101 protein-coding genes, 2 tRNA genes, 1 pseudogene and 1 riboswitch (1 of these 105 only partly in view) are annotated in these 113967 nt (G+C 71.4%); of the genes and pseudogenes, 53 read left to right on the top strand and 51 right to left on the bottom strand.

Going from position 1 to position 113967, the window contains the following annotated elements; all coding sequences use genetic code 11:
* Window positions 1-1580: the 3' portion of a trypsin-like serine peptidase gene (locus ACIHAA_RS13980; RefSeq protein ID WP_399816584.1), read on the top strand. It extends 73 nt beyond the left edge of the window; 1580 of the gene's 1653 nt are visible here — the last part of the coding sequence; its start codon lies off the left edge, out of view; the stop codon is at window positions 1578-1580.
* Between the two features lie 126 nt (window positions 1581-1706).
* Complete coding sequence (locus ACIHAA_RS13975) at window positions 1707-2306, top strand: hypothetical protein (RefSeq protein ID WP_399816582.1); 600 nt, start codon at window positions 1707-1709, stop codon at window positions 2304-2306.
* A gap of 89 nt (window positions 2307-2395) precedes the next feature.
* Here the strand turns inward: ACIHAA_RS13975 and ACIHAA_RS13970 are convergent, their stop codons facing one another.
* Window positions 2396-2602, bottom strand: coding sequence for a hypothetical protein (locus tag ACIHAA_RS13970; protein ID WP_399816580.1), 207 nt, complete (start codon window positions 2600-2602; stop codon window positions 2396-2398).
* 61 nt (window positions 2603-2663) lie between these two features.
* On the opposite strand from ACIHAA_RS13970, the gene ACIHAA_RS13965 reads away from it, so the two are divergent.
* Window positions 2664-3914 carry a beta-ketoacyl-[acyl-carrier-protein] synthase family protein gene (locus ACIHAA_RS13965; protein WP_399816578.1) on the top strand — a complete coding sequence of 417 codons (1251 nt, stop codon included), beginning with the start codon at window positions 2664-2666 and terminating at the stop codon, window positions 3912-3914.
* 31 nt (window positions 3915-3945) lie between these two features.
* On the opposite strand, the gene ACIHAA_RS13960 is transcribed toward ACIHAA_RS13965, so the two are convergent.
* Window positions 3946-5061, bottom strand: a complete 1116-nt coding sequence (locus ACIHAA_RS13960; protein ID WP_399816577.1) for a Ku protein — start codon at window positions 5059-5061, stop codon at window positions 3946-3948.
* A 139-nt stretch (window positions 5062-5200) separates the two neighbouring features.
* On the opposite strand from ACIHAA_RS13960, the gene ligD reads away from it, so the two are divergent.
* Window positions 5201-6094, top strand: coding sequence for a non-homologous end-joining DNA ligase (gene ligD / locus ACIHAA_RS13955; protein WP_399816575.1), 894 nt, complete (start codon window positions 5201-5203; stop codon window positions 6092-6094).
* 154 nt (window positions 6095-6248) lie between these two features.
* Here ligD and ACIHAA_RS13950 read toward each other — a convergent pair whose 3' ends face one another.
* Window positions 6249-7052 carry a nuclease-related domain-containing protein gene (locus ACIHAA_RS13950; protein ID WP_399816573.1) on the bottom strand — a complete coding sequence of 268 codons (804 nt, stop codon included), beginning with the start codon at window positions 7050-7052 and terminating at the stop codon, window positions 6249-6251.
* A 134-nt stretch (window positions 7053-7186) separates the two neighbouring features.
* On the opposite strand from ACIHAA_RS13950, the gene ACIHAA_RS13945 reads away from it, so the two are divergent.
* The 7 genes from ACIHAA_RS13945 (at window position 7187) to ACIHAA_RS13915 (ending at window position 14231) form a co-directional block, all read left to right on the top strand.
* A complete protein-coding gene (locus ACIHAA_RS13945; protein ID WP_399816571.1) occupies window positions 7187-7687 on the top strand; it encodes a protein phosphatase in 501 nt (166 codons plus the stop codon).
* 150 nt (window positions 7688-7837) lie between these two features.
* Window positions 7838-9250, top strand: a complete 1413-nt coding sequence (locus ACIHAA_RS13940; protein WP_399816569.1) for an FtsW/RodA/SpoVE family cell cycle protein — start codon at window positions 7838-7840, stop codon at window positions 9248-9250.
* Window positions 9247-10848, top strand: a complete 1602-nt coding sequence (locus tag ACIHAA_RS13935) for a penicillin-binding transpeptidase domain-containing protein (RefSeq protein WP_399816568.1) — start codon at window positions 9247-9249, stop codon at window positions 10846-10848. The genes ACIHAA_RS13940 and ACIHAA_RS13935 overlap by 4 nt, the downstream gene beginning before the upstream one ends.
* Before the next feature lie 181 nt (window positions 10849-11029).
* Entirely contained in the window at window positions 11030-11959 is a 930-nt protein-coding gene (locus tag ACIHAA_RS13930) for a diiron oxygenase (protein ID WP_399816566.1), read from the top strand.
* Window positions 11960-12043: 84 nt separating this feature from the next.
* Window positions 12044-12769: a TetR/AcrR family transcriptional regulator gene (locus ACIHAA_RS13925; RefSeq protein ID WP_399816564.1), complete on the top strand. Its 726-nt coding sequence runs from the start codon at window positions 12044-12046 to the stop codon at window positions 12767-12769.
* A 49-nt stretch (window positions 12770-12818) separates the two neighbouring features.
* Window positions 12819-13136: a hypothetical protein gene (locus tag ACIHAA_RS13920; protein WP_399816562.1), complete on the top strand. Its 318-nt coding sequence runs from the start codon at window positions 12819-12821 to the stop codon at window positions 13134-13136.
* Window positions 13137-13238: 102 nt separating this feature from the next.
* Window positions 13239-14231, top strand: coding sequence for a coiled-coil domain-containing protein (locus tag ACIHAA_RS13915; RefSeq protein WP_399816560.1), 993 nt, complete (start codon window positions 13239-13241; stop codon window positions 14229-14231).
* Between the two features lie 13 nt (window positions 14232-14244).
* Here the strand turns inward: ACIHAA_RS13915 and ACIHAA_RS13910 are convergent, their stop codons facing one another.
* Genes ACIHAA_RS13910 through ACIHAA_RS13890 form a run of 5 tightly spaced genes read right to left on the bottom strand, consistent with a single transcriptional unit; the run spans window position 14245 to window position 20380 of the window.
* On the bottom strand, window positions 14245-15489 hold the full coding sequence (locus ACIHAA_RS13910; protein ID WP_399816558.1) for a styrene monooxygenase/indole monooxygenase family protein: 1245 nt from the start codon (window positions 15487-15489) through the stop codon (window positions 14245-14247).
* A gap of 23 nt (window positions 15490-15512) precedes the next feature.
* Complete coding sequence (locus tag ACIHAA_RS13905) at window positions 15513-16160, bottom strand: GTP-binding protein (protein ID WP_399816557.1); 648 nt, start codon at window positions 16158-16160, stop codon at window positions 15513-15515.
* Entirely contained in the window at window positions 16141-16545 is a 405-nt protein-coding gene (locus tag ACIHAA_RS13900) for a DUF742 domain-containing protein (protein WP_399816555.1), read from the bottom strand. The genes ACIHAA_RS13905 and ACIHAA_RS13900 overlap by 20 nt, the downstream gene beginning before the upstream one ends.
* On the bottom strand, window positions 16542-17045 hold the full coding sequence (locus tag ACIHAA_RS13895; RefSeq protein WP_399816553.1) for a roadblock/LC7 domain-containing protein: 504 nt from the start codon (window positions 17043-17045) through the stop codon (window positions 16542-16544). The genes ACIHAA_RS13900 and ACIHAA_RS13895 overlap by 4 nt, the downstream gene beginning before the upstream one ends.
* Window positions 17042-20380, bottom strand: coding sequence for a nitrate- and nitrite sensing domain-containing protein (locus ACIHAA_RS13890; RefSeq protein ID WP_399816551.1), 3339 nt, complete (start codon window positions 20378-20380; stop codon window positions 17042-17044). The genes ACIHAA_RS13895 and ACIHAA_RS13890 overlap by 4 nt, the downstream gene beginning before the upstream one ends.
* A 369-nt stretch (window positions 20381-20749) precedes the next feature.
* Between ACIHAA_RS13890 and ACIHAA_RS13885 the strand changes: the two genes are divergently transcribed.
* On the top strand, window positions 20750-21538 hold the full coding sequence (locus ACIHAA_RS13885) for a protein phosphatase 2C domain-containing protein (protein WP_399816550.1): 789 nt from the start codon (window positions 20750-20752) through the stop codon (window positions 21536-21538).
* Window positions 21539-21662: 124 nt separating this feature from the next.
* Here ACIHAA_RS13885 and ACIHAA_RS13880 read toward each other — a convergent pair whose 3' ends face one another.
* On the bottom strand, window positions 21663-22235 hold the full coding sequence (locus ACIHAA_RS13880) for a MarR family winged helix-turn-helix transcriptional regulator (protein WP_399816548.1): 573 nt from the start codon (window positions 22233-22235) through the stop codon (window positions 21663-21665).
* Window positions 22236-22517: 282 nt separating this feature from the next.
* Between ACIHAA_RS13880 and ACIHAA_RS13875 the strand changes: the two genes are divergently transcribed.
* Window positions 22518-23339 carry a lysozyme gene (locus ACIHAA_RS13875; protein WP_399816547.1) on the top strand — a complete coding sequence of 274 codons (822 nt, stop codon included), beginning with the start codon at window positions 22518-22520 and terminating at the stop codon, window positions 23337-23339.
* A 115-nt stretch (window positions 23340-23454) separates the two neighbouring features.
* Here ACIHAA_RS13875 and lon read toward each other — a convergent pair whose 3' ends face one another.
* Together lon and ACIHAA_RS13865 are read right to left on the bottom strand one after the other, a co-directional pair.
* Entirely contained in the window at window positions 23455-25875 is a 2421-nt protein-coding gene (gene lon / locus ACIHAA_RS13870) for an endopeptidase La (RefSeq protein ID WP_399816545.1), read from the bottom strand.
* A gap of 333 nt (window positions 25876-26208) precedes the next feature.
* Window positions 26209-26997: a rhomboid-like protein gene (locus ACIHAA_RS13865; protein WP_399816542.1), complete on the bottom strand. Its 789-nt coding sequence runs from the start codon at window positions 26995-26997 to the stop codon at window positions 26209-26211.
* 206 nt (window positions 26998-27203) lie between these two features.
* Between ACIHAA_RS13865 and ACIHAA_RS13860 the strand changes: the two genes are divergently transcribed.
* The 7 genes from ACIHAA_RS13860 to ACIHAA_RS13830 all read left to right on the top strand — a co-directional run bounded on the left by ACIHAA_RS13860 (window position 27204) and on the right by ACIHAA_RS13830 (window position 36329).
* Window positions 27204-27890 carry a spermidine synthase gene (locus ACIHAA_RS13860; protein WP_399816541.1) on the top strand — a complete coding sequence of 229 codons (687 nt, stop codon included), beginning with the start codon at window positions 27204-27206 and terminating at the stop codon, window positions 27888-27890.
* Between the two features lie 111 nt (window positions 27891-28001).
* Window positions 28002-28739, top strand: a complete 738-nt coding sequence (locus tag ACIHAA_RS13855; protein WP_399816539.1) for a response regulator transcription factor — start codon at window positions 28002-28004, stop codon at window positions 28737-28739.
* On the top strand, window positions 28736-29842 hold the full coding sequence (locus ACIHAA_RS13850; protein WP_399816537.1) for an ATP-binding protein: 1107 nt from the start codon (window positions 28736-28738) through the stop codon (window positions 29840-29842). The genes ACIHAA_RS13855 and ACIHAA_RS13850 overlap by 4 nt, the downstream gene beginning before the upstream one ends.
* A gap of 281 nt (window positions 29843-30123) precedes the next feature.
* The gene (locus ACIHAA_RS13845) at window positions 30124-33933 is read left to right on the top strand and encodes a multifunctional oxoglutarate decarboxylase/oxoglutarate dehydrogenase thiamine pyrophosphate-binding subunit/dihydrolipoyllysine-residue succinyltransferase subunit (protein WP_399816535.1); all 3810 of its coding nucleotides are present in this window, start codon (window positions 30124-30126) and stop codon (window positions 33931-33933) included.
* Window positions 33934-34075: 142 nt separating this feature from the next.
* Window positions 34076-34255 (top strand): DUF6104 family protein, encoded by a 180-nt coding sequence (locus ACIHAA_RS13840; protein ID WP_311692815.1) that lies wholly within the window; start codon window positions 34076-34078, stop codon window positions 34253-34255.
* 138 nt (window positions 34256-34393) lie between these two features.
* Complete coding sequence (locus ACIHAA_RS13835; protein WP_399816533.1) at window positions 34394-35293, top strand: DUF4097 family beta strand repeat-containing protein; 900 nt, start codon at window positions 34394-34396, stop codon at window positions 35291-35293.
* Between the two features lies 1 nt (window position 35294).
* Window positions 35295-36329, top strand: coding sequence for a helix-turn-helix transcriptional regulator (locus tag ACIHAA_RS13830; protein WP_399816531.1), 1035 nt, complete (start codon window positions 35295-35297; stop codon window positions 36327-36329).
* Window positions 36330-36484: 155 nt separating this feature from the next.
* Here ACIHAA_RS13830 and ACIHAA_RS13825 read toward each other — a convergent pair.
* From ACIHAA_RS13825 to ACIHAA_RS13815, 3 genes and pseudogenes are all read right to left on the bottom strand, one after another.
* Window positions 36485-36706: pseudogene (locus ACIHAA_RS13825) on the bottom strand (Clp protease N-terminal domain-containing protein); the annotation flags it as partial.
* Window positions 36707-36720: 14 nt separating this feature from the next.
* Complete coding sequence (locus tag ACIHAA_RS13820; protein WP_399816529.1) at window positions 36721-37686, bottom strand: zinc-binding dehydrogenase; 966 nt, start codon at window positions 37684-37686, stop codon at window positions 36721-36723.
* 389 nt (window positions 37687-38075) lie between these two features.
* Window positions 38076-39299 (bottom strand): NADP-dependent malic enzyme, encoded by a 1224-nt coding sequence (locus ACIHAA_RS13815; protein ID WP_399816528.1) that lies wholly within the window; start codon window positions 39297-39299, stop codon window positions 38076-38078.
* 537 nt (window positions 39300-39836) lie between these two features.
* Here ACIHAA_RS13815 and ACIHAA_RS13810 point away from each other — a divergent pair.
* Genes ACIHAA_RS13810 through ACIHAA_RS13800 form a run of 3 tightly spaced genes read left to right on the top strand, consistent with a single transcriptional unit; the run spans window position 39837 to window position 42565 of the window.
* Window positions 39837-40793, top strand: coding sequence for an ABC transporter substrate-binding protein (locus tag ACIHAA_RS13810; protein WP_399816526.1), 957 nt, complete (start codon window positions 39837-39839; stop codon window positions 40791-40793).
* Window positions 40794-40823: 30 nt separating this feature from the next.
* Window positions 40824-41762 carry an amino acid ABC transporter permease gene (locus ACIHAA_RS13805; RefSeq protein ID WP_399816524.1) on the top strand — a complete coding sequence of 313 codons (939 nt, stop codon included), beginning with the start codon at window positions 40824-40826 and terminating at the stop codon, window positions 41760-41762.
* 50 nt (window positions 41763-41812) lie between these two features.
* The gene (locus ACIHAA_RS13800) at window positions 41813-42565 is read left to right on the top strand and encodes an amino acid ABC transporter ATP-binding protein (protein ID WP_399816777.1); all 753 of its coding nucleotides are present in this window, start codon (window positions 41813-41815) and stop codon (window positions 42563-42565) included.
* A 55-nt stretch (window positions 42566-42620) separates the two neighbouring features.
* Here the strand turns inward: ACIHAA_RS13800 and ACIHAA_RS13795 are convergent, their stop codons facing one another.
* Window positions 42621-43388, bottom strand: a complete 768-nt coding sequence (locus tag ACIHAA_RS13795; RefSeq protein ID WP_399816522.1) for a class I SAM-dependent methyltransferase — start codon at window positions 43386-43388, stop codon at window positions 42621-42623.
* Window positions 43389-43489: 101 nt separating this feature from the next.
* On the opposite strand from ACIHAA_RS13795, the gene ACIHAA_RS13790 reads away from it, so the two are divergent.
* The gene (locus tag ACIHAA_RS13790) at window positions 43490-44119 is read left to right on the top strand and encodes a CGNR zinc finger domain-containing protein (protein WP_399816521.1); all 630 of its coding nucleotides are present in this window, start codon (window positions 43490-43492) and stop codon (window positions 44117-44119) included.
* Here the strand turns inward: ACIHAA_RS13790 and sodX are convergent.
* Window positions 44023-44457, bottom strand: coding sequence for a nickel-type superoxide dismutase maturation protease (gene sodX, locus ACIHAA_RS13785; RefSeq protein ID WP_399816519.1), 435 nt, complete (start codon window positions 44455-44457; stop codon window positions 44023-44025). The genes ACIHAA_RS13790 and sodX overlap by 97 nt on opposite strands.
* Window positions 44458-44607: 150 nt before the next feature.
* Here sodX and sodN point away from each other — a divergent pair, with 150 nt between their 5' ends.
* On the top strand, window positions 44608-45003 hold the full coding sequence (gene sodN, locus ACIHAA_RS13780) for a superoxide dismutase, Ni (RefSeq protein ID WP_399816517.1): 396 nt from the start codon (window positions 44608-44610) through the stop codon (window positions 45001-45003).
* Window positions 45004-45434: 431 nt separating this feature from the next.
* Here the strand turns inward: sodN and ACIHAA_RS13775 are convergent, their stop codons facing one another.
* The 4 genes from ACIHAA_RS13775 to ACIHAA_RS13760 form a co-directional block, all read right to left on the bottom strand.
* Window positions 45435-45980: an HAD domain-containing protein gene (locus tag ACIHAA_RS13775; protein ID WP_399816516.1), complete on the bottom strand. Its 546-nt coding sequence runs from the start codon at window positions 45978-45980 to the stop codon at window positions 45435-45437.
* 33 nt (window positions 45981-46013) lie between these two features.
* A complete protein-coding gene (locus tag ACIHAA_RS13770) occupies window positions 46014-46706 on the bottom strand; it encodes a class I SAM-dependent methyltransferase (protein ID WP_399816514.1) in 693 nt (230 codons plus the stop codon).
* Between the two features lies 1 nt (window position 46707).
* Window positions 46708-47619 (bottom strand): aminoglycoside phosphotransferase family protein, encoded by a 912-nt coding sequence (locus ACIHAA_RS13765; RefSeq protein WP_399816513.1) that lies wholly within the window; start codon window positions 47617-47619, stop codon window positions 46708-46710.
* 77 nt (window positions 47620-47696) lie between these two features.
* Window positions 47697-48446: a hypothetical protein gene (locus ACIHAA_RS13760; RefSeq protein WP_399816511.1), complete on the bottom strand. Its 750-nt coding sequence runs from the start codon at window positions 48444-48446 to the stop codon at window positions 47697-47699.
* A 224-nt stretch (window positions 48447-48670) separates the two neighbouring features.
* Here ACIHAA_RS13760 and ACIHAA_RS13755 point away from each other — a divergent pair, with 224 nt between their 5' ends.
* The 4 genes from ACIHAA_RS13755 (at window position 48671) to fxsT (ending at window position 54736) form a co-directional block, all read left to right on the top strand.
* Window positions 48671-49927, top strand: coding sequence for a tetratricopeptide repeat protein (locus tag ACIHAA_RS13755; protein ID WP_399816509.1), 1257 nt, complete (start codon window positions 48671-48673; stop codon window positions 49925-49927).
* Window position 49928: 1 nt separating this feature from the next.
* Window positions 49929-50459, top strand: coding sequence for an NUDIX domain-containing protein (locus ACIHAA_RS13750; protein ID WP_399816507.1), 531 nt, complete (start codon window positions 49929-49931; stop codon window positions 50457-50459).
* A gap of 123 nt (window positions 50460-50582) precedes the next feature.
* On the top strand, window positions 50583-50957 hold the full coding sequence (locus ACIHAA_RS13745) for a hypothetical protein (protein WP_399816506.1): 375 nt from the start codon (window positions 50583-50585) through the stop codon (window positions 50955-50957).
* Window positions 50954-54736 carry an FxSxx-COOH system tetratricopeptide repeat protein gene (fxsT, locus tag ACIHAA_RS13740; protein ID WP_399816504.1) on the top strand — a complete coding sequence of 1261 codons (3783 nt, stop codon included), beginning with the start codon at window positions 50954-50956 and terminating at the stop codon, window positions 54734-54736. Before ACIHAA_RS13745 ends, fxsT begins: the two co-directional genes overlap by 4 nt.
* Window positions 54737-55132: 396 nt before the next feature.
* Here the strand turns inward: fxsT and ACIHAA_RS13735 are convergent, their stop codons facing one another.
* Window positions 55133-55945, bottom strand: a complete 813-nt coding sequence (locus tag ACIHAA_RS13735; protein WP_399816775.1) for a class I SAM-dependent methyltransferase — start codon at window positions 55943-55945, stop codon at window positions 55133-55135.
* Between the two features lie 109 nt (window positions 55946-56054).
* On the opposite strand from ACIHAA_RS13735, the gene ACIHAA_RS13730 reads away from it, so the two are divergent.
* Together ACIHAA_RS13730 and ACIHAA_RS13725 are read left to right on the top strand one after the other, a co-directional pair.
* Window positions 56055-56486 (top strand): helix-turn-helix transcriptional regulator, encoded by a 432-nt coding sequence (locus tag ACIHAA_RS13730; protein WP_399816502.1) that lies wholly within the window; start codon window positions 56055-56057, stop codon window positions 56484-56486.
* 17 nt (window positions 56487-56503) lie between these two features.
* Window positions 56504-56920 (top strand): VOC family protein, encoded by a 417-nt coding sequence (locus ACIHAA_RS13725; RefSeq protein ID WP_399816500.1) that lies wholly within the window; start codon window positions 56504-56506, stop codon window positions 56918-56920.
* Between the two features lie 56 nt (window positions 56921-56976).
* On the opposite strand, the gene ACIHAA_RS13720 is transcribed toward ACIHAA_RS13725, so the two are convergent.
* The 3 genes from ACIHAA_RS13720 to ACIHAA_RS13710 all read right to left on the bottom strand — a co-directional run bounded on the left by ACIHAA_RS13720 (window position 56977) and on the right by ACIHAA_RS13710 (window position 60460).
* Window positions 56977-57336: a DUF952 domain-containing protein gene (locus ACIHAA_RS13720; protein ID WP_399816498.1), complete on the bottom strand. Its 360-nt coding sequence runs from the start codon at window positions 57334-57336 to the stop codon at window positions 56977-56979.
* A gap of 435 nt (window positions 57337-57771) precedes the next feature.
* Entirely contained in the window at window positions 57772-58896 is a 1125-nt protein-coding gene (locus ACIHAA_RS13715; protein ID WP_399816497.1) for a family 2 encapsulin nanocompartment cargo protein polyprenyl transferase, read from the bottom strand.
* A gap of 157 nt (window positions 58897-59053) precedes the next feature.
* A complete protein-coding gene (locus ACIHAA_RS13710) occupies window positions 59054-60460 on the bottom strand; it encodes a family 2B encapsulin nanocompartment shell protein (RefSeq protein ID WP_399816495.1) in 1407 nt (468 codons plus the stop codon).
* 280 nt (window positions 60461-60740) lie between these two features.
* On the opposite strand from ACIHAA_RS13710, the gene ACIHAA_RS13705 reads away from it, so the two are divergent.
* Window positions 60741-61739, top strand: coding sequence for a 1-aminocyclopropane-1-carboxylate deaminase/D-cysteine desulfhydrase (locus ACIHAA_RS13705; RefSeq protein WP_399816493.1), 999 nt, complete (start codon window positions 60741-60743; stop codon window positions 61737-61739).
* On the opposite strand, the gene ACIHAA_RS13700 is transcribed toward ACIHAA_RS13705, so the two are convergent.
* Window positions 61721-63316, bottom strand: a complete 1596-nt coding sequence (locus ACIHAA_RS13700) for a Na+/H+ antiporter (RefSeq protein WP_399816491.1) — start codon at window positions 63314-63316, stop codon at window positions 61721-61723. The genes ACIHAA_RS13705 and ACIHAA_RS13700 overlap by 19 nt on opposite strands.
* Before the next feature lie 62 nt (window positions 63317-63378).
* On the opposite strand from ACIHAA_RS13700, the gene ACIHAA_RS13695 reads away from it, so the two are divergent.
* The 3 genes from ACIHAA_RS13695 (at window position 63379) to ACIHAA_RS13685 (ending at window position 65509) form a co-directional block, all read left to right on the top strand.
* Window positions 63379-63639, top strand: coding sequence for a UBP-type zinc finger domain-containing protein (locus ACIHAA_RS13695; protein WP_399816489.1), 261 nt, complete (start codon window positions 63379-63381; stop codon window positions 63637-63639).
* 251 nt (window positions 63640-63890) lie between these two features.
* Window positions 63891-64304 (top strand): anti-sigma regulatory factor, encoded by a 414-nt coding sequence (locus ACIHAA_RS13690; protein ID WP_055492491.1) that lies wholly within the window; start codon window positions 63891-63893, stop codon window positions 64302-64304.
* A gap of 17 nt (window positions 64305-64321) precedes the next feature.
* A complete protein-coding gene (locus tag ACIHAA_RS13685) occupies window positions 64322-65509 on the top strand; it encodes a SigB/SigF/SigG family RNA polymerase sigma factor (RefSeq protein ID WP_399816488.1) in 1188 nt (395 codons plus the stop codon).
* 67 nt (window positions 65510-65576) lie between these two features.
* Here the strand turns inward: ACIHAA_RS13685 and ACIHAA_RS13680 are convergent, their stop codons facing one another.
* Window positions 65577-66026, bottom strand: a complete 450-nt coding sequence (locus ACIHAA_RS13680) for a hypothetical protein (protein ID WP_399816486.1) — start codon at window positions 66024-66026, stop codon at window positions 65577-65579.
* Between the two features lie 126 nt (window positions 66027-66152).
* Between ACIHAA_RS13680 and ACIHAA_RS13675 the strand changes: the two genes are divergently transcribed.
* Together ACIHAA_RS13675 and ACIHAA_RS13670 are read left to right on the top strand one after the other, a co-directional pair.
* The gene (locus ACIHAA_RS13675; RefSeq protein WP_399816484.1) at window positions 66153-67121 is read left to right on the top strand and encodes a diacylglycerol/lipid kinase family protein; all 969 of its coding nucleotides are present in this window, start codon (window positions 66153-66155) and stop codon (window positions 67119-67121) included.
* A 319-nt stretch (window positions 67122-67440) separates the two neighbouring features.
* Window positions 67441-67698, top strand: a complete 258-nt coding sequence (locus ACIHAA_RS13670) for a WhiB family transcriptional regulator (protein ID WP_003992873.1) — start codon at window positions 67441-67443, stop codon at window positions 67696-67698.
* A gap of 215 nt (window positions 67699-67913) precedes the next feature.
* Here the strand turns inward: ACIHAA_RS13670 and ACIHAA_RS13665 are convergent, their stop codons facing one another.
* The gene (locus ACIHAA_RS13665; protein ID WP_399816483.1) at window positions 67914-69389 is read right to left on the bottom strand and encodes a sensor histidine kinase; all 1476 of its coding nucleotides are present in this window, start codon (window positions 69387-69389) and stop codon (window positions 67914-67916) included.
* 672 nt (window positions 69390-70061) lie between these two features.
* Between ACIHAA_RS13665 and nagB the strand changes: the two genes are divergently transcribed.
* Window positions 70062-70847, top strand: a complete 786-nt coding sequence (gene nagB / locus ACIHAA_RS13660; protein WP_399816481.1) for a glucosamine-6-phosphate deaminase — start codon at window positions 70062-70064, stop codon at window positions 70845-70847.
* Between the two features lie 102 nt (window positions 70848-70949).
* Here the strand turns inward: nagB and ACIHAA_RS13655 are convergent, their stop codons facing one another.
* The 4 genes from ACIHAA_RS13655 to ACIHAA_RS13640 all read right to left on the bottom strand — a co-directional run bounded on the left by ACIHAA_RS13655 (window position 70950) and on the right by ACIHAA_RS13640 (window position 75656).
* Window positions 70950-72458, bottom strand: a complete 1509-nt coding sequence (locus tag ACIHAA_RS13655; protein WP_399816479.1) for a glycoside hydrolase family 3 protein — start codon at window positions 72456-72458, stop codon at window positions 70950-70952.
* A 9-nt stretch (window positions 72459-72467) separates the two neighbouring features.
* Window positions 72468-73310, bottom strand: coding sequence for a carbohydrate ABC transporter permease (locus ACIHAA_RS13650; RefSeq protein WP_399816477.1), 843 nt, complete (start codon window positions 73308-73310; stop codon window positions 72468-72470).
* Window positions 73307-74293 carry a carbohydrate ABC transporter permease gene (locus ACIHAA_RS13645; RefSeq protein WP_399816475.1) on the bottom strand — a complete coding sequence of 329 codons (987 nt, stop codon included), beginning with the start codon at window positions 74291-74293 and terminating at the stop codon, window positions 73307-73309. Before ACIHAA_RS13645 ends, ACIHAA_RS13650 begins: the two co-directional genes overlap by 4 nt.
* Window positions 74294-74381: 88 nt before the next feature.
* On the bottom strand, window positions 74382-75656 hold the full coding sequence (locus ACIHAA_RS13640) for an extracellular solute-binding protein (protein WP_399816473.1): 1275 nt from the start codon (window positions 75654-75656) through the stop codon (window positions 74382-74384).
* A 424-nt stretch (window positions 75657-76080) separates the two neighbouring features.
* On the opposite strand from ACIHAA_RS13640, the gene ACIHAA_RS13635 reads away from it, so the two are divergent.
* The 5 genes from ACIHAA_RS13635 to ACIHAA_RS13615 all read left to right on the top strand — a co-directional run bounded on the left by ACIHAA_RS13635 (window position 76081) and on the right by ACIHAA_RS13615 (window position 82939).
* Window positions 76081-76845, top strand: coding sequence for a GntR family transcriptional regulator (locus ACIHAA_RS13635; RefSeq protein ID WP_399816471.1), 765 nt, complete (start codon window positions 76081-76083; stop codon window positions 76843-76845).
* A 150-nt stretch (window positions 76846-76995) separates the two neighbouring features.
* Entirely contained in the window at window positions 76996-77262 is a 267-nt protein-coding gene (locus tag ACIHAA_RS13630) for a DUF3311 domain-containing protein (RefSeq protein WP_399816469.1), read from the top strand.
* Window positions 77259-78869: a monocarboxylate uptake permease MctP gene (gene mctP, locus ACIHAA_RS13625; protein WP_399816468.1), complete on the top strand. Its 1611-nt coding sequence runs from the start codon at window positions 77259-77261 to the stop codon at window positions 78867-78869. The genes ACIHAA_RS13630 and mctP overlap by 4 nt, the downstream gene beginning before the upstream one ends.
* 430 nt (window positions 78870-79299) lie before the next feature.
* A riboswitch (cobalamin riboswitch) is annotated at window positions 79300-79392 on the top strand.
* A gap of 146 nt (window positions 79393-79538) precedes the next feature.
* Window positions 79539-81926: a ribonucleoside-diphosphate reductase subunit alpha gene (locus tag ACIHAA_RS13620; RefSeq protein WP_399816466.1), complete on the top strand. Its 2388-nt coding sequence runs from the start codon at window positions 79539-79541 to the stop codon at window positions 81924-81926.
* Window positions 81926-82939 (top strand): ribonucleotide-diphosphate reductase subunit beta, encoded by a 1014-nt coding sequence (locus tag ACIHAA_RS13615; protein ID WP_399816463.1) that lies wholly within the window; start codon window positions 81926-81928, stop codon window positions 82937-82939. The genes ACIHAA_RS13620 and ACIHAA_RS13615 overlap by 1 nt, the downstream gene beginning before the upstream one ends.
* Before the next feature lie 130 nt (window positions 82940-83069).
* On the opposite strand, the gene ACIHAA_RS13610 is transcribed toward ACIHAA_RS13615, so the two are convergent.
* The 10 genes from ACIHAA_RS13610 to ACIHAA_RS13565 all read right to left on the bottom strand — a co-directional run bounded on the left by ACIHAA_RS13610 (window position 83070) and on the right by ACIHAA_RS13565 (window position 93584).
* The gene (locus ACIHAA_RS13610; RefSeq protein WP_399816461.1) at window positions 83070-84443 is read right to left on the bottom strand and encodes a cytochrome P450; all 1374 of its coding nucleotides are present in this window, start codon (window positions 84441-84443) and stop codon (window positions 83070-83072) included.
* A complete protein-coding gene (gene cyc1, locus ACIHAA_RS13605; RefSeq protein ID WP_399816460.1) occupies window positions 84440-85525 on the bottom strand; it encodes an epi-isozizaene synthase in 1086 nt (361 codons plus the stop codon). The genes ACIHAA_RS13610 and cyc1 overlap by 4 nt, the downstream gene beginning before the upstream one ends.
* A gap of 271 nt (window positions 85526-85796) precedes the next feature.
* Window positions 85797-86447 (bottom strand): peptide deformylase, encoded by a 651-nt coding sequence (gene def, locus ACIHAA_RS13600; RefSeq protein WP_399816773.1) that lies wholly within the window; start codon window positions 86445-86447, stop codon window positions 85797-85799.
* A 99-nt stretch (window positions 86448-86546) separates the two neighbouring features.
* A complete protein-coding gene (locus ACIHAA_RS13595; RefSeq protein ID WP_399816458.1) occupies window positions 86547-87527 on the bottom strand; it encodes a tetratricopeptide repeat protein in 981 nt (326 codons plus the stop codon).
* A gap of 137 nt (window positions 87528-87664) precedes the next feature.
* Window positions 87665-88945, bottom strand: coding sequence for an HD-GYP domain-containing protein (locus tag ACIHAA_RS13590; RefSeq protein ID WP_399816456.1), 1281 nt, complete (start codon window positions 88943-88945; stop codon window positions 87665-87667).
* A gap of 191 nt (window positions 88946-89136) precedes the next feature.
* Window positions 89137-90546 (bottom strand): HD-GYP domain-containing protein, encoded by a 1410-nt coding sequence (locus ACIHAA_RS13585; protein ID WP_399816454.1) that lies wholly within the window; start codon window positions 90544-90546, stop codon window positions 89137-89139.
* Between the two features lie 195 nt (window positions 90547-90741).
* Window positions 90742-91044, bottom strand: a complete 303-nt coding sequence (gene rsrA, locus ACIHAA_RS13580) for a mycothiol system anti-sigma-R factor (protein ID WP_399816452.1) — start codon at window positions 91042-91044, stop codon at window positions 90742-90744.
* Entirely contained in the window at window positions 91041-91724 is a 684-nt protein-coding gene (gene sigR, locus ACIHAA_RS13575; RefSeq protein ID WP_399816771.1) for an RNA polymerase sigma factor SigR, read from the bottom strand. Before sigR ends, rsrA begins: the two co-directional genes overlap by 4 nt.
* Window positions 91725-91979: 255 nt before the next feature.
* A complete protein-coding gene (locus ACIHAA_RS13570; protein WP_399816450.1) occupies window positions 91980-92624 on the bottom strand; it encodes an alpha/beta family hydrolase in 645 nt (214 codons plus the stop codon).
* Between the two features lie 105 nt (window positions 92625-92729).
* Complete coding sequence (locus ACIHAA_RS13565) at window positions 92730-93584, bottom strand: SOS response-associated peptidase (RefSeq protein ID WP_399816447.1); 855 nt, start codon at window positions 93582-93584, stop codon at window positions 92730-92732.
* A gap of 48 nt (window positions 93585-93632) precedes the next feature.
* Between ACIHAA_RS13565 and ACIHAA_RS13560 the strand changes: the two genes are divergently transcribed.
* The 4 genes from ACIHAA_RS13560 (at window position 93633) to ACIHAA_RS13545 (ending at window position 97365) form a co-directional block, all read left to right on the top strand.
* Entirely contained in the window at window positions 93633-94364 is a 732-nt protein-coding gene (locus ACIHAA_RS13560) for a M50 family metallopeptidase (RefSeq protein ID WP_399816445.1), read from the top strand.
* Between the two features lie 177 nt (window positions 94365-94541).
* The gene (gene aroA, locus ACIHAA_RS13555) at window positions 94542-95858 is read left to right on the top strand and encodes a 3-phosphoshikimate 1-carboxyvinyltransferase (protein ID WP_399816443.1); all 1317 of its coding nucleotides are present in this window, start codon (window positions 94542-94544) and stop codon (window positions 95856-95858) included.
* Between the two features lie 16 nt (window positions 95859-95874).
* Window positions 95875-96888, top strand: a complete 1014-nt coding sequence (rsgA, locus tag ACIHAA_RS13550) for a ribosome small subunit-dependent GTPase A (protein ID WP_399816441.1) — start codon at window positions 95875-95877, stop codon at window positions 96886-96888.
* Window positions 96889-97041: 153 nt separating this feature from the next.
* Window positions 97042-97365 (top strand): DMT family transporter, encoded by a 324-nt coding sequence (locus ACIHAA_RS13545; protein WP_399816439.1) that lies wholly within the window; start codon window positions 97042-97044, stop codon window positions 97363-97365.
* An 87-nt stretch (window positions 97366-97452) separates the two neighbouring features.
* Here the strand turns inward: ACIHAA_RS13545 and ACIHAA_RS13540 are convergent, their stop codons facing one another.
* The gene (locus ACIHAA_RS13540; protein ID WP_399816437.1) at window positions 97453-98061 is read right to left on the bottom strand and encodes a TetR/AcrR family transcriptional regulator; all 609 of its coding nucleotides are present in this window, start codon (window positions 98059-98061) and stop codon (window positions 97453-97455) included.
* A 221-nt stretch (window positions 98062-98282) separates the two neighbouring features.
* On the opposite strand from ACIHAA_RS13540, the gene hisN reads away from it, so the two are divergent.
* Window positions 98283-99083 (top strand): histidinol-phosphatase, encoded by an 801-nt coding sequence (hisN, locus tag ACIHAA_RS13535; RefSeq protein WP_399816435.1) that lies wholly within the window; start codon window positions 98283-98285, stop codon window positions 99081-99083.
* Between the two features lie 208 nt (window positions 99084-99291).
* Window positions 99292-99693 carry a cyclic nucleotide-binding/CBS domain-containing protein gene (locus ACIHAA_RS13530; protein WP_399816433.1) on the top strand — a complete coding sequence of 134 codons (402 nt, stop codon included), beginning with the start codon at window positions 99292-99294 and terminating at the stop codon, window positions 99691-99693.
* 102 nt (window positions 99694-99795) lie between these two features.
* Here the strand turns inward: ACIHAA_RS13530 and ACIHAA_RS13525 are convergent, their stop codons facing one another.
* The gene (locus tag ACIHAA_RS13525) at window positions 99796-101250 is read right to left on the bottom strand and encodes a catalase (protein WP_399816431.1); all 1455 of its coding nucleotides are present in this window, start codon (window positions 101248-101250) and stop codon (window positions 99796-99798) included.
* A gap of 144 nt (window positions 101251-101394) precedes the next feature.
* Between ACIHAA_RS13525 and ACIHAA_RS13520 the strand changes: the two genes are divergently transcribed.
* Complete coding sequence (locus tag ACIHAA_RS13520; RefSeq protein WP_399816429.1) at window positions 101395-101811, top strand: Fur family transcriptional regulator; 417 nt, start codon at window positions 101395-101397, stop codon at window positions 101809-101811.
* Between the two features lie 197 nt (window positions 101812-102008).
* On the opposite strand, the gene ACIHAA_RS13515 is transcribed toward ACIHAA_RS13520, so the two are convergent.
* From ACIHAA_RS13515 to ACIHAA_RS13500, 4 genes are all read right to left on the bottom strand, one after another.
* A tRNA-Met gene (locus ACIHAA_RS13515) sits at window positions 102009-102082 on the bottom strand.
* Between the two features lie 147 nt (window positions 102083-102229).
* Window positions 102230-104062: a tetratricopeptide repeat protein gene (locus ACIHAA_RS13510; RefSeq protein ID WP_399816427.1), complete on the bottom strand. Its 1833-nt coding sequence runs from the start codon at window positions 104060-104062 to the stop codon at window positions 102230-102232.
* A 319-nt stretch (window positions 104063-104381) separates the two neighbouring features.
* Window positions 104382-104455: transfer RNA gene (locus ACIHAA_RS13505), tRNA-Met, on the bottom strand.
* A gap of 41 nt (window positions 104456-104496) precedes the next feature.
* A complete protein-coding gene (locus tag ACIHAA_RS13500) occupies window positions 104497-107466 on the bottom strand; it encodes a UPF0182 family protein (protein WP_399816769.1) in 2970 nt (989 codons plus the stop codon).
* Between the two features lie 173 nt (window positions 107467-107639).
* On the opposite strand from ACIHAA_RS13500, the gene ACIHAA_RS13495 reads away from it, so the two are divergent.
* Window positions 107640-108182 carry a PPA1309 family protein gene (locus tag ACIHAA_RS13495; RefSeq protein ID WP_399816425.1) on the top strand — a complete coding sequence of 181 codons (543 nt, stop codon included), beginning with the start codon at window positions 107640-107642 and terminating at the stop codon, window positions 108180-108182.
* 115 nt (window positions 108183-108297) lie between these two features.
* On the opposite strand, the gene ACIHAA_RS13490 is transcribed toward ACIHAA_RS13495, so the two are convergent.
* From ACIHAA_RS13490 to ACIHAA_RS13475, 4 genes are all read right to left on the bottom strand, one after another.
* Window positions 108298-109395, bottom strand: coding sequence for a PDZ domain-containing protein (locus ACIHAA_RS13490; protein WP_399816423.1), 1098 nt, complete (start codon window positions 109393-109395; stop codon window positions 108298-108300).
* 80 nt (window positions 109396-109475) lie between these two features.
* Entirely contained in the window at window positions 109476-109640 is a 165-nt protein-coding gene (locus ACIHAA_RS13485) for a hypothetical protein (RefSeq protein WP_399816421.1), read from the bottom strand.
* Window positions 109641-109880: 240 nt separating this feature from the next.
* Window positions 109881-110342 carry a molybdenum cofactor biosynthesis protein MoaE gene (locus ACIHAA_RS13480; protein WP_399816419.1) on the bottom strand — a complete coding sequence of 154 codons (462 nt, stop codon included), beginning with the start codon at window positions 110340-110342 and terminating at the stop codon, window positions 109881-109883.
* Between the two features lie 153 nt (window positions 110343-110495).
* On the bottom strand, window positions 110496-111659 hold the full coding sequence (locus ACIHAA_RS13475) for an SDR family oxidoreductase (protein ID WP_399816417.1): 1164 nt from the start codon (window positions 111657-111659) through the stop codon (window positions 110496-110498).
* 190 nt (window positions 111660-111849) lie between these two features.
* Here ACIHAA_RS13475 and ACIHAA_RS13470 point away from each other — a divergent pair, with 190 nt between their 5' ends.
* Together ACIHAA_RS13470 and ACIHAA_RS13465 are read left to right on the top strand one after the other, a co-directional pair.
* Window positions 111850-113316: a zinc-dependent metalloprotease gene (locus tag ACIHAA_RS13470; RefSeq protein ID WP_399816415.1), complete on the top strand. Its 1467-nt coding sequence runs from the start codon at window positions 111850-111852 to the stop codon at window positions 113314-113316.
* Window positions 113313-113828, top strand: a complete 516-nt coding sequence (locus ACIHAA_RS13465) for an NUDIX hydrolase (RefSeq protein ID WP_399816413.1) — start codon at window positions 113313-113315, stop codon at window positions 113826-113828. Before ACIHAA_RS13470 ends, ACIHAA_RS13465 begins: the two co-directional genes overlap by 4 nt.
* Window positions 113829-113967: the final 139 nt, after the last annotated feature.

The raw sequence follows: 113967 nt of genomic DNA, 5'->3' as shown, positions 1-113967 counted from the left end.
CGGCTTCAGCCGGTCCGTCAGTGGCAGCGGACATGCCGACGGCGGAGCACATCCTCGGTCTGAAGTCCGTCGGGACGATCTTCACCTACAGCGCGGACCCGACCACCGAACAGATGCACGCGCACAAGTGCTCCGCCAGCGTGGTGGCGAGCCCCGGACACAATCTGATCCTGACCGCAGGTCACTGCTCCGGAGGCAAGGCCGTCTTCGTTCCCCTGTACGCCGCCGAGAACACGCTGGACAAGCAGACGCTCGGCTTCTACCGGATCTCCGACTGGTTCGTCGACGACCGGTATGTGCACAACACCAAGAAGCCCATCTCCGACCTGGACTTCGCCTTCGGCCGGCTTGAGCCCGCCAAAAGCGGCAAGCAGGCGCAGGACGTGGTGGGCGCGAACACGTTGGTGCGCACGCCGGGTTATCTGAACAAGGTCACAATGCTGGGCTACCCCTCCAGCCACGACCCCGAGGACCATCCCGTCCGGTGTCCTACGCAGACGGAGGCTCTGCCCGGCTTCTACCAGATCCAGGCCAAGTGCCGTGGCATGTGGGGCGGTGTCTCCGGCGGTCCCTGGTTCTCCCAGGTGGACTGGGCGAAGGGCACCGGTGAAATCATCGGCAACGTCGGCGGGTACAACGGCGGCGGCAACGACGCAGACGTGGACTGGCTCACGTACAGCCCCATGCACGGTGACTGGTTCTTCCGCCTGTACGACGAGGCGAAGAGGAACCAGCACGTCTCGCACGGCAGCTCCTACGACCAGCCGCCGCTGCCGTACTCCATGGGCGGCGGGGAGACCTGGTCGCATGCCAAGTTGCTGGCCTCGGGTGAGTACACCGGTGACGGCAAGGGCGATCTGATCGTGGTATGGACCGACGGCGAGGTCACCCTGTACACCGGCGACGGCAACGGCGGCTTCACCGGCGAGCGCCAGCTGGCCGCACCCCACGGCATCTGGAAGGACGCCAAGTCCCTCACCGACGGGGACTTCTCCGGCGGCAACGGCTCGGACCTGCTGGTTGTGTTCGACTCCGGCGAGGTCAGACTCCTCCCGGACGTCGGCACCCGGGGCGTGGACGGCGGGATCAAGCTGGCCGGCGCCGGATCCATCTGGAGCCACGCCGACCAGATCACCGGGGGCAGTTTCGGAACCGCGAAGTATGTGAGCGACCTGCTGGTGCGCTGGAGTGACGGTGAAGTCACCGACTACACCGCCGTCGGCGACAAGGGCTTCGGCACCGAACACCAGCTGATGAAGCCGAAGAGCGCCTGGCAGGACGCCACCCTGGTGACCGCGGGCGATTTCACCGGCGGCGACAACTGGGACACCTTGGTGCGCTGGTCCGATGGAAGGGTCTCCCAGTTCCAGGAGACCGGCCCCGGCGGTATCGGCAAGGAGGTTCAGATGGCTTCGTCCGGCAGCATCTGGTCCCACGATTCCGTGATGACGGCGGGCAGCTACGACTCCAATGGCTGGCCGGACGACCTGGTAGTCCGCTGGTCCGACGGTGAGACCACCATGTACACCCATACCGGCACCACCTTCGGCACCGAACACATGCTCGTTGCCCCGAGGTAGCTCCCCCGCGCCTGCCCCCGTCACTGTAGCGGCGCAGGGGCGGCGGTCGGCTCACGGGTTGGGAAATCCACCTTATCTGACTGTCTGTCATTTATAGTGACGCCGTCACACAGAGTGAGGGGCTATGTGATCAGCGTGAACGAAACCTATCGAAGGCCGCGCCGTCATCTCGTGCTCGGCGGAGCACTCATCGCCGCGCTCGTCGTGCAGTCGGTCGCGCTCATCTCCGAGCAGATGCAGATCGACGATCTGCAGGCTCATGAGATCGACGTCGGCCCCTCCGGGCCGCCCGGGCCCGCCGGTCCTGCTGGCTTGCAGGGCAGGGACGGGAGAGACGGCAAGGACGGGAAGGACGGCAAGGACGGGAGCCAGGGCCAGGACGGGCAGGACGGTCAGGACGGGACGGACGGCAGGGAAGGCAGGGACGGGACGGACGGGACGGACGGGAAGGAGGGGAAGGACGGGGAGAACGGGCAGAACGCCACCTCCAGTCCCACCAAGAAGGCGTCGCACGACCACCATGGGATGCGCCCCATGGACCGGGCCCTCCCGGGCGGCTCTCCGTCTCCAGAGGTGCCACCCCTTCTCCGCTCGGTGGTTCCTACGTCCACGCCTGCGCCCGCGCCTGTGCCGGTTCCTGTCCCGGGTGACGGAGCCGGTCTTCAGGGGCCCGCCTCCCCCTCGCCCGCCTCCCCGTCGCCCGCGTTGACACCCTCGGGTGAGTGAGCGGTCTGCCGTGTGGCCTGCTGTCCGGTTTTCGGGGTCGGCCGGGTCGCTGAGAGGTTAACCGGGGCCGGAAAGCGGACAGATGGTTCTTACCGGGCTGCTGCGGTTGCGGGCGGTGCCGTGGAGACGTGGGTGCGTTGATACGCGGTGCCGTGGTGCGCGTAGTGAGCGTAGTGATGTGTGTGGCGGGTGGTCCGGTCCGTTTTAGAGAGCAGGCGGTTCGGCATGGGCTCCTCCTTCGGTTCCTCCTTGTCTTTGGCTACTTCGTCTTCTTCGTCTTCTCCGGCTTCGGTCATATCGGCTTCTTCGGCTTCGCTGGATCGCAGGGCGGTCGGTGCCGGGGAGGTGCCTCGGCGGGTGGTGGTCACCGGGCTGGGGGCAGTGACCCCGTTGGGCGTCGGGGTGGCGGAGTTGTGGCAGGGACTGCTGGACGGGCGGTGCGGGATACGGGAGTTGACGGGAGAGGAGTTCGCGGGGCTGCCGGTCCGGGTGGCCGGAGTGGTGCCGGTGGATGTCGCCGGGCTGCTGCCCCGGCCGCAGGCGCGGCGGATGAACCGGGCCGCTCGGTTCGGTGTGCTCGCGGCGCGGGAGGCGTGGCAAGACGCGGGGTTCGATGCCGCCGGGGCCGAGGGGGCCGGACTTGATCCGGCGCGTGTGGGTGTGTCGGTCGGTTCGATCCTGGGCGACGCGTCGGTGCTGGTCAGCGCCGATCGCGCGTTGCGGGAACGGGGACCGCGGGCCGTCCCTCCGCTCACCACGCCCATGACGGTCCCGTCCCAGGCCGCCTCGCAGATCTCGCTCGACCTGGGGATCACCGGGGAGGCCCGTACGGTGACGAGCGCGTGTGCGTCGGGGACGGAGGCGATCGGGCAGGCCGTCGACCGGATCCGGTACGGGTATGTGGACGTGGTGGTGGCGGGCGGCGCAGAGGCCGTGGTCACCCCGGCGATCATGGCGGCGTTCGCCGCGATGCGTGCGCTGTCCTCCCGCGGGGTGGGCGAGGTCTCCCCATCCCGCCCCTTCGCCAAGGACCGCGACGGCTTTGTGAACGGTGAGGGCGCGGGATTTCTGCTGCTGGAGGCGGAGGAGCACGCCCGGGCGCGGGGTGCTCGGATCTACTGCGAGGCCGCGGGCTGGGGGCTGTCCGCCGACGCCCACCATATGGCGGCCCCGGACCCTTCGGGCAAGGGGATCGCCCTCGCGCTGCGGCGGGCGCTGCGGGACGCGGGGGCGCAGGCCTCGGATGTCGTCCATGTCAACGCGCATGCCACGGCCACCGTCGAGGGCGACCTGGCGGAGGCGCTCGCCGTACGGGCGGTGCTGGGCGGCGGGGTCCCGGTCACGGCGCTCAAGGGCCATCTGGGGCATCTTCAGGGGGCGGCGGGGGGTGTGGAGGCGGTGGCCACGGCGCTGACTCTGTGCCATGGGGTTGTTCCGCCGACCATCGGCGGTACGGAACGGGACCAGGACCCGGACATCCGTCTGGATGTGGTCCGGGGGTCACCTCGCCCGTTGCCCGACACGGGGGATCTGGCGCTCAGCAACTCCTTCGGCTTCGGCGGGCACAATGCCGTCCTCGCCCTGCGAAGGGTGCGGGAGAGGGCGTAGAGGAGAGGGGGCGGGGCGCGAGCGGGGGGGCTCAGCTTGTCTGCTTTCGGGCGGCTGTCGGCTTCCGGGCGGCTGTTTTCTTCGCTCCTGCTGTCTTCTTCGCCGCTGTCTGCTTCGTGGACGTTTTCTTCCCAGTCGTTTTCTTCGCGGTCTCCTTCTTCGCGGTCGCCTTCTTCGTGGTTCGGCTGTCGGCGGTCGGTACGTCGGCGGTTGCTTTGCTGGTGCTTGCTTTTCCGGCCGTTGCCCTCTTTGTCGGCGCCGTGGTCTTCCTCGTCGATGTGGACTTCTTGCCGCCGACCTCCTTCGGTGTCGTACGGGCCGGCTTCCTGGCCGGGAGCTGTCTCACCTCTGCCTCCCGGTCCGGTTCGCCGCCCCGGGACTGCCGGGCGGCACGCACGCTCTTCTCCAGGGCCGCCATCAGGTCCAGGACCTTGCCGCCCTCGTCGGGCTCGGGGAGCGGCGGGGGCTCCTTGCCCTCGGCCTTCGCGGCGATCAGCTCCTCCACCGCCGCGCGGTACTCGTCGTGCAGTTCGTCCAGGTCGACTTCCCCCAGCGTGTCCATCAAGGTGTCCGCCAGGTCCAGTTCCTTGTCGCGGATGGAGACGTCGGTGCCCGGCGCCATGTCCTCCGGCTCCCTGATCTCGTCCGGCCACAGCAGCGCGTGCAGGGCGAGCACGTCGTCGACGGTGCGCAGCATGGCCAGCCGCTCCCGGCCCCGTAGCGCGAACTTCGCGACGGCCACCTTGCCACTGCGCCGGAGGGCCTCCCGCAGCAGGGCGTAGGGCTTGGCGGCCGGGGTGCCGTTCGCCGACAGGTAGTAGGCCGAGTCCATCTGGAGCGGGTCGATCCGGTCGTCCGGTACGAAGGCCACGATCTCGATGGTCCTCGCGGTGGGGAGGGGCAGCTGCGCGAGGTCCTCGTCCGTGATCGGTACGACGGAGCCGTCCGCGTCCTCGTAGCCCTTGCCGATCTCCGAGGACGCCACCTCGTGGTCGTCCAGCTCGCAGAACTTCCGGTAGCGGATGCGGCCCCCGTCCTCCAGATGGATCTGGCGGAAGGAGATCGAGTGGTTCTCCGTGGCGTTCATCAGCTTGACGGGGATGGTGACCAGGCCGAACGAGATGGCCCCGTTCCAGATGGATCGCACGCGCCGCACCTCTTCGCTCGACAACGGGTTCGCTCGACAACGGGTTCACTTGATGACCGGTTCACTTGATGACCGGTTCACTTGATGACGGTTTCACCAGATAACGGGACAACAGGTGATTCCATGGGATTCTCATCGTATGACGCCGATCACCGAGGTGGAGGGGCGGCGGCTCGCGCTCAGCAATCTGGACAAGGTGCTCCATCCCGCGACCGGCTTCACCAAGGGCGAGCTGCTGCACTACTACGCGGTCACCGCGGAGGTGCTGCTGCCCCATCTGCACGACCGCCCGCTGTCCTTCCTGCGCTATCCGGACGGACCCGAAGGGCAGACCTTCTTCGTCAAGAACGTGCCGCCGGGTACGCCCGACTGGGTCACCACGGCCGAGGTGCCGCGCGCGGAGGGTCCCGCGCGCATGGTGCTGGTCCAGGACCTGCCGAGCCTGATGTGGGCGGCCAACCTGGTCACCGAGTTCCACACCCCGCAGTGGCAGGCGGACAGCCCCGATGTGGCGGACCGGCTGGTGTTCGATCTGGACCCCGGTCCGCCCGCCACCGTCGTGGAGTGCTGCCGGGTGGCCCTGTGGCTGCGGGAGCGGCTCGCGGCGGACGGGATCCAGGCGTACGCGAAGACGTCCGGTTCCAAGGGGCTTCATCTGCTGGCGCCGGTGGAGCCCACCCCCTCGCAGCGGACGACCGACTACGCCAAGCAGCTCGCCATGGAGGCGGAGCGGGGCATGCCGCGTCTGGTGCTGCACCGGATGACGCGGAGCCTGCGTCCGGGGAAGGTCTTCGTGGACTGGAGCCAGAACGCGGCCCGCAAGACCACGGCCGCGCCCTACACCCTGCGGGCCCGGGCCGAGCCGACCGTGTCCGCGCCGGTGACCTGGGAGGAGGTGGCGGACTGCGAGGCCCCGGACGCCCTGGTCCTCCGGGCTCCGGACATGGCGCCCCGTATCCAGGCGTACGGGGATCTGATGGCACCGCTGTTCGATCCCGCCGTGGCCCGGCCGCTGCCCCCGGCGCCCGCCTGACCCCGCCCGGCCACTACCCCCCGCCGCCTACATGACCCCGCCCGACCGCTACCCCCGGCACCTACCTGACCCCGCCAGTCCCGGCGGCCTCACCCGACGTTTCCGGCCCCGGCCCTACCCCCAGCCCCAGCCCCAGCCCCAGCCCCAGCCCCAGTCAGACCCTCCCCCAGGTGTGCCGGTCGCGGGCCGTCGCGTACAGGGCCTCCACCTCGGCCGGTTTGAGAATGCCGCCCAGGCGGGCCAGGCCGGGCAGGTCGGCGTCCGTCAGGACCCGGACCCCGCGGGGCCGAGGCCCGACCTCCAGGCGGGCTGGTTCCGTCACCACCAGGAGGGGGCGCACCTCGGCGGTGAGGGCGTACGACGCCCGGTCCGCGTCGGCGCGCATCCGGCGCAGCAGCGGGCGGGGGCCGCCCCGGCCGACCGTGACCTCCGGGTCGGCCACCCGGACCCGCTGCCTGCGGGCGGGCAGCGCGTGCACGGCGAAGAGGCCGCCCGGGCCGATCACCAGGTGGTGGACGCGGTCCCCACCGGGCAGCGACAGCGAGTGCAGGGTGCGCCAGCCCGCGTCCTCCAGGCGGTCCAGCGCCTCCCCCACTGTCTGCTCCGCGGCCAGCGCCCGCCGGCGCGGGTCGGGGCGCAGCCGGTGCGCGGGCGCGGGGTCGCGGTCCAGGGCGATCAGCAGGGCCTCGCCGGGGCGGTTCGGCGCCAGGTCGTCGTCCGGGTGGAGGGAGAGCCGTGCCAGCTCGGCGGGGGTGGGGACGGGCGGCGGTCCGACGGTGACCGGGCCGGTCAGGAACGGGGCGAGCGCCTGGAGGACGTCCTGCCTGCGGTCCTCGCCGAGCAGGGCGACGCGGCCGGTCCCGCGGTCGTACCAGGCCACGTTCCTGCCGTCGGCGCCGCAGACGTAGAGGCGTTCCCGGCCGTGCCGCCGGGTCGGTACGACGCGCAGTCCGTCCATGCACCCTCACCCCATGCCCCCGTGCGCCTTCACCCCATGACCATGGGAACAGGCGGGGTGCTCCGGGGGCAAGAACCCGGCTACCTTGGTGAGCAGTTGGGACTCGGTGGGAGGCGCCGGTGCGGACCCGCGGTATGCAGCCCGAGGTTCCCGCCCCGGATGTTCCGTGGAGCGAGATCGTGCCCGGCCTGTGGATGGGCGGCCACGAGTTCGCGGGGCGTTCCGGGCGGCGGGAGTTCGCGGTCGTCAGGGACGAGTTCGAGGTGGTGCTGAGCCTGCTGCGGCTGCCTGGACACGGGCCGGACGCGGGGGTCGAGCACCATGTGTGGGCGATTCCGGACGGGCCGCTGGACGGGACGCAGATCGCGGGGGTGATACGGCTCGCGCAGACGGCGGACGACGCCCTGGAGGACGGCCGCCGGGTCCTCGTCCGCTGCTACCACGGCTACAACCGCTCGGGCCTGGTGGTCGCCCAGGCGCTGGTCCGGGCCGGGCACGGCGTCGACGAGGCGATCCGGATGATCCGGGCCCGCCGCGGCCCCTGGGCGCTGCACAACCGGCTGTTCGTGGAGTATCTGCGGACCGGCCTGGACACCGCCCGGCTCCTGGAGGACCTCGACGACCTCGCGGACTGACCCGGCCCGGCCCCCACGCACACACGTCCCCACGCCCCGCAAGCCCCGCACGCTCCCCACGCCCCACCACACCCCCCCCCACGCCCCGCCAGAGCCCGATTGACCCCCTAAAACGGGACATGCCGCCCGCCCCCTTGCTACGTTCCGCTCATGATCGAGCCCGGAACGCGAGGACCGCAGGGCCCGCGGGGACCCCGGGAACCGGGGGCGGCGCGCACGGTCGCGGCGGCGCCGGACACGCTCGTCTCCGCCCCTCCCCTGCCCCGGCGCCGCGGCATCGAGTGCGCGCTGATCGTCCTCGCCGTCCTGCTCTCCGTCTACGGCTACTGCGCGGTCGGTCTCGCCGACCGCGGCACGGTCCCGCCGGGCACCCTCGGCTACGGCGCCGGGCTCGGGCTCCTCGCGCTGCTGGCGCACGGCGCGGTGCGGCTGCGGGCCCCGTACGCCGATCCGCTGCTGCTGCCGATCGCCGTGCTGCTCAACGGGGTGGGTCTGGTGCTGATCTACCGCCTGGACCTGGCGACCCCCGGCGACCCGGCCGCCCCCGCCCAGCTGTACTGGTCGACGGTGGGCGTGGCCCTGTTCATCGCGGTGATCCTGCTGCTCCCCCACCACCGGGTGCTCCAGCGCTACACCTATGTCTGCGTGGTCGCCGCGCTGGTGCTGCTCATCCTGCCGATCCTCTTCCCGGCGGTGAACGGCGCCCGGATCTGGCTGCGGATCGCCGGGTTCTCCATCCAGCCCGGGGAGTTCGCCAAGGTGCTGCTGGCGGTGTTCTTCGCCGGATATCTGGCCGCCAACCGCCATGCGCTGGCGTTGACCGGGCGGCGCGCGGGCCCGCTGCGGCTGCCCGCCGGGCGGGTTCTCGGGCCGGTGGTGGCGGTGTGGCTGCTGAGTGTCGGGGTGCTGGTGCTGGAGCGGGACCTCGGCACCTCGCTGCTGTTCTTCGGGCTGTTCGTGGTGCTGCTGTACGTCGCCACGGACCGTACCGGCTGGATCGCCGTGGGGCTGGTGCTCGCGGTGCTCGGCGCGCTCGCCGTGGGCCGCCTCGAACCGCATGTGCACGGCCGGGTCACGGACTGGCTGCACCCCTTCGCCTCGATCGAGGCGGGGCAGGGCGCGGGCCAGCTCGCCCAGTCGCTGTTCGCGTTCGCCGCCGGGGGCGCGCTGGGCACCGGGCTCGGGCTCGGCCACTCGGTCCTCATCGGCTTCGCCGTGAAGTCGGACTTCATCCTGGCCACGGCGGGCGAGGAACTGGGGCTCGCGGGCCTGTCCGCGCTCTTCCTGGTCTACGCGCTGCTGGTGGAGCGCGGCTACCGGGCGGGGCTCGCGCTGCGGGACACGTTCGGGCGGCTGCTCGCCGTGGGGCTCGCGTCGATCGTCGCCCTCCAGGTGTTCGTGATCGCGGGCGGGGTGACCGGGCTGATCCCGCTCACCGGTATGGCGATGCCCTTTCTGGCGCAGGGCGGCTCCTCGGTGGTGACCAACTGGATCATCGTGGCGCTGCTGATCCGGATCAGCGACTCGGCGCGCGGCCCCCTCGGCGGGGCGGCGATGCCATGAGCCTGCCCCGGGACCTGGACTCCGCGGGGGGCACCCGCTCCATCCGCAGGGCGGCGGCGCTGTGCGCGGTGCTGCTGGTCGCCCTGCTGGCGAACGCGACCCGGGTGCAGATCTTCGAGTCCGGGCGCTACGGCGACAACCCCGCCAACCACCGGAAGGGGATCGAGCGCTACGGCCGGCCGCGCGGCGACATCCTGGTCGGCGGCCGTCCGGTGACCGGCTCCCGGGACACGGGCGGCACCTTCCGCTACGAACGCACCTACACGGACGGCCCGCTGTACGCGCCGGTCACCGGCTTCGCCTCACAGCGGTACGGGACGACCCTGCTGGAGCACGCGCAGGACCCGGTGCTGGCGGGCACCGATCCGACGCTCTCCCTCTTCCCGCTCTGGAACGACCTGGTGCACCGGCGCTCGCCGGGCGGCCGCGTCGTCACCACCCTGGACGAGGCGGCGCAGCGGGCCGCGTTCGAGCACCTGGCCGGGAGGAGGGGTGCGGTGGCCGCGGTCGAGCCGTCCACCGGCCGGATCCTGGCGTTGGTCTCGACGCCGTCGTACGACCCCGGGGAGCTGTCGGGGACCTCGGCGACCGCCTCCCGGGCCTGGGCGAAGCTGACCGGGGACGCGGCGCAGCCCATGCTCAACCGGGCGATCCGGCAGACCTATCCGCCCGGCTCCACCTTCAAGGTGGTGACGGCCGCGGCGGCACTGGACTCGGGGCTGGTGTGGGACCCGGACGACTCGACCCCCTCCCCGGACCCCTACCTGCTGCCGGGTACGAGGACCCGGCTGACCAATGAGTCGGACGGCTGCGCCGACGCCTCCCTGCGGTACGCCTTCGAGTGGTCGTGCAACACGGTGTTCGCGAAGCTGGGGGTGGCGCTGGGGCAGCGGACGATGACGGCCGCCGCGGAGAGCTTCGGCTTCAACGATCCCACGCTGCGGATCCCCTTCGCGGTGGCGCCGAGCACCTTCGAACGGAAGCTGGACCAGGCGCAGTTGGCGATGTCGTCGATCGGGCAGTTCGACACGAGGGCGACACCGCTACAGATGGCGATGATCGCGGCGGCGGTCGCGGACGGGGGCACGGTGAAGGCGCCGTACCTCGTGGAGAAGACGACGACCAGCGCCGGGTGGACGGTCGGCACGGCGTCCCCGCACACCCGGTACCGGGCGATGAGCCCGGCGACGGCGGCGCTGCTGCGGGAGATGATGACGGGCGTGGTCGAGGAGGGGACGGGCCGGACCGCGGCGATCCCGGGTGCCATGGTGGGCGGCAAGACGGGCACCGCGCAGCACGGCGTGGACAACTCGGGCAATCCCTACGCGTGGTTCATCTCCTGGGCCCAGGCGGAGGGCGCGGCGGAGCCCGCGGTGGCGGTCGCGGTGGTGGTGGAGGACGCGGCGGGCGAGCGCGGGGAGATCAGCGGCGCCGGGTACGCGGCACCGATCGCGAAGGCGGTGATGGAGGCCGTGCTCGACTCCCGGCCGGGGCCCGGGCAGGACTCCGGACCGGCAGCCGGACGCGGCGCAGGACCGGGTTCCCGTACGTCGGGTACGTCCTCGGGATCCAACGGGCTCTCCCCCGCCGCGCGCTGACCACTGACCGCACGACGACACCCAGTACGGCCCGGCGCCGTACAACTCACCCGCCCATCCCCGTGGTAGACGAGATGTCAACAAGTCCCGCCCAAGGGATTGACGTCCTTGCTGACACGCAGTCTCATAAGACCTGATCGCCGGTAACGGCGGCCCGTACGACGACGTGGTGGGGACTGCGATGACGACCGTGACCGAGGCGGAAGTGCTGCGCGATGCGCTCGGCCTGCTCAAGGACCGGGAACAGGTGGCCGAGCGGCTGCTCGCCTCCGCCGCGAAGCACTCCTTCGACCCGGACAGCGAACTGGACTGGGACACCCCCTTCGAGGACGGCAAGTGGTTCTGGCCGCCGGAGCTGGTGTCCCTCTACGACACGCCGCTGTGGCGGCAGATGGGCGAGGAGCAGCGGATCCTGCTCTCCCGGCACGAGGCCGCCTCCCTCGCCTCGCTCGGCATCTGGTTCGAGATCATCCTGATGCAGCTGCTGGTGCGGCACATCTACGACAAGGCGGCCACCAGCGCGCATGTGCGCTACGCGCTGACCGAGATCGAGGACGAGTGCCGCCACTCGAAGATGTTCGCCCGGCTGATCACCCACGGCGACACCCCCTGGTACCCGGTCAGCAGGCTCCACCAGGGACTCGGACGCCTGTTCAAGACCGTCTCGACCACCCCCGGCTCCTTCACCGCCACCCTGCTCGGCGAGGAGATCCTGGACTGGATGCAGCGGCTGACCTTCCCCGACGAGCGGGTGCAGCCGCTGATCCGCGGGGTCACCCGCATCCATGTCGTGGAGGAGGCCCGGCATGTGCGCTACGCCCGCGAGGAGCTGCGCCGCCAGATGCTGACCGCCCCGCGGTGGTCCAGGGAGTTCACCCGGGTCACCTCCGGCGAGTTCGCCCGCGTGTTTTCGGTCGCCTTCGTGAACCCCGATGTGTTCACCAACGTGGGTCTGGACCGGCGGGAGGCCCTGGCGCAGGTGCGGGCCAGTGGCCACCGCCGGGAGGTCATGCAGACCGGTGCCGGGCGGCTGACCGGCTTCCTCGACGACATCGGGGTGCTGCGGGGAGTCGGCAGGCGGCTGTGGAAGTCCTCGGGGCTGCTGGCGTGAAAGCGACGCGGGGCGGGCGACAACCGGACGGCCGCCCCGGAGCCCGGCCCCCGTTCCCCGGGTGACGCGATTACGCTGCGGGACATGACCTCCGAGGCCACGACCCGCGCGTACCGCAGGCTCAGTGTCGAAGAGCGCCGGACCCAGCTCCTCGGCGCCGCGCTGGCCCTGTTCGCGCATCGCGCGCCCGAGGAGGTCTCGCTGGACGACGTGGCGGAGGCGGCCGGGGTCTCCCGCCCGCTGGTGTACCGCTACTTCCCGGGCGGCAAGCAGCAGCTCTACGAGGCTGCCCTGCGCTCCGCGGCCGAGGAGCTCCAGCTGTGCTTCGCCGAGCCCCAGGAGGGCCCGCTCACCCGCCGTCTGAGCCGCGCCCTGGACCGCTATCTGGCCTTCGTCGGCCGTCACGACGCCGGTTTCAGCGCCCTGCTCCAGGGCGGCAGTGTCGTGGAGACCTCCCGCACCACCGCCATCGTGGACGGGGTGCGGCGGGCCGCCGCCGAGCACATTCTCAGCCATATGGGCGCCGAGGACCCGGGACCGCGGCTGCGGATGACGGTACGGATGTGGATCACGGCCGTCGAGGCCGCCTCCCTGATCTGGCTGGACGAGGACAAGGAGCCGCCTGCCGAGGAGCTGCGGGACTGGCTCGTGGAGCAGTTCGTGGCGTGCCTGGTGGCCACCGCGGGACGCGACCCCCAGACCGCCGCCGTCATGCGGGCCGCACTGGCCCTGGAGAGCCCCGAGGGTCCCGCCGGGACGCTGGCCCGCGCCGTCCTGCCGGTGCTCGGCGGCGCGGGGCATCTGCTCTGAGCCGGGGCCGCGTGCCCCGGTCCGCGGCGGCACGGAGGACACTGGTGCCGTGAAGAGCAAAGACACCCCGTTCACGGGCGGCCCCCTGGACGGGCGCGTCCTTCCGGTCCTGCTCGGCCCGACCGGCCATCCGCCGAAGACGTACCGCGTCCCGGTCCCGGACGCGGCCGGGGGCCCGCCGACCGTCCTCGTCTACCGCCGCGTCCCGGCGGGGCCGCCCGGACGGCTCGGCCTCCACCCCGGCTGGAAGTACGCCTACGACCCCGAGGGGGGCGACCGCGGCGGACGCCTGCGGTGGCCGTGGTCCAAGCCGCGCAGCGGGGACGCCGACACGCCGGACAAGGGCCCCGGCACCACCACCGGGTGACCTCCCTGCGCCGGTCCGACCACCGGGCGCGCGCCCGGTCGGTGCGCGGCCCATGCTGCCGGTACGAGGTGGAAGGGCCACCCCCGCACCGGAGGTGATCTCATGTCGGAGCGGCTGCTCCGCCGGGCGCTCACGGCGGCGGTGACCGCCTCGGCCCTGCTCGCCCCCGTGCCGCCCGCGGCCGGCGCCCCCGAGCCGTCGCCCCGCTCCCCCTCACGCACCCCCGAGCAGCCGCCCCGCGCCCCGTCACCGGGGCCCGCTCTCCAGGACTCGCCCTCGCCCGGCCCGTCGTCCCCCGCCCTCCCGGCGGCGCCGTCCGGACCCCCGCTCTCCGACCTGCTGACGGAGCTGCGGGAGCGGTACCGGCAGGCCGAGGAGGCGTCCGCGACGTATGACACCGTGGCCGCGCAGCTGAAGAAACGGCAGGCCGAAGTGGCGCGCCTGGACGGGCAGCTCGCCCGGACCCGGCAGGCACTGGACAGGAGCCGGCGCGCGGTCGGCCTGCTGGCCCGGCAGCAGTACCGCAGCAGCATGGAGATCGGCTCCTATGTACGCCTGCTCATGGCACAGGATCCGCAGCACGCCCTCGACCTGGGCCATGTGCTGGCCCGCCTGGGCCGCGAGCGGGCCGGGACGGCACGGCGGCTGGCGGCCGCGGAACGGCACGCCGACGCACTGGCCCGCGCGGCGCGCACGGCCCTGGACGGACAGCTCGCCCTGACCGAGCGGCAGCGCAAGCAGCGTGACGACGTCCGGCAGCGGCTGAAGGACATCGACAGCATGCTCGCCGCCCTGAGCCCGGATCAGCTGGCCGCGCTCTCCGAGTACGAGCGCGGCTGGACCGAGTCCGCGCAGCAGAAGCTTCTGTCGTCGGGCGCGTACGGCCCGTCCCCCGCGCCGGTTCCGGAGACCGGCCGACCGCCCGGCACCCGGGCCCCGGGCACGGACCGGCCGTCCCCGGACCGGTCGTCCGCCCTGTCACCGGACCCGTCCCCGGACCGGTCGTCCGCCCTGTCACCGGACCCGTCGTCGGCCCCGGAAGCGGGCGGGGAACCGGGCGGGACACACCCCCACCGGAGCTTCCCGCTCCGGTGAGGGCCGGGGCGGGCTAGGCGGCCGTACCGCCCGCCACCGAGTCGAGGTACGCCTCCGTCTTCTCCGGCTCGTAGAAGAAGTTCTCGAAGTCGGACGGGTCGTTGAAGCCGTTGGCGAAGCGGTCGGCGACCGGGGGGAGGGAGCCCGCCGCGCCGATCAGGTTCAGGACGTGCTCCGGGGGCACGCCGAGCATGGCGTTCGTCCACTTGGTGACATGCTGGGCGACGTTCCAGTAGCGGTCGAACGTCGCCTGCATCCAGGCCGCGTCGAACTCCTTGTCGCCGTGCTCCAGGATCGAGTCGAGGTAGCTCGCGGCGCACTTGGCGGCCGAGTTGGAGCCCTGGCCGGTGATCGGGTCGTTCGCCACGACCACGTCGGCCACGCCGAGGACCAGTCCGCCGCCGGGGAGGCGGCCGATCGGGTTGCGGACGGTGGGGGCGTAGCGGCCCGCGAGGGTGCCGCCCGCGTCGGTCAGTTCGACCTTGGTGGCCCGCGCGTACTCCCAGGGAGTGAACCGCTCCATGAGTTCCAGGGTCAGGGAGAGGTGCTCCGAGGGGTCCTTGACGCCCTTGAAGACATCGAGCGGGCCGCCGGGTATGCCCTCCCAGAACAGGATGTCCGCGCGGCCGGAGTTGGTCAGGGTCGGCATGACGAAGAGCTCGCCGACGCCCGGCACCAGGTTGCAGCGGACCGCGTCGTAGTCCGGGTGCTCCGGGCGGGGGCCCAGGCCGTGGACATAGGCGACCGCGAGGGCGCGCTGCGGCTCGCTGTAGGGGGAGCGCGCGGCGTCCCGGCCGAACATGGACACCAGTTCGCCCTTGCCCGCCGACACCAGCACCAGGTCGTAGGTGCGGGAGAAGTAGTCGAGGTCGGAGACCGCCGCGCCGTGGATGACCAGCTGCCCGCCGCGCTGTGCGAAGGTCTCCATCCAGCCGGCCATCTTCACGCGCTGGTCCACCGACTGCGCGTAGCCGTCCAGCCTGCCCACCCAGTCGATGACCCGCTGCGACTCGGGCCCCGCCACGGAGACACCGAGCCCCTGGATCTTCGGGGCCTGGGACTCCCAGAAGTTCAGCTGGAGATCGCGCTCGTGCTGGAGTGCGGTGTGGAACATGCACTGCGTCGACATGACCCGGCCGGTGCGGATCTCGTCCGCGGTCCGGTTGGACATCAGGGTGACCTCGTACCCGTGCGACTGGAGGCCGAGGGCGAGCTGGAGGCCGGACTGACCGGCTCCGACGACGAGTATCTTCCGCATGCGGGTGGTGCTCCTGTTCGGGGCTACTCGGGGGTGACGTCGAGCGCGTGGCCCACCAGGGCCAGGAGGGTCTCGATCACCGAGATCCGGCGCCGCGCGTCCATGATCATGACAGGTATATGTCTGGGGACGGTGAGGGCCTCACGCACGTCCTCGGGCTCGAACCGCTCGGTGTCGTCGAAGTGGTTGACGGCGACCATGTACGGCAGCCCGCTGCTCTCGAAGTAGTCCAGCGCGGGGAAGCAGTCCTCCAGACGGCGGGTGTCGGCCAGCACCACCGCGCCGATCGCACCGCGCACCAGGTCGTCCCACATGAACCAGAACCGCTGCTGGCCCGGCGTTCCGAAGAGGTAGAGCACCAGGTCGTCGTCGAGCGTGATGCGGCCGAAGTCCATGGCCACCGTGGTGGTGAGCTTCTCCGGGGTGGCGGTGAGGTCGTCGGTCTCCTCGCTGGCCTCGGTCATCAGCGCCTCCGTCTGGAGGGGCTGGATCTCCGAGACGGTGGCCACCAGGGTGGTCTTGCCGACGCCGAAGCCGCCCGCCACCACGATCTTCGTGGCGATCGGGGCGCGCGTGCGGTCCGTCTGCCAGGCTTTGAGGTCCTCCTGCTCGACGAGGTCGGCGGGGAGCGGGGAGACGCCCGGGGCGGCGTCAGAGACGGCGGAGTCCACTCAGCACCCTTTCCAGCAGAGCGCGGTCCGGCTGTCCGGGGCCGTGACCGGTTCCGTATACACGGATCTTTCCCTGGTCCGCGAGGTCACTGAGGAGTACGCGGACCACTCCGAGCGGCATCTTCAGCAGTGCCGCGATCTCGGCCACCGTGCGCATACGGCGGCAGAGTTCGACGATGGCCCGCATCTCGGGCATCACTCGGGTGGCCAGTGAACCATTCGTCAGTTCACGCCGTTCCTCGGGGGCCTCAAGTGCCGCCACAAAGGTCTCCACGAGCAGCACGTGCCCGAAGCGGGTACGGCCGCCGGTGAGCGAATAGGGCCGTACCCGGGCGGGTTTGCGGTCACCGCCGCGCACGGGGAGCTTCTTGGGTCCACTGCTCATCGGGTGCTCTCCGCCGACTCGGCCTCCAGGGACTTGCGCAGTTCGCTGCGGAGTTCGGGCGTCAGGACGTGTCCGGCGCGGCCGACGAAGAGCGCCATGTGGTATGCCACCACACTCATGTCGCAGTCCGCGGAGCCGTGCACACCGAGCAGCGAGCCGTCACTGATGGACATGACAAACAAACTGCCTTCGTCCATCGCGACCATGGTGTGCCGGACTCCGCCGAAGGCCATCAGCTTGGCGGCCCCGATGGTGAGGCTGCCGATGCCGGAGACCACGGTGGCGAGGTCGGCGGACGACCCCTTCGGGCCGCCGGGCCGGGCCGTGCGGCCCTCGCGGGCCTGTGCGTTGCGGCCGGGGTCGGACGAGAGCAGCAGCAGGCCGTCGGAGGAGACCACCGCGACCGACAGCAGTCCCGGCACCTCCTCGACCAGGTTCGTCAGCAGCCAGTGCAGGTTGCGGGCCTCACTGCTCAGTCCGAAGGTACTGGGCGCGGTCAACTGCTTGCCTCCTCGACTGTGCCCCCCGTCGGGTCGACGCCCGGTGCGGCACCGGGCGCTGCGTTCTGAGGTGGTGCTGTGGGGCGGTGCGCGGGCGCCCTGTTCTCGGCGGTCCGCTCGGCGGTCTCCGCCTCGGCGTGGCGGTAGCCCTCCGAGGCACCGCGGTGGAACCCGCCGAGCCTGCGGCGCAGCGCCTCGGCGTCCACCCCTCCGGCGCGCTGGCGGGGGGCCGGGGCGGGCGCGGAGATCTTCGGGGTGCGCTTGGGCAGGCCCTTGGCGGTGAGCCTGGGGGCCTCGGATGCCGGAGCAGTGGGGGCCCCGGGTGCCGGGGCGGTGGGGGGTTCGGCCTCGTCCACGGTGCGTTCATGGGCGTCGGGGCCGATGGTGTACGGGGCTGCCGCCGGACTGCCGGGGTCACCGGCACCGGGCGCGGGCTGCTCGGTCCGGGACAACGGAAGCAGCAGCTCCATCGTGGTCTCGGGGCCGGGCAGGTCGGCGGGGGGCTCGGGGGTACGGCCCGGGAAGCCGGTGGCTCCGGCGACCGGTTCCCGCACGGGCAGGCCTCCGGCGTGCGGGGCGGCTTGCTGCCGTACGGCGTTGGCGTCGCCCACGCCACCCCTGCCACGGGCGGGGCCCGCGTCGGGGGCGGCGCCGGAGTCCCACGCGGAGCCTTCGTCCCGGGCAACGCCCATGTCCCGCAGGGGGCTTCCGTCCCGTACGGCGGCTTCGCTCCGTACGGGGCCGTCGTTCCGGGCGGTGCCGTCGTTCCGGGCGGCGTCCCCGTCCCATGCGGCGGTCACCGCGTCGCGTACGGCGGCGGCTTCGTCCTGGGCGGCGGCCTCGTTCCGTGCGAGGTCTCCGCCCCACGCGGCGGTCACGGCGTCCCGCGCGGCGGCCGCGTCGCGGGCGGGGTCCCCGTCCTGTACGGCGTTCACCCCCCGGACGTCGGCGGGGTCCGGCACCGCGCCCGCTCCGGGGGCGCCGGGAAGCATCTCCTCGCGGGGGCCCGGAAGCGTGCCCGGGGTCCGGGTCGCGGGGGCCGGGGCTCCGGTGCCGTCGGTGTCCTGGTCGTGCACGGCCTGTTCCGCCGCCGCGATCAGGGGGTCCCGTCCGTCGGCGGGAGCCGGGGCAGTGATCCGGGGGCGGCTGCTGAGGACGTTGGAGTTGGCCTCCGCGTCGGCGCCGGGCAGCATGACCGGCGCCGTACCGCCCGCCACCGGGCCCATGCCCGACAGCGGCACGGCGGCCGCCGGGGCCGCGGCCAGCAGGGTCTTGGGCAGGACGACGACCGCCGCGACACCGCCCTGCTTCTGCTCGCGCAGCTGGACCCGGACCCCGTGCCGGTGGGCGAGGCGGGCCACCACGTAGAGCCCGAGCCCCAGTCCCTCACCGCTCTCCTGGTCGTACGGCTCGGCCGGGTCGAAGTCGGCGAGCCGGGCGTTGAGGCGGCCCATGCGGTCGGCGGTCATTCCGATGCCCTCGTCCTGGACGGAGAGCATCACCTCGCCGTTCTCCAGGAGCCAGCCGGAGATCTCGACGGTGACGTCCGGCGGGGAGAACGAGGCGGCGTTCTCCAGCAGTTCGGCCAGCAGGTGCGAGAGGTCGTCGGCGACGAAGCCCGCGATGTGCGCGTGCGGCGGCAGCGCGGCGATCCGGACGCGCTCGTACCGCTCGATCTCGCTGACCGCGGCGCGCACCACGTCCACCAGCGGCACCGGCCCCGCATGCTGCTGCACATGCTCGGCACCGGCGAGGACCAGCAGGTTCTCACTGTGCCGGCGCATCACCGTGGCGAAGTGGTCGAGGCGGAAGAGCGTGGCGAGCCGCTCGGGGTCCTGCTCGCGCTCCTCCAGGCCCTCGATGACGGTCAGCTGGCGCTCGACCAGGCCGAGCGTGCGCAGCGCGAGATTGACGAAGGTGGAGTGGATGCTGTGCCGGGCCCGCTCCAGATGGGCGGCGGACTCGGCGAGTTCGGCGCGCAGCGCGGCACGCTCGTCGGCCATCGTCTGCCGCTGGCCGACCAGGTGCTTGCGGTCGGCCTCCAGGGTGCCGAGTCGGTCGTGCAGCGCGACGGCATGGGCGTGCAGGGCGTTGACGGAGCGGACGACCTGGGCGAACTCGTCGTTGCGTCCGGTGAACTTCACCGGCTCCTGACCGGCCGGATCCGCGGCCACTCGCGCCGAGCCTCGGCGCAGCACGGACAGCGGGCGGGTGAGGCTGCGGGCCATGCCCATGGCGGTGCCCACGGCCACCAGCACCAGCACGCCGAGGAGGGCGATCCTGATCTCCAGGCCGGTGACATCGTCGTCGCGCAGCTGCGCCAGGTCCTTGCTGCGGCTCTCGTAGAGCGAGGACTCGACACCGCGCATCAGCTCGACCCGCGCGGACAGGGCCGCGTCGACCTTCTTGCTGCTCAGCTGGAGGTCGTCGTCGGAGAGGGTGGGCCCGTCGGTGAGGTCGGCCAGGTACTTCTCGGCGGAGTTGACCTCGGTGCCGTTGACCGTGGAGTCGTAGGAGGTCTTGGCCGTCGGCGTCGCGGTGTCGTGGAAGTCGGCGAGGGCCGCGTCGGAGCGCACGGCGGCCTGCTGGGCAGCGGTGGTGAGCGCGTCGCGCTGCTTGTCGTCGGCCGTCGGGGAACCGGCGGCGGTGGAGGGCAGCCCGGTGACCGGGTTGATGTCGGCCCCGCCGGACTGCGGGACGGCGAGGGCCGCGAGGAACAGGCCCCGGGCGGCGGCGGCCTGCTGCACGGCGCTGTCCAGCTCGGCGAGCGCATAGGCGCCGGAGCCCGCGCGGGGCGGGATCTTCTGGGCCAGCTCGTCGGCGAGTCCGTGCAGCTCGGTGATGACGGCGGAGTACGCCTGGTGGGCCTGGAGGGCGCCGCTCTTCCCGACGAGCGCGGCCCGGCGCACCGAGCCCACGTCGTCGAGCGCCTTGCGCAGCGCGGCGGGCAGGTCCGTCTGGGCGCGCAGGTCCTGGATCTCGCGGTCGACGCGGGCGCTCTGCTGTTCGGCGGGAGCCTTCGACTCGGTCCGCCCCGCGGCCACATAGGCGGTGACGGCGTCGCGCTCGTCCGCCAGCGAGTGGGCGAGGGTCAGGGCGTCCTGGGTCTGCCCGGCGAGCGTCACCAGGTTCTGGGAGTCGTTCAGCTGCCCGGAGGCGGCGACGACGCTCGGTGCCCCGGCGCCCGCGATCGCGGCGGCGACCACGGCCACCGCGACGACCAGCCGATTGCGCACACGGGCGGTGCGGCCACTGCCGCTGCCCAGGGGCTCGGACGAGACATCCCGTTCGGTGGCCGTCTGCTTGCCTGTGCGCCGAGGCCGCGTCTTCTGCACCGGTGCTCGCATTCCTGACTCGTGTACCCATGGCCGGGTGACGGCCCGTCAACTGGGGCGTCGACCCGGTACAACGGCTCCCGACCCTCCCAGTGCCGGTGGGCAGAGGTCCCGCTTCACCTGACCCCCCACCCAAAGGAGTGAACATCGGTGAGGAGTTGGCGGGCAAGTTCCTGTGGCCCGTGCGGACACCTTGTACGGCAGGCCGGTTGGACGTCGGCGGCACGATTTGGCAGTATGCGCCGCCGCGCGCCACCGGAGCCGATCATTCCACCCCAAAACAGGCGTCTGACCTGGTCGGTCACGCTGTTTCCGCAACCAATGCCAGCCTTTCGCGGGCCGTGTGAAGGGGTCGTGCAGACTGGCCGGATGCGTATGGAACTGATTTCCGAGCCGGGCGACGCGGCCCGCCCCAACGAGGACTTCGCCGCGCTCGCCCTTCCGGCGTCAGGACAGGGCGGAGCGCTGGTCGTACTGGACGGGGTGACCCCGCCGGAGGGCGACGACGGCTGTCTTCATTCCGTCCCCTGGTTCTGCGCACGGCTCGGCGGAGCCCTGACCGAACTGTCCGTTTCCCGCCGGGATCTGACGCTGTCGGAGATCCTCACAAAGGCACTGCGGCGTACCGCTGACGCCCACGCATTCACCTGTGACCTTTCTCACCCGCGCACCCCGCAGGCAACCGTGGTCCTCGGGCGCTGGTCCGGGGCGACGGTGGAGTACCTGGTCCTCGCGGACTCGGTGCTGCTGGCCGAGGCGCCCGACGGCACGGTCTCCGCCCTGGTGGACGACCGGCTGGACCGCCTTCCGCGCGCCTCGCTGGCCTCGGACGCGATCGCGGACGCCACGGTCCGCAACAAGGAGGGCGGCTTCTTCACGGCGGCCGCCGACCCCGCCGTCGCGGACCGTGCGGTGACCGGCGAGCTGCCGCGCTCGGCGGTGCGCACCCTGGTGGCGCTGACGGACGGCGCGACCCGCTGGGCGGAGAAGTTCCGCCAGGGCGACTGGACGGATCTGTTCGGGCTGGTGCGTACGGAGGGGGCGGCGGCCCTCGTGACGCGGGTCCGGGCCCTGGAGGACGCCGACCGGGCGCAGCGGGCGTATCTGGGCCGCGGCAAGACGCACGACGACGCGACGGTGGTCGTCGTACAGCCGTGAGGCCCGGACGGCGTGCCACGCGGAAACGGCGTGCCACCGGGAAACGCGGACCTGGCGACGCGGCCCGGGCGGCACCATGCGAGGCAGCCCGGGCGGCACCGTGGGCCGCCGCCCGGGCGGCGGGCTACTTCTCCATGCCCTGGTTCAACTGGTGCAGCAGCCGGGCCAGTTCGGCGACCTCGCGCTGGTCCCAGTGGGCGAGCTGGCGCACATAGCGGGCGCGGCGGGCCTCACGGACCAGGCCGACCCGGCGGTGGCCCTCCTCGGTGAGGTGGACCAGCCAGGCGCGGCCGTCGGCGGGGTCGGGCTCCCGGGCGACCAGGCCCAGGTCCTCCAGGGCACGCAGCTGGCGGGACATGGTGGCCTTGCCGACACCGATGTAGGCGGCGAGCGCGGTGGCACGCTGGCGGCCGCACTCGTCGAGCCGTACGAGAAGACCGTAGGCGGCGGTCTCCAGGTCCGGGTGGACCTCCCGGGCCATCTCGCCCTGGCTGGCGCGGGCGCGCCGCAGGAACACGGTCAACTCGCGCTCCAGCGAGAGAAACTCCTGGTGCGCCTCGCCACCGCCGAGTGCCGCGGCCGCCGCATCGGCCACATCCGCCGCAGCACCGGCGGCCGGTGCGCCGGAGCGCTCCGCACCGCCGCCCGGCACACCGGACACGACCGGACGCCCCTCTCCGTTTGAGTCCTCGTGCACGTCAGCACCCCTGCCCCGGTTAACCCGATCCTGAAAGTTTCTGCCAAACCTCACCATTGCCGCAGCTACGCCAGTATTTCGCAGGCGTAGACCAACGGCAGCCTCCGGCCCCCCTTCCCAGCCCTCGGTCTACGTGCGTAGCTTCCAAGGACAGGCAAGGACCGGCACGCCCGCGCCGTCGTGCGACGGGGTGATCATGCCCCGCTCTCCCCCGGGTCCCGGCACGGGCCTGCCCGAGCGATCCCCCCCACCCCGCTCCACCGAACCCTTCGGAGGCACGTCATGCCCGTGCTCAGATCCGGACCGGTCCGCTCCGTGCGCCGTCTGCTCACGGCCGGAATCCTGCTCGCCGTGCTCTGCCTGCCGGGGCTCCTCCCGGCACGCGCCGCCGCCGCGCCCGCCCGCGGCTCCGCGTACATGGGGATGGGCGTCCTCGCACACGACGGCCGGGGCGGCGCCCCACGGGCCACCGCCGCCGCCCAGACGGAGGGCGTCGACGTCTCCGGATACCAGGGCAGTGTCGCCTGGGCGACACTCTGGAGCAGCGGGGTCCGCTGGGCCTACACCAAGGCGTCCGAGGGGACGTACTACACCAACCCCTCCTTCACCCAGCAGTACAACGGCTCGTACGGCGTGGGCATGATCCGCGGCGCCTACCACTTCGCGACCCCGGACACCGCGGGCGGCGCCGCCCAGGCCGACTACTTCGTCGACCACGGCGGCGGCTGGTCCAGGGACGGCAGGACCCTGCCGGGCGCGCTGGACATCGAGTGGAACCCCTACGGCGACGCCTGCTACGGCAAGTCGGCGAGCGCGATGACCGGCTGGATCGCCGACTTCCTGGGCCGCTACAAGGCGCGCACCGGCCGGGACGCCGTGATCTACACGGCCACCAGCTGGTGGAGCCAGTGCACCGGGAACTACTCCGGCTTCGCCTCGGCCAACCCGCTGTGGATCGCCCGCTATGCCGCCGACCCGGGCACCCTGCCGGGCGGCTGGGGCTACTGCACCATGTGGCAGTACACCTCGTCGGGCCCGACCGTCGGCGACCACGACCGGTACAACGGGGCGCTGGACCGGGTGCAGGCGCTGGCCAACGGCTGAGGGTGACGACGACCGGCCGCGCCGACGGCCGACAGCTGCGACGGCCGCGACGGCTGCCGGGCGGGCGTACCCGCCGCCGCGCAGCCGCCGTACCGCCGCCGTCGCCCCGCGCCCGTCACGCCGCCGTCGGGACCTCCCGGGTCGCTCCGCCGGTCGCCGCCGGGGTGAGCGCCAGCTCCAGGGCCTGGCGGACGTCGGTGACGGTGTGGACCTCCAGCTTGTCCAGCACCTCGGCCGGGACGTCGTCCAGGTCGGGTTCGTTGCGCTTGGGGATGACGACGGTCGTCACGCCCGCCCGGTGCGCGGCGAGCAGCTTCTGCTTCACCCCGCCGATGGGCAGCACCCGGCCGGTCAGCGAGACCTCGCCCGTCATCGCCACATCCGTGCGCACCGGACGGCCCGACAGCAGCGAGGCCAGCGCGGTCGTCATGGTGATGCCCGCGCTCGGGCCGTCCTTGGGGACCGCGCCCGCCGGGAAGTGGATGTGCACGCCCCGGTCCTTGAGGTCCCCGACGGGCAGCTCCAGCTCGGCGCCGTGCGAGCGGAGGAAGCTCAGCGCGATCTGCGCGGACTCCTTCATCACATCGCCGAGCTGGCCGGTGAGGGCCAGACCCGCCGCGCCCGTCTCCGGATCGGCGAGCGAGGCCTCCACATAGAGGACGTCGCCGCCCGCGCCGGTGACCGCGAGACCGGTCGCCACGCCCGGGACCGCGGTGCGCCGCTCGGCCGGGTCCTGGGCGGCCTCGGGCACATGGTGGGGGCGCCCGATCAGCCCGCGCAGATCCTCGGCGCGTACGGTGCGGGGCAGTCCGTTCTCCTCCAGTTCGTGCTGTGCGGCGACCTTGCGGAGCAGCCGGGCGATCGACCGCTCCAGGTTCCGCACGCCCGCCTCCCGGGTGTACTCCCCGGCCAGGCTGCGCAGCGCGCCCTCGTCGAGGGCGACCTCGTCCTGGTCCAGTCCGGCCCGCTCCAGCTGACGCGGGAGCAGATGGTCGCGCGCGATGACGACCTTCTCGTCCTCGGTGTAGCCGTCCAGGCGGACGATGTCCATCCGGTCGGCCAGCGCCTCGGGGATCGCCTCCAGGACGTTCGCCGTGGCGAGGAACACCACGTCCGACAGGTCGAGTTCGACCTCCAGGTAGTGGTCGCGGAAGGTGTGGTTCTGCGCCGGGTCCAGGACCTCCAGCAGGGCGGCGGCCGGGTCGCCCCGGAAGTCCGAGCCCACCTTGTCGATCTCATCCAGCAGGACGACCGGGTTCATCGAACCGGCCTCCTTGACAGCACGGACGATCCGGCCGGGCAGGGCGCCGACATAGGTGCGCCGGTGGCCGCGGATCTCGGCCTCGTCGCGTACGCCGCCGAGCGCGACCCGGACGAACTTCCGCCCCATGGCGTGCGCGACCGATTCGCCGAGGCTGGTCTTGCCCACACCGGGCGGCCCGACCAGCGCCAGTACGGCACCGCCGCGCCGCCCGCCGACGACACCGAGGCCCCGGTCGGCGCGGCGCTTGCGGACCGCCAGATACTCGGTGATCCGCTCCTTCACGTCGGAGAGGCCCGCGTGCTCGGCGTCCAGGACGGCCCGGGCGCCCCGGATGTCGTAGGCGTCCTCGGTGCGCTCGTTCCACGGCAGTTCGAGCACGGTGTCGAGCCAGGTGCGGATCCAGGAGCCCTCGGGCGACTGGTCGCTCGCCCGCTCCAGCTTGTCGACCTCCTTGAGGGCGGCCTCGCGGACCTTCTCGGGAAGGTCGGCGGCCTCCACCCGGGCCCGGTAGTCGTCGGTCTCCTCGCCCTGTGCGCTGTCGCCGTTCAGCTCGCGCAGTTCCTTGCGGACGGCTTCCAGCTGGCGGCGGAGCAGGAACTCGCGCTGCTGCTTGTCCACGCCCTCCTGGACGTCCTTGGCGATGGACTCGGCGACGTCCTGCTCGGCGAGGTGGTCGCGCAGGTGCTGGGTGGCCAGCTTCAGCCGGGCCACCGGGTCGGCCGTCTCCAGCAGTTCCACCTTCTGCTCGGTGGTCAGGAACGGCGAGTACCCGGAGTTGTCGGCGAGCGCGGAGATGTCGTCGATGGCCTGGACCCGGTCCACGACCTGCCAGGCGCCGCGCTTCTTCAGCCAGTTGGTGGCGAGCGCCTTGTACTCCTTGGCGAGCTCGGCGGCGTGCCCGGGCAGCGGGTCCGGCACGCTCTCGTCGATCCGGGTGCCCTCCACCCACAGCGCAGCGCCCGGACCGGTGGTCCCGGCGCCGATCCGCACCCGGCTGCGGCCGCGGATCAGGGCGCCCGGGTCACCGTCGGCCAGTCGGCCCACCTGCTCGACGGTGCCGAGCACACCGGTGGTCGCGTAGGTGCCGTCGATCCGGGGGACGAGCAGGACCCGCGGCTTTCCCGGTTCGGCCCGGGCGGCTGCCTGCGCGGCCTCCACCGCCGCACGGACATCGGAGTCACTCAGGTCCAGCGGAACCACCATGCCCGGCAGCACGACCTCGCCATCGAGGGGCAGTACGGGCAGGGTGAGCGATGCGGGCATCGAAGCCATGATCTCCCCTTCGGCAGTCAACTTGAGCTATGCCGACTCAATGCGGGGCGCGATCCGAATGTTCCCCCGAACCCGTTCGCTCTGAGCGATCACGCGGCGACCTGCGACTTCGGTACACGGGACCGCCCGTCCGGGGGCATGGCGCGCGGCGGTCCGGTGACCCGGGGGGCTCAACTCCGGGCAACCCGGAGGACTGCCCAGGCACATGGCGACCCGACGGCCTCAACTCCGGACGGCCCGGCGGACTGCCCGGCAAACCGCCCCACGGCTTGGCGCGCGACAGCCCGGAGACCCTGGGACCCGGGGACCTCAACTCCGGACGCCCCCGACGCCTCACCCCCCGGCAACCCCAAGCCCCACCCGCCGCCACCGCCGCACCAGCGGCCAGGTGCCGACGCCGATCGCCAGGGACAGCAAATGGCCCCAGTCGCTCAGGGGGTCGGTGAACTGGAGCAGATCGGCGAGCAGTATCCCGCCGAACACGGCGAGGATCGTCCCGCGCAGCCAGGGCCGCACCAGACCCGCGAGGGCGCCGACACTCGCCGCTACCCCGAAGCTGATGCCGTAGTCGAGGCGGTGCAGCGAACTGCCGGGCAGCTGTCCGGCCTGCACCGCAAGGCCGACGGGCACCTCGGTGGCCAGGGTCGCGAGGACGTGTCCGAGCAGGAAGACGACGGCGGTGCGGGGGCCTCCGATCCGCCGCTCCAGCGCCGTCAGCGCGAGCAGGAAGAGCAGCGCGTACGTGGAGCCCGGGCCGCCCGCGATCCACAGCGCGCTGGCGATCAGCACCAGCAGGGGGTCGTGCGCCAGATGGGCGACGTCGGTGCTGGACCCCTGATAGAGGGAGTGCATCAGCGCGGGGTCGGCGTACTCGGCGAACAGGGAGGTCACCGCGAGCACGGCCGCGTAGCCGAAGGTGAAGGGCGTCTGCGCGGGGAGCGGCAGCAGGGCGCGGATCCGCACGGCCGGGCGGGGCGTTCGGGCGGGGGCCGGGAACCAGGGGTCGGCGGCCGGGTGGGCCGGGAGCGGGGCGGTGCGCTGGCGCGGCATGCCGTCGAGCAGGTGCACACCTGTCCCGGGGGCCGTGACCACGGCATCAGCCGCCGAGACCGTGCGTTCCAAAGCGGGTGGCTCCCTTCCGTTCATGAACCACCCTTGGTGCCGCCCCGGGCCGCTGTCTATGACCGACGCCACCGGGAGACCCGATTCAAAGCAACTTCTCAGCTCTGTTCTGCGTCCCCCTCCCATACCCGAACATAGATACCCATCCGTGGAGACACCGGAAAATCCCTCGCCCCCGACCCGCCCGGGTCACCACAATGTGACCCATGCCTCATCCCTACGACACCCGCGCGACCCCGGAGGTCCTGGACCGCCGCGAGGGGCCGCACGGCGAGGTCGTCCTGCGCCGCCACGGCGAACTGCTCCAGATCATCGCCAACGGCTGCTTCCTGATGGACACCTCCGACGGGCGCTCGGAGCGGCTGCTCGTCGACGCCGCGTACGCGGCCCTGGACGAACGCCCGGAGCCGAGCGTGCTGATCGGCGGTCTGGGCGTCGGCTTCTCCCTCGCGCACGCGGCCGCGGACGGACGCTGGGGAGCCGTCACCGTCGTCGAGCGCGAGCGCGCCGTCATCGACTGGCACCTCCACGGGCCGCTCGGCGCACTCTCCGCAGCCGCGCTCGCCGACCCCCGCACCCGCGTGGTCGAAGCCGACCTCACGACTCACCTGCGTGAGACATCCGCCACGTACGACGCACTGTGCCTGGACATCGACAACGGGCCCGGCTGGACCGTCACGGAGGACAACGAGAGCCTCTACTCGGCGGCCGGACTGGCAAGCTGCGCACGGGTGTTGAGACCCGGCGGGGTACTGGCGGTGTGGTCCGCCCGGCCCTCTCCGGATTTTGAAGGAACCCTCTGGAATGCCGGGTTCCAGCGGGTCCATACCGAAGAGGTCCCCGTTGCCCGGGGCGTTCCGGACGTCGTGCACCTGGCGCTCCGACCTGGATAGCCGACCGGCGGTAACTCCCCGTACCCTGCTTCCCTGGCGCGGATCATTCAAGCGTCAATAGCAGTCATGGGATCACCCCACGGATTCCGGAAAGCAACTCAGGGGCGGGCGATGGAGCAAACACACACCGCGCACAACGGCACGACGGCGACCCCGGGCGCACAGCGCCGGGTTCTGGTGGTCGAGGACGACCCAACGATCGTCGACGCCATCGCCGCCCGGCTGCGCGCGGAAGGATTCCTCGTGCAAACGGCCGGCGACGGTCCGGCAGCGGTCGACACGGCTGAGGCGTGGCAGCCGGACCTGCTGATTCTCGACATCATGCTGCCGGGCTTCGACGGCCTTGAGGTCTGCCGCCGGGTGCAGGCGCAGCGTCCGGTGCCGGTGCTGATGCTCACCGCGCGCGACGACGAGACGGACATGCTGGTCGGGCTCGGCGTCGGCGCCGACGACTACATGACCAAGCCGTTCTCGATGCGTGAGCTGGCGGCGCGGGTGCATGTGCTGCTGCGGCGGATGGAGCGGGCCGCGCTGGCCGCCTCGACACCGCGCAGCGGCATCCTCCGCCTGGGCGAACTGGAGATCGACCACGCCCAGCGGCGGGTCCGGGTGCGCAGCGAGGACGTCCACCTCACGCCCACCGAGTTCGACCTGCTGGTCTGCCTGGCCAACACCCCGCGCGCGGTCCTCTCCCGGGAGCAGCTGCTCGCGGAGGTGTGGGACTGGGCGGACGCCTCCGGCACCCGCACCGTGGACAGCCACATCAAGGCCCTGCGGCGGAAGATCGGCGCCGAGCGCATCCGCACCGTGCACGGTGTGGGCTACGCCCTGGAGACCCCGACGCCATGAGCGACGGGCCGGCCGCACGGAGGAGCCCCGGGGATCCCTGGGGCGGCGTACGCCCGTTCTCGATCAAGACCAAGCTCGGTGCACTGGTCGTCATCGCGGTGCTGATCACCACAGGTCTGCTGCTGATCGCGGTGCGCACCGAGACCGAGCTGCGCTTCATCACCGTCTTCTCGATGATCGCCACGCTGCTGATCACGCAGTTCGTGGCGCACTCGCTCACGGCCCCGCTGGACGAGATGAACGCGGTGGCCCGCTCGATATCGCACGGCGACTACACCCGCCGGGTCCGGGACCACCGCCGGGACGAGATGGGTGACCTGGCCCACACCATCAATCTGATGGCGGACGAGCTGGAGGCCCAGGACAGCCAGCGCAAGGAACTCGTGGCAAATGTCTCCCACGAGCTGCGCACCCCCATCGCCGGACTGCGCGCGGTGCTGGAGAACATCGTGGACGGCGTCACCGAGGCCGACCCCGAGACCATGCGCACCGCCCTGAAGCAGACCGAGCGGCTCGGGCGCCTGGTGGAGACCCTGCTGGACCTCTCCCGGCTGGACAACGGCGTCGTACCGCTGAAGAAGCGCCGCTTCGAGGTGTGGCCGTATCTCTCGGGCGTCCTCAAGGAGGCCCAGATGGTGGCCTCGGTCCGGGCCGGCATCGCCTCGGGCTCCGGCACCCACACCCGCACGGACGTCCATCTCCACCTCGATGTCTCCCCGCCGGAGCTGACCGCGCACGCGGACCCGGAGCGCCTCCACCAGGTGGTGGCCAATCTGATCGACAACGCGGTCAAGCACAGCCCCCCGCACGGCCGGGTGACGGTGACCGCCCGGCGCGGCCCCACCCCGGACTCGCTGGAGCTGGAGGTGCTGGACGAGGGCCCCGGCATCCCCCGGTCGGAGTGGCACCGGGTGTTCGAGCGCTTCAACCGCGGCGCCGTGCGCCGGCCGCACGGGCCGGGCAGCGACGGCGGCACGGGGCTGGGCCTGGCGATCGCGCGCTGGGCGGTGGATCTGCACGGCGGCCGGATCGGGGTGGCCGAATCCACCCGGGGTTGCCGGATCCAGGTCACCCTTCCGGGAGAGCCCCCTCTTCCAAGTTGACGTAAAGTTCGAAGCGGAAGACCAAGATCCACGGATGGACGCGCCGACGGACACGTGTGATCAGGCACAGGCCCACGGGCATGGGGTGCCGGGTCCCGGCCGACGCACCCCTCGCGCAACGGAACCACGCTTGTTTCCCGCCATTTCGCGCCCCGAAACACGCTCTCCGGTGTGACTTACACGACGATGGACAGGCCCGACCTGACCTTCACCCCCGGGGAGGCGTAGCCTTTATTTCCGCTGTCCATAACCTTGTGAAGCGGAAGAGGGCGGTTGCCGCCGTGTCGCCACAGTCCCCCAGTAACTCGAGTGTCTCGACCGACGACCAAGCCGGGAAGAACCCCGCGGCCGCGTTCGGTCCGAACGAGTGGCTCGTCGACGAGATCTATCAGCAGTACCTCCAGGACCCGAATTCGGTAGACCGTGCCTGGTGGGACTTCTTTGCCGACTACAAGCCGGGAGCTGCTGCCTCCTCGGCTGCGGCGGGTACTGCGGCCGCGGGGGCCGCAGAGACCACCACCCCGGCCCAGGCCGCTCCCGCCGCCCCGGCACCGGCCGCCCCGGCCGCGGCTCCGCAGGCACCGGCCGCACCGGCCGTCCCGGCCCCCGCCGCGAAGCCCGCCGCCGCCCCGGCGAAGCCCGCCGCGGCCGCCCCCGCCGCAGCGAAGCCCGCTGCGGCCCCTGCACAGCCCAAGAAGGAAGAACCCGTGGCCCAGGCGCCCGTGGGTCCCGAGCTGGTGACCCTGCGCGGCCCCTCCGCCGCCGTTGCGAAGAACATGAACGCCTCCCTGGAGCTGCCCACGGCCACGTCCGTGCGCGCGGTGCCGGTGAAGCTGCTCTTCGACAACCGCATCGTCATCAACAACCACCTCAAGCGCGCCCGGGGCGGGAAGATCTCCTTCACGCACCTGATCGGCTACGCGATGGTGCAGGCCATCAAGGCCATGCCGGCGATGAACTGGTCCTTCGCGGAGAAGGACGGCAAGCCGACCCTGGTCAAGCCGGAGCACGTCAACCTCGGCCTCGCCATCGACCTGGTGAAGCCGAACGGTGACCGCCAGCTCGTGGTCGCGGCGATCAAGAAGGCCGAGACGCTCAACTTCTTCGAGTTCTGGCAGGCCTACGAGGACATCGTCCGCCGCGCCCGCGACGGCAAGCTGACGATGGACGACTTCACCGGTGTGACGGTCTCCCTGACCAACCCCGGCGGTCTCGGCACCGTCCACTCGGTGCCGCGCCTGATGCCCGGCCAGTCGGTCATCATGGGCGTCGGCTCCATGGACTACCCGGCGGAGTTCCAGGGCACCTCCCAGGACACCCTGAACAAGCTCGGCATCTCCAAGGTCATGACGCTCACGTCGACCTACGACCACCGGGTGATCCAGGGCGCCGCCTCCGGCGAGTTCCTGCGCGTCGTCGCCAACCTCCTCCTCGGCGAGAACGGCTTCTACGACGAGATCTTCGAGGCGCTGCGCATCCCCTACGAGCCGGTCCGCTGGCTCAAGGACATCGACGCCTCGCACGACGACGACGTCACCAAGGCCGCCCGCGTCTTCGAGCTGATCCACTCCTACCGGGTCCGCGGCCATGTCATGGCCGACACCGACCCGCTGGAGTACCAGCAGCGCAAGCACCCCGACCTGGACATCACCGAGCACGGCCTCACCCTGTGGGACCTGGAGCGCGAGTTCGCCGTCGGCGGCTTCGCCGGCAAGTCGATGATGAAGCTGCGCGACATCCTCGGCGTGCTGCGCGACTCGTACTGCCGCACCACCGGCATCGAGTACATGCACATCCAGGACCCCAAGCAGCGCAAGTGGATCCAGGACCGCGTGGAGCGCCCGCACTCCAAGCCGGAGCGCGAGGAGCAGCTGCGCATCCTGCGCAGGCTGAACGCGGCGGAGGCCTTCGAGACCTTCCTCCAGACCAAGTACGTCGGTCAGAAGCGCTTCTCCCTGGAGGGCGGCGAGTCCGTCATCCCGCTGCTCGACGCGGTGATCGACTCCGCGGCCGAGTCGCGCCTGGACGAGGTCGTCATCGGCATGGCCCACCGCGGCCGCCTCAACGTGCTGGCCAACATCGTCGGCAAGTCGTACGCCCAGATCTTCCGCGAGTTCGAGGGCAACCTCGACCCGAAGTCGATGCACGGCTCCGGCGACGTCAAGTACCACCTGGGCGCCAACGGCACCTTCACCGGCCTGGACGGCGAGCAGATCAAGGTCTCGCTGGTGGCCAACCCCTCCCACCTGGAGGCGGTGGACCCGGTCCTGGAGGGCGTCTCCCGCGCCAAGCAGGACATCATCAACAAGGGCGGCACCGACTTCACGGTCCTGCCGGTGGCGATCCACGGCGACGCGGCCTTCGCGGGCCAGGGCGTGGTGGCCGAGACCCTCAACATGTCGCAGCTGCGCGGCTACCGCACGGGCGGCACGGTCCACGTCGTCATCAACAACCAGGTCGGCTTCACCGCGGCCCCCGAGTCCTCGCGTTCCTCCATGTACGCGACGGACGTGGCCCGCATGATCGAGGCCCCGATCTTCCATGTGAACGGCGACGACCCCGAGGCCGTCGTGCGCGTGGCGCGGCTCGCCTTCGAGTTCCGCCAGGCGTTCAACAAGGACGTGGTGATCGACCTCATCTGCTACCGCCGCCGCGGTCACAACGAGTCGGACAACCCGGCCTTCACCCAGCCGCTGATGTACGACCTGATCGACAAGAAGCGCTCGGTGCGCAAGCTGTACACCGAGTCCCTGATCGGCCGGGGCGACATCACCCTGGAGGAGGCCGAGCAGGCCCTCCAGGACTACCAGGGCCAGCTGGAGAAGGTCTTCACCGAGGTCCGCGAGGCCACCTCGCAGCCCGGTTCGGCCGCCCCGCAGGAGCCGCAGGACGGCTTCCCGGTCGTGGTCGACACGGCCGTGTCCGCCGAGGTCGTCAAGCGGATCGCCGAGTCCCAGGTCAACATCCCCGACAACATCACCGTCCACCCGCGGCTGCTGCCGCAGCTCCAGCGCCGGGCGGCGATGGTCGAGGACGGCACGATCGACTGGGGCATGGGCGAGACCCTCGCGATCGGCTCGCTGCTGCTGGAGGGCGTCCCGGTCCGGCTCTCGGGCCAGGACTCGCGCCGCGGCACCTTCGGCCAGCGCCACGCGGTGATCATCGACCGCCAGACGGGCGAGGACTTCACGCCGCTCCAGTACCTCTCCGAGGACCAGGCGCGCTACAACGTCTACGACTCGCTGCTGTCCGAGTACGCGGCGATGGGCTTCGAGTACGGCTACTCGCTGGCCCGCCCGAACGCGCTGGTGATGTGGGAGGCCCAGTTCGGCGACTTCGTCAACGGCGCCCAGACCGTCGTGGACGAGTTCATCTCCTCGGCCGAGCAGAAGTGGGGCCAGACGTCCGGCGTCACCCTGCTGCTCCCGCACGGCTACGAGGGCCAGGGCCCGGACCACTCCTCGGCCCGCCCGGAGCGCTTCCTCCAGATCTGCGCCCAGAACAACATGACGGTCGCGATGCCGACCCTGCCGTCGAACTACTTCCACCTCCTGCGGTGGCAGGTGCACAACCCGCACCACAAGCCGCTGGTGGTCTTCACGCCGAAGTCGATGCTGCGCCTCAAGGCCGCCGCGTCCAAGGCGGAGGAGTTCACCACGGGCAAGTTCCGCCCGGTCATCGGCGACGCGTCGGTGGACCCGGCCGCGGTCCGCAAGGTCGTCTTCTGCGCCGGCAAGGTCTACTACGACCTGGAGGCCGAGCGGCAGAAGCGCGGCGTGACGGACACCGCGATCATCCGTCTGGAGCGCCTGTACCCGCTGCCGGGTGCCGAGCTCCAGGAGGAGATCAAGAAGTACCCGAACGCCGAGAAGTACCTGTGGGCCCAGGAGGAGCCGGCGAACCAGGGCGCCTGGCCGTTCATCGCCCTGAACCTCATCGACCACCTGGACCTGGCGGTCGGCGCGGACGTCCCGCCGGCCGAGCGGCTGCGCCGGATCTCCCGTCCGCACGGCTCGTCCCCGGCCGTCGGTTCCGCCAAGCGGCACCAGGCGGAGCAGGAGCAGCTCGTGCGCGAGGTGTTCGAGGCGTAAGCCTCCGGGTCGCGCAGGGGCCCGCCACCGAGCTTCGGCTCGGGGGCGGGCCCCTGCCGTATGCGGGCGGTTCCGCGTTGTGCGCGGACGGCGGCTCCGGCGGGCGGGCCACCGGCCCCCGGGCTCCACATATTCTGAGGACATGTACTTCACCGACCGTGGCATCGAAGAGCTGGAGAAGCGGCGCGGCGAGGAGGAGATCACCTTCGAGTGGCTCGCCGAGCAGCTGCGCGCGTTCGTGGATCTCAACCCCGACTTCGAGGTGCCGGTGGAGCGGCTGGCGACCTGGCTGGCCCGGCTGGACGACGAGGACGACGAGTAGGGGCCGCGTCAACCCTCCTCCTCAAGGTTCCCCACGAGGGCGCCTTGACTTTGCGTGCCCGCGATATATCGTGAAGAACGAACACGCGATATGGCGCGTTGGGGCAGGGTGCCCCCGCACCGACCGAGGAGGTCACCCATGTCCGAGTGGTCCGTCGCCGAGCCGCGGAAGCTCACCTTCGACACCCCCGTGACGGCCCTGCACGTACGCACCGTCAACGGAACGGTCAACGTGGTGGGCACGGACGAGAGTTCCGCCCGTCTGGAGGTCTCGGAGATCGAGGGCCCCCCGCTGACGGTGACCCACCGGGACGGCGTTCTGACGGTGGCCTACGACGACCTGCCCTGGAGGGGCTTCCTCAAGTGGCTCGACCGCAAGAGCTGGCACCGCAGCGCGGTCGTCTCCCTGGCCGTCCCCGCCGCCACCCGGGTGGAGGTCGGCGTGGTCGCGGCCGGTGCGATGGTCTCGGGCATCGAGGGCCCCGTCGACGCGAAGGGCGTCACGGGTGAGACCACCCTGGTGGGCGTCTCCGGCCCGGCCCATGTCGCCACGGTCTCGGGGAGCGTGGAGGCCCAGGGCGTCACCGGTGAGCTGCGGCTCAACTCGGTGTCCGGAGACCTCACCGTCATCGAGGGCGCCTGCCCGCTGGTGAAGGCGGACTCCGTGAGCGGCTCGATCATCCTGGACCTCGATTCCACCAGCGGGCCCACCGAGGCCCGGCTGACCAATGTCTCGGGGGAGATAGCGATCCGGCTGCCCCACCCGGCGGACGCGGAGATCGACGCGAACACCGCGAGCGGCACGGTGTCCAACGCCTTCGACGATCTGCGGGTGACCGGGCAGTGGGGCGCCAAGAGGATCACGGGCCGCCTCGGCGGGGGCCGCGGCCGGGTGAAGGCGACCACGGTGTCCGGCTCCATCGCCGTGCTGCGCCGCCCACCCGCGGAGGAGGAGCCCTGGGCCGGTGCCGGACCAGGGACCGCCGACGCAGCCTCCGACCGCTCCCCCGGCGGCCCGACCGAGCAGAAGGGGCTCTGACATGCCTCCCGTCTTCGCCCATGGACGCCTGCGGCTCTATCTGCTGAAGCTGCTCGACGAGGCGCCCCGCCATGGATACGAGGTGATACGCCTGCTGGAGGAGCGCTTCCAGGGGCTGTACGCGCCGTCCGCGGGCACCGTCTACCCCCGGCTGGCCAAGCTGGAGGCCGAAGGGCTGGTCACCCACACCACCGAGGGCGGCCGCAAGGTGTATGCGATCACCGACGCGGGCCGTGCCGAACTGGCCGAGCGCAGTGCCGAGCTGGCGGATCTGGAGCTGGAGATCCGCGAGTCGGTCGCCGAGCTCGCCGCCGAGATCCGCGCCGATGTGCGGGGCGCGGCGGGCGATCTGCGCCGGGAGATGCGGGCCGCGGTCTCCGAGGCCCGCCGGGGCGCCAAGGAGGGCGCGGAGTCCCACGGGGCGTGGGGCGAGCCGTCCGAGAAGGAGTCCTGGCGCGCCGCCAAGGAGGAGATGCGCCGCGCCCGGCAGGAGTGGAAGGAGCAGGCCCGGCGCGCCAAGGACGAGAGCAGGCGGGCCCGCGAGGAAGCCCAGCAGGCACGCCGTCAGGCCAAGGACGCCCAGGAGCGGGCGCGCGCCCAGGCCCAGGAGGAGTTGCAGCGCATGGCGCGGCGGGTCCAGGAGCAGGTGCAGAGCCACTTCGCCCGGGGCGACTGGCCGAACGGCGTACGGGAGGGCCTGACCGAACTGGCCAAGGAGTTCGGCGAGTTCGGCAAGGACTTCGGCAAGGGACTCGGGAAGGACTTCGGCTTCGGGCGCCCGGGAGCACCGGAGGAGCCGGAGTACTCGACGACCCCCGAGGACTTCCCCGGAGCCTATGAGCCGTCCTGGGCTCACGAGGACTTCGGGGGCGACCCGGCCAGGGCCCTGGACCGGCTCCTGGACCGCTTCCGCGACGACATCCGCGACGCGGCCCGCGACCAGGGGGTGACCGAGGAGCAGGTCCGGGAGGCCCGCGGCCATCTGTCGACGGCGGCGGCCCGCATCAGCGCCGCCCTGCGGTCCCACACCGGCTGACACCACGCCGACCGACGCTGCGCCGACCGACACCGGGGCAGGCGCGGGGGCCCGGCATCACGGCCGGGCCCGGGCGGACTTTGGGTCTTTCGTTTGGATCGGGCCGGGTCAGGGAGCGGGGTCTGGTGCCGTGCATCGCAAGGCGGAGGAGGGCGTCATGGCGGAGCCATGGCAACTGATCCAAACGAGAGGCCCTGGCTCGCCTTCGCCGCTCCCCCGCCCCACAGCAGCCGCTCCACCGCCGCGAAGGTCACTCCGCGATCGGCGAGGACCTCCGCCGGAACACCGGGGCGGGCGGTGAGGGCGAGCAGCAGATGCTCGTCGCCGATGTGCCGGTCGCCGTGGGCCAGGGCGGTGCGCAGGGACCGGGTGACCACGACGGGAGGGGACATCAGCCCGCGGTCAGCACGGTCTTGCCGTACCGGCCGCCGGTCGCCAGCCGTTCGAAGCCCTCGCGGGCACGGTCGAGCGGCAGCACCTCGTCGATGACGGGCCGCACACCGGTGGCGGCACAGAAGGAGAGCAGCTCCTCCAGCTCGTCCCTTGAGCCCATGCCCGAGCCCACCACCTTCAGCTCCAGGAAGAAGATGCGGGTGAGTTCCGCGGGCGAGGGCCGCTCCCCCGCGGCGGCACCCGAGAGGACGATCGTGCCGCCGGGCCGCAGCGACCGCACCGAGTGGGCCCAGGTGGCGGCACCGGCGGTCTCGATGACCGCGTCCACCCGCTGCGGCAGCCGCACCCCGGGCTCCAGGGCCTCCACCGCCCCCAGCTCCAGCGCCCGGCTGCGCCCGGCCTCGTCGCGGCCGGTGGCGAAGACCCGCAGCCCGGCGGCGCTGCCGAGGGCGATCGCGGCGGTCGCGGCAGCGCCGTCGGCGCCCTGGACCAGGACGGAGTCACCGGGGCGGGTCCCGGCGTCGGTGAAGAGCATCCGGTAGGCCGTCAGCCAGGCGGTGGGGAGGCAGGCGGCCTGCTCGAAGGTGAGCTGCCGCGGCTTGGGCAGGAGGTTCCAGGCGGGGACGGACACCTGCTCGGCGAAGGTGCCCTGGTAGCGCTCGGTGAGGACCGAACGCGGTTCGCCGGGACCCACACCGTGCCCCCACTGGCCGATGACGGAGTGCAGGACGACCTCGTTGCCGTCCTCGTCCACCCCGGCCGCGTCGCAGCCGAGGATCATCGGCAGCCTGTCCGCGGAGAGGCCGACGCCGCTGAGGGACCGGAGGTCGTGGTGGTTCAGGGAGGTTGCCCGGACGTTCACCGTCGTCCAGCCGGGCCTGCGCCCGGGAGCCGGGCGTTCCCCCAGCTCAAGGCCGGAGAGCGGATGATCGCGGTCGATACGGGCGGCATAGGCGGCGAACATGGCCCCGACCCTAGGCCCGGCGGGGGCCGCACGGAACCGGAGCGGCAGGGAAAGCGCCGCCGGGGGCACCGGCTCCGCACCCAACCGGACACCACCGAACCGGCGCGCACCTGACGACTACCAGCCCGCGGACACGCAACGGCTCCCCCCGAACCCCCGGACACCCGGCCACCCGGCCACCCGGCCACAGCCCATCGCCCCCACGGACACCTGACGGCAGACCACCGCACCCACGCACGCTCGGCCGCAGACCACCGCGCCCGGGCACCCGGCCCCGTACCACCGACCCGTCAGCCCCCGGCCGACGCCGACCCCAAGTCACCGCGCCCCCGCCACAAGCAGACGGGTGGGGCACTCGGCCCCGCCCGTCCCGTCCGCTCTGCGCCGCGTCAGCGCCGTGCCACGCCCTCGGCGCGGGCCGCGGCGGCCACCGCCGCCGTCACCGCGGGGGCCACCCGCTCGTCGAAGGGCGAGGGGATCACATAGTCGGCCGCCAGATCGTCGCCGACGACCGACGCCAGCGCCTCGGCCGCCGCGATCTTCATGCCCTCGGTGATCCGGGACGCCCGCACCTGGAGCGCCCCCGCGAAGATGCCGGGGAACGCCAGCACATTGTTGATCTGGTTCGGGAAGTCGGACCGGCCGGTCGCCACCACGGACGCGTACTTGTGCGCGACCTCCGGGTGGACCTCCGGGTTCGGGTTGGCCATGGCGAAGACGAAGGCGCCCTCCGCCATCGAGGCCACGGCCTTCTCCGGCACCGTACCGCCGGAGACGCCGATGAAGACGTCGGCGCCCTCCAGGGCCTGCTCCAGCGACCCCGTGAGGCCCGCCTTGTTGGTGAACCCGGCGAGTTCCCGCTTGACCGGCGTCAGGTCCTCGCGGTCCGGCGAGACCACGCCCTTACGGTCCGCGACCGCCACATCGCCGATGCCCGCCTCGACGAGCATCTTCGCGATGGCGACACCCGCCGCCCCAGCGCCCGAGATGACGGCCCGCAGATCCCCGAGCCCCTTCCCGTTCAGCCGCGAGGCGTTCCGCAGGGCCGCCAGCGTCACCACGGCCGTACCGTGCTGGTCGTCGTGGAAGACCGGGATGTCCAGCCGCTCCTGGAGCCGGCGCTCGATCTCGAAGCACCGGGGGGCCGAGATGTCCTCCAGGTTCACGCCGCCGAAGGAGGGCGCGAGCCGGACCACGGTCTCGACGATCTCGTCCACGTCCGTGCAGGCGAGCGCGATCGGGACCGCGTCCACCCCGCCGAACTGCTTGAACAGGATCGCCTTGCCCTCCATCACGGGGAGGGACGCCTCGGGACCGATGTCGCCGAGGCCGAGCACGGCCGTGCCGTCCGTCACCACGGCGACGACCGAGGACTTCCATGTGTAGTCGTGGACCAGCTCCGGCCGCTCCGCGATGGCGGTGCACACCCGGGCGACCCCGGGCGTGTACGCAAGGGACAGGTCGTCCTTGTCGCGGATCGGCACGGTGGCCTGCACGGCCATCTTGCCTCCGCGGTGCAGCGCGAACGCCGGATCGAAGGAATCGTCGGGCTCCGCCCCGCCGTCCTGATCCGCATTGTTGTCGCTGCGAGGATTGACGATCTCCGCTGCCACTGTGTCGTACCCCTTAGGTATGCATTGTTTGAGGGTGACCACTCCTGGTGAGGGGTGGGCGGGCACCGCGTATGACCCAGGTGACTGATGCGTACGGGTGCACACGCGACGGGCGCGCCGCACACGCGCCCTGAGCCCCTGATGAGGGGTGTAATGCACCTTCTTACCGGACGGATGGTGTCCCGGACGAGTCCATAAAGCTAAGGTCACACGCCGGTGAGATGACTCATGCCCGGAAATATGGACAAGTCTCCGGCATCTCCCCTCGGCAGCACATGGACGCGGGGCGTGGTCGTCCCCATGGCCCTGTGCGCCGGAGATCTTCCGGCCGAAGGCACCGAATCCCGTAAATGGCCTTCCGTGATCCCCGGCAGAGGCTCGGTTCGGGGGTCGCCCGTTATCCGATTTTGACATGGCGGCGCCCCTGAATACGGGTAAACGAATGGCAAGATGCCTCAACCACACGAGGTCGCGACACCCGAAGGTGAGTGTTCTCGTCGACTCTCGGCATCACTCGTCCCGCCGGAGGAACCCGCCATGTCCGCACGCTCCACCCGCCGTTCGACCGCCGCGCGTTCCCCGATAGCCGCGGTCGGTGCCCTCGCGGTCGCGGGCGCCCTGCTGCTCAGCGGCTGCGGCGACCAGACGAAGAAGACGAGCGGCGACTCCGCCAGTGCCTCGGCGTCCGCCCCGCTGGCGGACAAGCTCCCCGCGTCGATCCGCCAGGCGGGCGTCGTCAAGGTCGGCTCGGACATCGCGTACGCGCCGGTGGAGTTCAAGGACGGCTCCGGGAAGACGGTCGGTCTCGACCCCGACCTCGCGGACGCCATGGGCAGACAGCTCGGGGTGAAGTTCCAGTTCGAGAACGGCACCTTCGACGCCCTGCTGACGGGCATCCGCTCCAAGCGCTACGACATCGCGATGTCCGCCATGACCGACAACAAGAGCCGCCAGGAGGGCGTCGACCCCGACACCGGGAAGAAGGTCGGCGAGGGGGTCGACTTCGTCGACTATCTGACCGCGGGCGTGTCGATCTACGCGCGCAAGGGCGACACCGGCGGTCTCACCACCTGGTCGGACCTGTGCGGCAAGAAGCTCGCCGTGGAGCGGGGCACCGTCTCGGAGGACCTCGCCAAGAGCGAGACCAAGAAGTGTACGGGCGGCAAGAAGATCACCATCGAGGCCTTCGACGACGACCAGCAGGCACAGACCCGGCTGCGTTCCGGCGGCGCCGACGCCGCGTCCTCCGACTTCCCGGTGGCCGCGTATGCGGTGAAGACCTCGGGCGGCGGCAAGGACTTCCAGCTCGTCGGCGACCAGGTGGAGGCCGCCCCCTACGGCATCGCGGTCGCCAAGGAGAACACCCAGCTGCGGGACGCCCTCCAGGCCGCGATGAACGCGCTGATCAAGAGCGGCGAGTACCAGAAGATCCTCACCAAGTGGGGTGCCGAGGACGGCGCCGCCAAGGAGTCCGTCGTCAACGGCGGCAAGTGACCGCCGCGCGGCCACTGAAAGGCACACTCCGTGACTGCTGACATCGACACCACGGCGGGCCCCCGGGACACTCCCCCGGCCGGCGCCGAGGCCATCAAGGCCGTTCCGGTCCGGCACTACGGACGGTATGTCACCGCCGTCCTCGCGATCGCGCTGCTCGTCGCGATCATCTACGCGTTCGGCCAGGGCCGGATCAACTGGCACGCCGTACCGGACTACTTCTTCGACCACCGCATCCTGACGGGTGTGGGCAAGACCCTCATGCTGACGGTCCTGTCCATGCTGATCGGTATCGTAGGCGGCATCGTGCTCGCCGTGATGCGGCTGTCGAAGAACCCGGTGACCTCGTCCATCGCCTGGTTCTACATCTGGTTCTTCCGCGGCACCCCGGTCCTGGTGCAGCTCTTCCTCTGGTTCAACCTGGGCCTGGTCTTCGAGTACATCAACCTGATGCCGTTCTACAAGGACTACTGGTCGAACTTCATGACGCCGCTGCTGACGGCGCTGCTCGGCCTGGGTCTGAACGAGGCCGCGTACATGGCGGAGATCTGCCGTGCCGGTCTGCTCGCCGTGGACGAGGGGCAGACGGAGGCGGCGCACGCGCTCGGCATGAGCCACGGCAGGACACTGCGCCGGATCGTCATTCCGCAGGCGATGCGGGTGATCGTGCCGCCGACGGGCAACGAAGTGATCAACATGCTGAAGACGACCTCGCTCGTGGCGGCCGTCCAGTTCCCCGAGCTGTTCCGCTACGCCCAGGACATCGGCCAGAACTCCGGCGCCCCGGTGGAGATGTACTTCCTGGCCGCCGCCTGGTACCTGATCATGACCTCGGTGCTCAGCGTCGGGCAGTACTACATCGAGCGGCACTACGCGCGCGGCTCCAGCCGCCAGCTGCCGCCGACCCCCTGGCAGAAGGTCAGGTCCGGGATGTTCTCCATCGGCCGTCCGAAGGGAGCCGCGGCATGACCGGGAAGCTCACGCGGGACGACACCTCCGCGAAGGACACCACCGTCCCGATGGTGAAGGCCGAGGGCGTCCACAAGTCCTTCGGCGCGGTGGAGGTCCTCAAGGGCATCGACCTGGAGGTGCGGGCCGGGGAGGTGTTCTGCCTCATCGGACCCTCCGGTTCGGGCAAGTCGACGTTCCTGCGCTGCATCAACCACCTGGAGAAGATCAACTCGGGCCGCCTCTGGGTGGACGGCGAGCTGGTCGGCTACCGGCAGCAGGGCGACAGGCTCCACGAGCTGCGCGACCGCGAGGTGGCGATGAAGCGCCGGGACATCGGCATGGTCTTCCAGCGCTTCAACCTCTTCCCGCACATGACCGCGCTGGAGAACGTCATCGAGGCGCCGGTCCAGGTCAAGGGCGCGAGCAAGGTCCAGGCCCGGGAGCGCGCGATGCAGCTGCTGGAGCGGGTGGGCCTCGCGGACCGGGCGGGGCACTACCCCTCGCAGCTCTCCGGCGGCCAGCAGCAGCGCGTGGCCATCGCCCGCGCCCTCGCGATGGATCCGAAGCTGATGCTGTTCGACGAGCCGACCTCGGCCCTGGACCCGGAGCTGGTGGGCGATGTCCTCGATGTGATGCGCGACCTGGCCGAGTCCGGCATGACGATGGTCGTCGTCACCCATGAGATGGGCTTCGCCCGCGAGGTGGGCGACTCGCTCGTCTTCATGGACGACGGCGTGGTGGTCGAGTCGGGCAGCCCCCGGGAGGTCCTGACCAACCCGCGGCACGAGCGGACGCAGTCGTTCCTGTCCAAGGTGCTGTAGGAGCACAGGCCCGAGGGGCGGTACGGGGATTCCGTACCGCCCCTCGGGCTGCGCGCTACTTCAGCGCGAGCAGCAGGGTGTCCGAGGGCGAGCACCACACCGGGCGGGCCTCGGCGAAGCCCTTCGCGCGCAGGGCCTGGGCGTGCCAGGCGGCGGAGGGCGTTTCGCCGTCGGCGTGCTCGCCGTAGATCTCGAAGCGGCGGGCGGTCGGCGCGGCGAGGACGGGATCAGCGGCCGCCAGCTGCCACCAGTCGGCCCAGTCGAGGGCGCCGTCCCGGCGGGCCCGCTCCCGGTGCTCGCGCCGCAGGGCGCTCTCGGCCTCGTTGATCCGGGGTGTGGTGTCGTCGGTCATGTGGTCGGCGTTCAGGAAGACACCGCCGGGCCGGACGAGCCGGGCGAGGCGGCCATAGAGGTCCTCCAGCGGACCGGTGCGCAGCCAGTGGAGAGCTGTAGCCGTAAGAATCACGTCGTAGGAGTCGTACGGCAGGAGCGCGGTCCAGTCGGGGTCCTTGAGGTCGGCCTCCACGAAGGTGACGCGGTCGTCGCCCTGGAAGGTGCCGCGGGCGATGGCCAGCAGCGCGGGGTCGAGGTCGACTCCGGTGCTGGTGGCCCCGGGGAAGCGGGCGAGCAGCCGGGCGGTGATGGTTCCGGTGCCGCAGGCGAGGTCCAGGACACGGGGGGTGTCGCCGGTGAACGCCTGCACCATGTCGAGCATGATCCGGAAGCGGTCCTCGCGGTCGGGCATGTACCACTCCTGCTGGCGGTCCCAGCTCTCCTGCCAGGCACCCCAGTCCGTCCCCGCCGTGGTGTCCGTATCCGCCATCGCGAGCCTCCGTCCCCTGTCGTCTCGTAATACCCTTGATGCGCGATCGGCTGTTACCCGACCTCGCCGACGACCATAGAGCGCCATGGTAAGGACTACAAGTGGAACTGGCCCGTTACTCGGATTTCGCCGTACGCCTCGTCAACAGCGAGGAACCGGTACGGGGCAAGGACACGCTCACCTCGGTGGAGGCCGTGCGCGACCTCTTCGGCTCCAACAAGTCGGCGGCCCGCCGCGCCACCGACGCCGACATCACCCGCTTCCGCTCGATCCGGGCCCGGCTGCGCGCGGTGTTCGAGGCGGCGGACCAGGGCGACGAGACACTCGCGGTGGACCTGCTGAACTCCCTGCTCATGGAGTTCCCGGTGAGCCCGCAGATCTCCGGACACGACTACCGCAGCGAGGACGGGCGCCCGCTGTGGCACATGCACCTCGCCGACCACCCGTCGAACGCCACCGCGGGCTTCGCGGCGATCGCCGCGATGGGCCTCGCCGTCCACCTCACCGAGTACGGCGTGGACCGGCTGGGCCTGTGCGAGGCGTCCCCGTGCCGCAACGCCTACCTGGACACCTCGACCAACCGCTCCCGGCGGTACTGCTCGGACCGCTGCGCCACCCGCGCCAACGTGGCCGCCTACCGCGCCCGCAAACGCCTGGAGACCGACCGGTCGCCCAGCACCGGCCGGGCCGCCGTGAGCGCCCAGCGCACCACCGCGAACAGCGAGCGCTGACCCGCCCCGGGCCGCCGGTAGCGCAGCCGCACCCGCCCGAGGACCAGGTCCTCGGGCACGGCGCCGAAGTCGGTGCTGTCCCCGCCCGCGTACGGATTGTCGCCGAGCACCCACCAGCCGCCCTCACGCCGCTCCACGGCCCGCTTGACGACCAGCAGGTCCTGCTGGAAGGGATGCCGCAGGACGATCACATCACCCGGCCTGATCCGGGCGCCGTAGTGGACCAGCAGCTGGTCCCCGTGGTGCAGCGTCGGCACCATGGACGGCCCCCGCACCTCCGCCACCACGAAGGGCAGCAGTGCCCTCGTGCGCTCGATCTCCTGCGACAGCTCCGGCATCACCGGCACCTCCCCGTCCGATCCTCCACCAGTCCCGGTCCCAGTCTGACCCCGGACCGTTGCCGCAAGGCCATGAGGGCGCTCGCGAAATCCCCTCGCCTCCGGAGTAATCTCGCACCCGAGAAGACGATCACGAGGAAGGACAGCTTTATGCTCGCCCGCCTGTTTGCCCCCAAGATCCAGGTCAGCGCCCACTGCGACCTGCCCTGCGGCGTCTACGACCCGGCCCAGGCCCGGATCGAGGCGGAGTCGGTGAAGGCCGTGCAGGAAAAGATGGCCGCCAACGACGACCCGCACTTCCAGGCTCGCGCCGTTGTCATCAAGGAACAGCGCGCCGAACTGGCCAAGCACCACGTCTCGGTCCTGTGGAGCGACTACTTCAAGGCCCCGCACTTCGAGAAGTACCCGGAGCTGCACCAGCTGGTCAACGACACCCTGAAGGCCCTCTCGGCCGCCAAGGCCTCCACGGACCCGGCAACGGGCCAGAAGGCCCTGGACCTCATCGCCCGGATCGACGAGATCTTCTGGGAGACCAAGAAGGCCTGATCTCTAGCCAGGCCGTCTGACCTGCACTTCCGCAGGTCGCACCGCCACCCTGCCCGCACCCGGCCCACAGCCCGCCAAACCCGGCACGGCTGACGGACCGGGTGCGGTCCTTTTTCGCCCGGCCATGGGTGGGCGTAGATCCGCCATACCGCCAGAGGCGAACTCCGATCCTCACCCGGGCGGCTCGATGGCGTCGGGCCATGATGGAGGGTCCCGTGGTCGCGCCGGTTGAAGCCGAGTACCGGTGCGTCTGGGACCGCTTCTACGACGAGTTCATGTTCCGGCCGAGTACGTGACTTGCGTATGGACAGTTTTGGGCGCCCTTGGGAAGAGTCCCTCTGCCTGTACGGCGAGGAAATCCTTGCATAGGCAGCCAGGCCCACAGTGCACCATGCTGCCCTCGCTGCCCGCGGCAGCGAGGGCATCAGCCGTCAGGCGGCGCGGGCTGTGGGTAACTGCGCGACCCACCTCGTGGCCTCGGTCAGATGCTCGAGCTGTAGACCGAGGTGCGGGTCGGGCTGAATGAGGAGGGTCGCCGTTCCTTTCGCAGCGCGCTCCACTGCCCATTCATGGTCGAGGCCAGTGAAGTCGTCGTCGATCCAGACAGCGGGGGCGTCGCCCAGCCAGGCGTCGACGTGATCACGCTTCCACAGGTAGCCGCTGGGGTGGCTGGTGGTGATCTGCGGTCGCGGGAGATCGACGTACGACAGGTTCGGAAGGCCGAGGAGCGGGCCGATGAGGGTGGTGGCGTCCTGGCGCCAGCTGGTGCACCAGACGGGGGTGATCAGGCCGGTACGGATCACGTCCATGAGCAGACGGCCGTGGTCGGGGTTGAGCCAGACGGTGACCGGGTTGTCGGCGCTGCGGCCGGTGGGGACGACGTCGTGGCGGGCGTGAGTGGCTGGGGTCGAGCCGTGCTCGTCGGGGAAGGGTATGAGGACGCCGTCGATGTCCAGGAGCAGGTAAGGCGGGCGCATCGGTCCTCCAGAGGCCGGGGCGAGGGGCGGCGGTCAGAGCTTGCGGGCGCGGATCAGCAGGGTGGTCGGCCAGTGGCCCATGCGGGGGTCGTTGAAATCCTGGGCCGACGTGAGCCAGAAGCCCGCCCGGCTGAGGTGCCTCTCCCACCGGTCGGTATCGAACTCCCATCGGGCGATGGGGAGCCGGGTGCGGTCGGGCAGGGTGACGAAGTCGCGGCGAGGCCGGTCGTCGCCGGAAGGACTTCGGCCGCCGCGTTGCGGGTGCGGGACGGAGAAGACGAGCACCCGGCCGGGCGGGAGGCGCTGTGCGATGGCTGGCAGCAGGAGCTCAGGAGCGACGAGACCGATGGCCCCGAAGACGGAGTAGATCGCGTCGAACTGCTCGTCGGAGGCGTGCAGGTAGTGCAGCGCGTGACCGGCGACGAAGGTGAGGTTGTTCAGCCGTCCGTAGTGGGAGCCGGCGCGGCGGACCTGGAGGCCGACCAGGTCGACGCCGGTGACATGGGCACCGTGGCGGGTCGCGAGGTGGGCGGCGTTGTGGCCGAGGCCGCAGCCGAGTTCCAGGAGACGCTTGCCGCGCAGATCGGGGCCGAGGATCTCGGCGCCGGGCCCTTGGGCGGGCCTCGTGGTCCACTCCATCCGGGCAGGTACGGCCAGAGGTTCGGCAAGCCCGGCAGCGGTGCGCTGGAGGGCATGGGCGTGCCATGGGGATGCTTGGGCGAGCACGTCAGATCTCCAGGAGGTGGAGGACGTCGGTGAGGTGGCGGCGGACGGCCTTGATGTAGGCGGGGTCGGTGGCCGGGTCGTTGATCCAGCGGAGGGACTGCTCCGTGAACCACTCGACGGCCCACATGCGGTGCCAGCCCAGGGCCCAGTTCTCGGCGGTGAGTCCGCCGCGCGGGGCGAGGGCATCGGGGGTGCCGCCTGCGGTGACGTACTGCTCCAGGAAGACGCGCAGGCGCACGGGGCGCGGAGGCTCGATGGTGCCGTGCCAGGTGGCGAGGTCGAGCAGGCCGGGACCCGTGAAGGCGCGGGCGAAGTCGAGCAGCCGCCAACCGCGCTCCCCGATGTGGAGGCTGGTGGGGTGAAACTCGGAGTGCACCCAGCCGAAGGGGGCGATCGTCGCTCCGGCCGAGCGGGCTTCGGCGGCCTGGGCAATACGATCGAGCGCGTCTTCGACGTCGTTGGCGTCCTGCCAACGGTCGGACTTGCGCAGTCGCCCGAGGTGTTCCAGCGCCCGGCTGGGCAGCGTGCGCAGTTGGTTCTGGTCGAGGACGGGCAAGGGCGGAGCCGTACGGGTGCCGTGCAGGACCACAGCCGCGGCGACGCCGTCGAGGTCGTCGGCCTCGCGGACGGACGGTCCGAGGTCTTCCATGAGCATGCCGAGCCAGCCGTCCAGGACGGCGGAGGCGTGGACTTGGGGGACGGGGACGCCGAGGGTGTGGGCCAGGTGGAGGGCCTGGTCCTCGCTGTCGAAGGGCTTCTTGGCGTACTTGAAGATGGCCGTGGAGCCGTCGGGGAAGGCCACGCGCTCGACGCCGGACATGGACCACACGCGCACCTCCTCCCGTACGGCGGTGGTCTGGCCGGTCGCGGTGAGCAGGCTGTCGAGGAGTTCGGCGCTGGGGTTCATGGTCACAGGAGTGCTCCGGGGATCTGGTGGGCTCCGGGGCGGGCGGGAGATGCCGACCCGCCCCGGAGCCTGATCGGGTGGAGTTACGCGGCGGGGTTCACGCGGTGGGCGTAGACCTGCTCGATCCAGCCCGCCTTGAACGCGGCGAGGTCGTCGCGGAAGTTCGCCATCGAGGCACCGTAGGGTGCGACCACGCCGCCGGACTGGTCCGGCACGGACTGGCAGCCGTGCACGAGCCGGCCGCCGAGCGCGGCGTGGGCCTTGATGGACTCGATCCGGCGGTGCTCGTTGAACCAGCCGCCGTGGTAGACCTCGTCGAGCAGACCGCCCACCTCGTCGTCCAGGTTGAAGACGACGGAGGTGGCGGCGGGGAAGAACCAGCACGGGCCGACGTTGGAGATATGACCGTCCAGCTCGACCTTGTTCAGCGCCATCAGCGTGGCCGCCTCGCGCAGCATCCGCAGGTGCTCGGCGGTGATCTGCGGAAGTCCGAGGCCGTTCAGGTGCTCGTCGCGGAAGAGGTACGCGTACACCTCGTACGCAGTGGCCAGGACGCGGGCCGCGTCGGAGGTGGACTCGCTGTGCTGCTTGATGAAGTCGAGCGCGAGCTGCTCGACCGTGCTCTCGGCAGTCTCGTCCACTTCCAGGAGCTGGGACTTGACCAGCTCCCAGTCGGCGACGAGCCAGGTGTTCGACTCGAAGCGGAAGAAGTACTCGGCCGGGTCGATCGTGATGTGCCGGCCGTCGACCAGGATGCCGGGCAGGCGGCTCCAGCGCGGGTCGAACGCCTCGGGTAGCTCGACCGTGATGGCCGTGGCGTCGATGGTGGTCACCGTGTCTCCGTCTCTGATAGGCCGGGTTCGGGCACAGGGATGCCCGAGCCTGGTGTGGGCGTACGGAACTTCGGGGTGCCGCCCGGACCCAAGGGGGAGCCTGGATCACGGTCGCGCCGTTCCGGGCGGCTGCTGATAAGTGAACCGGTGGTCACGCTCAGTGGGTACGGTAGAAGGCAGTTGAAGCGGTATACGCGGTTTACAGCTCCAGGGCGGAGGCGATCGTGGCGGCGCAGAGAGAACCCAACTCCCGTCTGCGCGATGCCATCGCGGTGGTCGGCTGCACCTTCGAGGCCCTCGCCAGAGACGTGTGGCGCATCGCCGCCGAGAACGGCGAGATCCTCCAGACGAACAAGTCGGCCATCTCGCACTGGGTGAACGGCACCCGCGCCCCGTCGGGCCGGGTAGGCCAGTACCTGGCCGAAGCACTGTCCCGTCGAGCGGGGCGCACGATCACCCAGACCGAGATCGGCCTCCAGGCCGGTGATGACGAAGAGCCGGCGGAATCCGACCCCGTCCTCGCCGTCACCGACCTGGGCCGCGCCGACGTCGAACGCCGCCGCTTCCTCGCCATCGCGGCCTTCACCACCGCTGGCGTCGCGATGCCGCTCGGATACGACCACGAAGCCACCGCCCGCATGCTCCGCGCCCGCACCGGCACGTCCGTGGTCGGCGCGGAGGACGTAGACGTCGTACGCCAGATCACCACGGCCTTCAGCGCCGCCGACGAGCGCCTCGGTGGCGGGCACGGTCTAACCACCGTCACCGCGTACCTCGCCGACACCGCTGCCCCGATGCTCCGCGGACGCTTCCCCTCGGAGCCGTTACGCCGCGCCGCCTTCGGCGCCGTCGCCGAACTCGCCTACCTCGCCGGGTGGAAGCACCACGACCTGGGCCACGAGGGCGCGGCCCAGCGCTACTACCAAGTCGGCTACCAGCTCGCCTGCGAGGCCGACCTGTGCGGTCACGCCGCCTGGATGATGCGCGCCCTCGCCCATCAGTCCCTCAGCCTCAAACAGCCCCACCACTGCGTCGACCTGGTCGAAGGGGCCCTCACCCGCGGCCTGGGCCACGTCGACGGCCAGACCGAAGCGCTGCTGCACATCACCCACGCCCGCGCCTACGCCGCGGTCGGCGCGAAGCCCGCAGCGGCTCGTGCCCTGCTCGCCGCCGAAGACGCCCTCCTGCGCGACGACGGCCCCCAGCCCAGCTACTCCCGCGTCAGCGGCCCGGCAGCTGGCACCGTCGCCAGCCACACCGCCCGCACCCTGACCGACCTCGGCGACAGCCTCGCTGCCCAGGCACGCGCCGACGAGGCCGTCGCCGCCTGGACGCAGGCCCTGGTCCTCATGGAGGGAATGACCTCCGACCGCACCCGCAAGGCGATCACCTCGATCCGCTCCACCCTGGCGGTCTACCAGAGGCGCAAGGTTCCCGGCGCCGCCAATCTCGCTCGCCGTGCCCGCGAGGCCCTCGCCTAACATGCCCAACAACCCGCCTGATGAAGGGAACACCGTGACTCAGCAGACCGACGACCAGCCCAAGGCCCTCAAGCCGGCGCTCGAATCCATGACCCTGCTGGTCGCCGCCGTCATCGTCCACGACAAGGCAACCAACCGCGTCGTCCTGCTCCAACGCAGCGAGAACGCGAAGTTCGCCCAGGGCATGTGGGACCTCCCCGTCGGCAAGAGCGAGCCGGGCGAACCCATCACGGAGACCGCCGTCCGCGAGCTCTACGAGGAGACGGGCCTCACCGTGAAGCCCGAGTCCCTCAAGGTCGCCCACATCATCCACGGCGCCTGGGGCGTGGAGGCCCCCAACGGCTTCCTCACGGTCGTCTTCGCCGCCCACGAATGGACCGGCGAACCCGAGAACCGCGAACCGCGCAAGCACGCCCAGGTCCGGTGGGTCGACGCCGACACCATCCCCGCGAACTTCGTGGAAACCGCTTCAAGCGCACTCCACCGATATCTTGCGGGAGGCCCGGAAGTTTCCCTCGACGGCTGGCGATAGAGACGCCAGTGCCCCGGATGCCCAGGGTCCGCCGTGGCCGCAACCACGAGACGCCGTCCAGGCAGCCCCCACGCCAGTAGAGTGGTGTCCGGCCGATAACGTATGTAATTCCCTGGAGTGCAGATGGACTTAGCATTCACCGAGCTGGCACTTGCGGCATTGGGCGGCGCCAGCGGAAGCCTAAGCGAAGCTGTCGTGACGGATCTCTGGCAGCGCCTCCGGAGCCGCTTTTCCAGCGACGACCAAGCCATTGCCGTCTTGGACACGCGAAATAGCAACGATCAGGCTGCCGTCACCCTCCTTGGTGAGGCGCTGCGCCGCGAGGCTAGAGCCGACCCGGAGTTCCGACGTGAGATGGAGGATTGGGTTTCACTCCTCGCTCAGCCTAAGGGCGCCGCCATCAACACCGTGCGGAATTCTCACGGTCTGAATGCGCCCGGGGCAACGTTCAACGGCGAGGTGCGCATGTCCTTCGGGCAGTCCGAGCAGGCGCGATGACGACGAACCCGTCCGAGTCCGCTCGCGACGCGACAGCGAACAGCGTCATGGGCTCCACGGGTCTCAACGCTCCGGGGGCAGTTTTCCACGATGCGGTCAACATCAACGTAGTGACGGGTCTTGCCGCCCCCACCCCATCCCTCCAGGAGCTGCTCGCACTCGGCTCCGTGGAGGCCCCTTATGGCAGGCTCCCGGAGGCCGTGCTGGGCCGTGACGGAATCCTCACGGTCCTCAAACAGACCATGGACGATCCACGTGTCCAAGTCCTATCCGGGATGGGAGGTGTGGGGAAGACCACGGTCGCCCTGAGCGCAGCTGAGCTGGCCAAGAGGGCAGGGGTCGAGGTCTTCTGGATCCAGGCCGGATCCGCGGCAGCCGTGGCCGACGGGATGCGGCACGCGGCCCTCATCGCAGGGGCCCCGGCCGAGCACGTGGCTCACGCCTGGGAAAAAGGCGGACGGCCGGCGGCCGATCTGGTCTGGCACTATCTGGCGAACATGGACCGCCCGTGGCTGCTCGTCTTCGACGATGCCGACGATCTCGACGTACTGTCCTGCCCAGGCGCCGCGCTGTCCGATGCCACGGCCTGGGTCAGGGCCCCGATCGGCAAGTCACATGGTGTCCTCGTCACCACGCGCGACGGCAACAAGCGATCTTGGGGCGACCGGATCGCACACTTCCACCAACTTGAGGTCTTGGAGCTCGAATTCGCAGGCCAGGTCCTCCAAGAACGGGCTCTCACGGCGGGAGATGCGGACTCCGCCAGGGCCCTGGCCGACCGGCTCGGCTCCCTGCCGCTCGCACTGCACCTAGCGGGTACATACCTGGCCATGGCACACGGCGATCCACTGGCCGAAGCACAAACCTTTGCCGAATACGCCGACGTACTCGACGACTCTCCGCTGTTCCTCGATGACGCGGCCGAGGGCGTGCACGGGGATCTACGCAACGAGGAAGCCCGGGCGCGCCGAACCATTGCCGGTACGTGGGAACTATCCCTATCTCTCCTCGAACGGCAGGGCACAAAGCATGCCCGTGGCTTGCTCCAGTTGCTGTCCTGCTTCGCCCCGACGGCCTCGCTACCGAACGCTCTGCTCGCCTCTTCCGTCATTGCCACTCTGCCGATGTGGCCCGCGAAACTTCCACCCCGAGTAATCAGATCTGCCATGAGCGGTCTTCGCAGGTTCGGCCTCATCGGGGTCAACACAGGTTCGGCGGAAGCCGTCTATCAGATCCATCGGCTCGTGGCTGAGGTATCGGTCGGCCCGCTCCTCACGGAGCCCGGGGAGTACCGAGGGGTATGGCACTCGGCCGCCGATCTGCTGGTGGCAGCCACCCCGTACATGGAGGATCCGCGGGATCCGAGCTCCTGGCCGGCCTGGCAGGGACTCATCCCGCACTGGCAGGTGATGCTCCAACGGCTGCCGCAATGGGGTACCGCAGCCGATGACCGTCTCAACGGCGTGTTGATCGGTGCCGGAGTCGCCGTTTCTTACCTCCATTTCCGGGGCGAATACACGGCGGCCTGCGAACTGGCGGACGAAGCATTGGAGCAGGCGGATTCCGCAGAAGCCGCCCCCTGGGTCAGGGTGAACATCCGCAGGCACCGGGCCATCGCAGTCGAGGAGATGGGGGATCTGACGGCGGCGGAGTCCGAACTCGACCTCATTGCGGAGGAGTGCGTTAGACAGTTCGGGGAGGACGACCCCACCACCCTGACCGTGCGCTACCAGCGGGCGAGGGTGGCATGTCAGCGAGGGAAGCTCAAGGAGGCGGAGCGCGAGTACGACGAGGTGATCCGCCATGAAACCCGGCTGTTCGGCGCAAAAGCGGCCACTACGTTGCGTTCGCGGCACGGCCGCGCGATCTGTATCAGGGGCATGGGTCGCCTAAGTGAAGCGGCGGACGAGGGAAGGCTGGTGCTGGAAGGACTGCGAGCCGAGCTGGGAGAGAAGCACCCTGACGTCCTCGAAGCCCAGCACGAATTCGCGATTTCGCTGCGGGATCAAGGTGAGAATGACCGTGCCGCGGAGGTCTTCCGCCAAGTCCTCGACCTCGAAGAAGAGGTTCTCGGAGTCGAGCACCCGTCCGCGCTGATCACTCGCGCGAACCTGGGCACCACCCTCGTCCTACAAGAGGAGTTCACCGCAGCAGAAGCCGAGATTCGGGCCGTGCTGGACGCTCGGACACGCATCCTGGGGCCCGATCATCCCGAGACACTCGACGCGCGTCACAGTATGGCCATGCTGCTTACACAGCAAGGGGAGCTCGACGCAAAGAGCGCTGCGGCGGTCTTCGCCGAACTAACCGACGCGCAGACAAGGCAGCTCGTCGACGACCACCCCAACGTATTGGCAGGTCGTAACAGTCGTGCCGCGGCACTCCGCTCCTTGGGTGAACTGGCCGAGGCGGAATCGGAGTATAAGTCGATCTTGGATTCGACGACTGCGCGCCATGGGGAGCATCACCCAGTCACGCTCAATGCCCACTACGAGTGGGCCATGGCCGTGGGGCGCGTCGGGCGAACGGACGAGGCCGTATCCGAGGTGCGTAACGTCCTGGCCCTCCAGGAAACCGTGCTCGGCAGCTCCCACAGCAACGTCGCCAGTGTCCGGGCGTCGCTGGGCACGCTTCTACTGCAACAGGGAAGCCTTGCCGAAGCCGAGGAGCAGTTGCGGCAAGCGCTGAATAGTCTGCCGGAGGGTGACGGGGGGCGTCTGGATGTCCGGCACGATCTAGTGACGGTGTTGCACGCGCGTGGAAGGCTGCGAGAGGCCATCCGCCAACTGCGGGGGATCGCCGACGAGCAACGGCAGAAGTTGGGACCCGCACATCCCGACACGATTACCACTCGCAACAGTCTCGGGGTCGCACTGAAAGACTTCGGGAGGCTCGATGAGGCAGCTTCCGTCTACCGCGAGGCACTCAGAGACGCGGCCCACAAGCACTCCGACGAGCAGCCTCTGGTGCTGACGCTACGACACAATCTCGCCGTCATTATGCGCATCCAAGGAGATCTCGACGAAGCAGAGAAGGAACACTCACGAATCCTGAATATCCAGGAACGTAGGTACGGGCTTGAGCATCCCGAGACGCTCACCACTCGGCTTTCCCTCGCCCGCATTCTGGATGACAGGGGATCCGCCGCGGAAGCCGAAGCCTCGTTCAGGGAAGTTCTGTCAGTATGCACCCGCGTCATGGGGCCTGATCATCCAAGGACCCTATCCGTCCAGGGGAACTTGGCATATCTACTGGCCGAGCAGGAGCGTTTCTCTGAAGCGGAGGAGGAGTACCGCGATGCACTGTCTGCGTGCCTGAAGACCCTCGGAGACAATCATCCCGAGACACTGACAAATAATCACAACCTGGCCATGACTCTGGGAAACCAAGGGAAACTCGCAGAGGCCATCCCCCGTTTTCGTGACGTTGTGGAGCGTCGGGACCGCACGCTGGGGCCTCATCACCCGGAGACGCTGATAGCACGCAAGAACCTCGGTGAGGGTCTGAGCAGGGCAGGGCAGCTGGCAGAGAGCGCTGCGGAGTTCAAGAGAGTGGCGGACGGTTGGGCACGTACGCGCGGTGCAGACCACGACTCGGTCTGGGACGCACGCTACCGTCGAGCTCAGCTGCTGTGGGAAGCCGGACAGCCACGTGCCGCGCAGGAGGAGCTCGAAGCTCTGCTGGACCACGCCCTGGAAGTCCGACCGGATGGGGATCCACGTATCACTACGCTGCAACGGGTGCTAATGGCCGTCCGTGCCGACGATGGCGATTCCTAGCGTCAGCAGCTACACGATCCTCACGCCAGGGGCAGAGGTGTCCGCAAACAGTCCGCAGGACACCCAATCGAGACCGTCGCACCCCATAGCCAGCCATCAGTAAAAGGCCAGGTCAGCGACCTACGACCATCATCACCGCAGGTCACCGACTCACCCCATTACTAGGAGACGAAGAAGGCCTGATCTATAGCTAGGCCATCTGCCTACCTGCCCGCACCCGGCCCACAGCCCGCCGAACCCGGCACGGCTGACGGACCGGGTGCGGTCCTTTTTCGCCCGGCCATGGGTGGGCATCTTCGTACAGGAGAGCGGGCTCTCGTCCGCTTCGTACGGTCGTGTGACTCCCGGTTGCGCCAACAGCCCTTGCTCGTGCAGACGAGGGAAACCGGACGCGCTCTACCGGCGGATCGCCGAGATCAGGCCGCCGGGCTGCTCCTTGCGCTGCGGCGGGGTGGGGATCGGGCGACCGTAGGCGGCAGCGCGCTCGCGCAGGGTGTGGGTGGTGGCCTCCCAGCCGTGGTCGGCCAGCCAGCCCAGCGGGTCGTCGGGCATCTCCGAGACCCACAGGGACGCCGCCGATCCCGGCACGGCGTCCGCACCGAAGCGCTCGATCACGCCGCGCGAGCCCAGCGTCAGCCCCATCCGGCTGCCTGCCGCCGACTGCGCGCCGATCCGGGCCAGCAGCAGGTCCACCGCGTCCTCGGGCAGATAGATCAGCAGTCCTTCGGCGATCCACACGGTCGGCGCGGCCGGGTCGTGCCCCGCGGCGGCCAGCGCGCCGGGCCAGTCCTCTCGCAGGTCCACCGCGACGGTGATCCGCTCGCAGCGTGCGACGGCCCGCTCCCGGCGCAGCACCGACGCCTTGAAGTCCAGTGGCGCGGCGGTGTCGACCTCGAACAGCCGGGTGCCTTCGGGCCAGTCCATCCGGAAGGCCCGGCTGTCCATTCCGGCGCCGAGCAGCACGACCTGCCGGACCCCGGACGCGGAGGCCTGCTGCAACAGGTCGTCAAGGAACTTCGTCCTGATGACGATGGAGAACGCCACGGCCAGCCGACGGCGTCGCGCGGCCTCGTCGTCGGGCGGCGGCGAGGAGGGCCACAGGCCCCCGGCGGTGGCGAAGGCCCGTGCCAGGGGGTCGTGGAACAGCGCGTTCTCCCGCTCGGTCTCCAGCGCCCGCACCCTGGCCACCCCTACCGCCGTGGCCCACACTCCCGACGGCTGCACCCGCTCCCGCTCATCAGCCACCACGCCAGCCTAGGCGATCGGTTCCAGAGGGCCGCGAGACCTCGACGACCGTGGGGCGTGGGATGCTTTTCGGGTGGATGTGGAGGATCTCAAGCGGCTGCGGCGGGCGCGGGACCGGATGGACCGGGAGTATGCGGAGCCGTTGGATGTGGCGGGGCTGGCGCGGACCGCGCTGATGTCGCCGGGGCACTTCCAGCGGAGTTTCCGCGCGGCCTACGGGGAGACTCCGTACGGCTATCTGATGACCCGGCGTATCGAGCGGGCCAAGGCGCTGCTGCGGCGCGGGGATCTGACCGTGACGGAGGTCTGCCTCGCCGTGGGGTGCACCTCGCTCGGCTCGTTCAGCTCGCGGTTCACCGAACTGGTGGGCGAGACCCCGAGTGCCTACCGGGCGCGGTCGCACGAGCACGGGGCAGCCATCCCGCCCTGTGTGGCGAAGGGACTGACCCGGCCGCGCCGGGGGCGCCCCGGGGACACCCGGACCGACCCGCGCGCTCAGCTCTAGGGCCTTAGCGTGGTGCCATGGACGTGAAACTCTCGCAGTGCTTCATCTCCGTGGACGACCATGACAAGGCGCTCGCCTTCTACCGGGACGTCCTGGGCCTCGAGGTGCGCAACGACGTCGGTTTCGAGGGGATGCGCTGGGTGACGGTGGGCTCGCCGCTCCAGCCGGACGTGGAGATCGTCCTGGAGCCGCCCGCGGCACATCCGGACTTTTCCCCCGCGGACCGCCAGATCATGGCGGAGCTGCTCGCCAAGGGCGTGCTGCGCGGGGTCATCTTCTCCACCGAGGACTGCGACGCCCTCTTCGCCCGCGTCCACGCGTCCGGTGCCGAGGTCCTCCAGGAACCCATGGACCAGCCGTACGGCGTGCGGGACTGCGCCTTCCGCGACCCGGCGGGCAACATGCTGCGGTTCACGGAGCGCCCGCGCTCCTGATCCGGACCGGGTCCGGGTTCGCGTTCCGGGGTCGCGTTCCGGGTTTCCGGTCGGCCTCAGTCTCCGGTCCCGTCCGGCCCGTCCGCTTCGCCGTTCCAGGGCTCCACGGCCACCACGGCGGACACCGGGATCGGGCCGTAGATGTGCGGGAACTCCTCGCCGCCGGGTTTCACCGCCTCGTACCGCACGGGGGCCGTCAGGCGCTCCGGGTCGATGACGAGCAGGACCAGTTCGTCGGGGCCCTCGCACGCGCCGTACACCCAGCGCGCCACCCGGGGGACCTGGTGCCGCAGGGAGCAGTGGATGAAGCCCTCCTCGCGGAGGGTGACGCCGCGGGTCGACATCTCGTAGACGCCGGTGGCGCGGGCCGCGTCCCACAGGGAGCGCTCGGTGAGGTGCAGAAGAGGTTCGGACATGCCGCTCACCCTAGGCTCCGGGCCCGGAACCGTCCCGGCCTCTCCGGCTTCGGCCGCGGGGCAGCGCGGATTGCGGCAGGGCCCCGGGCGCCACAGGGGGACGTAGGCGCCCAGTGTCTTGTGGCGCCGCACGACGGTGCCGACGGGCTGCCCGCACCGCGGACAGACCTGCTCCTGGGGGCGCATGCTCCCAGCCTAGGGCCTCTCGTTTGGATCATGCCGGGCTCGCGGGGCCTGGCACCGCTCCCTGACCCGGCCCGATCCAAACGAAAGACCCCAGGTCGGCTCCCGGGAGCGCTGCCTCCCGGCCGCCGGGAGGCGGGAAGCGGAAAGAGGCGGGCCCCGCCCGTCACAGGGAGGTGCGGGGCCCGCGTCGGTCCGGGGCGGCGGTGTCCGTACGGGGTCAGGGGCCGTACGGGCCGCAGCCCCGGAGCTTCAGGTGGTGCGCCGGGTCACGAACTCGGCCAGGGCCAGCAGCCCGCCCGCCGCCTCCGGATCGGGCACCGCACGGGACAGCTCCTGCATCGCCCGGCCCATCCGGTCGGCCGCCTGCGCCTGCGCCCAGTCCCGGCCGCCCGCCTGCTCGACGGCCTGCACGGTGCGCTCCAGCTCCCCCTCCCGGTACGGCCCCTGGTACAGCTCGGCCAGTTCCTCGGCCGCCGGGGTGCCGGAGGCCAGGGCGGCCACCACGGGCAGCGACTTCTTGCGGGCCATGAGGTCCGCCCCGGCCGGTTTGCCGGTGCGGCCGGGATCCCCCCAGATCCCGATCACGTCGTCGATGAGCTGGAAGGCGAGCCCGGCCTCCCGGCCGAACGCGTCCAGCGCCTCGACATCCGCCTCGTCGGCCCCCGCGTACAGCGCCCCCAGCGCGCAGGCGCAGCCCAGCAGCGCGCCCGTCTTGGCCTCGGCCATGGTGAGCACCTCGTCGAGGGTGACCTCGTGAGGGCCGCGCCGCTCCATCGCGGTGTCCGCCTGCTGCCCGGCGCACAGTTCCACGACACAGGACGCGAGCCGTGCGGCGGCGGCCCCCGACGCCGGGTGCGGGTCCTCGGCGAGCAGCCCCAGGGCGAGCGCCTGGAGGGCGTCGCCGCCCAGGATCGCGTCGGCGTCGCCGAACACGGTCCAGGCGGTGGGGCGGTGTCTGCGGGTGGCGTCCCGGTCCATCACGTCGTCGTGCAACAGCGTGAAGTTGTGGACGAGTTCCACGGCCGCCGCGGCCCGTACCGCGGTGGACCGCCGCCCGCCCAGCGCCTGGGCCGCGGTCAGCACCAGCGCGGGCCGTATCGCCTTGCCCGCGTTGCCGGACGCCGGTGTGCCGTCCGCGTGCTGCCAGCCGAAGTGGTAGAGCGCGATCCGCCGCATCGAGCCGGGCAGCGAGTCCACGGCACGGCGCAGCTCCGGGTCGACCGAGGCGCGGGTGCGCTCCAGGATCGCCAGGGCCTCGTGACCGTCGGCCGACTGGTCCGGGCCCGGGTGCGGGGCGCGCCGCCCGGCCGGGACCGCCGCCCTCCGCTGCTGGAGAGCGGGGCCCTGCTTCGGCTCGGTCATGAACTCGCCCATGGCACCGCCTCGATGAGTCTGATGGCGAAGGAGGCCTCCGCCCTCGGGTGTGCACCCGGAGGGTGTACCCGCCCCGGCGCGCGGGAACACGGTGCACCGCCGCTGGACGGCGGCCGGACCGTGGAAACGCGCCGGGATCGGGCGGGGGTCGGAGGCGTCACCTCCAGCGGCCGATCTCTACGTTCTCCAGGACCCCGAGCGCGTCGGGCACCAGGACGGCCGCCGAGTAGTAGGCCGTCACCAGATAGCTGATGACCGCCTGCTCGTTGATGCCCATGAAGCGCACCGACAGGCTCGGCTCGATCTCGTCGGGGATGCCCGTCTGCCGCAGCCCGACGACGCCCTGCTCCTCCTCGCCGGTGCGCATGGCGATGATCGAGGTCGTACGGGCCTCGGTGACCGGGATCTTGCTGCACGGGAACATCGGGACGCCGCGCCAGGTGGGGACACGGTTGCCGCCGATGTCGATGGTCTCCGGGTTGAGTCCGCGCTTGTTCAGCTCCCGGCCGAAGGCGGCGATCGCCCGCGGGTGGGCGAGGAACAGCTTGGTGCCGCGGCGCCTGCTGAGCAGTTCGTCCATGTCGTCGGGGCTGGGCACCCCGTCGTGGGGCTGGATCCGCTGGTCGTACTCGCAGTTGCTGAGCAGCCCGAACTGCGGGTTGTTGATCAGCTCGTGTTCCTGTCGCTCCTTCAGCGCCTCCACCGTCAGCCGCAGCTGGTGCTCGGTCTGGTTCATCGGCTGGTTGTAGAGGTCGGCCACGCGCGTGTGGATGCGCAGGACGGTCTGGGCGATGCTCAGCTCGTACTCGCGGGGCGCGGCCTCGTAGTCGACGAAGGTGTGCGGGATGTCCGGCTCACCGCTGTGGCCCGCGGCCAGGTCGATGGCCTTCTCGCCGTACTTGTTGGTCTCCTGCTCGGGGGCCGAGCGCTGCTCGTCAAGGTGCTCGCGCAGGGACTCGGCGCGCTCCGCGACGAGTTCGACCTCCCGGCGGGGCAGCGCGAGCACCGTGCAGGCGGTGACCGCGCGGGCCGTGTACTCCCAGATGGCGTCGGGGTCCAGCAGTGCCCGGTCCCCGAAGTAGGCGCCGTCGGCCAGGACGCCGAGCACCGCGTCTCCCCCGTACGGGCCGGTGCCGATCTTCTCCACCTTGCCGTGCGCGAGCAGATACACCTCGTCGGCCTGGCTGCCGAACTCGGCGAGCACGTCACCGGGCGCGAACCGGCGCTGCTGGCACCGCTGGGCCAGCTCGCCGAGCACCTCCTGGTCCTCGTAGGTGCGCAGAGCCGGCAGCTCGCCCAGCTCCGCGGGGATCACGGTGACCTGGTCGCCCGTCTTCACAAAGGTCACCCGGCCGTCGCCCACGGAGTAGGTCAGACGGCGGTTGACCCGGTACGTACCGCCCTGCACGCCCACCCATGGCAGCATGCGCAGCAGCCAGCGCGAGCTGATCTCCTGCATCTGGGGTGCGGACTTGGTGGTGGTGGCCAGATTCCGAGCGGCCGCGGTGCCCAGACTCTGCTGAGGCTTGCCCTGCTCCGCGCGGACCTCTTCGCCTACCGACATGGATATTGCCCCTCCCGATCACGCATTGATCTGCGGGAAGAAGCCTCTCAGCACGGAGAGTGCCGGTGCCATTACCCGAAAGAGCGGGAATGGATCACTGCGGGCCCGGGCAGACTGGGACACCGTTTCGGATCCTGGGATTCCGTCGGGTGGACCACCGCGGGAGCGGGTCCGGGGAGCCGGCCGGCGGACCTGTCGCGGAAGCCGGTCCGTGGGCGGCCGGCGCGAGGGGAGAGGAACGGCCGATGCGAGCCCGGCCGCCGACAGCGCCGTAGGGCGGATGCCGGACAATGGCCGGGTGACCAGCTCCGATGTGCCGCGCCGGGACGGGGCGCCCGAGACCGCCGCGCTGCGGCCGCGCCTGCCCTCGCCGGTGGAGGAGGTCATGGACGAGCGCTTCGGGCGGCGCGGGGTCCGGCTGCTGCTGAAGCGGGACGATCTGATCCACCCGGAACTGATCGGCAACAAGTGGCGCAAGCTCGCCCCGAACCTCGACGCCGCGGCCGGTCGCACCCTGCTCACTTTCGGTGGCGCGTACTCCAACCATCTGCGGGCGACGGCCGCTGCGGGCCGTCTGCTCGGACTGGACACCGTCGGGGTGGTCCGCGGCCAGGAGCTGGCCGACCGCCCGCTCAATCCGTCCCTGGCCCGGTGCGTGTCCGACGGGATGCGGCTGCACTTCATCGACAGATCGACATACCGGCGTGCCGCGGAGCCGGAGGTGCTCGCCGGGATCCTGCGCGCGGCGGACGCCGAGGACGCCTGTGCGGTGCCCGAGGGCGGCAGCAACTCCCTTGCCGTGCGGGGCTGCCGCGCGCTCGGTGAGGAACTGCGCGGCCGGGCGGACGTGGTCGCCGTGGCCTGCGGCACGGGCGGCACCCTGGCGGGACTGGCGGCGGGCCTGGCCCCCGGGCAGCGGGCCCTCGGGGTCGCGGTCCTCAAGGGTGACTTCCTCGACCGGGAGACGGCGGCCCTCCAGACCCTGGCCTTCGGCGGCCGCCGGGGCTCCTGGACCGTGGACACCCGCTTCCACTTCGGCGGCTACGCGCGCACCACCGGGGAACTGGAGGAATTCGCCCGGGACTTCGAGGAGCGCCACGCCCTCCCGGTGGAACGTCTCTATGTCGCCAAGCTGCTCTACGGCCTTGTCGCGCTGGCCGAGGAGGGCGCGTTCCCGCCGGGGTCGCGCCTGGCCGCGGTGGTCACCGGCGCTCCGTTCCCCCCGCTCCGGGACCCGCGGACCGCGCCCCGGGCCGGAGGTCAGGCGGTCTCGCGATAGGCCGCCGCCTCCTCCAGGTCCAGCCGCCTGAGCAGGGTGCGGAGCATCTCGTCGTCGATGTAGCGGTGGTTGCGGAGCTTGACGAAGACCTCACGCTCGGCGCCGATCATCTCCCGCGACAGCCTGCGGTAGGTGTCGTCGGCCGTCTCACCGGTCGTCGGGTTCACCGAGCCGAGACGCTCCCACACCGCGTTGCGGCGGCGCTCCAGGACCGTGCGCAGACGGTCGGCCAGGGGCGGCGGCAGGGCGTTGCGCTCGTCGTCCAGGAGTTCGCCGAGGCGCCGCTCGGCGGCGCGTGAGGCCTGCGCCTGGGCGTTGGCCTCGGCGAGGGTCTCCGCCTGGGGGTCCCGGCCCGGAAGCCTGAGCAGCCGGATCAGCGGGGGCAGGGTGAGCCCCTGCACCACCAGGGTGCCGATGACCGTGGTGAAGGTGAGGAAGAGGATCAGGTTGCGGCCCGGGAAGGGGCCGCCGCCGTGCACGGTGCGGGGGATCGAGAAGGCGATGGCGAGGGAGACCACGCCCCGCATCCCGGCCCAGCCGATGATGAACGGCGCCTTCCAGGTCGGGTTCTCCTCGCGCCCGCGGATCCGTGACGACAGCGCGCGCGGCAGGAAGGTCGCCGGGTACACCCACACGTACCGCGAGACGGCGACCACGACGAACACGGCCAGCCCGTACCAGGCGGCGCGGGTGCCCTCGTAGGGGCCGAGACCCCGCAGGACCACCGGCAGCTGGAGTCCGATGAGCGCGAACACCGCGGACTCCAGGAGGAACGCGACCATCTTCCACACCGCCTCCTCCTGGAGCCGGGTCGCGAAGTCGACCTGCCAGTTGTGGTGGCCGAGGTAGAGGGCGACGACCACCACGGCCAGCACCCCCGAGGCGTGCGCCCACTCCGCGGCCCCGTAGGCGACGAAGGGGATCAGCAGCGACAGGGTGTTCTGGAGCAGCGCCTCCTTCAGATGCGTCCGCAGCCAGTGGATCGGCACCATCAGCAGCAGACCGGCCACGACACCGCCGACCGCCGCGAGGGCGAACTCGCGCACCCCGCCCGCCCAGGTGGCGCCCTCCCCGACGGCCGCCGCGAGCGCCACCTTGTAGGCGGTGATCGCGGTCGCGTCGTTCACCAGCGACTCGCCCTGGAGGATGGTGGTGATCCGGGACGGCAGCCCCACCCGCCGGGCCACCGCGGTGGCCGCGACCGCGTCCGGCGGCGCCACCACCGCCCCGAGGACCAGGGCCGCGGTCAGCGGCAGGTCCGGCACGATGAGATAGGCGGCCCAGCCCACCGCGAGCGTCGCGAAGAGCACATAGCCGACCGACAGCAGCGCCACCGGCCGCAGCTGCGCCCGCAGGTCCAGATAGGAGCTGTCGGCGGCCGCGGTGTACAGCAGGGGCGGCAGCACCAGCGGCAGCACGATCTCCGGGTCGAGCGTGTACTCCGGCACCCCCGGCACAGACGAGAGGGCGAGTCCCGCCGCGACCAGCAGCAGCGGCGCTGGCACCGGGGTGCGCCGCGCGGCCCCCGCCACGGCCGCGCTGCCCGCGACCAGCACCAGCAGCGGCAACACGTTCATCTCTTCCGCCCGCCCCTCGATATTCGCGCGGCTTCCCGCGGACCCGTCGTAACCTGGCAATCATGAAACAGTGCACGCACGCCGACGCGCTGCCGCACCCCGAACCGGAGGCGCAGAGCGAGACCTGTCTGGAGTGCCGGGCCGCCGGCACCCACCCGGTGCAACTGCGGCTGTGTCTGGACTGCGGGCACGTGGGCTGCTGCGACTCCTCGCCCCTGCAACACGCGACGACGCATTACAAGGAGACCGGCCACCCGGTGATGCGGACCTACGAGCCGGGTGAGGACTGGCGCTGGTGCTTCGTCGACCATGTACTCGTGTGACCCTGGATCCGGACGGTTCGACGGTCTGACGCCTGGGTACGTCAAACCGGCGCGCCCTCTTCCCAATTGGGCCCGCAGACCCCTAGCCACTGTGCGTATACATAGGTTTACTATGAGTGACAGCAAGGGGCCGGGGTCGCGGGGACAGAAAAACCGGTAGCGCGATAGCGTCACCGCTGAACCACGTAGGGCGTTACCCCGGGGGGCGACCCTCGGCCCCCGAAAATGCTTGTACCACCTTGGAGGTGAGGGTGTCCCAGATCGCAGGCGAGCCCGCGACCCAGGACTTCGTGGAAGTCCGGCTTCCGGCAGCGGGTGCCTACCTGTCGGTGCTGCGCACGGCCACTGCCGGCCTCGCAGCCCGTTTGGACTTCACCCTCGACGAGATCGAGGACCTGCGCATCGCGGTCGACGAGGCCTGCGCGATCCTGCTCCAGCAGGCCGTGCCCGGCTCGGTGCTCAGCTGTGTCTTCCGGCTCATCGACGACTCGCTCGAGGTCACGGTCGCCGCTCCGACCACCGACGGTCACGCTCCGTCACGGGACACCTTCGCCTGGACGGTGCTGTCGGCCCTGGCCGGCAAGGTCTCCTCCGCGGTCGCCGACGACAAGACCGTGTCCATCAGCCTCTACAAACAGCGCGGCGCGGGTCCCGGGCCGGCGTGACGAACGGGGACGGGCCGGTGCGGGACGAAGAGCGCGGCACACGAGACCTCTCCGCCGGGACCACCGGCGGCCCGAACGGGTCGCGGCGGGCGGCGGGCAGTGTGGACGGCATCCCGGAGCAGGCCCGTCCGCACCCGGAGGACGGCGCCTCGGCCGTCGCGGCCCCCGCGCAGCCGGGGGCTCCGGGGGCCGGGGAGGCGCTCTCCGCGCGGGACACCGGACGGGGGGAGCCGGACGGCGCCCCGCGGAGCACACCCTCCGAAGAACGTGGGGCCTCCCCGGCTCATGGGGGTCCCCCCGCTCGAGCACGGTCGAAAGCGGGGGACGAGCCGAGAGCGCGGGGAAGGGTGACGGGCGGGACGATGAGCGAGCACGAGCGAAACGCCGAGCAGAGCGTGCCGGGCGGCGCGCAGCACGAGCCGCAGAACCGCAGCGGGGCGCAGCACGAGCCGCAGGACCGCAGCGGGGCGCGGTCGATGTTCGTCGAGCTGCGCGCGCTGAAGGACGGCAGCCCGGAGTACGCGGAGCTGCGCAACCGGCTGGTCCGGATGCATCTGCCGCTCGTCGAGCACCTCGCGCGCCGCTTCCGCAACCGCGGGGAGCCGCTGGACGACCTGACCCAGGTCGCCACCATCGGCCTGATCAAGTCGGTGGACCGCTTCGACCCGGACCGCGGGGTGGAGTTCTCGACCTATGCGACCCCCACGGTGGTCGGCGAGATCAAGCGCCACTTCCGGGACAAGGGCTGGGCGGTGCGGGTGCCCCGGCGTCTCCAGGAGCTGCGCCTCGCCCTGACGACGGCCACCGCCGAGCTGTCCCAGCTGCACGGCCGCTCCCCCACGGTCCATGAGCTGGCCGAGAAGCTGGCGATCTCGGAGGAAGAGGTCCTGGAGGGCCTGGAGTCGGCCAACGCGTACTCGACGCTCTCCCTGGACGTGCCCGACACGGACGACGAGTCCCCCGCGGTCGCGGACACCCTCGGCGCGGAGGACGAGGCGCTGGAGGGCGTGGAGTACCGGGAGTCGCTGAAGCCGCTGCTGGAGGACCTTCCGCCGCGGGAGAAGCGGATTCTGCTGCTGCGCTTCTTCGGCAACATGACGCAGTCGCAGATCGCGCAGGAGGTCGGCATCTCCCAGATGCATGTCTCGCGTCTGCTCGCCCGGACCCTGGCCCAGCTGCGGGAGAAGCTGCTGGTCGAGGAGTGACCCGGGGGCGGCCGGACGCCGGTCGCCCCGGTGCCCGCGGCGGCGGGCCCCGCCGTCGGCCGTGCGCCTACTGCTGGTCCTGCGCGCTCTCCGGCCCCCGGATGCCGAGTGCCCGGGTGGTCGCCGGGTTCACCAGCAGCACCAGGGACGCCACCGCGACGACCGCGAGCGCGATACCGGCCGGGATGGCGACGCTGTCGGCCTGGAGGAGGTTGTACGCCACCGGCAGCGCCATGAGCTGTGTCATCACCGCGGGCCCACGGCTCCAGCGGCGCCGCAGCAGCAGACCGCGCGCGGCCAGCAGGGGCAGCAGCGCGAGGACGATCAGGGTGATGCCGCCGGTGACGGCCCCCTGGCGGTCGTCCGGCGAGCCGGTGAGGCCGAGGACGAGCATCCAGACACCGCCCGCGGCGAGGGCGAGGCCCTCCAGGCCCGCGAGGGCCGCCGCGGCGGTCAGCCGCGCGGGACGGGGCTCCGCGCCGGGGGCCGGGGGGACGAGGTTCTGCTCAGCGGTCACCCCTGAAGGGTAGCCCTCGGCAGGGGCCGGACCCGCGTCCACTGTGCCCAAGGCCACTCCCCTTCCTCTTACCGGTTCCCTACCTCGGCCTGGGACGAGTACCGCCGAGTAGGTAACCTGCAACCCATGCGTGCACTTCTCGTGGTCAATCCGGCGGCAACCACCACAAGCGCACGTACCCGTGACGTACTGATCCACGCCATGGCGAGCGAGATGAAGCTCGAGGCGGTCACCACCGAGTACCGGGGGCACGCCCGGGACCTGGCCCGCCAGGCCGCGGAGAGCGAGGACGTCGAGCTGGTCGTGGCGCTCGGCGGCGACGGCACGGTCAACGAGGTCGTCAACGGTCTGCTGCACCACGGCCCGGACCCGGCCCGGCTGCCCCGCCTCGCCGTCGTGCCCGGCGGCTCGACCAATGTCTTCGCCCGCGCCCTCGGCATCCCCAATGACGCGGTGGAGGCCACCGGCGCGATCCTCGACGGCCTGCGCGAGGGCGCCGAGCGCACGGTCGGCCTCGGCCTGGCGCAGGGCACCCCGGGCACCGAGGACGAGGCGGTGCCCGCCCGCTGGTTCACCTTCAACGCCGGGCTGGGCTTCGACGCCGGTGTGGTGGGCCGGGTCGAACAGCAGCGGGAGCGGGGCAGGCGCTCGACGCATGCGCTGTATCTGCGCCAGGTGATGCGCCAGTTTCTGGACGAACCCCATCGCCGGCACGGAGCGATCACCCTGGAGCGGCCCGGCGAGGAGCCGATCGAGAACCTCGTCCTGTCCATAATCTGCAACACCGCGCCCTGGACGTTTCTCGGCAATCGTCCGGTGTACGCGTCTCCCGAGGCGTCGTTCGACACGGGGCTCGACGTACTCGGTCTCAGCCGTATGTCGACGGCCTCGGTTGCCCGGTATGCCACGCAGTTGCTCACTTCGTCCCCCGAGCGGGGACCCCGCGGCAAGCATGTGCTCTCCCTGCACGATCTGAGCGGCTTCACCTTGCATTCGAAGGTGCCGCTACCCCTCCAGATGGACGGGGACCACCTGGGACTGCGCACCAGCGTGACGTTCACAGGCGTACGCCGTGCACTGCGTGTGATTGTGTGAGCAGAAGACCCCAAACTCCTTTCAGTCGAACGTTTAGGCCAGGATCCACCCCTTGGAAGTACGGCTGTGACCTAGTCGACACCAAGGAATCAAAAAAAACTTTCCGGAAGGGGTTGTATCCGCCGCTGAGGTTTGCGAGTCTCTACGTGGCGCTCGGGACGGCACGCACCATCAGCCTCCACAGAGAGCCCGAACCCCTCCTCAATCCACAGGACCACGTCAGTGACGTCTGACGATCGGCCCTTCACTTGTTGAGGGATTCGTGAAAGCGTTCACATTCACAAGCAACCTGCACGTAATACCAGGAGAGGTAGCAGCCATGGACTGGCGTCACAACGCCGTTTGCCGCGAGGAAGACCCCGAGCTCTTCTTCCCCATCGGCAACACCGGTCCTGCGCTGCTGCAGATCGAGGAAGCCAAGGCCGTCTGCCGTCGCTGCCCGGTTATCGAGCAGTGCCTGCAGTGGGCGCTCGAGTCCGGTCAGGACTCCGGCGTCTGGGGTGGTCTCAGCGAGGACGAGCGCCGCGCAATGAAGCGCCGCGCCGCTCGCAACCGGGCCCGTCAGGCCTCCGCCTGACACACCCGCCCCATACGGGCCTCAGCTTGGCGGCGCGTGTGCCTCACGGCATGAATCCGTAGAGAGCGAGTACGCATCTCCCGCCCCCGAGCCGCAGCGCGCAGTACCCCCGGTGCGCAGCAATAGCTGGCAACTGAGCTTTAGCCCCGGACCACTTGTGGTCCGGGGCTCATTGCTGTGCCGACGCGGGTCCGGGACCCCTCGGGACCCGGGCGTCAGGTCTGGGCGCGCACCGGGAGGTCCAGGATCACCCGGGTCCCCCGGACCGGCGCCGGGACCATGTCGAAGGTGCCGCCCAACTCGCCCTCCACCAGCGTCCGGACGATCTGGAGACCGAGATTGCCCGCCCGGTGCGGGTCGAAGCCCTCGGGGAGGCCGACCCCGTCGTCCTGAACGGTGACCAGGAGGCGGGCCTCCTTGGTCGTCCCGCCGCGGACCGCCGTGACCTCGACGGTGCCGGTCTCGCCCTGGCGGAAGCCGTGTTCCAGCGCGTTCTGGAGGATCTCGGTGAGCACCATGGACAGTGGGGTGGCGACCTCGGCGTCCAGGACGCCGAAGCGGCCGCTGCGCCGGCCGGTGACCGTGCCGGGCGAGATCTCGGCGACCATGGCCAGCACCCGGTCGGCGATCTCGTCGAACTCCACCCGCTCGTCCAGGTTCTGGGACAGCGTCTCATGGACGATGGCGATGGAGCCGACCCGCCGTACGGCCTCTTCCAGAGCCTCCCGTCCGCGCTCGGACTCGATGCGCCGGGCCTGGAGGCGGAGCAGGGCGGCGACCGTCTGGAGATTGTTCTTCACCCGGTGGTGGATCTCCCGGATGGTCGCGTCCTTGGTTATCAACTCGCGCTCGCGGCGGCGCAGTTCGGTGACGTCCCGGAGCAGGACGAGCGAGCCGATCCGGGTGCCCTTGGGCTTGAGGGGGATCGCCCGGAACTGGATCACCCCGTCGCTGGCCTCGATCTCGAACTCGCGCGGCGCCCAGCCGCTGGCGACCTTGGCGAGCGCCTCGTCCACGGGGCCCCGGGTGGGGGCGAGTTCGGCCGTGGTGTGGCCGAGGTGCTGGCCGACCAGGTCGGAGGCCAGGCCCAGGCGGTGGTAGGCCGAGAGCGCGTTGGGCGACGCGTACTGCACGACGCCCTCCACGTCCAGACGGATCAGCCCGTCCCCGACCCGCGGCGAGGCGTCCATGTCGACCTGCTGGTCGGGGAAGGGGAAGGAGCCGGCCGCGATCATCTGCGCCAGGTCGGAGGCGCTCTGGAGATAGGTCAGCTCCAGCCGGCTCGGGGTGCGCACGGTCAGCAGATTGGTGTTGCGCGCGATCACGCCGAGGACGCGGCCCTCGCGCCGTACGGGGATGGACTCGACCCGGACCGGGACCTCCTCGCGCCACTCCGGGTCGCCCTCGCGCACGATCCGGCCCTCGTCCAGGGCGGCGTCCAGCAGGGGGCGGCGGCCGCGCGGGACCAGATGGCCGACCATGTCGTCCTGGTACGAGGTGGGGCCGGTGTTGGGGCGCATCTGCGCCACCGAGACATACCGGGTGCCGTCCCGGGTGGGCACCCACAGGACCAGATCGGCGAAGGAGAGGTCGGACAGCAGCTGCCACTCCGACACCAGCAGATGGAGCCACTCCAGGTCGGAGTCGCTGAGGTCGGTGTGCTGGCGCACCAGTTCGTTCATGGAGGGCACGTCTGCGAGGGTACCCGGGAGCTGTGACAACGCTCGGAATCGGCCGCCGGGCGGCGGCCCCCGCACCGCGCACGGGCCCCGGAAGCACCCGCGGGCCGCGGCGCCTGGGAGGGACCCTCAACCCTCCCGGCACCGCAGCCCGGAGCAGCAACGGCCACGGGGTGTGCGGTCCCGATCGGCCGATGGTCGAGGAGCCGGAGCAGTCAGGGCAGAGAGCGCCGGTTCCTCGGTCCGTCCTCCTGTGCGGGGAGGACGGAGGTCTGTGTGGGGGCTGTCCTCGCTCGTGGGGAGAACGACGACAACACTTTACGCGCTGTATCCATGGATGTGGACTAGACCACGTGCCATGGACCATGGTGCTGGGTCCGGGCGCAGGTGTCCATGCACCGGCGGAGGTTTGTTGTGGTCTCTTCGCCGGACACCGCGCGGCCGCCTCCGGCGCCCTCCCCCGCAGAGTAGCGGCCTTCGGCCCGTACGGGGGACGGTTTTCCGCCGCTCGGCCGTCGGCGCGTCCCGGCCGCCCCTGGACAGGCGGCCGGGACGTCCGGATCCGGTGCCGCGTCCCCTTCCCCGAGGGGGCGGTTCTGCTAGATTGGTCTATACCACATGTGTCCTCGCGTGTGCGCCCCCCGGCTTCCCACGCGAGCCCCTCCTCAGATCGGCAGGCCCAGCGTGGAAGTTGTCATCGTCCCGGACGCCAAGGCGGGCGGCGAGCTCATCGCCGAGGCCATGGCACAGTTGCTCGGGCGCACTCCCGACGCCCTGCTCGGCGTGGCCACCGGATCGACGCCGCTGCCCGTCTACGAGGCGCTGGCGGCCCGGGTGCGGTCCGGTGCCGTCGACACCTCGCGGGCGCGGATCGCCCAGCTCGACGAGTACGTGGGCCTGCCCGCCGACCACCCGGAGTCCTACCGCTCGGTGCTCGCCCGCGAGGTGCTCGCACCCCTCGGCATCGGGATGGACGCGTTCCTCGGGCCGGACGGCACGGCCGAGGACGTACGGGCGGCGTGCGCGGCGTACGACAGCGCGCTGGCCGAGGCCGGCGGGGTGGACCTCCAGCTGCTGGGCATCGGGACCGACGGGCACATCGGCTTCAACGAGCCGTGCTCCTCGCTGGCCTCGCGGACCCGGATCAAGACGCTCACCGAGCAGACCCGGGCCGACAACGCCCGCTTCTTCGACGGCGACATCGACCAGGTGCCGCACCATGTCATCACCCAGGGCATCGGCACCATCCTCCAGGCGCGCCACCTGGTGCTCCTCGCGACCGGCGAGGGCAAGGCGGACGCGGTCGCCGCGACCGTGGAGGGGCCCGTCGCCGCGGTCTGCCCGGCCTCCGCGCTCCAGCTCCACCCGCACGCGACCGTGGTCGTGGACGAGGCCGCCGCGGCCAAGCTGAAGCTGGCCGCCTACTTCCGCCACGCCTACGCCAACAAGCCCGCCTGGCAGGGGATCTAGGGTCTTTCGTTTGGATCATGCCGGGCTCGATCCAAACGAAAGACCCCAGCCGTCCCGGGGAAAGGCGCCGCTCCCCGGCGTCTCCCCCGGAGGGGGCCGGGCTCAGGTCCCGTCGGGGTGCCGGACGCCCGTGATGACTTCCGCCGCGGCCCGTCCGCAGACCCGTGCCGCTCCATGGGTCGCGATGTGCGGAGTGCCGCGGGGGGCGGCTCCCGGGAGGCCCATCTCGACCACGACGGTGCCGGGGCGCCGGGCCAGGATCTCGTCGAGGGCCCCGGCCATCCACGGGTGGCGGTGCTCGTCGCGGACCACCGCCACGATCCGCCGGTCCCCGGCGGCCTCCAGCACGGCCCGCCCCGCCGTCTGCCCGGCGAAGCTGCCGGTGTCGGTGCCCGGGAGCATGCGCGCCAGCTCCGCGGCCACGCCCCAGGGGGTGTCGTCGCCCACCGCGATGTTCGCGACGGGAGTGAGGGCGGCGACATACGGCGGCTCGGTGAGCGGGACGAAGCCCTCCGCGCCGGTGACCGCCAGGGCGCGCCGGGCCGCGAGCAGACCGGTGGCGGCGCCGGGATCCGGCAGGCCCGCGGTGCTCCGGGCCGCCGAGGCCGCCCACCGGGCCAGCGCCCGGACCCGCTCGGCCGCTTCGGCGAGCCGCTCCTCGGCCAGTCCGCCGGAGCGCACCGCGGCCACCAGGGCGTCCCGCAGCCGTCGTACCGTCTCCTCGTCCGCGAGGCCGCCGCCCACGCAGATGGCGTCCGCGCCCGCCGCGACGGCAAGGACGCTGCCGCGTTCGATGCCGTAGGTCCCGGCGATCGCCCGCATCTCCATGCCGTCGGTGACGATCAGGCCGTCGTAGCCGAGTTCGCCGCGCAGCAGGTCGGTCAGGATCCGCCGGGACAGGGTGGCCGGGCGGTCCGGGTCCAGGGCCGGGACCAGGATGTGCGCGCTCATCACGGCGCGGGTTCCGGCCCCGATCGCCGCCCGGAAGGGGACCAGTTCGCGCCGGTGGAGCACCGGCTCCGGCGCGTCGATGCGCGGCAGCGCGAGATGGGAGTCGACCGCCGTGTCGCCGTGCCCGGGGAAGTGCTTGGTGCAGGCGGCGACGCCCGCCGACTGGAGTCCGCGGACATAGGCGGCGGTGTGGCGGGCCACCAGCTCCGTACCGGCGCCGAACGACCGCACACCGATCACCGGGTTGGCGGGGTTGGAGTTCACATCGGCGGAGGGCGCCCAGTTGAGGTTGACCCCGCACTCCGCGAGGCGGCGGCCCAGCGCGTGCGCCACCGCCCCGGTCAGCTCCGTGTCGTCCACGGCGCCCAGCGCGTGGTTGCCCGGGAAGGAGGAGCCCCCTTGCGCCTCCAGCCGGGTGACGTCCCCGCCCTCCTCGTCTATGGCCACGAGGACGTCCTCGCGTTCGGCGCGCAACTGGGCGGTCAGGGCGGCGAGCTGCTGCGGGGAGGTGATGTTCCGGCCGAACAGGCCCACGGCGGACAGTCCCTCGCCGAGCCGCCGCAGCAGCCAGTCGGGGGCGGTGGTGCCGGTGAAGCCGGGCTGGAGGACCGTCAGAGCGTCACGGGTGAGGGTGTCGGTGCCCCTGGCGAATGTCGTCATCGGGTGGCGTTATCCCTTCACGGCGCCCGCGGTCAGGCCCGCGGCCATCTTGCGCTGGACGAGGAGGAACAGGACGACGATGGGCACGGCCATCATGGTGGCTCCGGCCATCATCGGGGCGTATTCGGTGCCGTGCTTGGTGGTGAAGTTGCCGAGCCACACGGTCGCGGTCTGGTGCTCCTGGCTGAGCAGCATCAGGGCGTACAGATACTCGTTCCAGGCCTGGATGAAGCCGTAGACCGAGGTGGCGACCAGGCCGGGGGCCAGCAGCGGGAAGACCACGCGCAGGAAGGCGCCGGTGCGGGAGCAGCCGTCGACCATGGCGGCCTCCTCCAGCTCCTTGGGGATGTTGACGATGAAGCCGCGCAGCGTCCACACGGTGAAGGGGAGGATGAAGGTCAGGTACGTGATGATCAGACCGGTCAGCCTGTCGTACTGCCCGAGGTCGTTGAGCATCAGGAAGACCGGGATGATCATGGCGACCAGCGGGACCATCTGCACCGCCAGGATGCCCACGATCACGACCTTGCGGCCGCGGAAGGCGAACCGGGAGATGGCGAGCGCGGCCAGCAGGCCGATGGCCATGCCGATCACCACGACCGTCAGGGAGACGGTCAGGGAGCGGCCGACGGGCCCCCAGAAGTCCGCGATGTCCAGCGCGCGGCGGAAGTTGTCGAGCGTGATGCCGGTCGGCAGCAGGCTGGGGTCCGCGTCGATGGCGTCCCTGGCCGGTTTGAACGCCGTGTTCAGCATCCAGTAGAGCGGGAAACCGGCGGTGACGAAGACCAGGAGGCCGAGGATGTTCCAGCCGAGCCGCGTCCTTCGGCGGCCGCCGGGTGCGAGGGCGCTCATTCCACCTCTCCGATCTTCAGCATCTGGCGCATGTAGACGGCGACCACGCCGAGCAGCAGCACCACGGTGATCAGGGCGATCGCCGCGCCCTGCGCATAGTCGTTGACCACGAAGGCGCGGTCGTAGGAATAGGTGTTGAGGACCTGGAAGTCCGCTTCGGGGTGGCCGCCCCGCATCACGAACACCTGCGGGAAGACGCCCATGTCCCAGATCACCGACAGGGTCGTCAGCATCACGATGACGGGGCGCAGGACCGGCAGGGTGACATGGCGGAAGACGCCCCACGAACCGGCGCCGTCCAGCCGTGCCGCCTCCTCCAGTTCCCTGGGCACCTGGGTGAGGCCCGCGCCGAGGGTGATGACCACGAAGGGCACGGCGCCCCACACCACCAGGAGCATGATCACGGCCAGGCCCTGCGGCCCCGACGCGAACCAGTTGTGGCCGGTCATGTCGATGCCGGGCAGCTTGCTCAGCAGCGCGTTGAAGACGCCGTAGTCCGAGTCGAAGAGCCATTTGAAGACGGTGGTGGCCACGATGACGGGCATGCCCCAGCTGGCCACCAGCACGATGTTGATCAGCGTCCTGAGCCAGCGGGAGACCCGCTGGAGCAGCAGCGCGAGGGCCATGCCCAGGACCATGGTGAGGACCACGGACCCGCCGGCGAAGACCACCGTGCGCAGGACGACGGCCCAGAACTCCCCGTCCCCCAGCACCTTGCCGAAGTTGGCGAACCCGACCCATGGGGCGGACTTGAAGCCCCACAGCTGGGACTGGCCGAAGGTCTGGAAGGAGAGGGTGACCAGGCGGACCAGCGGATAGCCCATGACCAGGGCGAGCACCAGCAGGCAGGGCGCGAGCAGCAGCCAGGGCACCGCGGCGCCGCCCGGTCTCCGCCCGGCGCGCGGGCGGCCCGGGGCGGCGGGTGGCGGCGCCGGCCGCGGCGGCGGCACCTTGGCGGGGGTGGTGGTGTCTGCGGCACTCATCGCGCGCTCCTCAGCGGTCCCTCGGGTCGAACGGGACACAGGGCCCCGGCCCGGGCTCCCCCCGGGGCCGAGGGGCCCTGTGCGCAGGTCACTTGGTGTTGATGACCTTGTCGATCGCGGCGTCCGCGTCCTTCGCGGCGGCTTCGACCGACTTCTTGCCGGTGCCGATGTCCTGGAGCATGGTCTGGAGGATCTGCGCCTTCTCCACCTGGCCCCAGCCCGGTGCCATCGGGACGAACCAGTTGGACTCGGCCGCGGTGGCGGGGACCGCCGTCGCCGGGTCGTTCTTCAGCGTGGCGAGGTCGGTCTTGTTGTTGGGCAGGTTGCCCTTGGCGATCAGGCCCTTCTGGCCCTGGGTGCCGGTGAAGGCGTTGATCCACTCCGCGGCCAGGTCCTGTGCCCTGGACTTCACCGGGATCGCGAGGTCCGAACCGCCCAGGAACACCGGGATGTTCTTGCCGGACGGGCCGGGCATCACGAAGTTCTCGAGGTTGTCCTTGAGCTTGCCGGTCTTGTCGTTCTTGGGGTCGGCCGCGGTCGCGCCCTCCCAGGCGGCGCCGAAGATCATGGCGGAGTTGCCCTGGCCGTAGACGATGTACCGGTCGGACTCGTCCTTGGTCTTGTCGCCGTGCATATAGGTGTCGACGACGTGCTTGAACTCGGTGAGGCCCTTGAGGGAGCCGGGCGAGGAGAGGTCGGCCTTCCACTGGCCGCCCTCCTCCTTGGCGATGGAGCCGCCTGCGTCGTAGACGAAGGACATGGCCGCGTACCAGTCGCGGGTCGGCTGGTACCAGGCGTTGAACTTGCCGCCCTCCTTCTTCTGGATCCTGTCCAGGTCGGCGGTCAGCTCCTGGTACGTCTTCGGGGGCGTCCTGATGCCCGCCGAGGCGGCGATGTCCTTGCGCCAGTTGGCGACGCGGCCGCCGGCGTAGTAGGGGACGCCGTAGGTCTTGCCGTCGTAGGTGACGGAGGCCTTGAGGCCGTCCAGCCACTGGGCGGAGTTGTCGAACTTCGCCGGGTCCACCGGGGCGAAGGCGCCCTTGACCATGTAGCCGAGCATCTCCGTGTTGCCCATCTCGACCACGTCGGGCGCCTTGTCGGTGGCGAGGACCGCGTCGAGCTTGGTGTTCTTGTCCGGCCAGCCGTAGTACTCGTGCTTGATCTTCACGCCGGGGTGCTTCTTGGCCACGGCGTCGTCGGCGGCCTTCACCAGCGCGGGCCAGTTGTTCTGCGCGTCGACCGTCAGCCAGACGGTGAGCTCCTTGGCGTCCGACCCCCCGGACTTGTCGTCCCCGCCCCCGCACGCCGCGATGGAGACCATCATGCCCGCGATTCCGATCGCGGCTATCAGCTTGCGCTTCACGCCCACCCTCCTCAGGGATGCCACAAACCCCCCTTGTCCCCGCGGCGACCGATGACGAGTACCGCACGTGGGGCCGGGAACTGGACCAATGGTGTAGACCAGTACGGGGAGCCTGGCCCAGACCAATAGGAGTGTCAAGGGTGCGCACCGCGCTCCGGGCGTCCGTTATGGGACCTACATATGCAAGGACCTTTAAGCAAGAACCCAGCGAAAAGGGCAGGCCAGTGGCGGCCCGGCCGACTGGACCACTTCGGTGCGGTGGACTAGACCAGCGGGGGTGCCGACGGTATACAGAGGGGATCCCCGGGCGCGTGACGGGGATCGCGGAATGTGCGGGGCACCCCCGTGGAAAGCCGTGCCACGATGTGAGCCGCGACCGACGGCGTGTCGGTCACTTCGGCATCCGGAGCCGGGAAGGCAGACCATGAGCACCGACGTCAGCAGTGCGGAGAACGAGGGCGGGGCGGCCGTCCGCACCGCGCGCGTGCCCAAGTACTACCGTCTGAAGAAGCATCTGCTGGAGATGACGGAGACGCTGCCGCCCGGAACGCCGGTACCGCCCGAGCGCACGCTCGCCGCGGAGTTCGACACCTCCCGCACGACCGTGCGCCAGGCCCTCCAGGAGCTGGTCGTCGAGGGCCGCCTGGAGCGCATCCAGGGCAAGGGCACCTTCGTCGCCAAGCCGAAGGTCTCCCAGGCGCTCCAGCTCACCTCGTACACCGAGGACATGCGGGCCCAGGGCCTGGAGCCGACCTCCCAGCTGCTGGACATCGGCTACATCACCGCCGACGACACCCTCGCCGGACTGCTCGACATCTCGGCCGGGGGCCGGGTGCTGCGCATCGAGCGCCTGCGGCTGGCGAGCGGGGAGCCGATGGCGATAGAGACCACGCACCTGTCCGCCAAGCGCTTCCCGGCGCTGCGCCGCTCGCTGGTCAGATACACCTCTCTCTACACGGCGCTCGCAGAGGTCTACGACGTCCGTCTCGCCGAGGCCGAGGAGACCATCGAGACCTCGCTTGCCACCCCCCGCGAGGCGGGCCTGCTCGGCACGGACGTGGGCCTGCCGATGCTGATGCTCTCCCGGCACTCGCTGGACCGGCAGGGCCATCCGGTGGAATGGGTGCGCTCGGTGTACCGGGGGGACCGCTACAAGTTCGTGGCCCGCCTGAAGCGGCCGCAGGACTGAGCCGGACGCGGGTTCCCGCGCCGCCACCGGGACCCATTCCCGCGCCGCCACCGGGACCGATATCCGGACAAGGGCTTCCGCTGCCGGGACGACGTCACCTACATTGCCTGCGCATTACCCGGGTGAACAGCGAGGGGACGGAGTCACCAGATGTCAGAACAGCCGGATGCGACCGGAGCGGCGGGAGTGACGCCACTGCGCGTCGTGATCGCCCTCTGCCTCGTGGCGCCCTTTGCCGCGATGCTGTGGGTCGGCTCCTACGCCAAGACCGGTCCCGCCTTCATCGGCATCCCGTTCTTCTACTGGTACCAGATGCTGTGGGTGCTGATCTCCACGGCGCTGACCATGATCGCGTACCGGCTGTGGCAGCGGGACCGGCGCGACCGCGGCGGCCGTGAGGGGGGTGTGCCGCAGTGAAGGACGGAGTGAACGGCGTCGCGCTCGGCGTCTTCGTGTTCTTCTTCCTGGCCGTCACCGTGCTGGGCTTCCTGGCGGCGCGCTGGCGCAGGGCCGAGAACGAGCACAGCCTCGACGAGTGGGGGCTGGGCGGGCGGTCCTTCGGCACCTGGATCACCTGGTTCCTGCTCGGCGGTGACCTGTACACGGCGTACACCTTCGTCGCCGTGCCCGCGGCGGTCTACGCGGCGGGTGCGTCCGGCTTCTTCGCGGTGCCGTACACGATCCTGGTCTACCCGCTGATCTTCACCTTCCTGCCCCGGCTGTGGTCGGTGTCGCACCGGCACGGCTACGTCACGACCTCCGACTTCGTGCGCGGACGCTTCGGCTCGAAGGGGCTGTCGCTGGCGGTGGCGGTCACCGGCATCCTGGCGACGATGCCGTACATCGCGCTCCAACTGGTGGGCATCCAGGCGGTGCTGGACGTGATGGGCGTGGGCGGCGGCGAGAACACCAACTGGTTCGTCAAGGACCTGCCGCTGCTGATCGCCTTCGGTGTGCTGGCCGCGTACACCTACTCCTCGGGACTGCGGGCCCCCGCGCTGATCGCGTTCGTGAAGGACGCGCTCATCTACATCGTCATCGCGGTCGCGATCATCTACATCCCGATCAAGCTGGGCGGCTTCGACCACATCTTCGCCAAGGCGGGTGAGAAGTTCGCCACGACCGGCGCGGGGAGCCTCGTACCGGCCCCCGCGGGGCAGTGGACCTATGCGACGCTCGCGCTGGGCTCCGCGCTGGCGCTGTTCATGTACCCGCACTCGATCACCGCGACGCTGTCCTCGCGCAGCCGTGAGGTGATCCGCCGCAATACCACGATCCTGCCGCTGTACTCGCTGATGCTGGGTCTGCTGGCGCTGCTCGGCTTCATGGCGATCGCGGCGGGCGTGAAGGTGCAGAACGGACAGCTGGCGATTCCGCAGCTGTTCGAAGACATGTTCCCGGACTGGTTCGCCGGGGTGGCCTTCGCGGCGATCGGCATCGGGGCACTGGTCCCGGCGGCGATCATGTCCATCGCGGCCGCCAACCTCTTCACCCGCAACATCTACAAGGACTTCATCAAGCCGGACGCCACGGCGCAGGAGGAGACCCGGGTCTCCAAGATCGTATCGCTGCTGGTGAAGGTGGGCGCCCTGGTCTTCGTCCTCACCATGGACAAAACGGTCGCCATCAACTTCCAGCTGCTGGGCGGCATCTGGATCCTCCAGACCTTCCCGGCCCTGGTCGGCGGGCTCTTCACCCGGTGGTTCCACCGCTGGGCACTGCTCGCGGGCTGGGCGGTCGGCATGATCTACGGCACTCTCGCGGCCTACGGTGTCGCCTCCCCCACCCAGAAGCACTTCGGGGGCTCAGCGAAGGAGATCCCGGGCATCGGTGAGATCGGCTACATCGGTCTGACCGCCTTTGTACTGAACGTCCTCGTCACGGTGGTCCTGACCGTCGCCCTCCGGGTCCTGAAGGCCCCCGAGGGCGTCGACGAGACCAGCCCGGCGGACTACACGGCGGACGCGGGCGACGCCGGGGTCGAGGTGGAACTGCCCCCGGCCACGGCCGATTCGGTGCACTGAGGCTCCCTGGCGCCTCCTTCCCGGCCGGGCGGACGCGGGCCGTCGGAGTGATCCGGCGGCCCGCTGCCGTACCCGCAGAAGCCCACCGGGGGGCATGGCCGCCGGGCGGCGGAGAGGCCCGGCGTCACCCCCGGACGGCCCCGCGGCGCGAGCCCCGGCCGCCCGACACGCCCGGCGCCGCACCGGCCTGCGGTGAGCGTGCGGTGGCGTCCGCCCGGCGCATCCTGCACATCACCCACCCAACCGGGGCGCGTCGACTCCACTCGCACACCTGAGCGGAAGGGGAATCCGCCCCCGGTACCGCGGCGACCTCGCGCTTCTCACCTTTGCGTTGACACTCTGACACGCTCCGAAGCCGACACGGCACAACATCTGGGGGTGACGCCGCGACCCGGCACAAGATGTATGCTCATGCTCGCTGTCGTCGCAGGGGAATCCGGTGCGAATCCGGAACTGTCCCGCAACGGTGTACTTGTACCTGTCCGTCCCCGGACGGACGCGTCCAAGCGTCAGTCCGAGGACCTGCCGACAGCGCGCCCGGCCGACCGGCCCGGGCGCATGACGACGTCCGGGCCTCGTGGAGTTGGGCCGGTGGACGCGCGCCCGCGCACGCTCGTGAGCCGCCCCCGCCCTCCGCCAGGCCCCGTGCCGAGCGAGGGAGAGCCCCACGTGACCATCGCGCCAGCCGACCCGGCTTCAGCGACACCGGCATCGGTACCGTCCGCGGTGACCGACGGGACCGACGGTCCCGGTACCGCGCTGCTGCGTACCCTGACCGAGCTGACCGCCGACCTCCCCGACGCCGACCCCGGCCGGGTCGCCGCAGCCGCGCTGCGCGGCCGGTCCGCGCGGGCGGACGAGGCGGAACTGCGCGAGCTGGCCACGGAGGCGGCCGCGGGCCTCATCTCCGAGGACCCCGCCTACTCCCGGCTGGCCGCACGGCTGCTGACGATCGGGATCCGTGCCGAGGCGGCCTCCCAGGGCGTCACCTGCTTCACCGAGTCCGTCGCCGTCGGGCACCGCGAGGGCCTGATCGCCGACCGGACCGCCGACTTCGTGGAGCGGCACGCGGACCGGCTCAACGCCCTGATCGACACCGGTGCCGACGACCGCTTCGGCTACTTCGGCCTGCGCACCCTGCACAGCCGCTACCTGCTGCGGCACCCGATCACCCGCAAGGTCGTCGAGACGCCCCAGCACTTCCTGCTGCGCGTCGCCGCCGGTCTCGCGGAGGACGACTCGGCCCGCTCGGTGGACGATGTCGCGGCGCTCTACGGGCTGATGAGCCGTCTCGACTACCTGCCCTCCTCGCCCACCCTCTTCAACTCCGGCACCCGGCACCCCCAGATGTCCTCCTGCTACCTCCTGGACTCCCCCAAGGACGAGCTGGACTCCATCTACGACCGGTACCACCAGGTCGCCCGCCTCTCCAAGCACGCCGGCGGCATCGGCATCGCCTACTCCCGTGTCCGTTCCCGCGGTTCGCTGATCCGCGGCACCAACGGCCACTCCAACGGCATCGTCCCGTTCCTGAAGACGCTGGACGCCTCCGTCGCCGCCGTGAACCAGGGCGGGCGCCGCAAGGGCGCGGCCGCGGTCTACCTGGAGACCTGGCACTCCGACATCGAGGAGTTCCTGGAGCTGCGCGACAACACCGGTGAGGACGCCCGGCGTACGCACAACCTGAACCTCGCGCACTGGATCCCGGACGAGTTCATGCGCCGGGTCAACACCGACCAGCCGTGGTCGCTGTTCTCCCCCGCGGACGTGCCCGAGCTGGTCGACCTGTGGGGCGAGGAGTTCGACGCCGCCTACCGCAAGGCCGAGGCCGCCGGGCTCGCCAAGAAGACCATCCCGGCCCGGGAGCTGTACGGCCGCATGATGCGCACCCTCGCGCAGACCGGCAACGGCTGGATGACCTTCAAGGACGCCGCCAACCGCACCGCCAACCAGACGGCGACCGCGGGCCACGTGGTCCACTCCTCCAACCTCTGCACGGAGATCCTGGAGGTCACGGACGACGGCGAGACCGCAGTCTGCAACCTGGGCTCCATCAACCTCGGCGCGTTCGTCAGCGGCGGCGAGATCGAGTGGGAGCGCCTGGACGAGACCGTCCGCACGGCCGTCACCTTCCTCGACCGCGTGGTCGACATCAACTTCTACCCGACCGAGCAGGCGGGCCGCTCCAACTCCAAGTGGCGTCCGGTCGGCCTGGGCGCGATGGGTCTCCAGGACGTCTTCTTCAAGCTGCGCCTGCCCTTCGAGTCGCCCGAGGCCAAGGCGCTGTCCACCCGGATCGCCGAGCGCATCATGCTGGCGTCCTACGAGGCCTCCGCGGACCTGGCCGAGCGCAACGGCCCGCTGCCGGCCTGGGAGAAGACCCGTACGGCCCAGGGTGTGCTGCACCACGACCACTTCGACGTCGAGCTGAACTGGCCGGAGCGCTGGGCGGCGCTGCGCGAGCGGATCGCGACGGTCGGCATGCGCAACTCGCTGCTGCTGGCCATCGCGCCGACCGCCACCATCGCCTCCATCGCGGGCGTCTACGAGTGCATCGAGCCCCAGGTCTCCAACCTGTTCAAGCGCGAGACGCTGTCCGGCGAGTTCCTCCAGGTCAACTCCTACCTGGTGCAGGAGCTCAAGGACCTGGGCGTCTGGGACGCGCGCACCCGTGAGGCGCTGCGCGACTCCAACGGCTCGGTGCAGGACTTCGCGTGGATCCCGGCCGACGTGCGGGCGCTGTACCGCACGGCGTGGGAGATCCCGCAGCGCGGTCTGATCGACATGGCCGCGGCCCGCACCCCGTTCCTGGACCAGGCGCAGTCGCTGAACCTGTTCCTGGAGACGCCGACCATCGGCAAGCTCTCCTCGATGTACGCCTACGCCTGGAAGTCGGGCCTGAAGACGACGTACTACCTCCGCTCGCGTCCGGCGACCCGGATCGCCCGCGCCGCCCAGGCGCAGGCGCGTGCGTCCATCCCCGTCCAGCAGGTGGCCGACCCCGACGCCATCGCCTGCTCCCTGGAAAACCCCGAGTCCTGCGAGGCCTGCCAGTAATGACCACCCGATCCCAGAACCTGCTCGACCCGGGCTTCGAGCTGACCCTCCGTCCGATGCGCTACCCCGACTTCTACGAGCGCTACCGGGACGCCATCAAGAACACCTGGACCGTGGAGGAGGTCGACCTCCACTCGGACGTGGCCGACCTCGCGAAGCTGTCCCCGGAGGAGCAGCACCTGATCGGCCGTCTGGTGGCCTTCTTCGCGACGGGCGACTCGATCGTCGCGAACAACCTGGTGCTGACGCTGTACAAGCACATCAACTCCCCGGAGGCGCGCCTGTACCTGTCGCGCCAGCTGTTCGAGGAGGCCGTGCACGTCCAGTTCTATCTGACGCTGCTGGACACCTACCTCCCCGACCCGGAGGACCGCAACGCGGCCTTCGCGGCCGTGGAGAACATCCCGTCCATCCGGGAGAAGGCCGAGTTCTGCTTCAAGTGGATGGACTCGGTGGACCACCTGGACCGCCTGGAGTCCAAGGCCGACCGCCGCCGCTTCCTGCTGAACCTGATCTGCTTCGCCGCGTGCATCGAGGGCCTGTTCTTCTACGGCGCCTTCGCCTACGTGTACTGGTTCCGCAGCCGGGGTCTGCTGCACGGTCTCGCCACCGGCACCAACTGGGTGTTCCGCGACGAGACGATGCACATGTCCTTCGCCTTCGACGTGGTCGACACCGTCCGCAAGGAGGAGCCGGAGCTCTTCGACGACGAGCTCCAGCAGCAGGTGACCGACATGCTGCGGGAGGCCGTCGAGGCCGAGCTCCAGTTCGCCCGCGACCTGTGCGGTGAGGGCCTGCCGGGCATGAACACCGCCTCGATGCGGCAGTACCTGGAGTGCGTCGCCGACCAGCGTCTGTCGCGCCTCGGCTTCGCCCCGGTGTACGGCTCGGAGAACCCCTTCTCCTTCATGGAGCTCCAGGGCGTCCAGGAGCTGACCAACTTCTTCGAGCGCCGTCCGTCGGCGTACCAGGTCGCGGTGGAGGGCACCGTGGACCTGGACGAGGACTTCTGAGTCTCCGGGACCCCCAGCACAACGCCGGTCCGGCGCCCGTGGTGATGAGCCACGGGCGCCGGACCGGCGGCGTTTGACCGGCCGCGGCGCGCGGCCGGGGCCCTCGGAACGGCCCGTCGCGCACCGGGGGTCACCGGGGAAGGGGCGTCAGCAGCAGCCTGCGCGGGCGCAGGGTGATGCCGATGCGGAGCCTCGGGTCGGAGCCGGGGGCCTCCTCGAAGCGGTAGGCGGACGCCACCTCGGCCATGATCAGGGTGAGTTCGGCCATCGAGAAGTGGTCCCCGGGGCACTTCCGGTTGCCGACCCCGAAGGGGGTCATCGCGTACTTGGGGACGTCCTTGGCGCGCTCCGGGCGCCAGCGGTGGGGGTCGAACCGCTCGGGGGCCTCGTAGGAGAGCGGGTCGTGCTGGATCGCGTAGGGGCTGTACACGACGTCCGCCCCGGCCGGAATGCGGTGGCCGCCGAGCCGGGTGTCGGCCACCGCTCGCCGCGTCAGAATCCACACCGCGGGGCGCAGCCGCATTGTCTCGACGATGACATGGGCGGTGTACGGCAGATTCCGGACGTCCTCGAATGCGACCGGCCGCCCGCCGGTCACGGCTTTCACTTCGTCGCGGATCTTGTCCGCCTCTTCCGGATGGTCACTGAGCACCTGGAGAAGCGACATGACCATGGAGCCCACTGTTTCGCTCCCGGCCGTCACTATGGCGACGACCTGGTCGTGGATCTCCTGTTCCCCAATGGGCTCGCCGTTGCCGTCCTTCGCCTCCAGCAAAGCCATCAGCAAATCGTTCGGCTTGTGACCGGATGCCCGGCGGGCGGCGACGATCTCATCCACGAGCAGATGTAAATCGGCCAATGCCCGATTGAATGTGCGATTGGCCGGAACAGGCAGGCGGTAGAGGGGCCCGAGCGGTATCACCATGCGCTGGTACATGCCGCTGAAGAGCGTGGCGAGCGCGGCGCAGATACGCTCGGCCCGTTCGTCCATATAGGTGCCGCCCATCAGACAGCGGGCGGCGACGCGCACGGCGACCCGGAACGACTCCGTCGTCACGTCGATGACCGCGCCGGACCGCCAGCGCTCCACGAGGGCGCGCGCCTCCTCGGCCATCACCGGCCCGTAGCCGGGGACGGCCTCCTGCCGGAAGGCGGGCTGCATGGTGCGCCGTTGACGCCGGTGCAGCGGACCGTTGCTGGTGGCGACGCCCTCCTTGCCGAGCAGCCCCTCCAGGGACTCCCACAGCGGGCCGCCGATCTCGAAGTCGGTGCTGAGCGCGAGCGCCCCGGCGAGTTCCGGGGTGGTGACCGCGTAGACCGTCTTCGGCCCGAGCTTCAGACGGACGACACCGCCGTCCCCCCGCAGCCGGCCCAGCAGGCCGAGCGGGTCGCGGAAGAGCGTCCAGCCATGGCCGAGGAGCGGGATTCCGCCCCCGGCGAGCGGGGGGACGGCCGCGGGTGCCGCCGTCCCGGGCGCCTTTGGACCGAGCGATTCCAGGGTCATTTCTCACCTGCCGCTTCGTTGTCGACGTACGGGGGTGTGGAGCGGTCGTCCCAGCTGTCGACCATGTAGCGGCCGGACTCGTGATGGAACCAGTACACGGCGCTGAACCAGTTCCGCATGTTTGCGACGATCGCCTTCACGGTTCCGCTCAGTTCCTTTCCCTGCACGGTGACGCCCGCGAGGGAGTCGGCGAACCGCAGCGCCTCCTTTTCGGCGGCGAGGAAACCGGATATGCATTCCTCGATCCGCCGCCGCATTTCTCCGACGGCTTCTTCGAGTGTCATGCCCTCGTGCTGGACGAGACTGATTCCCAGATTGTGGACCTCGTCCCCCGCGATTTCCTTGGGGAGCGAGCACAAGTCGTTGTACCAGGCGGCGAATTCCTGGCTCAGCAGGGCGGCCCGCCGGTATGCGGGGTGTTTCCGTACGGCGTCGGGCAGTTCGCAGCCCGCGGCGGCCTCCAGCAGATCGGTCCAGATCCAGTGCGCGAAGGTGAGCCGCCTGAGGTCCAGATAGCCCTCGACCGTCGGGACGGTCCCGCGGGTGCGGTTGCGGTACTCCCGGTCGTAGGCCTCGATCACCGCGTGGAAGTGCCGGGCGAAGCGCCGGTTCCACCGCTCGCCCAGGAACCCGTACATCCGGCCCACACTGTCCGCGAGCCCGGCGACCAGAGGGTCGGGGTGGTGCAGATGGTGCGTGGGTGAGTCCAGGGCGGCGTGGAGCTGGAACCTCAGCCTCCGCCAGGCCGCCGAGCGCCGGTGGACGATGTCGCGGTCGTGGCGGTCGTCCCAGACGAAGAACCACGCGCTGTAGTCCGCTATCGCCTGGAGGACCTCGTCGGGGGCGCCCAGGTAGTAGCCGGCCATCAGGTCGGTGTAGCAGAGCCCGTCGGCGTACTCCTCGACCTTGTCCGCAGGCATGAGCCGTTTCTCGAGGAGCCAGGCGCGCGTCTTCTCCTGGAGACGGGGCCAATACGGGTGCAGCCGACGGGGAAACGCGGTCTCGACGACCGGCAGACATAACGCCGGTGGAACCGCGACCGCGGTCGCCGTCGGTGAAGTGCTGTGTGGGAAAGCTGGCACGAACAAACCCCTCTCAGCCGCCGGTTGGCGCCACGCCCCTCTCGCCGTGCCGGGCGCACCGCCGTTGCGTATTCCCGCGCTTTCCATTCAGCACCACAACTGACCGGTATGGGAACGGATTTGGCCCAGCCATCTCCGAGCGTGCCGAGAATATCCCTTGTGTGACTGAATATGGGCCGGTTCAGGCGTACAGAGGATCGAATGTGCGACGCACACATGAACGACGCCCGGCCGGGACAGCTGCCCGGCCGGGCGTCGTGGACCATGGGTGTCAGTCGTTGGCCACCACGGGGTAGCGGGGCTCGTTCTCGGCCATCTGCCGCAGGGCGTCCTTGCGCTCGCGCTTGGAGAGCCGGTCGATGTACAGGTAGCCGTACAGGTGGTCGGTCTCGTGCTGCAAACACCGGGCGAAGTAGCCCGTACCGCGCACCTTGACCGGGTTGCCCTTCTCGTCCTGGCCGGTCACCTCGGCGTAGTCGGGCCGGGCGAGCGGCGCGTACGCGGTCGGGACGGACAGGCAGCCCTCGTTGCTGTCGTCGAGGCGGCGGCGGTCGGCGGGCAGGTCCACCAGCCGGGGGTTGCAGAGGACGCCGACGTGGCGCACGCCCTCGTCGTCCTGGCAGTCGTAGACGAAAACCTTCCGATCGACACCGATCTGGTTGGCGGCCAGGCCCACGCCCTCGGCCGTGCGCTGGCTGGCGAACATGTCCGCGACCAGCTGGTCCAGCTCCGCGCCGAACTCGGTGACGTCCTTGCACTCCTTGTGCAGCACCGGATTCCCGACGACCGTGATCGGCCGCGAGGTGCCACGCTCGCGCCAGGCCGTCTCGCGCTCCTCGGGGTTCTCGGTGTCGACGACGAAGCCCTCGTCGTCCACGGGGAGCACGCCCGCGTGCTGCTGATCGGTGTCCTGCTGCGCCATGACCGACGTACGCCTTCCTGCAACCATGGGAAATCCTGCGAGTACAGCCTACGGGGCGCGCCCGGGTGCTCTCCCGGCTTTGCCCGGCCGGGCTCCTGGTCAGCAGACCTCTTCGAGGTCCCGCCAGTCCCGGGAGTCCGGGCTGTCCGCCACCCAGCCGTCGAGCAGCCCCCGGACCAGCGCGTCGGGCGCCGCGATACCGCACTCGCGTTCGGGCACCCAGAGCTGGCCGTCGGTGCGGTGGCCCAGCGGCCCCGGGTGCCCGGGCTCGCTGTGGTCGTGCGGATCGAGGTGCTCGCCGTCGCCCTCGTCCGACGGCATCCGGGACTCCGAGCAGGCCCGGCACAGCAGCCGCACGGACGAGGACCAGTCCTCGGCGGCGAACCCCGCGTCGGCGGCCAGCCGCTCCAGCGCGTCCCGGTCGTCCTCGGTGGCGGCCTCCAGCAGCACCACCCAGGTGGGCACCGGCGAGGGCGCCCACAGCTCGATCTCGTCGAAGACCGGATAGGCGTGCCCGGCGGCCGTGGTGCGCTCCCCGTGGGGCACCCCGTCGTGCAGCACGACCTCGCCCCAGCGGCGCCCGGAGGACGGCAGCGGGATGGAGAGCACCTCCATGCGTGCGGGATCCAGTCGGCGCCCCCACACCACCTCGGCCTCACCCTCCGGCGACAGCCTCACGGCGGCGCTGCCCAGCTCCATGCCCTCCGGCTCGGCGGACACGGCGGAACCGCCGGGCACCCGCAGCCCGTAGGCCTGCCAGGCGCGGCGGGCCAGCGGCCAGTCCTGGAGGGCGGTGGCCGCGATGCCCACGTTCCACCAGTCCGGGGCGCCCGCCTCCCGGTCGAGCAGGGCCACCGCGCGCAGCCCCGCGGTGCGGGCCTGCTCCCAGTCGTGGCGGAACTTGTGCAGCAGGGCCAGGTTGAACCAGGACTCCGACAGCCAGGGCTCCAGGCCCGCGGCGCGGGTCAGCAGCGCGCCCGCGTCCTCGTACCGTCCGTCGCCGATCAGCGTGAACGCGCGGTCGGTGGCCTGCCGCCAGGAGGCGGAGGGCCGGTGCCGTCCCTTCCCGAAGATCCTCACGATTCCCGCCTGCCAGTCCCTTGCGATCCCGCCTGCCGGTTCCCTGCCGTCCGCGGGGTCACGCGCGAGCTGTGCCCCCGAACACCTCTCCTCGCATCCAACCACGTACCGCCGGACGGCCGCTCATTACCCATGGGTTACCCCGTGGCAGGCAGGGTCAGACCGTCTCTCTGCAACACCCTCGCGAGTGACTCCACCACCTCGGGAGCGTAGTCGCGGGCACGGGCCAGCCGCAGCCGCTCCAGCGCGCGGAGCGCTCCGGCCGGACCGGGCTGCTGCCGCGTCATCTCCTCGAACGCGTTAACGGCCCGGATGATCCGGGCACCGACCGGCTGCTCCGGACAGGGGTCGGCCTGCCGTTCCACGACGACCGCGACCTCGGCGTCCACCCCGGTCTGCCGGACGACGGCGCCGCCGAGGAGCGCGATGCGGCGCTGCTCCTCGGCGGGCAGCACGGCGGTGGCGCCCGCGGGGACGGGGTCGACCAGGCCGAGCTGCCCGATGTCGTGCATCAGCGCCGCGTACTCCAGCACGGTCAGCTCGGCCCCGGACAGACCCAGCTCGCGGCCGACGGCCCGGCTCAGCTCCGCCACCCGGCGGGCGTGCCCGGGCGGTGTGTACCCGGCGATCTCGGTGGCGCGGGCCAGCGAGGCGACGGTCTGCCGGTGGGTGGTGCGGGCGGCTGCGCAGCGCCGGTGGGAGAGCTGGGTGAGCAGCAGCGGCAGCGAGAGGGCGGGCAGCGCCCACAGGCCCGCCACCGCGACGGCGGGCGACATCACGGCACCGGTGGCGAAGACGGCGGAGCCGATGCCGAGCCGGGCGCGCAGCCCCTCGTGCAGCAGGGCGCCGAAAGGGCGGCGGGTGCGGGAGTGCGCCAGTGCGGCGGCCAGCAGGGCGTCGCAGAGGGTGGTCGGCACCAGCAGGGCGACCAGGAGGAGGGGGTACGCGGGCCCGCTCCAGCCGTGCGGTCCGGCCTCCCGGTAGACCGGCTGGAAGCAGAGGGCGGCGAAGCCCACGGTCAGCAGGCGGCGGGTGAGGTGGTCGGCGGCGGAACCGCGGCCCCGGGCCACCTGCGGGACGCAGCCCGCCAGGGCGGCCGCGAGGACCACGGTGACGACCTGCGCCACCCCGTGGTGGGCGGGCCGCCCGGCGATCTGCCCGAGCAGCGCGTAGGAGAGCGCCCCGGCGGCACCGAGGGGCGCGGGCTCCCGCTCGTCGCCGCCGCTCCACCGGGACAGCTCCCCCACGGCGACCAGCACCCCGTAGGCGAGGGCGGCGGAGGGCTCCGCGAGACCGTCCCGGAGGGTCAGACCGAGGCAGCAGACGGCGAGGAGCCCCGCGGCGGTACGGGCCGCGAGGAGCACGAGCGGGAGGCGGGGCGGAGCCGGGCGGGGGTGGGACACACGGCGTCCCGGCATACGGCGACCGGGCCTACGGGGCCGGGGCACGCGGGCCCAGGGCGTGCGGGGCCGGGGCACACGGGCCCAGGGCATACGGGACAGGGGCATGCGGGCTCGGAGCACGCGGCGCGGGGCCATGCGGGACCAGGGCACGCGGACCCGAAGGACCCGGCGCGGGGCCGTGCGGACCCAGGTGGTGCGGGGCGGGGTCATGCGGGGTCGTTCCCGCCGCGGGCCCGTCCGGCGGCGCGGGCGGCCGGGGGCGGTACGCGGGCGTACGTCTCATCGGCGGTGACCGCCGGGTGCCAGTGCCCGCCGCCGGGGCCGTCCGGGCGGGGGCGGCCCCAGCGGTCCAGCGCACGGACCAGCGCCCGCACCACCTCCGGGTCGAACTGGGTGCCCGCGCAGCGCCGCAGCTCCTCCAGCGCGGCTTCGACGGGCCGGGCCCGCCGGTAGGAGCGGGTCGAGGTCATCGCGTCGAAGGCGTCGGCGACGGCCACCACCCGGGCGGCCTCCGGGATCCGGCGCCCGCTCAGCCCGCAGGGGTAGCCGGAGCCGTCGAGCCGCTCGTGGTGGTGCAGGATCGCGTCCCGCGCCTCGCCGAGGAAGCCGATGCCGCGCACGATCTCGTCGCCGTACTCGGGGTGCAGCTCGATGATCCGGCGCTCCTCGTGGGTGAGCGGCCCCTCCTTGCGCAACAGCCGGGTGGGGACGCCGAGTTTGCCGATGTCGTGCAGGGTCCCGGCGAGCCGCAGGACCTCCACCCGGCGGTCGTCAAGGCCGAGTTCGCGCGCGATCATCATGGAGGCCTGGCCGACGCGTTCGCTGTGGCCGCGGGTGTACCGGTCCTTGAGGTCGACGGCCCGGACCAGCGCGCGGACCGTCGCCCGGTGGGCGGCCCGCTCCCGGTCGTACTGGGCGAAGACCCAGCAGGAGACGCACATGGGCAGGAGCACCAGCAGGGCGGTCACCGGCCCGTAGGGGCTGCGCCAGAGCACGGCCATCATCAGTCCGGCGAGCCCGTGCACGGAGACGGGGGCGAGGCTCCGCAGGAACATCCCGCGCCAGGCGGTGCGCGCCGGTACCCGCTCGGCCAGCACCAGGATGCCGCCGTCGAGGGCGGTCAGCACCAGGCAGAACGCCACCACCGCGGCCGCGGCGGCCGGGAGGGCGTCCGGGAGACGGGGGCCGAGGAGCGCGGCCGGGCCGCCGAGGGCGCGGTGGACACGGGACGCCGTCCAGACGGCGAGGGCGGGCCGCGCGGCCCGCCAGCAGCGGCGCAGCCAGGGAGGCCGTCCGGCGGGCCGGGCAAGCAGGGCGCCGGGCAGCGGTACGCACGCGGCGGCGGCCGGGGGCAGCAGAAAGGCCGCGGCGAGCAGGGCGGGGTAGAAGGTGCCCCCGCTCTCCGGGGGCCGGTGGCCGGAGGGGCCACCGGGGGACCGTCCGGAGTGTCCGGGGGACCGGGTCAGGGGGAGCCGCTCGCAGGCGGCCGAGCCCGCGGCGAGCAGGGCGACCGCGGGCCAGGAGGCGGGAGCACGGGCCAGGGGAGCCGCGCACACCAGGGCGCCGAGGGCGGCGCAGCAGACATAGACGACTGCCGGCGGCCGGACCGGTCCCATGGTGTTCCTCCCCCCGAACCCGCACCGCTGTCCGGACCGGACGGGCCCGGGCATGCCCCGGTTTCAGGCTCGGGAGCCTAGAGGGGAGGGCGGCCCGGGAGGGGCGCTTCGGGGGGAAATCCAGGGGTCCGAGCCCCTGGATTGGTACGTTCGGGTGACGCTCGACCGCGGAAGACCGCCGTGTCGAACAGAAGTTCAGGACTCCTGCGGTGTCGCCGTCACATCGTGGTCGGGCACCGCCCGGCCGGAGCGGATCAGGTCGATCCGGCCCATGACCTTCGCCCGGAGGTCGCTCGGTACGTCGTCATGGCCGCAGCACCGCTTGACCAGCTTCTTCACGGCCTGCTCCAGACCGTACTTCTCGAGGCACGGCGAGCACTCCTCGAAGTGGTGCTGGATCTTGGAGCGGTCCACGTCCGGCATCTCGCTGTCGAGGAACTCGTAGAGATGGTCCAGGACCTCACTGCAATCCGTCTCGTGCGGCTCTCCGCAGCTCATGAGCCCGAGCCTTTCGCTTCGTCCGACTCCCCGGCACCGGCCGGGACCAGTCCCCGCTCGCGGGCGTAGTCCTCGAGCATGCCGCGCAGTTGACGGCGGCCCCGGTGCAGCCGGGACATCACCGTACCGATGGGTGTCCCCATGATGTCCGCGATCTCCTTGTACGCAAACCCCTCCACGTCCGCGAGATAGACGGCGATGCGGAACTCCTCGGGGATCGCCTGGAGGGCCTCCTTCACGTCCGAGTCGGGCAGGTGGTCGAGCGCCTGCGACTCGGCGGAGCGCAGACCGGTCGACATGTGCGACTCGGCGCGGGCCAGCTGCCAGTCCTCGATCTCCTCGGCCGCGCTGCGCTGGGGTTCGCGCTGCTTCTTGCGGTACGAGTTGATGAAGGTGTTGGTGAGGATCCGGTAGAGCCAGGCCTTGAGGTTGGTGCCCTCACGGAACTGGTGGAAGGACGCGTACGCCTTGGCGTAGGTCTCCTGCACCAGGTCCTCGGCGTCCGCCGGGTTGCGCGTCATGCGCAGGGCGGCGGAGTACATCTGGTCGAGGTACTCGAGCGCGTCCCGCTCGAAGCGCGCGCTGCGCGCGGCGGACGACTCCGCGCCCGTGCCCCGGCCCTCGGGCTGCTCCGCCTGGCCGTGTTCGGTCCCTGCGTCGGTACCGGTGACCGGACCCACCTCCTCCAGCGACGTGGCAGGACCGAAAGCGGTCCCACTGAGATCGGAGGATAGACGAACACCCTTGTCCGCCGCCGCCCGAATAGGGGCGGGCCTGGCCGCGTGCAGCACCGTCCAGTCCAGGTCGGCGCTGCTGCTGCGGCTCGGGCAGATGATCGAACCCATGCGGCGGACTTCCTCTCGTCGTGCGGTGCAGCACGCCCGGTGCTGTCTCGCCCCGCACAACAGCGGCCCGCGCCGCAGCATTCCCGTGGGTCACCCGGGCGACCCGAGTGACACCGTCCATGCCGCCACGGCGTCCGCGATGATCTCCAGGACGCGGTCCTGGTCCGGCTCAGCCCGCTTGGCGACGGCGAAGCCGTGATCGGCGCCCGGCACCTCGACGAGGCCGTAGGGGCCCGGCGGGAACTCCTCCGGCCTGCCGAAGGGGTCCCTGCCGCCCTGGACCACCAGGGTGGGCACGCCCGCCTCCAGCAGTTCCCCGGCGCGGGACTTCTCGGGGCGGCCCGGCGGGTGCAGCGGGAAACTCAGCGCGAGGACCGCGGCGGCGCCGAGTTCCCCGGCGGTGCGGCAGGCGACCCGGGCCCCGGCGCTGCGGCCCCCGGCGATCACGGGCAGCCCCGGCTCCGCCAGGGCGGGCCACACCCCGCGCCATCCGGTGTCCAGCGTCTTCGGCGCGGGCGCCACCTTTCTGCCCGCCACCCGCCAGGGCTGCTCGACGAGCGCGACGGTCACCCCGTGCGCGGGCAGCGTCCGGGCCAGGGCCTGGAGGTCGCGTGCCTCGACCCCGCCCCCGGCGCCGTGCCCGAGGGCGAGCACCCGCTCGGGCCGCCGCGCCCGGTGCCAGGTCACCCGGGCCGTACCGGCGCCGGTCTCCACGCTCTGCGTCACATCCGTCATGTCCGTCGCACCCGTATGTCGTCCGCACCCGCCATGTCGTCCACGCCCGTTCCGTTCCCCGCACCCGTCCGCCGGGACAGGGGCCGGGTGCCACGTCCGGGCACGTCAGAAGAGTGTGCCCTCCTCGGGGGCCTCCAGCTCCGTCAGCAGCTCCGGGCCGTTGTTGCGGACATTGCTGACCGCGGTGGAGACGGGGTAGGCGCGCATCAGACCGGAGGGCGGCGGCTGGAGCAGGGCGCGCAGCTCGTCCGGGTCGGTGTGCGCGGGGTCGAGCCAGGCGTCCCAGCGGTCCGGGGTGAGCATCAGGGGCATGCGCGGATGGATGTCGGACAGCGAGCGGGGGCCCTCGGCGGGCGCGGCGGCCAGCGGTGCCGTCTCCGCCTCCGTGGTGATCACCGAGCAGGTCACCCACCAGGCCCGGGGATGGTCGTCGGGCAGCGTCCGGTCCCGCCAGAACTCGTAGAGGCCCGCCATCGCGAAGACCGAGCCGTCGGCGGGCAGCACGAAGTACGGCTGCTTGCGCGGCCGCTTGCGGCGGCCCTCGACCTCCAGGTCGCGCTCCTGGCTGCCGGTGACCCACTCGTAGTAGCCGTCGGCGGGGATGATGCAGCGCCGGGCGGCGAAGGCGCGGCGGTAGGAGGGCTTCTCGTGCACGGTCTCCGCACGCGCGTTGATCATCCGGGCGGCCCCTTCGGGCGATTTCGCCCAGGAGGGGACCAGCCCCCAGGTCAGTCTGCGCAGCTGGCGAACCGGCCGCCGGTCCTCGGCGTCTTTCAGAGGACGCTCCAGGACGGCGTGCACCTGCTTGGTCGGGGCGACGTTGTAGTCGGGGGCCAGGGTCTCCGGCGGCTCACCGGCCCCGGTTCCCGTCTCCGCCGGCACCGGGGGGACCCCGGGCTCGGCCCCGAAGATTCCTGCGAGATCCTCGGGCCTGCGACTCGCTGCATACCGTCCGCACATGCGTGCCACCCTGCCAGATCCGCCGACACCCAGGAGCCGTTCCCCGCAATGGACAGCCTCGCCTCCACCTCGCTGAGCGCCCTTCCCGACCTGTGGGACCGGGTCTTCGGAAGCCAGCCCGACCCCGATCTGTGGGTGGTGATCGCCACCCTGGCCGCCGCGCTCGCGGTGGTCGTCCCGCGGGGCAGCTGGCGGGTGGCGCGCAACGCCATCACCATCGCGCACGAGGGCGGGCACGGGCTGGTCGCGCTGCTGACCGGCCGCACCCTGACGGGCATCCGGCTGCACTCCGACACCAGCGGCCTCACCGTCAGCCGGGGCAAGCCCTACGGCCTCGGCATGATCCTCACCGCCGCCGCGGGCTACACCGCTCCCCCGCTGCTGGGCCTCGGCGGCGCGGCACTGCTCGCCGCCGGGCACATCACCCTGCTGCTGTGGCTGGCCACCGCGCTGCTGCTGGTCATGCTGGTGATGATCCGCAACGCCTACGGGGTGCTGACCGTGGTCGTGACCGGCGGCACCTTCCTGCTGGTGTCCTGGCTGGCCGGTCCCCAGGTGCAGGCGGCGTTCGCCTATGCGGTGGTGTGGTTCCTGCTGGTCGGGGGCGTGCGGCCGGGCTTCGAGCTCCAGGCCAAGCGGTCGCGCTCCGGCGCCGGGGACTCCGACGCGGACCAGCTCTCCCGGCTCACCCATGTGCCCGCGGGCCTGTGGCTGTTCCTGTTCCACGTGGTGTCGCTGTGCTCGCTGATGGGCGGCGGGCAGTGGCTGCTGCGGCTCTGATTGCCACGGCCCTGCCGGTGCGGCCCCCGGCGGCAGCCATACGTACGGACATTTCGGTCATAGGGGTGCGACGCCCGCCAGGGCCGGTATCAGCCCCGTATCGGAGAAGGATTTCGCGCAGGTTTCGCCACTTTTGATCAAGATCTACGGACTGGACCAACCACTACAGTGGGGCGCATGACCGTGAACCCCGCGCACACCGCCCTCTGGCCCGCTCCGCATGCGAGCGGAGCCGTCGACGCCACGGTTCATGTGCCGGGGTCCAAATCGGTCACCAACCGGGCGCTGGTGCTCGCCGCCCTCGCCTCCGAGCCGGGCTGGCTGCGCCGCCCCCTGCGCTCGCGCGACACCCTGCTGATGGCCGGTGCGCTGCGCGCGCTGGGCGTCGGCATCGAGGAGGGCGTGGGCCCCGACGGCTCCGGCGAGACCTGGCGGGTCATCCCGGCCGCGCTGCGCGGCCCGGCCACGGTGGACGTCGGCAACGCCGGTACCGTGATGCGCTTCCTCCCTCCGGTGGCCGCGCTCGCCGACGGCCCGGTCCGCTTCGACGGCGACCCCCGCTCCTACGAGCGCCCGCTGAACGGCGTGATCGACGCCCTGCGCGTGCTGGGCGCCCGGATCGACGACGACGGCCGCGGCGCCCTGCCGCTGACCGTGCACGGCGGCGGCGCGCTGGACGGCGGCCCGGTGTCCGTGGACGCGTCCTCCTCGTCCCAGTTCGTCAGCGCCCTGCTGCTGTCCGCCCCCCGCTTCAACCAGGGGGTGGAGGTCCGCCACACGGGGGCGACCCTGCCCTCCCTGCCGCACATCCGGATGACCGTGGACATGCTGCGCACGGTCGGCGCCCAGGTGGACACCCCGGAGTCGGGCGGCGAGCCCAACGTCTGGCGGGTCACCCCGGGCGCCCTGCTCGGCCGGGACCTGACCGTCGAGCCGGACCTCTCCAACGCCCAGCCGTTCCTGGCGGCCGCCCTGGTCACCGGCGGCACGGTCGTCGTCCCGGACTGGCCCGCCCGGACGACGCAGCCCGGCGACCGGCTGCGGGAGATCTTCACCGAGATGGGCGGCTCCTGCGAGCTGACCGAGCGCGGCCTCCGGTTCACCGGTTCGGGCGCCGTCCACGGCATCGACGTGGATCTGGGCGAGGTCGGCGAGCTGACCCCGGGCATCGCGGCCGTCGCGGCCCTCGCGGACTCCCCCTCGACCCTGCGCGGAGTGGCCCATCTGCGCCTGCACGAGACGGACCGGCTGGCCGCGCTCACCAAGGAGATCAACGAGCTGGGCGGCGATGTCACCGAGACCGCCGACGGCCTGCACATCCGCCCGCGCCCCCTGCACGGCGGCGTCTTCCACACCTACGACGACCACCGGATGGCGACCGCGGGCGCCATCATCGGCCTGGCCGTCGAGGGGGTGCAGATCGAGAACGTGGCGACCACGGCCAAGACACTGCCCGACTTCCCCGAACTGTGGGCCGGGATGCTCGGGAACTGACGGGCGGACCTGGATCATGCGCCGCTACGGCAAGCACACCGACGAGGACGACATCCGCAGCCGCCCCAACCGCAAGGGCAACCGGCCGCGGACGCACATCCGCCCCAAGCACGAGGACGCCGCGGAGGGCATGGTCCTCACCGTCGACCGCGGACGGCTGACCTGCCTGGTCGACGGCCGCGCGGTCGTCGCGATGAAGGCCCGCGAGCTGGGCCGCAAGGCGGCGGTGGTCGGCGACCGGGTGGCCCTGGTCGGCGACCTGTCCGGCGACAGGGACACCCTCGCCCGGATCGTCCGGATCGAGGAGCGCGCCTCCGTCCTGCGCCGCACCGCGGACGACGACGACCCCTACGAGCGGGTGGTCGTCGCCAACGCCGACCAGCTGGCCATCGTCACCGCCCTCGCCAACCCCGAGCCGCGCCCGCGGCTGATCGACCGCTGCCTGGTCGCCGCCTACGACGGCGGTCTGGAACCGCTGCTGGTGATGACGAAGTCGGACCTCGCCCGGCCGGACAAGTTCCTGGAGCTGTACGGCACGCTGGACATACCCCATGTGGTCACCAGCCGCGAGGAGCTGGAGAGCGGGGACGCGGTGGCCCGGGTGCGCGAGCATCTCCAGGGCAAGGTGACCGCGTTCGTCGGGCACTCCGGAGTGGGCAAGACGACGCTGGTCAACGCGCTGGTGCCGGAGGACCGGCGGCGCACCACGGGCCATGTCAACGCGGTGACCGGCCGCGGGCGGCACACCACCACCTCGGCGCTGGCGCTGCCGCTGGGCGGCGACCGGGACGGCTGGGTGGTCGACACCCCGGGTGTGCGGTCCTTCGGCCTCGCGCACATCGACCCCTCCCGCGTCATCCATGCCTTCCCCGACCTGGAGCCCGGCACCGAGGGCTGTCCTCGGGCGTGCAGCCACGACGAGCCGGACTGCGCGCTGGACGCCTGGGTGGCCGAGGGGCACGCGGACCCGGCGCGGCTGTACTCGCTGCGGCGCCTGCTCGCCACGCGCGAGCGGAGAGAGGGCGACTGACCCCGGCGGGCCCGGCGTCCCGTCGGCACCGCCGGCTCCTCGGTCACCCGGGCCCCGCGGGTTTGCGTCCGCCCCGGGCAGGTAATTGCTCTATTCGCACCGGGCCTGACCGGAAGCGAAGGCAGTCGACGCGGGGACACGGGAGGACACACCATGGCGTGGCTGCTGGTCATCGTGGCGGGGGTGCTGGAGACCGGCTTCGCCGTGTGCCTCAAGCTCTCCCACGGTTTCACCCGGCTCTGGCCCACGATCGCCTTCGCCTGCTTCGCCCTCGGGAGCTTCGGCCTGCTCACACTGTCCCTGCGGAAGCTGGACGTGGGCCCGGCGTACGCCGTGTGGACGGGGATCGGCGCGGCGGGCACGGCGATCTACGGCATGGTGTTCCTGGGCGACCTGGTCTCCGTCCTGAAGATCCTCTCGATCACCCTGGTGATCGTGGGCGTGATCGGTCTGCAACTGTCCGGCTCGGCCCGCTGAGACCCGCCCGGCCCCCGGTCCCCGGTCCCGCCGGAGAGCGGGCCGACCGGAGCCCGAGACCGTTGCTGGTCCGGCCGGTGGCCGCCCTCACCGCACCGGCCGTGGCAAGGCCAGCCGGACCAGTTCGGCCGCCCCGCCCTGCCCGGGCGGTGCCGCGACGCAGGACAGGGAGAGCCGTACGACCAGCTCGCAGACGCGGACCAGCTCCGCCGCCTCCGCCCTCGTCGTCGCCGGACCGGCCACCGAGCCGACCGCACGGTCGCGGACCAGGGACACGAAGTCGGCCGGGGACGGCAGCGGCCCGTCGGCCCGGCGCTGCGCGGGCACCGCGGAGGCGGACGGCACAGCGGTCAGGGTGGGGGCGGGCAGCCGTTCGCTCCAGCAGCCGGTGAGCATGGCCCGCACCAGCGGATTGCCGCGGGCCGCGGCGGTGGTCCACTCGGCGATCGCGGCCAGCCGCTCCCGGACGTCCGGGTGCGTGGCCAGGGCCCGGTCGACCCCGGCGAGATAGAGGTCCGCCTCCCGGCGCACCAGGGCCCGGGCGAGGCCCTCCTTGCTGCCGAACTCGTTGTAGAGGGTCTGGCGGGAGACACCGGCCGCCGCGGCGACATCCACCATCCGCACGGCGGACCACGGGCGGCGCGCGAGTGCCGTACAGGCGGCGTCGAGCAGGGATTCCCGCGCTCCGGGCATCATCGACTCCCTCGGGCCGGCGGCTCTGACGACAGGTTTGACGCGCGTAGCAGCACTGTCAAGGGTTCGCGGCGGCGTCGGGGGGCGCCCCCGGGGCCGCGGGCGCCGTGATTCCGCCACCGCGTACGGCCATATGGGGCGCGCGGCCGGGGCGGGCGCCGGTGACGCGCCGCGGTCCCCGGGTCGTGTGGCCCCGCGCCGGACCGGACGGATACCGTTCGGTCATGCCCGACTATCTCGATGACCTGCGGCTCGCCCATGTACTCGCGGACGCCGCGGACGCCGCGACCATCGCCCGGTTCAAGGCCCTCGACCTCAAGGTCGAGACCAAGCCGGACATGACGCCGGTGACCGAGGCCGACAAGGCGGCCGAGGAGGTGATCCGCGGGCACCTGCAGCGCGCCCGGCCGCGGGACGCGGTCCTGGGCGAGGAGTACGGCGTCGAGGGCACGGGGCCGCGCCGCTGGGTCGTCGACCCGATCGACGGCACCAAGAACTACGTCCGCGGGGTGCCCGTCTGGGCCACGCTGATCTCCCTGATGGAGGCGGGCGAGGGCGGCTACCGGCCGGTGGTCGGCCTGGTCTCCGCGCCCGCGCTGGGCCGCCGCTGGTGGGCGGCGGAGGGGCACGGCGCGTTCAGCGGCCGCAATCTGACCTCCGCGTCCCGGCTCCGGGTCTCCCAGGTCTCCGAGCTGTCCGACGCCTCCTTCGCGTACTCCTCGCTGTCCGGCTGGGAGGAGCAGGGACGGCTGGACGGCTTTCTGAAGCTGACCCGCACGGTGTGGCGCACCCGCGGCTACGGCGACTTCTGGCCGTACATGATGGTCGCGGAGGGTTCGGTGGACCTCTGCGCCGAGCCGGAGCTGTCCCTGTGGGACATGGCGGCGAACTCGGTCATCGTGAGCGAGGCGGGCGGCTCCTTCACGGGCCTCGACGGCCGCCCGGGGCCGCACAGCGGCAACGCGGCCGCGTCGAACGGGCTGCTCCACGACCAGCTGCTCGACCATCTGAACGGCCGCTGCTGAAGCACCACCCGTCCCCCTGCGTACCTCGCGCGCCCCCCGAACTCATGACGCGCGCCTCTTGTTGACCGGGGCTTTGCCTGCGACCCTGGAAATCTCCCACTTGTGAACTTGTGAAGTGAGGAGCAGGCGTCTCCGGCGGGCGGCATCCTTCGGATCCGGGGCCCTGTGCCAGTGCATGACAGCACTCTCCAGGAGGTGGATCCGCCCCATGCTCGTCCGAGACGCCATGAGCACGATGGTCCTCACCATCGGCCCCGCACACACCCTCCGCCAGGCGGCGACCCTGATGTCCGCCCGCCGCGTCGGCGCGGCCGTCGTCCTCGATCCGAACGCCGGCGGCCTCGGGATCCTCACCGAGCGCGACATCCTCAATTCGGTCGGCCTCGGCCAGAATCCCGACACCGAGCGGGCCGACGCCCACACCACCACGGACGTCGTGTTCGCCGCACCCGCGTGGACCCTGGAGGAAGCCGCGGCGGCCATGGCCCACGGCGGCTTCCGCCATCTGATCGTGCTCGACCGCGACGAACCGGTCGGGGTCGTCTCGGTCCGCGACATCATCCGCTGCTGGGCCCCGGCCCGGCGGCGGGTCCCCGCCGCGACGGTCTAGCCGGGCCCGCCCGCCCCTGCCACGGCCGGGCCGGGGCATGCGAACGGGCCGGACCCCTCACGGAGTCCGGCCCGTCCCCTACGGCAAGCGGTCCAACCCGGGTCAGCCGCGCAGGGCCTGGACCGCGGCCTCCAGGCGCTTGCCGAGGTCACCGTCGGCCTGGCGGAAGTTGTTGATCGCACGCTCGGCGATCTCGTCGCGCGAGACCTTCGAGATGGCGCCCGAGAGGTTGGCGACCAGACGCTCCTTCTCGCCGTCGGACATCAGCCGGTAGAGGTTGCCCGCCTGCACGAAGTCGTTGTCCTCGGCGTGCACCGGGGCCTCATGGGTGCCGGTGCCCGGCGTGAAGCCGTCGAACGGCTGCCACAGCGGACGGTCGGTCTGGAAGGGGCCGCCGAAGCTGTTCGGCTCGTAGTTCTTCGCGCCCTTGTGGCGGCCGTCGTACAGATAGCCGTCGCGGGAGTTGGTGCGCGCCTCGGCGGCGTGGGGACGGTTCACCGGCAGGTGGTCGGCGTTGACGCCGACGCGGTAGCGGTGGGCGTCGCCGTACGCGAAGAGGCGGCCCTGGAGCATCTTGTCCGGGGAGGGGCCGATGCCCGGCACGAAGTGGGCGGGGCTGAAGATCGACTGCTCGACCTCGGCGAAGATGTTCTCCGGGTTGCGGTTGAGCTCCATCTTGCCGATCTCGATCGGCGGGTAGTCCTCGTGCGGCCACACCTTGGTGAGGTCGAACGGGTTGAAGCGGTAGGCCGCCGCGTCCGCCGCGGGCATGATCTGGACCTGCACGGTCCAGCTCGGGTGGTCACCGCGCTCGATGGCCTCGCGCAGGTCGCGCTGGTGGGAGTCGGGGTCCTGACCGGCGAGCTTGTCGGCCTCGTCGGTGGTGAGGGTCTTGATCCCCTGGTCGGTCTTGAAGTGGTACTTGACCCAGAAGACCTCGCCGGCCGCATTGTTCCACTGGTAGGTGTGCGAGCCGTAGCCGTTCATGTGGCGGTACGACGCCGGGATGCCGCGGTCGCCGTGCAGCCAGGTCACCTGGTGGGTGGACTCGGGCGACAGACCCCAGAAGTCCCAGACGTTGTCCGGCTCCTGCGAACCGGTGTACGGGTCGCGCTTCTGGGTGTGGATGAAGTCGGGGAACTTGATGGCGTCCTTGACGAAGAACACCGGGGTGTTGTTGCCGACGAGGTCGTAGTTGCCCTCTTCGGTGTAGAACTTCAGCGCGAAGCCGCGGGGGTCGCGCACCGCGTCCGGGGACCCGAGGTTGCCGGCCACGGTCGAGAAGCGCGCGAAGACCTCGGTCTGCTTGCCGGGCTCGGACAGGAACGCGGCGCGCGTGTACGGGGTGACGTCGGCGGTGACGGTGAAGGTGCCGTAGGCGCCCGCGCCGCGGGCGTGCACCACGCGCTCCGGGATGCGCTCCCGGTTGAAGTGGGCCAGCTTCTCCAGAAGGAGCTGGTCCTGCAAGAGAACCGGGCCGCCGACGCCCGCGGTCTCACTGTTCTGGTTGTCGGCTACCGGAGCACCGGCTTCCGTCGTGAGCGGTCCCTGCGTCACTGCGCCTCCTGCGTCGTTTCCGACCAACCCTGTCGCTTGGCCAAAGCCGAGCTCGATCCTACAATGGACAATGTCTAAGTCAAGCAAAGCTCCAAAGTCACACACGTTCGGGACCTGGTCCCCATAGCTGTTAGGCTGGTCTGCATGAGTGACCTGTTGGAACGGCTGCGCGGACGCGGATGGCGTATGACCGCGCAGCGGCGCGTCGTGGCCGAGGTCCTCGACGGTGAGCACGTCCATCTGACGGCCGACGAGGTGCATGCGCGGGCCGTGGCAAGACTGCCCGAGATCTCCCGGGCGACCGTCTACAACACGCTGGGTGAGCTGGTTTCCCTCGGCGAGGTGCTGGAAGTCGCGACGGACCGGCGCGCCAAGCGCTACGACCCGAACGCGCACCGGCCGCACCATCACCTGGTCTGCGCCCGCTGCGGTGCGATCCGCGACGTGCATCCGACCGGCGACCCGATGGCCGACCTCCCGGACTCGGAGCGCTTCGGCTTCACGGTCTCGGGCGTCGAGATGACGTATCGCGGCCTGTGCCCGGACTGCGGGACGGCGTAACCACGGCTCTTCCCCGGACCCCGGTACCGACGAGGTGCCGGGATCCTGTGCTGTGCGGGGCGCGTCCATGGCGACTGATCTTCCCCGGGACGCGCCCGCGTACTCTCCGCCTGCGGCACGGTTGTCGACGGGATGCACCCATGACCGGAAACAGACCAGGGCCGGAACCCTTTCGGATTCCGGCCCTGGTCCTTCAGTAGCGGGGACAGGATTTGAACCTGCGACCTCTGGGTTATGAGCCCAGCGAGCTACCGAGCTGCTCCACCCCGCGTCGGTGAACTGAACATTACGTCAACGGCTCGGACAGAAGCAAATCGCTTTCACGGACGCCCCGCGCCGTGGCGACGGCAGCCCCGGCGCGGGGCACCGGACGGCCCGCCGCCCCGCCGGACCCGGCACACCGGGCGAGCAGGGGCCGTCAGGCCGACAGCTCCTGCCGCAGCGCGTCCCGCAGCCGCTCGGCCCGTTCGGACACCTCGGCGGGGCCGAGGCTGACGGCGCGGTCGGCCCACCGCTGGCCCTCCGCCAGCTCGCCCCGCCGCGCGTAGACGAGGGCCAGCCGCAGTGCCGCCCGGCCGTGCCCGGCGTCCGCCGCCCGCTGCCACCACAGGGCGGCCTCCGGTTCGCTGCCCTCGCGGGCGAGCAGCAGCCCCAGGTTGAACGCGCCGTTGCGCGATCCGCCCTCGGCCGCCTCCCGGTACCACCGGGCCGCCTCCACCACATCACCGCGCGCCGCAGCCAGCATCCCGACCCGCACCTGCGCCCGCCGGTGCCCCTGGGTCGCCGCCCGCTCGTACCACTCCTCGCACTCCGACTTCTCCTGCGACGGCTCCCCCAGCTCGTGCGCGGGGGGCGGTGGACGGCGGGCGTCCAGCACGGTGGCCAGCCGGTAGGCGGCCTCGGCGCTGCCGCCCCCGGCGGCGCACCGCAGATGCCGCTCGGCCGCCTGCTCGTCCCCCTCCCGCAGCCGGGCCATGCCGACCTGGAGGGCCGCCTCGGTGTGCCCGGCGGCGGCCGCCCGCTCGTACCAGGTCAGGGCGGCGGCGTCGGCACCGCGTCCGGCGTGCAGGATGCCGAGGTTGAAGGCGGCGTCGACGCTTCCGGCCTCGGCGGCCTTGGAGAACCATGGTTCGGCGCCGGTCGTGTCGCCACCCTGGAGCAGCAGGATGGCGAGCGCGTTGGCCGCTTCGCGGTGGCCGGTGTAGGCCGCCCGCCGGTACCACTGCTCGGCGCCCGCGGTGCGGCCCTGCTCGGCGCAGAGCAGCCCGAGGTTGTAGGCGCCGTTGTTGTCGCCCGCGTCCATCGCGGCCCGGTACCAGCGCTCGGCGGTCTGGGTCTCGCCCCGCTCGGCGTGCAGCGCGCCCAGCGCGTTCGCCGCGTTGCCGTCGCCCTCCTGGGCGGCGCGCAGCCACCACACGGCGGCGCTCTCGGTGTCCCCCGCGTCCCGCAGCAGGAAGCCGAGCGCGCACGCGGCGCGCGCCTCGCCGTCCTTGGCGCTCGTCAGATACCAGCGCCCGGCCTCCTTGAGGTCGCCCCGCTTCTCCAGGATCGCCCCGAGGTGCAGCGCGGCCCTGCGATGTCCGCGCGCGGCGGCCTGCCGGTACCACTGCTCGGCCTCCTCCGCGGCCTCGGTGCCGACACCGTTGTCATCGCCGGTTCCATGGACCTCCAGGGCCCTGCGGTCCAGCGTCCGCGCCAGGCGGTAGGCGGCCTCGCGGTGCCCGCGCTCGGCGGCGGCCCGCATCCAGGGCACGGCGCCCTCGTCGCCACGGTGCTCCAGCAGATCCGCGAGGGCGTAGGCGCCGAGGGTGTGGCCCTGCTCGGCGGACTGGCGCAGCCAGTACTCGGCGGCGGGCTCGTCGCCGCGCTCGCGGTGGTGCCGCCCGAGCGCGTGCGCGGCCGCCGCGGACCCCGCGACGGCGGCGACCCGCCACCAGCCCGCGGCCTCGTCCGGGTACCCCCGCTGGTGGAGCAGGACCCCCAGGTTGTTGGCGGCGGCCCGGTCGCCCGCGGCGGTGGCGGCCCGCAGCTGCGGCTCGGCCCCGTCCAGGTCGCCCCGGCGCAGCAGCAGGGCGCCGAGGACGCTCATCGCCTCGACGTCGCCGGCCTCGGCGGCGATCCGCTGGCGCACCTCCTCGATGGCCTCCCCCGCTTCCACGGCCTCACTGGTCCCGCCCGCCCCGTCCGGCTCGGCAGGCCGCACAATTCGCCCTGATTCGAACAGAGTTGCCTTGTCCCCCATAACGTCCATCGTCGCACCACCCGCAACCCGGGTACACCTCGTATACCGCAGCCAGTGAGGTCACTTCAGCGTTTTGTCGACATGCCCACAGAGAGACAAGTCAAACACAGAGTCGGCCAACTGCCCGTACATTCGGCGCCACTTCACCCGAGTCGGCAGGTCACACCGCACGCCTCCGCGTGTCGCCGTACGCCCCGGTCGCACTGCCGCGCATGGCGTCGCACGCCCTCTTCCGCCTGCCCCCTCTTCGCTCCGCCGCACGCCCCCGCGTACGTCCGGACACACCGAGGGCCCGGATCCTGATCAGGATCCGGGCCCTCGACTTCAGTAGCGGGGACAGGATTTGAACCTGCGACCTCTGGGTTATGAGCCCAGCGAGCTACCGAGCTGCTCCACCCCGCGCCGTTGTGATCCAACTGTATCACGGCGCGGAGGGTGCCCGGTCAGCCGCCGGGCGAACCGCTCGGTGCGGCGGACGGACCGGTGCCGCTCGCCTGTCCGCTCTTCTTTCCGTCCGTCTGTCCGCTCGCCTGTCCGCCGCCGGTGCCGCCCGGGGACGGCCGGGGCGCGGTCTGGGCCTCCTCGGCCCGCTTCAGCGCGTCCTGGAGATCCTTCTGCGCCTGCCCGTACGCCCCCCAGTCGCCCTTTTTCAGGGCCTCCTGCCCGGCGTCGTACGCCTTCTGGGCGTCCTGGAGCGCCTGTTGGACCGTCGGGTTGGCGGGGGTGGTCGGCGGGGTGGTGGTCCCGGTGTCCGGCGGGGAGGTCGAGGCCTCGGCCCCGAATACCTTGTCGAGCGCCTGGCCGAGGGTGTCCTCGAACGCGGTGTTGCCGCCGTAGGTCACCAGCACCTTGCGCAGCAGGGGGTACTTGAGGCCACCGCCGCGGACATAGACGGGCTCGACGTACAGCAGGCCGCCGTCGATCGGGACCGTCAGCAGGTTGCCGTACTCGATGTCCGAGTCGCCGCCCTTGAGGAGCCTGATCGACTCGGCGATGTCCTGTTCGGAGTTGAACTGGCTCTGCACCTGTTTGGGCCCGTCGACCGTCTTGCTGGTCGGCAGCTTCAGGATTCTGATCTTGCCGTAGTCGGGGCTGCCCGCCTCGGCGTCGACCGCCATGAAGGCGCTCAGATTGTCCCGGCCGTTCGGCGTGAAGGTCGTCGTCAGCGAGAAGGCCTGCGCGGACTGGTCGGGCATCTTCATGCTCAGGTAGTACGGCGGAACCGCGTTGCCCGACCTGTTGGTGGGGTCGTTGGGCACCTGCCACACCTCGCTGCCGCTGAGGAACGTCTGCGCGTCCTTGACGTGGTAGCGGGTGAGCAGCTCGCGCTGCACCTTGAACAGGTCCTGCGGATAGCGCAGATGGGACATCAGCGACGGGGAGATGTCGCTCCGCGGCTTCACCGTGTCCGGGAAGGCCTTCATCCAGGTCTTCAGCACCGGGTCCTTGGTGTCCCACTGGTACAGCTTGACCTCGCCGGTGTAGGCGTCGACGGTCGCCTTCACCGAGTTGCGGATGTAGTTGACCCGGTTCTGCTGGGCCATGACCGCGCGCTGGGTGTTGCCCGCGGTCAGCGAGTCCGCCGTGGTGTCGCCGAGGGTGGTGCGGGAGGCGTACGGGTAGCCGTTGGTCGTGGTGTAGGCGTCGACGATCCACTGGATCCGGCCGTCGACGACCGCCGGGTAGGCGTCTCCGTCGATGGTCAGCCAGGGCGCGACCGCCTCCACGCGCTGCTTGGGCGTGCGGTTGTACAGGATCCGCGAGCCGTCGCCGATGGCGCCCGAGTAGAGGATCTGCGGCTCCCCGAACGCGACGGCGTAGGCGGCCCGGTTGAGCGGGTTGGACAGGCTGACGCCGCTCTTGCCGCGGTAGGAGGTGGTCTTCTCGCCGCTGTCGTCGGAGTAGTCGATCTCCTTCTGGGGACCGCCGACGATGGAGTACTCGGTGGTCTTCTCGCCGTAGTAGATCCGCTGCTCGTAGGTGCCGAGGTCACCGGAGGAGGGCAGGTCGGACTCGGTGAAGACGGGCTGGCCGTTGGCGTCGGCGGTGGTGCCCTTGGCGGCGACCACGCCGTAGCCGTGGGTGTAGCGGAAGTGGTCGTTGATCCAGTTCTGCTTGGGGATGCCCGCCAGGTTGAGTTCGCGCAGGCCGATGACCGTGTCCTGGTCCTTGCCGTCCTTGGTGTAGCGGTCGACGTCCAGGTTGGTCGGGAAGGCGTAGTAGTTCTTCATCTGCTGCAACTGCTGGAACGTCGGCGAGACGACATTGGGGTCCAGCAGGCGGATGCTCGCCGTGGCGTCGGCGTCCGCGCGCAGCTTGTCCTTGTCCTTGGTACCGGTGGTGCCGGGGTACTCGGTGACCTGGGCGTCGTCGATGCCGTAGGCCTCGCGGGTCGCCTTGAGGTTCTTGGCGACGTACGGCGCTTCCTTGGCCTGCTCGTTCGGCTGGACCTGGAACTTCTGCACGATCGCCGGGTAGAGACCCCCGATGAGTATCGCGGACAGCACCATCAGGCCGAAGCCGATGACGGGCAGCTGCCAGGTGCGCCGCCACAGGGTGGCGAAGAACAGCAGGGCGCAGATGACCGCGATGCAGAACAGGATGGTCTTGGCGGGGAGATACGCGTTCGCGTCGACGTATCGCAGGCCGGTCCAGTCGCCGGTCGCCTTGAAGTCGCTGGACTTGACCGCGAGTCCGTAGCGGTCGAGCCAGTAGGCGACGGCCTTCAGGGCGACGAAGACGCCGAGCAGCACCGACAGATGGCCGGTCGCGGCCGCGGTGGCGCGCGCTCCCGGGGAGGTGAGGCGGAGGCCGCCGTAGAGGTAGTGGGTCGCCGCTGCGGCGATCAGGGACAGCACCGTCGCGGCGAAGCCGAAGGCCAGCAGGAAGCGGTACCAGGGCAGGTCGAAGGCGTAGAAGGAGACGTCCAGATGGAACTGGGGGTCCTTCTGGTGGAAGGGCACGCCGTTGACCCACATCAGCCAGGTCTGCCACTGGCCCGCGGCGGAGGCGCCCGCGATCAGGCCCACCAGGGCGGTGATCCCGAGGAGCAGCCACTTCTTGTAGGGCGCGATGCCCATCCGGTACCGGTCCAGGCTCTGCTGCTCCATGGACATGGCGCTCAGCGGCGGCCGCAGCCGGTGGGCGAGCCAGATGTTGAGGCCGACCGCGGCCGCCATCAGCAGGCCGAAGACGAAGAACAGCCCGATCTTGGTCCACAGGGTGGTCGTGAAGACGGACGAGTACTTCACCGACCGGTACCAGAGCCAGTCCGTCCAGACGCCGGCGAACATGATGAACGCCATGCCGAGGACGGCGAGGACCCCCAGTGTCATGAGCAGGGTCCGGGCACGCCCGGAGGGGCGGCCCACTCTGATCCGCGGCCCCGTCGGGCCTCCGCCGCGGTCCGGCATCTGGAAAGCCAAGGTGCGCACCTCGAAGTTCGCTGTCGATCCGTGTGATCCGTCAGGCCCCCGCGAACGCGGACCACGGATGAGGCTCCACGATCGCGGAGCCCCACCTATGCAACTTACTGGCGCTTTACTCGGTTCCCGATTCCGGGTGGGAACGAGGCAGGATTGTGACCATGTCCAACACTCCCATGGCAGCGAGTCCCCTCACCCGGGCCGTGCTCGAGATCGACGAGTACGTTTCCGGCCTCGGGTGGGACCAGCCCGCTCGCCTCTTCGCCCTCGTCGACACCGCACGACTGCGGGTCCAGGAACCTTCACTCGCGGCCCAGCTCGGTCTGGAGGTCGAGTCCGAGGCCGCGGGCCTCACCCCGATCGAACAGGAGGAGGTCCCCGCCGACCGGCCGCTGGACGACTTCCTCGCCACGATCGCCTGGCCCGACGCGGTGGTCGGGTGCGCGCTCGCCGTGGAGCGGCTGATGCTGCCCCCGTCCGCCGAGGCCCAGGTTCCCGCGGGGCTGAGCGGGAAGAAGCTCACCCGCTGGGTCGCCGAGCACCCGGACCGCCAGGAGGTGCGGATGACGGTGGCGGTGCTGCGGGACGGGGCGCGCGACGCGGCCGTGCGGCTGCGCGAGAAGGACTCGCCGACGGAGGTGCTGACGGGCCCGGACCTGGTGCCGGGGCTCGCCGAGGCACTGTCGGCGACATTCGAGGACTGAGAGCACGCTCTACGGGGCGGGGCGCGCCGGACTTCCACGCGCCCCCGCCCCGGTGGGCACCCCAGGGGCGGAGCCACCGCGCCCGCTGCGCCCGGTGCCCCCGTTATGTCCCTGCCTAGCCCTTGCTGGTGCACTGCGGCAGGGCGGCGGTCTTGCCGCTGCGGATGTCCTTGAGGGCGTTCAGCGCGTCGTCGATGGTGTTGACCCGGACCAGGGTGAGGCCCTCGGGGGCGTCCTTGGCGGCGGCCGCGCAGTTGTCCTTGGGCGTGAGGAAGTACTGCGCGCCCTTGTCGCGGGCGCCGACGGTCTTCATCTCGACCCCGCCGATCGGGCCGACGTTCCCGCCGTCGTCGATGGTGCCGGTGCCCGCCACGAACTTTCCGCCGGTGAGGTCGCCCGGGGTGAGCTTGTCCACGATGCCGAGCGCGAACATCAGTCCCGCGCTGGGTCCGCCGACGTCCGCGAGCTTGATGTCGATCGTGAACGGGAACGTGTGATCGGTTCCGGCGGAGATCCCGACGATGGCCCGCTGCCGCCCGTCGTCGTGGGAGGCGGCTGTGGTGATCGTCACGTTCTCGGTCCGGGTGGCCGTCTTCTGCGCCTTCTCCGCGGCGGCCTGCTCCTTGGCGGGCACGATGGTGAAGACGACGTCCTGGCCGGGCTTGTGCTTGGTGACCAGCTTGGCGACGTCGTCGGGTCCCTTGACGGCGGTCCCGTCGACCGCCTTGACGACATCTCCGGCGTGCAGCCTGCCCTCGGCGGGCGAGCCCTTGAGGACGGTGGCGACGATCACCCAGGACTTCACCGGGATGTTCAGCTCCTTCAGGGCGGCGACCTTGGCGCTCTCCTGGGACTGGGTGAACTCCTCGGCGTTCTCCTGAGTGGACTGCTGTTCGGTCTTGCCGTCCGGGTAGAGCGCCTCGTGCGGGACGACCTTGGTGTCGTGCGCGAGCCAGCCGTAGACGGCCTCGACCAGGTTCATGTTGTACTCGGCGCTGGTGACCCGGACGGTGGTCATGTTCAGATGGCCCGTCGCCGGATAGGTCTTGCGCCCGGAGATCTGCAGCACCGGCTCGCCGTCGTGCTCGGCCAGGGTGTTCACCGTCGGCCCCGGCGACATCTCCGAGTACGGCACTTTGATGAACACTCCCGCGCACAGGAGCGCGATCAGCATCAGGGTGGAGGCGAGCATCGTCGCGGTGCGGCGTGGCATGGAACGACAGTACGGGACGGTCCTGTCAGTGCACCCCCGGGGCCGTCCACAGGTGTGGACGGCCCGGGCCCGGCCGTCCCTCAGGTACCGGAGTGGGACTTCTCCATGGCCTCACGGAAGCGCGCGTATCCGGCCAGCTCGGAGCCGTCGCCCGCGGCCTTGCGATGTCGGCCGGCCCAGCTCCCCCACACTCCGGCACCGATGGCAGCCAACAGCGGAATCAGCAACCAGGCGAGCGCCGCCATGCCGACCTCCCAACCCCATGAGCGACCGCAACTGACTGATCAGCAGATTAACCATCCGCCCTGTCAACGCTCGCGTCAGGGGTGCGGTTACGCAACCGGAAATCCGGTGACAGCTTGGCCGACCTCGGAGAAGAGCGGCGTTCCGGGGGCGGGGACGTCGGCGTACGCCGGGGGCGCGTGTCGGTTCCGGGGTTGCGTGGGGGCTCCAGGAGGCGCGGGACCCCGGGCAGCGCGCCGGGGTCAGCAGGCGCCGACCCACTCCTCCGTCCCGTCGGAGAACCGCTGGTGCTTCCAGATGGGCACCTCGTGCTTGAGGTCGTCGATCAGTCGGCGGCACGCCTCGAAGGCGTCGCCCCGGTGCGGGCAGGCCACGGCGACGATCACGGCGATGTCGCCGACCTTGAGGTCCCCGACGCGGTGGACGGCGGCGAGGGCGCGGACCGGGTGGTCGGCGGCGACCTTCTCGGCGATCCGCCGCAGCTCCGCCTCGGCGCCGGGGTGGCACGAGTAGCCCAGCTCGTCGACGTCCGCCCCGGCGTCGTGGTTGCGGACGGTCCCGACGAACAGCGCCGTCCCTCCGGCCGCGTCGTCGCCGACGGCCCGGAAGACCTCGTCGACGGAGAGGGGGGTGTCGCGGATCGCGAGCAGCTTGACGGGATCGTCCGCCGCCCTCTCACCGGGGTGGTCGCTGTGGGGTGCCATGCCCCCATCGTGCCGCACGCCTCCCGACCGAGAAAGACAAGATCCGTCCAGCAGGGGCGGGGGCTCCTTCGGAGGGTTCTACGAGCGGTGCGGGTGCTGTGAGCCGGGAGCGGGCGGCTCTCCGCGCCCGCAGCCCCGGCCCCTCCCCGGAGGTCAGATCCGCCGCCGGGCCTTCCGGGCCCGGCGGACCACCGCGGCCGCGCCGAGCAGGGCCACCGTGGCGCCCGCGGCGCCCGCCGCCGTCGCGTCCTTGCGCCCGAGCCGCCGCCCCGCCACGGTGTGCCGTCCGGACGCCTCCTCCAGCAGCTCCGCGAGGACCTCCTCGTTCGTCCACCGGGGCCGCCACCCGGCGTCGTGCAGCCTGCTGCCGCTCACCACCCACGGGTACATCGTGTACGCGAGGTCACCGGCGGGCGAGGGCGTGAGTCCGATCCGGTGCAGCCGGGCCGCGGCGCCGAGAGCGACCGCGGAGGGCAGCTCCATCCGCCGGATCCCGCTCAGCTCCTCGACCTCCTCCTGTTCCAGCCAGCCGTCGCAGCCGACGGCGAGCTCCCCCTCCACCTTCTCCAGGACGGCGTACTCCAGGGCGCTGCACAGGTCCTCGACATGGCAGAACTGCCAGGCCGGCCGCGACCCGGCGACCACCAGCAGCCGCGGCGACTCGAAGTACCTGGTCAGCGCGGTGTCAGGGCCGCCGGCCAGCACGGACGGGCGGACGACGGTGACATTGAGACCCGGGTGCGCCCGTGGTGCCCGCCGCGCCAGCCGCTCGATCTCCAGCAGGTCGCCGACGCCGGTGGCCTCGGCCGTGGCACGCAGCTCGGCGTCCTCCGACAGCGGCAGCTCGTTGTCCGGCAGCGCCCCGTAGACCATCGCCGAGGTGCACAGCACCACCCGGTGCACTCCGGCGGCCGCGGCGGCCGTCAGCACGGTCTGGGTGCCCCGCACGTTGTACGCGGTGCGCGCCGCCGGGTCCGACTCCAGGTCGAGGTCGAGCGCCAGGTGCACCACGACGTCCGCGCCCCGCAGCTTCTCCGCGATCGCCGGGTCCCGGACGTCCAGGATGTGCCACTCGGCGGCCGCGCACTCCCCGCGCCGCTCGTCGATGGCGACGACCCGCTTGATCTCGCCGGAGTCGGCGAGCCGCTCGGTGAGCAGCGCGCCCACCCCGGAGGCGGCGCCGGTGACCGCGACGACGGGCCCGCGCGGGGCGGGCATCTCGTCGGCGCGCTGCGCGGCCGGTCGCGGCCGGTCGTCGGGCGACGGGCGGGCCGATTGGTTTCGCGCTGCGCGAACCTGCGGATCTGGGGAACTCACCGGGCGTCTCCAGCGGTTGTCTTCAGTGCGGGCGCGGTGTGCGCGGCCGTACCAGGTGGCATCCATCCTGCCGCAGGCCAGCTGTCGGCGGAGCACTCAGGCCCGATCGCGCCGGGGTGTCTACGCTGGGTGTGTTGTCGGGCAGCCAGCCGCCGGAGAAAGCCGGTGGCCTTACCAGCCGAGGAATCCCGTGAGTGACACCCCATTCGGATTCGGCCTTCCGCCGGAGGAGCCGGAGAACGGCGACGAGGGCAAGAAGAAGGACCAGCAGAGCGGTGGTGGTCAGGGACCGGCCAATCCGTTCGGTTTCGGGCCGTCCGGAGCCGGCGGAGCCGGCGCCGACAACCCGCTCGCCGCGATGTTCGGTTCCCTGAACCCCAACGACCTGGGCGCCGCGTTCCAGCAGCTGGGCCAGATGCTCTCCTACGAGGGCGGCCCGGTGAACTGGGACATGGCCAAGCAGATCGCCCGCCAGACGGTGTCCCAGGGCACCGCGGACGGCACCAAGGACGCGAGTGTGAGCCCCGGCGAGCGCTCGGCGGTCGAGGAGGCGGTCCGCCTCGCCGACCTGTGGCTCGACGACGCGACGTCGCTGCCGTCGGGTGCGGGCTCCGCGGTGGCCTGGAGCCGCGCGGAGTGGGTCGAAGCGACTTTGCCGGTGTGGAAGGAGCTGGTGGACCCGGTCGCCGAGCGGGTCGGCGCGGCCATGGGCGATGTCCTGCCGGAGGAGATGCAGGTCATGGCGGGCCCGCTGATCGGCATGATGCGGTCCATGGGCGGCGCCATGTTCGGTACGCAGATCGGGCAGGCCGTGGGTGTGCTCGCGGGCGAGGTCGTCGGGTCCACCGACATCGGCCTGCCGCTGGGTCCGGCCGGGAAGGCCGCCCTGCTCCCGCTGAACATCGAGGCCCTCGGCAAGGACCTGGGGGTGCCCGAGGAGGAGGTGCGGCTGTATCTCGCGCTGCGGGAGGCCGCCCATCAGCGTCTGTTCGCGCATGTGCCGTGGCTGCGTTCGCATCTGTTCGGCGCGGTCGAGGGCTATGCCCGCGGGATCAAGGTGGACACGGCCAAGCTGGAGGACGTGGTCGGCCAGTTCGACCCGCAGAACCCGGAGGAGCTTCAGCAGGCGCTCCAGCAGGGCATGTTCCAGCCGGAGGACACCCCGGCGCAGAAGGCGGCCCTGGCCCGTCTGGAGACGGCGCTGGCGCTGGTCGAGGGCTGGGTGGACGCGGTGGTGCACGCGGCGGCGAAGCCGCGGCTGGGCTCCGCGGACGCGCTGCGGGAGACCCTGCGCCGCCGCCGTGCCTCGGGCGGCCCGGCCGAGCAGACGTTCGCCACGCTGATCGGTCTGGAGCTGCGTCCGCGCCGGCTGCGGGACGCCTCCCGGCTGTGGGCCTCGCTCACGGACGCGCGCGGTGTGGACGGCCGGGACGGCCTGTGGGCGCACCCGGACATGCTGCCCACGGCGTCCGACCTGGACGACCCGGACGGCTTCGTCCACCGTGAGCACCTGGACTTCTCCGAGCTGGACAGGATGCTCGGCGAGGCGGCGGGCGGCACCGGTGGGACGACGGACCGGCCGAAGCCGAAGAAGGACGACGGCGAGGCGGACGGGACCGGCGGGACCGGCGACAGCCGGGGTGACGGCGCCGAGTGAGCCTCCACGACGACGCGGTCCTCGTCCTGAAGGGGTACGCGGACCAGGAGGAGCTGCGCGGGCTCTATCTGGACCACTTGGCGGCGCACCCGGACGGCCTGTGGAAGGCCTGCCGGGACGGGCACATCACGGCGAGCGCCCTGGTGGTCGACGCCGAGCACGGCCGGGTACTCCTGACCCTGCACAGGAAGCTGCGGATGTGGCTCCAGATGGGCGGCCACTGCGAGCCGGGCGACGGGACGCTGGCGGCGGCCGCCCTGCGGGAGGCGACGGAGGAGTCGGGCATCGCGGGTCTGACGCTGCTGCCCGGCGGCCCGGTGCGCCTGGACCGCCATCACACACCGTGTGCCTGGCATCTCGATGTGCAGTACGCGGCGCTCGCTCCGGCCGGTGCCGTGGCGGCGATCAGCGACGAGTCGCTGGACCTGCGCTGGTTCCCCTACGACGAGGTGGCGACCGTGGCGGACGACTCGGTCGTACGCCTGCTGGAGGCGACGCGCGCCCGGCTGTGAGCCGGACGCGGGCACGAGGGGCTACGGGTGGGGGGTGGACCGGTGATCACCCCGGCCCCCCCCCCCCCCAACCCCAAGCCCGAGCTACCCGCCCCGCGCGGCCGGCCCCACCAAGGGCCGGGTGTGTGGCGGGGCCCCC

Origin of the sequence: Streptomyces sp. NPDC052040, assembly GCF_044548405.1 — a bacterium.
GTDB lineage: Bacteria > Actinomycetota > Actinomycetes > Streptomycetales > Streptomycetaceae > Streptomyces.
This window is presented reverse-complemented; position numbering and strand designations above follow the sequence as displayed.

Coding starts and splice junctions, on each gene's coding strand:
- ACIHAA_RS13590 (WP_399816456.1), bottom strand. CDS start 88,945: ATGCCGGGACGCCGTGTGTCCCACCCCCGCCCGGCTCCGCCCCGCCTC.
- ACIHAA_RS13930 (WP_399816566.1), top strand. CDS start 11,030: ATGACGACCGTGACCGAGGCGGAAGTGCTGCGCGATGCGCTCGGCCTG.
- ACIHAA_RS13560 (WP_399816445.1), top strand. CDS start 93,633: ATGGACAGCCTCGCCTCCACCTCGCTGAGCGCCCTTCCCGACCTGTGG.
- ACIHAA_RS13500 (WP_399816769.1), bottom strand. CDS start 107,466: ATGCCGGACCGCGGCGGAGGCCCGACGGGGCCGCGGATCAGAGTGGGC.
- ACIHAA_RS13700 (WP_399816491.1), bottom strand. CDS start 63,316: ATGAACGTGTTGCCGCTGCTGGTGCTGGTCGCGGGCAGCGCGGCCGTG.
- ACIHAA_RS13915 (WP_399816560.1), top strand. CDS start 13,239: ATGTCGGAGCGGCTGCTCCGCCGGGCGCTCACGGCGGCGGTGACCGCC.
- ACIHAA_RS13830 (WP_399816531.1), top strand. CDS start 35,295: ATGCCTCCCGTCTTCGCCCATGGACGCCTGCGGCTCTATCTGCTGAAG.
- ACIHAA_RS13530 (WP_399816433.1), top strand. CDS start 99,292: ATGCTCGTCCGAGACGCCATGAGCACGATGGTCCTCACCATCGGCCCC.
- ACIHAA_RS13810 (WP_399816526.1), top strand. CDS start 39,837: ATGTCCGCACGCTCCACCCGCCGTTCGACCGCCGCGCGTTCCCCGATA.
- ACIHAA_RS13670 (WP_003992873.1), top strand. CDS start 67,441: ATGGACTGGCGTCACAACGCCGTTTGCCGCGAGGAAGACCCCGAGCTC.
- ACIHAA_RS13855 (WP_399816539.1), top strand. CDS start 28,002: ATGGAGCAAACACACACCGCGCACAACGGCACGACGGCGACCCCGGGC.
- ACIHAA_RS13615 (WP_399816463.1), top strand. CDS start 81,926: ATGACCACCCGATCCCAGAACCTGCTCGACCCGGGCTTCGAGCTGACC.
- lon (WP_399816545.1), bottom strand. CDS start 25,875: ATGGCTTCGATGCCCGCATCGCTCACCCTGCCCGTACTGCCCCTCGAT.
- ACIHAA_RS13875 (WP_399816547.1), top strand. CDS start 22,518: ATGCCCGTGCTCAGATCCGGACCGGTCCGCTCCGTGCGCCGTCTGCTC.
- ACIHAA_RS13520 (WP_399816429.1), top strand. CDS start 101,395: ATGAGTGACCTGTTGGAACGGCTGCGCGGACGCGGATGGCGTATGACC.
- ACIHAA_RS13710 (WP_399816495.1), bottom strand. CDS start 60,460: ATGTCGGTAGGCGAAGAGGTCCGCGCGGAGCAGGGCAAGCCTCAGCAG.
- ACIHAA_RS13725 (WP_399816500.1), top strand. CDS start 56,504: ATGGACGTGAAACTCTCGCAGTGCTTCATCTCCGTGGACGACCATGAC.
- ACIHAA_RS13925 (WP_399816564.1), top strand. CDS start 12,044: ATGACCTCCGAGGCCACGACCCGCGCGTACCGCAGGCTCAGTGTCGAA.
- ACIHAA_RS13675 (WP_399816484.1), top strand. CDS start 66,153: ATGCGTGCACTTCTCGTGGTCAATCCGGCGGCAACCACCACAAGCGCA.
- ACIHAA_RS13945 (WP_399816571.1), top strand. CDS start 7,187: ATGCAGCCCGAGGTTCCCGCCCCGGATGTTCCGTGGAGCGAGATCGTG.
- ACIHAA_RS13510 (WP_399816427.1), bottom strand. CDS start 104,062: ATGGACGTTATGGGGGACAAGGCAACTCTGTTCGAATCAGGGCGAATT.
- ACIHAA_RS13885 (WP_399816550.1), top strand. CDS start 20,750: ATGCGTATGGAACTGATTTCCGAGCCGGGCGACGCGGCCCGCCCCAAC.
- ligD (WP_399816575.1), top strand. CDS start 5,201: ATGACGCCGATCACCGAGGTGGAGGGGCGGCGGCTCGCGCTCAGCAAT.
- ACIHAA_RS13480 (WP_399816419.1), bottom strand. CDS start 110,342: ATGGCACCCCACAGCGACCACCCCGGTGAGAGGGCGGCGGACGATCCC.
- ACIHAA_RS13610 (WP_399816461.1), bottom strand. CDS start 84,443: ATGACCCTGGAATCGCTCGGTCCAAAGGCGCCCGGGACGGCGGCACCC.
- ACIHAA_RS13850 (WP_399816537.1), top strand. CDS start 28,736: ATGAGCGACGGGCCGGCCGCACGGAGGAGCCCCGGGGATCCCTGGGGC.
- ACIHAA_RS13835 (WP_399816533.1), top strand. CDS start 34,394: ATGTCCGAGTGGTCCGTCGCCGAGCCGCGGAAGCTCACCTTCGACACC.
- ACIHAA_RS13705 (WP_399816493.1), top strand. CDS start 60,741: ATGCCGGACAATGGCCGGGTGACCAGCTCCGATGTGCCGCGCCGGGAC.
- ACIHAA_RS13910 (WP_399816558.1), bottom strand. CDS start 15,489: ATGCGGAAGATACTCGTCGTCGGAGCCGGTCAGTCCGGCCTCCAGCTC.
- ACIHAA_RS13570 (WP_399816450.1), bottom strand. CDS start 92,624: ATGACGGATGTGACGCAGAGCGTGGAGACCGGCGCCGGTACGGCCCGG.
- sodN (WP_399816517.1), top strand. CDS start 44,608: ATGCTCGCCCGCCTGTTTGCCCCCAAGATCCAGGTCAGCGCCCACTGC.
- ACIHAA_RS13800 (WP_399816777.1), top strand. CDS start 41,813: ATGGTGAAGGCCGAGGGCGTCCACAAGTCCTTCGGCGCGGTGGAGGTC.
- ACIHAA_RS13720 (WP_399816498.1), bottom strand. CDS start 57,336: ATGTCCGAACCTCTTCTGCACCTCACCGAGCGCTCCCTGTGGGACGCG.
- aroA (WP_399816443.1), top strand. CDS start 94,542: ATGACCGTGAACCCCGCGCACACCGCCCTCTGGCCCGCTCCGCATGCG.
- rsrA (WP_399816452.1), bottom strand. CDS start 91,044: ATGAGCTGCGGAGAGCCGCACGAGACGGATTGCAGTGAGGTCCTGGAC.
- ACIHAA_RS13860 (WP_399816541.1), top strand. CDS start 27,204: ATGCCTCATCCCTACGACACCCGCGCGACCCCGGAGGTCCTGGACCGC.
- ACIHAA_RS13630 (WP_399816469.1), top strand. CDS start 76,996: ATGTCAGAACAGCCGGATGCGACCGGAGCGGCGGGAGTGACGCCACTG.
- ACIHAA_RS13495 (WP_399816425.1), top strand. CDS start 107,640: ATGTCCAACACTCCCATGGCAGCGAGTCCCCTCACCCGGGCCGTGCTC.
- ACIHAA_RS13745 (WP_399816506.1), top strand. CDS start 50,583: ATGGACTTAGCATTCACCGAGCTGGCACTTGCGGCATTGGGCGGCGCC.
- def (WP_399816773.1), bottom strand. CDS start 86,447: ATGGCGCAGCAGGACACCGATCAGCAGCACGCGGGCGTGCTCCCCGTG.
- ACIHAA_RS13650 (WP_399816477.1), bottom strand. CDS start 73,310: ATGAGCGCCCTCGCACCCGGCGGCCGCCGAAGGACGCGGCTCGGCTGG.
- fxsT (WP_399816504.1), top strand. CDS start 50,954: ATGACGACGAACCCGTCCGAGTCCGCTCGCGACGCGACAGCGAACAGC.
- ACIHAA_RS13645 (WP_399816475.1), bottom strand. CDS start 74,293: ATGAGTGCCGCAGACACCACCACCCCCGCCAAGGTGCCGCCGCCGCGG.
- ACIHAA_RS13490 (WP_399816423.1), bottom strand. CDS start 109,395: ATGCCACGCCGCACCGCGACGATGCTCGCCTCCACCCTGATGCTGATC.
- ACIHAA_RS13900 (WP_399816555.1), bottom strand. CDS start 16,545: ATGAGCAGTGGACCCAAGAAGCTCCCCGTGCGCGGCGGTGACCGCAAA.
- ACIHAA_RS13545 (WP_399816439.1), top strand. CDS start 97,042: ATGGCGTGGCTGCTGGTCATCGTGGCGGGGGTGCTGGAGACCGGCTTC.
- ACIHAA_RS13540 (WP_399816437.1), bottom strand. CDS start 98,061: ATGATGCCCGGAGCGCGGGAATCCCTGCTCGACGCCGCCTGTACGGCA.
- ACIHAA_RS13655 (WP_399816479.1), bottom strand. CDS start 72,458: ATGACGACATTCGCCAGGGGCACCGACACCCTCACCCGTGACGCTCTG.
- ACIHAA_RS13820 (WP_399816529.1), bottom strand. CDS start 37,686: ATGTTCGCCGCCTATGCCGCCCGTATCGACCGCGATCATCCGCTCTCC.
- ACIHAA_RS13750 (WP_399816507.1), top strand. CDS start 49,929: ATGCCCAACAACCCGCCTGATGAAGGGAACACCGTGACTCAGCAGACC.
- rsgA (WP_399816441.1), top strand. CDS start 95,875: ATGCGCCGCTACGGCAAGCACACCGACGAGGACGACATCCGCAGCCGC.
- ACIHAA_RS13485 (WP_399816421.1), bottom strand. CDS start 109,640: ATGGCGGCGCTCGCCTGGTTGCTGATTCCGCTGTTGGCTGCCATCGGT.
- ACIHAA_RS13715 (WP_399816497.1), bottom strand. CDS start 58,896: ATGGGCGAGTTCATGACCGAGCCGAAGCAGGGCCCCGCTCTCCAGCAG.
- ACIHAA_RS13840 (WP_311692815.1), top strand. CDS start 34,076: ATGTACTTCACCGACCGTGGCATCGAAGAGCTGGAGAAGCGGCGCGGC.
- hisN (WP_399816435.1), top strand. CDS start 98,283: ATGCCCGACTATCTCGATGACCTGCGGCTCGCCCATGTACTCGCGGAC.
- ACIHAA_RS13585 (WP_399816454.1), bottom strand. CDS start 90,546: ATGGGACCGGTCCGGCCGCCGGCAGTCGTCTATGTCTGCTGCGCCGCC.
- sodX (WP_399816519.1), bottom strand. CDS start 44,457: ATGCCGGAGCTGTCGCAGGAGATCGAGCGCACGAGGGCACTGCTGCCC.
- ACIHAA_RS13775 (WP_399816516.1), bottom strand. CDS start 45,980: ATGCGCCCGCCTTACCTGCTCCTGGACATCGACGGCGTCCTCATACCC.
- ACIHAA_RS13940 (WP_399816569.1), top strand. CDS start 7,838: ATGATCGAGCCCGGAACGCGAGGACCGCAGGGCCCGCGGGGACCCCGG.
- ACIHAA_RS13695 (WP_399816489.1), top strand. CDS start 63,379: ATGAAACAGTGCACGCACGCCGACGCGCTGCCGCACCCCGAACCGGAG.
- ACIHAA_RS13795 (WP_399816522.1), bottom strand. CDS start 43,388: ATGGCGGATACGGACACCACGGCGGGGACGGACTGGGGTGCCTGGCAG.
- ACIHAA_RS13970 (WP_399816580.1), bottom strand. CDS start 2,602: ATGACCGAAGCCGGAGAAGACGAAGAAGACGAAGTAGCCAAAGACAAG.
- ACIHAA_RS13950 (WP_399816573.1), bottom strand. CDS start 7,052: ATGGACGGACTGCGCGTCGTACCGACCCGGCGGCACGGCCGGGAACGC.
- ACIHAA_RS13635 (WP_399816471.1), top strand. CDS start 76,081: ATGAGCACCGACGTCAGCAGTGCGGAGAACGAGGGCGGGGCGGCCGTC.
- ACIHAA_RS13565 (WP_399816447.1), bottom strand. CDS start 93,584: ATGTGCGGACGGTATGCAGCGAGTCGCAGGCCCGAGGATCTCGCAGGA.
- ACIHAA_RS13935 (WP_399816568.1), top strand. CDS start 9,247: ATGAGCCTGCCCCGGGACCTGGACTCCGCGGGGGGCACCCGCTCCATC.